Below are 115,343 nucleotides of genomic sequence, written 5' to 3'. Positions count from 1 at the left end.
CTCCAAGGATTGCGTCTGCCCGATCGCGGTCTTCAATGTTTCATCCACCTTACTTGTATCGACTTCTCCATCTTTATGAATCATATGATCTTTTTCCATCATAAAACCTCCTTTTCAAAGATAGTATTTAAATATCCATTATGGGAATGGCTAAACAAAACTCAGCACATCGGAAACTTCCATCGTTATGATCGATTAAAAAAGGCGCAAGCCATCTGGCCTGCACCTTTTTTAAGTCCAAAAATGGACGATGGGAGGAGTATTTCAAGCATTGAGGTTTCATCCTCATTGGGGCCAATCGATTTTAAGTATATCGATTTAAGACCAGCGTGCCATTGGAGAGCAGCGCGAATCTTCCCCCACTAACAAAGCCAATGACGTATTCCGAAGTCGCCGTGAAGTTTTCCAACTTGACCAGTCCCTTCCGGTTGTATTGGCCAAAACCCTATGTGTCAATTTGCGCCTTTCCTACACTCTCTGGGGTCAATCGATTTTAAATCCATCGATTTAAGACCAGCGTGCCATTGGAGAGCAGCGCGAATCTTCCCCCATCAACAAAGCCAATGACGTATTCCGAAGTCGCCGTAAAGTTTTCCAACTTGACCAGTCCCTTCATCTTGTATTGGCCTTAAACCAAGGGGTTCGCTGGAGTACTCGATACGTGCCTGTGATTGTGTAAGCTGGATTCAATCGATCTCAACTATATCGATTCAGGACCAGCGTGCCCTGGGACAGGCGCGCAAATCTTCCTCCAGTTGCAGAGCCAATGACGGTTTCTGAAGTCACTGCAAAGTGTTTCACTTTGTACCAGTCCCTTCTGTGTTGTATTGGCCTTGCACTCTTCATTTACCCGGATGGAATAGTGGAAAACCCCATAAACTCCCAAAAGAATTGGAATTAATGGAAAATTATGAGAATAGTTGAATGAAGTGATCAGGAAAGACTTTTATGTTTTTAAGAGTAAAGCTAAAAGAAAGACAAGTGTCCGCTTTCGAAGCTCTATTGATTGGAATGGCAGAAACAAGGGGGACATATAGAAGATGGCGCATGGCGAAATAAGAAAAAGCAGCCCATGGCGAGCTGCCTTTAAGGAAAACACATTAATCCCTGCTTGATAACACCCCGAAAAAGCGGAGGATGTAAAGGAAAAGATTGATGAAATCGAGATACAGATTTAGAGCCATCAACGGGACTTCGGCCGGGTTCACACCATAATGCTTCATGCGATTGAAGTCGAATAAGACATATCCGCTGAACACCATGATGCCGATGAACGAGTAAGCGAGCATCCCAGTTGAGCTGAGCGGCCAGAAAATATTGAATATGCTGATTGCGATTAAGGCGAGCAAGGCGGCCATCAGCATTCCGCCAAGGAAGCTCAGGTCTCGTTTTGTTTTCGTGGCGTAAATGGCCAAGCCGGCAAACACGACAGTCGTCGTGCCGAGTGCGTTCAGGACGACATTGGCACCTGCTGTCGCGACATAATGGGCAATCGCTGGATAAAGGGTGATTCCTGAAATGAATGTAAAAGCGTATAAAAATGTATAGGAAATGGCTTTTCTTTTACGTAAAAAAAACATGCTAAGAAGCATGACCACTTCCACGATGACAAGTGGCAGGAACAATGCAGGCGGAACAAACACGCCGGTCATGGTGCCGATGAACGCAATGGCCAGCGAAAGCGCAAAGGTGCGCATGACGGATGGCATCAATTGATTTTCTGAATAAGCATACATTCAAATTTTCACCTCGTGATATATTTGGATATGTATACGGGTGACAGGTTTAATAGGTTTCATTCTGGCGGTTATTTTCTTTCAATAAATCACGGATCTCGACCAAAAGCTCTTCTTTTACATCTGGAACTGGCTCAGCAGCCTGTTCTTCCTCCTTCTGCCTGAAGCGGGATATCAGCTTGATGAACACAAAGATGGCGAAGGCAGTAAGGAAAAAATCGACCACTGTCTGAATGAAGTTGCCATATTCGATCGTCTTATATTTTAGATTCGTGAAATCCGCATCAAATGAGACTAGGCCAACAATCGGCATGATGATATGATCCACGAGAGAGCTTACGATTTTTCCGAAAGCAGCCCCGATGATGACCCCGACTGCGAGGTCAAGTACATTCCCTTTAAGGGCAAATTTCTTGAATTCTTCCCACATTGAACAAATACCTCCAACAAAATGATTTTCTTTACTATTTTGGTAGAATACCAGGAAAAAAGCAAGGTTTTTATGAGCACCGTAAAATGAAAGCAATTATGACAATTAACGGCTGTTTTTTAAAAGTTCCATCCATTCACTGGATCAGCCGCATTTTCAATGCCTTTACGGCTGCTTCGGTGCGGTTTTTGGCGTCAAGTTTCTGGATGATGGCGGAGATGTAATCCCTGACGGTATAGCTGCTGAGATGAAGGATTTCAGCAGCTTCACTGATGGATGCGCCTTCAGCGATAAGTTTCAGGACTTCACGTTCCCTGTTGGTCAGGATCGCACGCTGCTCGCCAAACAACTGGATCGCGTCATCCCAGTACTGATTCAGCAGTTCGCCTCCGTATTGGCCGAATTTGATGAGGGCGGTCAGAGTCTGGTTGCTCACGCTAAAAACAGTGTTCTCCCCGCGGTCAAGGATCGCCAGCCCAATCAGCCTGTTTTCGGAAGGAACATAGATAGGCAGCACAACAAGCGACTTAAGGCTATATTCGCGAACATATTTATCCGGCAACACTTCAGCGGCATCTTCGATAAAAATAGGCTTTGCATGGCAGAAATGCTTCAAATACTTCCTAAGCAGGGGAAATTCAGCGATGCTTTCCTTGATCTGCTGGACTGAACTGCTGTTTACATTCTCAGCATGGACACCTACACCGCTGTGCTCACCTGGAGAATAAATGAACAAGGCACAGCGGGAGAAGGGCAGATAATCAACGAGTCCCCTGGTGATCATCTTGACTGCTTCGGATGCGCTTTGTGAATGGATGAGGCGCTGCTGGAACAAAAGAGAGGCATCCTTCCATTCAAGTTCGTTCTCGAGATGGCTAAGTTTCATTTGTTTTAAATACATTTTGCGCAGCGATTCGATTTGCTCATCCGTTACTTTGGCTGCCTCTTCCTTTACAGAAATCATCAATGTTTCATTCGGGCAAGGTACCGTGACAATCTGGGGTTTGCGTTCACCGGGAGTCAATAACCGGGAAAGGGCGACTGACAGGTGCTCCTCGCTGCCAGCCTGCAGCCCCTCACACATGCTGATGATCTGTTCATTGATCCCGGCTTCACCGGAACAAACGACCTTGCTGACTTTCGCCTCTGATTTTTCATGCCTGATGACGGCTGCCCAATTTCCCGGGATGGCCCGAAGCGAAAGCATCATCCGCAGCCATTTATCATCCTGGCTTTCAAGCTGCTGGGTATGCAAAACCTTGTCGATGATTCTCGTGAAAAAGACCTGGATAGCCTGGTGGTCGAGGAAGCTTGCGTCGCGCTCATTTAGTGCTTTATGAAATAAGTTCTCGATTGCGCTGATTAAAAAAATCCCTTCGACGTCATCCATGAATACAGGGTTTTTCCTCTGCCATTCGTGAATGAGCAATAAAATGAAATCATTGGACGTTTCATAGGTGGCCTTCGAAAGTTGGCCGAAGCCGAAAATGATCATTTTATCAAATTCCGAGACTAGTTCGATTGGCCAGGCATTCAGGTTTTTTTTGAAGCCAGTCCATTCCTTCAGGAAAGATTGCTCACATTCTTTTATAAGAAATAACCCCTTGATTGCCAATTCTTCGATTTTATGTTCCATCAGCCCACCTCCTTTTTTTTTCCCCTATCATAAAATTCGTTTGAATATTCAGTAATATGTACGCCCAATAAAAATATACCCGACAACTGACGGGGTTAACAAGTCGGTAACGATATTTTTCGAGGTTGTAAGGTTATTTTGCCCTGGATATGGTAGAAGAAAGGAGTTTGAATTTTAAAAATATTCCATGGAGGTGCCAGCTTTGGATGAATCAGTCGTAGTGGAAAGCAAGATTAATAAGAAAGTATTTTGGTCAACACTCGCATCAGGGGTACTGCTTCTGGGGATTCTTCTCGCTTCCTTTGGTTTATCGGGTGTCGCATATGCAGTGCCGATTGCCGGCGTAGGCGATTTTTATGTTGAGTTCGACAAGCTAGAGGGAAAAGGATACAAGTTTTACCCGAAAATGGGTGAGACCAGCAGTTCGGACGCTTCTCCGCAGGGAACGAATCTAATTGAGACGCTTACGATTGATAATTTGCAGTTATACAAGGATTTCAAGGTTGGGAATGAATGGATTCGCGTTAAGATCCAGGCCTCTAAGCCTGTGCAGATATCGGGCCTGCAGCACGATGCAGGGTTGATTGAAGCGGATGCCAAGTTCCAGAACCTTGCCCTGAAGGAAAACAATAGTGACGACTGGACGAAGCAATTCCAGCAGACATCGAGTACGATCACGCTTGAAAAAGCAAAGCTGAAGACACATTATTTGTTCCAGGAAACCATCAATATGAATGGCATGAAATTGACCGTCGAGAAAATCGATAAAAAGTAACCTGGGGGTGGAAAGATGGTTTTTCGAAAGTGGAGGCATACAAGGCCGTTTTTGGGTTCGATATTCACGATCATAAGCGGGTTGATGATTCTCTGGGTGCCGATGAACCTTTATCTGAGCACCTTTCTGCCTGGCTCGGTCGCAGTAATCGGATTGCTGTTCGGAGGATTGATCACCCTGATAGGCATCATGTCTTTCTTTATGCCTGGAGCTTCTAAGGCGCTTGGCATCATCGTCATCTTCCTGTCGATTCTTTCGGTGATCGGGGCCCTGGGGGGATTCCTGTTCGGCACGATAATGGGGATCATCGGCGGATCGCTCCTGACAGCATGGAGGATCGTTCCGTCTGAACAGGCTGGCAGGACCGGGTCGAATCTTGAAACCCGTCCAGTCAAAACAGGGTAAAGGAGGGATAGGATGAGCTTTACGGGTTTGATGACGCGCAAATGGATTTTAGTGGGGTTGAGCCTTCAGCTTGCAGCTTTGTCGTATCTTCCTTTTATCCCGAAAATGGAAGCTGCCGGGTTTGATGCCGGCGGATTCATTATCGAGGCTGACCGGGTTGTCGGCGAAAACATGAAAGCTACGATTGTTTCCGGGGAAACTTCGGAAACAAAAGCCATGCCTCTGCTTCGTATTACCTATGATTCAGCCAAAATTTACGGGATGAGACTGACAAAGCAGTTCCGCACCAAGGGCGGAATGGTCAGCATCACGATGAAAGCGAATGGTCCTGTCCAGATCAATGGCATGCAAGTCGATACAAGCGCTGTTTCCTTCAAGGGAGCATGCGTCCATGCTGAAAAGGCACTTCCCAGCGTTGCCCTCGAAGGCGTGACGATGGTTGCCCATTCCATGAATGCAGCCGACAGCAGCCTTGACCAGCTTCAACTGCAAACGGTGAATGGAGATGGCTGGGTAAAGAAGCCGGGACCGCTGAAAGTATTGCAGGACTTAAGCGCGTTGCCTTTTGAGCAGATGAAAAAAGAGATTGAAAAGATCACCTCGGGCCAGCTTCCCCTTACATGCGAGCCGCCGGTTGAGGAAGAAGATACAGCCAATCCGCTGGATAAACCGGTCGAAGATGTTGCTGGAAAGGGTGCGGATCCTGTTGGCGGCGTGATAGATCCGGCAACGGAAATGGCGGAAAAAGTCACGGAACCTGTAGGAGGTGCGATCGGCAAATTGACGGACCCGGTTAAGGATACAGCTGATGGTGTGACCGCACCTGTGAAAGAGGCCATCGAAAAGACAAAGGACCCTGTCATCGATGAAGTGAACAAGCGAACCGAACCAGTCAGGGAGACGGTGAGGAAAACAACAGGGACGGCAAAGACGGTGACGGAACCAGTCCGGAAGACAATAAGGAAAACTGCTGAAACAGCAAAGACGGTGACCGATCCTGTCGTTGAACCGGTCCGGAAGACCGTTGATCAGACAGCCAAAACAACGTGCGAAAAAGCCGCGGCAGCCAATGGCAAGATTACGAAGGAGCTTGGCCTTGAACTAATCGATTTGGCGATGAAGGAAAAGAAGGGGCTCGATGAGGTTTGCCCGACAGACACCACACTCACCAAGCAGCTGGAGAAATGGACGGAGAGCCTGCTTGATGCCATTGGATTGCTTTCCCTGCTTGGAGCCAAACCGAGCGAGGAAGACCAGTTAGAAAAAATGCGCGAGGCGCTCCTAAAAGAGCCGGATGGTGCGATAATCGACTTCAAATAGAAAATAAAAAGCAGAGGGGCTCCTCTGCTTTTTTTATGTATAATTTCATTTTTGAAAACTGTCAAGCTCCAGATCCCAGCTGCTGGCTCCACGAGGCTGCTTCAGCCTGGCACAATGATGCCGGATAATGGACTTCACCAGGTTTCACGTCTCCGGACAGGCCGCCCAAGCGGCATTTCCATAGGATACGGAGTCCTTAGTCAGTCACCGGCCAGGATGCCCCAAATGCCCGTATTGCAGCAAGGCGCGGCATCCCTAGTTGCCGGGGCTGATCCAGGCACTTGGGCTGTTCTTAATACTTTATTGCGAATGACTTATAGGTCTCGGTGTTCTCTTGTTCTGTCACTTCCACATGGTCAACGGTTGAAAAAGGGTTGCCTCTCCTGATTTCATCGATGAATTGGTCAAGGCTCTCCCTTAGGCCGGATGCCAGTATTTCAACGCCGCCATCCTCAAGGTTCCTGACCCATCCCGTGATGCCAAACTGAATGGCCTTCATCTGTGCATAATAACGGTATCCCACACCCTGAACTTTTCCTGAAACAACAATTTTTAATTGAATCAAGACGCCGCCCCCAGATTAACAATTAGGTAAACAATATATCTACTATTATGGTATATATTCCTATACAAGATTATTATAGCACAGTTGAATAAAAAAACAGCCGTACCTTTTACAAAAGTACAGCTGTCCATGCTTTAAAACGCCCAGTCTCCGTTGCGGAAGACCGGCTCAGTGGTTCCATCTTCAGCAATGCCGTCGATGTCCATCTGATCGGAGCCAACCATGAAATCTACATGCGTTATGCTCTCATTCAATCCATGTTCAGCAAGCTGTTCGGAAGTCATTAGTTTGCCCCCTTCCAGGCAGAAGGCATAGGCGCTTCCAATCGCAAAATGGTTGGACGCGTTTTCGTCGAACAGCGTATTGAAGAACAGTACATTCGATTGCGAAATCGGCGAATTGAACGGAACGAGTGCGACTTCGCCAAGGTAGTGGGAGCCTTCGTCTGTGTCCACAAGCCTTTTCAGAATTTCCTCGCCTTCTTTTGCCTCAACGGCGACAATCCGGCCATTTTCAAATGTCAGCTTGAACCCGTCGATGATATTCCCCCCGTAGCTTAACGGCTTTGTGCTCGATACATAACCATTGACTCCGGTTTTTGACGGTACAGAGAAAACCTCTTCAGTCGGCATGTTAGCCATGAATTCATTGCCTTGTTCATTGACACTGCCAGCTCCAACCCAGATATGCTTTTCCGGAAGCTCGACAGTCAGGTCAGTACCCGGCGCTCTGTAATGCAGCTTCTTGTAGCGCTTGCTGTTCAAGTATTCGACCTTTTCATGCAAGGTGGAATCGTGCTTTTTCCATGCGGATACAGGATCTTCCGTATCGACACGGACTGCTTTGAAAATGGCGTCCCAAAGCATTTGCACTTTCTTCTCCGCTGGCTGGTCAGGGAAGACCATCTCTGCCCAGCGTTCTGATGGAGCGGCAATCACCGTCCAGCTCACTTTATCTGACTGTATGTATTTACGGTACTTGGAAAGTGCTGTTCCAGCTGCTTTTTGGAAGTTCGCGATACGTTCAGGATCGACCCCCTTCAAAAGGTCCGGGCTCGAAGATACAATCGACATGAAGGCTGCTCCGTTCTCGGCCAGTTCCTCTACTTCCCGTGCCCGCCATTGAGGATATTCCTGAAATGCTTCATCAGGAGCTAAATCATATTTTGTTCTTGATACAATATCATCCGTCCAGTTCACGATGACATTTTTTGCACCAGCTTCGTATGCCTTCCTTACGACAAGGCGGACAAATTCGGCAGCATCCAGCGTAGTATTGACAACAAGCGTCTGGCCCTTCTGGATGTTCACGCCAACCTTGACGGCAAGCTCAGCATATTTTTCTAAATTCTTTTGAAAGTCACTCATCCATTTCACTCCTTTTCTGAATCTTCGTTTTATATTGTACCCGATTCTACAGGAAAAAAGAAACTTTTGGAATCTTTAAAACTGGCATCCCACATGGAGCTGCGTTAAAATAATAGCCGGTAAATCAATGGGGTTTAGGAGGATTTTTCACATGAAATATGATGTAGTACTGCTAAGGCTCTCCGCTATTTACGCATTGATCGGTGCATTCCTTGGTTCGCATATGGCCGGTGCCGGTGACTATGCGATCCGCCCGGTCCACGCCCATATCCTTGTCGTTGGGTGGCTGAGCTTGTTCGCGTTCTCGAGTTATTACCGCTCTTATGAGGTGCCTGAATCTTCAAAGCTGGCAATATTCCATGTATGGACCGCCATTCTTGGCTCGGTTGGTCTGACAGCCGGCATGTGGCTCTATAACGTCAAGCCATTCCCGCTTCCGGAAACGTTCACGATGGTATTTTATATCGTAGGCGGATCAATCCTTTTGCTCAGCTTCCTGCTGTTTGTTTTCATGACTTTCAAATACAGCGAGGCGAGGAAGAAGGAATAGAAAAGACCAGCGGAAATTGGGAACATCGTTGAATGGCTCGGGCTGATGCTGCCGTTGCTGGTTCCAGGCAGGATCCCTGATGGAAAGGGAGAAGGCAGGCCGGAGTTTTCAGACGATCCGGTCTGCAGGAGAGATTTTGAAAAAGCCATACAAAAATCCATGCAGACATGACTTGCATGGATTTTTTCATACAGCAGGAAATGATGAAATTCTATAGGGTGGATAACGAAATGCAGTGTTCTAAATCCAGCTCCAGGCCTTAGCCTGCCAATGAAGCCAAGGAAACGACTTCATTGGCAGGCCCTTTGAAGGACACGGATGTCCTAGTCCCTACGTTGCCACAGGAAGTCGCGGTCTTAGTCGGAGCTGAACGGAGCTCTCGTGCCTTGGTCAGAAACTGTTAGTTGGACGTTTGAATTGGTTATCTCGATAACTTTCTCCACGTTCCGGGCTGCCGTGAACATCAAGTAGCGCTGATGCTTTGCTTTTGAACGAAATGCGGCTTGCTCCTCCTCACTTTTCCGACGATATAGGAACCGAATGGAAGGAAAGATACTAGCTTAATGATCATCATCGAAAGAAGAAAAGAGGAAAGAAACAGTCCCAGCATCCTCGTGCTGCTATTGGAAAAATTCTCGGCAAAATATGGAGAAAGAAATCGCTGTATCTGCCAGTGCAATAAATAAATACCGAACGAATAATTGCTGATCAGGTCAACTATTTTCGATTTTGGGATTACTTGCCCCCATGCCAGGACCATCGCTGTCATCGATAATACCAGCGGGAACATGTCCCTGCGCTGTGAACTAATCGATGTTATGCCGGATTCATAGGAAAAATAAATGATGGCAAGTGAAAAGATAACAGGCAAAAACGTGAACCAGCGATATTTCAACAGCTTTTCAGCAACCATTTTATAATTCTTTCCCAATAAATAGGCGGCGGAAAAATAACCAAGCCAGGCAATGAACGGCAATTTAATCATGTATTCAAACCCTTTGATATAAGAGAGGGAACTGATTCTTCCTATATTGGATAAATAGAACGTCATGATGACGATGCTCACAGGAAGCAGCCATACCATATTGATTTTATATTTCACCACCAAATAATGGACGACATAGAACTGCAGAATGACCAGTATGAACCAGCCTTCGAATTTTCCGGTCAGGATATTGCCGATTATTTCTTTATCCAATAAAGCAGTTTCGTTGAATTTTTTCGTAATGACTGCATCGATGATCGCGAAAGATAGATAAGGCAAAAATATCCACTTGATCCGACCTTCCCAAAAATGGTCAGGCAATCCATCAGGATATCGATTGGCTAAAATCATGACCGACAGCACAATGAATGTTGGGGTAGCAAATGTGAGCGTAAGCCGGAAAAAATGGTAGATAAAATCGTCAGGATGCCCAGCATAATTTTGGATTTGTGTCGTGCTATGAAGTAACACGATACTGATACAGGCTATTGCCCGCAGTAAATTCCATTCTTTAATCATAAAACCTCACTCTTTGTCATCAATTAAATTCTAGTACAGACTATAGAGGATTCAATTGGGTTGAGCAAGGATAGCGGGATGTGCAGTTATTGCCATAGAAAGAACTTCCATAGTCCTGAAACATTTAGACTGCTTCGTTGGATACCGATTCCAGCAGCATTTACGTAAAGTTGATCCTTGTTCAAGGGGAAACGGCATTATTTTTTGCAAAAAAAAGAAAAAGCATAGGACTATCCCATGCTTTTTCCGATTTCCTTCTTATTCTCATACATCCTGAACATGATCCAAAACAGTGCCGCGCTCAGCAAGGCGAGCAGGCTCAAGATGAAGAACGTCCAGCTGTAGCCGATCCAGACTGTCAGCGGGATGCTGATCGGCGCGATTGTCCTGCCAATTGTATACCTCAGTGAGGCGGCCGCGAAGTATTGGCCTCTCATATGCTCCGGAGCAAGATTGGATATGAAGGTTTGCTGCAGGCCCGCGACCATCAGCTCACCAAGTGTGAAGACGGCCATTGCGGCAATCAGGCCCCAGATCCAATTTGTCGCTCCAAACATCAAAATCGATGCAGCATAGACAACCGAAGAAAGGACAAAGACATTCCGTTCACGGAACTTAGTCACCCACTTCGTGACGACGACAGTAAAGAGGGCAACGATCAGTCCATTTTCGGAGAGGATCAATCCGAAAGCCTGCTCGCCATTGACCGTGAAGGCTTTGTTGCCGAGCTCAAATACTGTTTGGTTGTGAATGGTGTCCTTCGTGTAGACAGGGAACAACAAATCGAGCTGCATGAAAGTCTGCGCAGCCAAGATTCCAGCGATAATGAACAAAAGGAAAACTTTATCCTGGACGATGATTTTGTAGTCAGCAAACTGTTTTTTCAAAAAGTCATACCACTTGCCGCCTTCCGCCTTTATCAGTTTAGATGGCTCAGGAATGGTTTCTCGCGTCCACTTCGAAAGGACGAGGGAGAGCAAGATGGAAATGATTCCGACTGCGATCATCAGCTCAAATCGATATTTCACGTAGAAAATTGCGCCAAGGATCGGCCCGACGACAACGGCGATATTAATCGAAGTATAGAAAATTGCGAACACACCGCTCCGGTCTTTTTCAGGCACGACGTCAGCAATCATCGCCTGGCTAGCTGGCCAGTAAATTGCTCCGAACACCCCAACAAGCGTAAAACAGATGAATCCGAGCAAGGGCGAGGTGAACCATGGAGAGACAGCATAAGCGAAAACGAGGAAAGCAATCCCTTGTGCGAACGCGGACAGGACCATCATCCGTTTGCGGCCAAACCGGTCAGCAGTATAGCCGCCAAGCAAATTCGCGAACACCGAGAACACCTGGGAAAAAATCAGCAGGAATCCCGCCTTGTCCTTCCCAAAGCTTTCAGCAAAATAGATCGTCAAAAACGGGAAAAACATCCAAAAAGTTATATTCATCAATGCTTCGCCAAACAGGCGAATCTTCAAGTTGCGATCCCAATCCCTTATTCTCATGATGCTTCTCCTTTATATGCATCTTGCCATTCCATCGACTATCATACTATTAAACAGGAAGAATTTACAATAAGGAAGAAGCGACATAGGGATTTTTTTCCGAAGAAGTAAAATATGCAGGGATTCTGTTTTATCGATAAAGATCTGCCATTTTTAACTCTTACCTTTCAGTATCTACAATTCCGGGCAACTTTAAGCGGAAATATCAGTCTGTTTGGCTTGAATCACCCGTCATCTAGACAGAATCTCCCGATTTAGCCGCGTAATTCCCGTTTAGGTTCCGAAATCTCCTTCGGGGGGATGGAATCCTGGACCTTTTGTCGGGAATCACCCATCATTCGGAAGGAATCTCCTAATTGCTCCACGTATTCTCCCACTCAGGTTCCGTAATCTCCTAATCAAACCGAATAATTCCCCAATAAAGGCTAATAATCTCCTAATCATGTGTCGTAATCTCCCGTTCTCCCTTTTTATGTAAAATAAAAAGCAGCACTTCGTAATTAACGAGGTGCTGCTGTTCGTTATGGGGAGGAAATCCGGAATCATCCAAATTCCAGAGGGAATCGCCCGATTTAGACGCGTACTTCCCATTTAGGTTCCGAAATCTCCTTCGGGGGGATGGAATCCTGGATCTTTTGTCGGGAATCACCCATCATCCAGAAGGAATCTCCTAATTGATCCATATATTCTCCCACTCAGGTTCCGTAATCTCCTGATCAAACCGAATAATTCCCCAATAAAGGGTAATAATCTCCTAATCATGTGTCGTAATCTCCCGTTCTCCCTTTTTATGTAAAATAAACAGCAGCACTTCGTAATTAACGAGGTGCTGCTGTTCGTTATGGGGAGGAAATCCGGAATCATCCAAATTCCAGAGGGAATCGCCCGATTTAGACGCGTACTTCCCATTTAGGTTCCGAAATCTCCTTCGGATGGATGGAATTCTGGATCTTTTGTCCGGAATCACCCATCATCCAGAAGGAATCTCCTAATTGCTCCGCGTATTCTCCCACTCAGGTTCCGTAATCTCCTGATCAAACCGAATAATTACCCAATAAAGGCTAATAATCTCCTAATCATGTGTCGTAATCTCCTGTTCTCCCTTTTTATGTAAAATAAAAAGCAGCACTTCGTAATTAACGAGGTGCTGCTGTTCGTTATGAGGAGGGAATCCGGAATCATCCAAATTCCAGAAGGAATCACCCGATTTAGACGCGTAATTCCCGTTTAGGTTCCGAAATCTCCTAAGGGGGGATGGAATCCTGGATCTTTTGTCGGGAATCACCCATCATTCGGAAGGAATCTCCTAATTGCTCCACGTATTCTCCCACTTAGGTTCCGTAATCTCCTGATCAAACCGAATAATTACCCAATAAAGGCTAATAATCTCCTAATCATGTGTCGTAATCTCCTGTTCTCCCTTTTTATGTAAAATAAGAATCGCTCCTCCAGGAGAAAGCAGTATAAAATAAAAACCGGTCTTCCAAAAAAGTAGCACTTCGTAAAATAAAGACCGATCTCCAGAAAAACAGCACACCTTAAAATAAACACCGGTCTCCAGAAAAAAAGCAGCACTCCGTAATTAAACGGGTGCTGCTTTTTACTAATCAATCCTTATCGTCTAGTGCTGCCTTCAGCAGGTCGCCGAGGCTTGTGCCGAAGTTTGATTCGGATGGGCTGTATTTCTCTTTCAGCTTTCGCTCTTCGCGCTTGTTAATCCCTTTTTTCCTGTCCTCTGCTTTTTCAACAACATTGCATCGGCGGCATTGGAAGTAGGCGCCTGCCTTGCCATTGTGGATTTCCATGCGCTTGTGGCATTGCGGACAGCGGCGCTGGGACAATTTCGGATCCTTATGCTTGCGGAAGCCGCACTGCGGGCTTGAGCAGACAAGGATTTTGCCTTCTTTCGTTTTTCTTTCTTTTAAAAATTCACCGCATTCCGGGCATTTTGAGCCTGTGAGATTGTGAGCCCGATACGATTTGTCGCTTGCCTTGATTTCGGAAACAAGGCGGGCGGTCTGTTCGCGGATCCTTTGTTTGAAAGCTTTCGGATCACCTTTTCCGCGGGCGATTTGCTCTAGTTCCCTTTCCCATTTGGCTGTCAATTCGGGGGAAGTCAGCTCATCATTGACGAGGTCGATCAGCTGCTTGCCCTTTTTCGTCGGATAGAGCCGGCTGTTTTGGCGTTCCACGACTTCAGAGGTGATCAAGCGTTCAATGATTTCAGCTCGTGTAGCCGGCGTCCCAAGGCCAAATTTCTCCATTTTTGCGAGAATATCCGATTCAGACAGGCGCAGTGGCGGCTCTGTCATTTTCTTGTTCAACACTACCTGGCCGATTGCATAGCTTTTCCCATTTTCGAGATGCCCAAGGGTTTGCTTCGCTTCGTTTTCATCCTCATCCCTGCCGAGGACCTTTTTATAGCCGAGGTCAAGAATATTCGTTTCCCTGGCCGAAAGTGTTTCTCCGTCTGCCTCGAAGGTTGCGTGCACCGTTTCGTACTGATAGGCAGGGTAAAATAGTGCCAGGAACCGCCGGACAATCAGGTCATACAGCTTTTTCTCATCCGCTGAAAGGTCGGCAAGGTGCAGACGTTCTTCCGTTGGGATGATCGCATGGTGGTCGGTTACTTTTTCATTATTGAACACCCTTCGAGCCAGCACCTTGCCTTTTTGGGCGAGCGCTGGCTTCGCCTCGTCCCTGTAGCCTGGCATGATGCCTTGCAGACGGTCTGCCATCGTCGCCTCCATATCGGTCGTCAAATAACGTGAATCAGTCCTTGGGTAAGTGACAAGTTTATGCTGCTCATACAATCCCTGCAGCACATTGGATGTCTTTTTCGCGGAAAAACCAAAGCGCTTGTTGGCATCTCGCTGCAGCTCGGTCAGATCATAAGGCATGGGCTGCTGTTCTGTTTTTTGCTTGCGGTTGATGGACTTGAGCACCGCCTTTTTATTCGCCAGCTTGTTCTGGATTTTCTCGGCTTTTTCCTTTGAAAAAATCCGTTTCTCTCCGTTATGCTCCCATTCAGCATTAAGCGCTCCAACCTTTGCCTGGATTGTCCAGTAGTCTTTCGGGACGAATTTATTGATTTCGTCTTCACGTTCAAGAACCATCGCCAGGGTCGGCGTCTGGACCCGGCCTGCGGAAAGCGGATCCTTGTACTTTGTCGTCAAAGCTCTTGATACGTTCAGGCCAATCAGCCAGTCAGCTTCAGCACGGCAGACTGCGGATTCGTAAAGGTCCTCGAATTGCTTGCCGGGTTTCAGCTGCTTGAAGCCTTCCTTGATGGCGCGATCGGTCTGGGAAGAAATCCACAGCCGTTTCACCGGCTTTCTCCAGTTGATCCTCTGGAGGATCCAGCGGGCGACGAGCTCTCCCTCGCGTCCAGCATCGGTCGCGATGATGATTTCCCCGATATCCTTGCGGCTTGCCAGGTTCTCGATCGCTTTGAACTGGTGGCTTGTCTGCTTGATTACCTTCAGGCCCATCTTGTCAGGGATGATCGGCAGTTCTTCAAGCCGCCAGACCATGTATTTCGGATCGTAATTCTCGGGCATCTTCAGCTCGATCAGGTGGCCAAGCGCCCAGGTGACGATGTATTTGCTTCCTTCAATATAGCTTTTATGGTTTTGATTGCAGCCAAGCACGCGCGCAAGCTCACGCGCCACACTTGGTTTCTCTGCAAGGACTAATGATTTCATAGAAACTCCTTTCAAAATACAGCGATTTTACATATGCTTATACTTAAGTATAAAGGAAAAACCAATATTTTTGTAACTAGGCAATTTGGTAACGGAACCTCATTGCCGTATGGGACCGGTAAAGTCCAAGAACGAAGGGGGAAGGAAAGTGAGCGATTATTTCAGGGAAATTCGCAGGATGATTGGGACAAGGCCATTTATTTTGGTTGGATCGGCTGTGATTGTATTGAACCAACGTTACGAAGTCCTCCTCCAGCTTCGGTCGGATACCGGGAAATGGGGAATCCCCGGGGGTGCGATGGAACTGGGAGAAAGCTTTGAAGAAACAGCGCGCAGGGAAGTCTTCGAGGAAACAGGTCTTCGGCTTAATACCTTGAAGTTCCTGGATGTCTTTTCAGGAAAGGAATACTATTTCCAGTATCCTAACGGTGACGAAATTTATAATGCGATTGCTTTATATGCATGCGATGATTGGGAAGGGGGGCTTAGTATGTTGGATGGCGAAAGCCTGGAGCTCCGTTTCTTTCCCCTGGCTGAACTCCCGGAAATCGAAGGACGGCCGGCGATGATTTTAAAAAAGCTTGGCAGCTATGGCATCTTGCCGGAAATAAAAGAAATCAGCCTTGCCCATATCCTTTCAGCTGCCCAGTTGCTGGAACTGCAAAGGACTGCTTACAAGATTGAAGCAGAGCTGATTGGCACAGAGGATATCCCGCCGTTAAAAGAATCTTTTGAACAGCTGCAATCGTGCGGTGAAACGTTCATTGGCTGTTATCAGGGAAACCGGCTTGCAGGAGCGGTTTCGTTTGTAAAAGAGGGAAATACGATTGATATTCACAGAGTCATGGTACATCCGGACTTTTTCCGGAAAGGGATTGCCGCCAGGCTGCTGAAGCATATCGAACAGGAACATGATGGAGCGGAACTCATTGTCTCGACTGGAGCGGCAAACGTTCCCGCGTTAAAACTGTACGAAAAACTTGGTTTCGAACGTCTTAAAGATCGGACAGTTGGCGGCAGCATTGTACTGGCTAACTTCATTAAACGGAGTGGGTAGAGATCAATGGACCAGGCAAGTAGTTGCCTGGTCCATTGACGCTATTCTTTTATATAAACAGCTGTACCAGTGGCGATGCACATCATCATTCCCTCACGCAGGGTTTCGAAATCAAGGTCCACGCCAATGACGGCATTCGCGCCCATTTTTTGCGCTTTTTCTTCCATCTCCCGAAGAGCGATGTCGCGTCCTTCAGCAAGTTTGTTCTCATAGGCGGAGCTCCGGCCCCCAATGACATCCGTGACACTCGCCAAAAAGTCACGGACCACATTCGCCCCCATGATGGCTTCACCTGTAACAACTCCAATATACCGTTCGATTTCTTTTCCTTGCAAAGTGTTAGTTGTCGTAACAAGCACCCTGATCATCCTCCTTTTCAATCTATTAGTACGATACCCTGTTTGAAAGGTTTCAAAATGTATGAGTTTTTTTAAAGATATCAGCACGCTTAGAGGAACCAATGATGCTTGCGGGCAATCTCAAGTTTCCGGGTTTTATTCCGGGGTACCTCAAGGGAAAGGAAGAGGGGCATTGAAAAGGAATCGCCGATCTGCCTATGCAGTGTTTGCCGGAACAAGTCCAGCGCTCCTGTATTTGCCGTCTGATTGCCAAGCGAAATGGAACCTGGCCATTCGCCAGGTTCCCGCTCACTCTTAAGCTTCTTCTTCCTCGATCCGGTTTTTGAATGCTTCCTGGACAACAATGAATTCTTCATCTTCCTGAGCTTCTGTTGCTGGCTGTTTTGTCTGGTAGGCTATGCCAGGCAATTCGCCGGGGTGGCCTTTTTTCTTATGGTTGAACTCTTTTCCTCTGCCCATATTTAGGACCTCCTTTCTTGTCACAAGTAGTTTTCCCGGTGAATGCTGAATTATAAAAAATCAGTTTGCGCGAGCGTGCATATAATTGTAAAGATCGTTCAATTTGAATAAGGAGGGGCGCTCCATGGATGAAAAATTGTATGCGAAGGATTTGGCTGCCTGTCCATCAGTGTTTTGTGCAACGCGCGATGACAAGGCGCCGCTGTTCTCGGCTGAAGCAGTGATTGACACGTCCATCAAGCAAGTCAATCTGGATGATTATAAAGGAAAATGGGTGATTTTATTTTTCTACCCAAGTGATTTTACGTTTGTTTGACCAACGGAACTGGCGGCGGTCGCCGCTGTTTATCCGCATATAAGGGCGCTTGGGGCTGAACTGCTCTCAATCAGCACTGACAGTGTCTATTCTCATGTTGTTTTCAAGGAAACCTCTCCCTCCTTGAAGGATGTCACGCATCCGATGGTCAGTGACCGGACGCAGGTGATCAGCCGGGCCTATAGGGTGCTGGATGAAAACAGTGGTGCAGCCTTCCGGGCATCCATTTTCATCACTCCCGAACAAACCATTTGGGCAAAGCTTATATACCCGCGTAATATCGGACGGAATCTTCCTGAGCATGTGAGGTTGCTTGAGGCATTTAAATTCGCCGCACAGACAGGGAAGGGAGTACCTGCAAATTGGCTTCCAGGACAGCCGGGCATCAGTACCAGTCCGGAAAATATCGGTGAATTATAAAAAAAATTTCACATATGGAGCTAAAATTCGCCCTAGAAATAGGGCATTTTTTATATATTTGTGATACATCTCACAAGAACTAGTCGTTTTGTCACAAAATCTCAACAAAAAACTTCTGAATCCCTCACAAAGTTTTTCTACAATAGAATCATAATTATGTTAATTTTTTCACAAAGAAACTTTTTTGGGAGGGTATGAAGATGGATGAGGTCCTGATGTTGAGCAGGATTCAATTTGCAGTCACGGTTTTCTACCATTTTTTATTTGTGCCGTTAACAATTGGCCTGGTCATTCTCGTTGCGATCATGGAAACGAAATATGCTAGGACATTGGATGTCACTTATAAAAGGATGGCGGATTACTGGGGAAGATTGTTCGCGATTAACTTTGTGCTTGGAGTCATTACCGGAATAACGATGGAATTCCAATTCGGGACAAACTGGTCCGAGTATTCCAAATATATGGGGGATATCTTTGGTTCACCGCTAGCGATCGAAGCCTTGCTCGCCTTTTTCCTGGAATCAACGTTCATGGGAATCTGGCTGTTCGGCAAGGATAAATTCTCGCCAAAGTTCCGAGCTTTCTCAATCTGGATGGTCGCTATCGGCACGAATATTTCGGCGCTGTGGATCATTACGGCTAACGGGTTCATGCAAAATCCCGTTGGGTATGTTTTGAGGAACAACCGGATCGAGCTCGATAATTTCGGGGAGCTCATCACCAATCCTTATGCATGGCATATGTTTTTCCATACAGTAATCGGCTGTTACATTGTTGGTTCGTTCTTTGTGATGGCTGTCAGCGCTTATCACCTGCTCAGGAAAAACGAAGTGGCCTTCTTCAAGAAATCTTTTAAATATGGACTTGCCCTTGCCATTTTCGCTGCAACCGCGACTCCATTCATTGGACACCAGTCTGGTGTATTCGCGACAAAGATGCAGCCGGCAAAAGGGGCGGCAATGGAAGCGGTCTGGGAAACCCAGAAGGATATGCCTTTCCATATCCTCCAGATTCCCGACCAGGAAAATGAACGCAATGCCTTTGAGGCATTAAGCATTCCAAAGATTGGCAGTTTCCTGTATACAAATTCATTTGATGGCGAAGTAACCGGCCTGAAGGATATCCCGAAAGACGAAAGGCCGAATGTCGAACTGACATTTTACGCATTCAGGCTGATGGTCGCGCTTGGCGTATTCTTCATGGCTGTCTCCTGGTACGGCTTTTACCTTTACCGGAAAAATAAGCTTGAGCATTCACCTAAATACTTGAAGCTGGTTCTGTATTCTGTTCTGCTCCCTTACCTGGCGATCAACGCGGGCTGGGTAGTCGCAGAAGCTGGCCGCCAGCCATGGGTTGTTTATGGTCTGATGAAGACCGCAGAAGGCGTTTCGCCAATAGCCTTATCACAGGTGGTCTTCTCGATGGCAGCCCTCGTGTTTTTCTATACTGTGCTATTGATCGCAGACGTCTATCTGATTATTAAATATGCGAAGAAGGGCCCGGAATCCGAAGCGGGCCGCGCATTGGAAGGAGGTGCCCAGCATGTCTCATGATACACTTGCCATCATTTGGTTTGGGCTTTGGGGACTGATTTGGACGGTGTACTTCATTCTTGACGGATATACGCTTGGAACCGGTATGCTGTTCCCGTTCATCGCCAAGAACCGGCAGGAACGGAACCAGCTGCAGGAAGCGATCGGACCGTTCTGGGGAGGGAATGAGGTTTGGCTTATTACCGCGGGCGGGGCGACGTTCGCTGCATTCCCGGCTGTGTATGCGGACATGTTCAGCTTTTTGTATACACCGTTGTTCCTCGTCCTGATTGCCTTGTTCATCCGTGCTGTCGGGCTTGAATTCATGCATAAGGATGACAATCCAATCTGGCAGGCGGCCTGCAAATGGGGCTTTTTCACAGGAAGCCTGTTGATCGCGCTGTTGTTCGGGGTGACATTCGCCAACCTGTATCAAGGATTGTTGATTGGCGCCAATGGCTATGAAGGCAATTTGTTCAGCCTGCTGAACGGCTATGGCCTGCTTGGAGGGCTGCTGTTTGTATCGCTGTTCCTGCTTTCAGGGTCTTTATGGATCCAGCTGAAAACGGGAGGGAAAACCGCGGAACGGGCCTACCGTTATTCACGGCCGCTGTCAGGGGTTGCGGCAGCGATGCTGTCCCTGTTTTTCCTTGCAACCGTCAACAGGACAGCAATCCTTGAGAACTATACACTGAATCCGATCCTTTGGATTGTGCCGGTCATCGCTTTGGCAGCTATGCTTGGAGCGGCCTACTTTGTTTTTAAAAAGAAAATCGGTTATGCATTCACCGCCGTGTGCATTACGATTTTTACAAAGATGGCTTTCGGGTTCATCGGAATGTTCCCAAACATGCTTCCATCAAAAATTGACAGTGCCTACAGCGTGACGCTCTTCGATGCGGCAGGCAGCAAGCTCAATCTTACGATCATGTTCATCGTAGCAGTCATTTTCGTCCCGATCATCATCGGCTACCAGCTATGGAGTTATACACTTTTCAAAGACAAAATTATGAAGGAAAGCGCGAAAGGATATCAATGATCATGGAAAAAGGACGCCTTGCAACGCAAGGCGTCCTTTGCCATTCGGAATAAAGCTAGCACATACGATACGACCGTGATACGTTGAGTATCCACTTAGAAAAATGTTGTTATTAGATTTTAAATGCATCCAGAAATGGATTAGAAAAATACAAATGAAATATATATAATGATAGTAATAATATTGGATATTGATGGATAGGAGTTGCGGAGATGGATTTTTCGATGATTGTATCGGAAGACAGGATCAAGCGTGCTTATGAGAACGGGGAATTCGAAAAATTGCCTGGCTACGGAAAGCCTATTAAGCTTGATGATTTATCAGCCGTACCTGAAGAACTGCGGATGGCATACCGCATGCTGAAAAACGGAGGCTACTCTCCAGAGGAAAACAGGCTAAGGCAAGAAGTGATGACAATTGAGGACTTGATCCGCCATTGTGAGAATCCTGACGAAAAGGCAGAGCTTACCCAGAAGCTCGGGCAAAAGCTGCTCAGATACAACTCCATCATGTCAAAGCGCAGGAGCAACACCAATTCATCAGTGTTCAAGAATTACGAACGGAAAATCCACAAGAAATTAATCTGAAACAAAGCCAGTGGGGAAATCGCACTGGCTTTGTTCTGTAGCGGATTTTTTTCATTACAGTTCCGGGGAATGACCGGGCAGGGACCAAGGGAAAAGGCAAAAGCGAGGTTTCTTTTTTTCCCGACGTGTGCCCAAGGCAGACAGCCGCGGGAGCTTCCGGTTTTCTCCCCTTTATGAGTGTAAAAACCGAAATCAGGCACCAAGATCCTTGATTTTATCTGTTGCATCCTTCGTTTCGCTCACGTATGCTGCGATTTTTTGATTGTCTTCATTCAAGGTCTCAATCGTAGCATTCATTTCTTCCAGTCCGGCGGTTGCCTGTTCGATGATGGCGGCCAACTCCCTTGTTGATGCTTCGACATCGCCCGTTTGCTTCTTCACATCCCCTACCGTCAATTCGAATTGGCCGAACTGCGAGGTCAGCTCGCTTAGAATGCTGCTGACATCTGAAAAAAAGCCGGATACTTCATGGACAGCGGAACGGCTTTGCTCAAGCTTATCGCTGCTGTCATTCATTTTTTGCAGGGCGGCTGAATTGGTTTCATTGACCGATGCAAGGTTTTCTGTAATTTGCAAAGCTGTTTCCTTCGTTATTTCTGCCAGCTTGCGGATTTCACTTGCGACAACTGAGAATCCTTTTCCTGCCTCGCCAGCTCGTGCGGCTTCGATGGAAGCGTTAAGGGCAAGCAGGTTCGTCTGATCTGTAATCTTTTGGATATTGCCAATGAATCCGTTCGTTTCCTCGATTTTTTTCGTCAGCATGGAGAACGTGCTGCTGAGGCCCGAAATCGACTGAGCCAGTTCATTGACGTCTTTCTGCAGCTCGTTGACCTTGATGGAACCGCTTTCAGATGCTTTTGCAGCCTCCAGTGTATTTTCGGAAAGTACGATGGACATGCTGGACATTTCGTCCATTTTTTGCCTTGTCAATTCAGCGTTTTCCGAGATTTGATTGATTTGCTCCGTCTGTACCTGGCTTCCGGCTGAAATCTCATTGACCGCAATCTTCATCTCGGTCTGTGAAGATAAATGTGTCTGTATTTGGTCGTTAATTTTTGCAAGGCTGTCCGTCACAATCAAAAGTTCGCCGTGAAGCTTGGCGTTGTGTTCCTCCTTGCGGTTTTTTTCTTTTTCAGAATTGGCAAGGAAGATTTCGAGTGATTTATAAGTTTTGCCATTCAAGCGGATCAGGACGTATAAAACAACTCCAATCAATACGTAGACGATCAGCATCGCGATGAAGTTAGAGCTTAAGAAGTCCTTATCTTCAACTGCCAGGAAGGTGTTCAAGACAGCACCAGCCAAGCCAAGCGTGTATCCTATTGCAAAAACTCTGGCATTGAAATGGATCGCAGAGAACACGGCCAGGAACAGCAAAATCAGCAGGAAGGAGCCATTTCCTCCAAATTTAATAATGTAAAAATAGTGGTGGATATAGATGACGGCCATGGCTGCGTATGGAAAAAGGGACTCTTTTTTCAACCATACCTGCAGGATCAGGTAAGACAAGATAAAAAACAGCAATTCGCTGCTATAAACAGCTGTTTTAAAGAATTCTTCCTTTCCTAAGATCGTATAGGCAGTTGCTGCAGCGAGAGATACGGAGTAAGTGCCTAACATCAGGGTGTTTTTCTTACGCGTATCTTGTTTGCGGAGTTGTTCGATTGCCTCCACTGTGGTTCCTCCTCTGGAAATAAATAGTTACAAAAGTATTATCGGAATAAAATATCCATTGTTAAATTGCAAAAGTGAAAAATTTCATTTTTCAAAATACTTGTGTCCAAGTTCCTATCTATGAAAAATCCCTTTTTCACCTCTTAAAACTTATGAAATTATGTCGAAATAAATAGAGAGCCAAGCATCAATCGAGCAGGAAAAAGAAGTTTAAATAGATGTAATGCAGACAGGAGAGTCGTAAATGGATAAAACGTCGATCATTGGAGTCATTTTGGGGATCATTGCGGTAGGAGTTGGAATGGTCTTGAAGGGAGTGGAAGTACAAGCGCTGTTGAATCCGGCCGCGTTCCTGATCATCATTTTAGGAACGGTTGCAGCAGTAACGATTGCATTTCCTTCAAACGAATTGAAGAAGGTTCCGAAGCTCTTCGGGATCATATTCAAGGAAAGGGAGTTGGTCGATCCATCCACTTTGATTCGCCTGTTCTCCGAATGGGCACAGCTTGCGAGGAAAGAGGGCTTGCTGGCGCTTGAGGCGAAAACTAGTGAAATCGAAGATGAATTTTTGAAGAATGGATTGTCCCTTGCCGTTGATGGACAAAGCGCTGATTACATCCGGGATGTCCTGACGGAGGAAGTCGAAGCGATGGAGGAGCGCCATTTATCTGGCGCAGCGATTTTTACGCAGGCAGGTACGTATGCTCCTACACTTGGAGTGCTTGGTGCGGTAGTCGGTTTGATTGCAGCGCTGAGCCATATGGATAATACAGATGAATTAGGCATGGCGATCAGTGCCGCGTTCGTTGCTACATTACTCGGGATTTTCACAGGATATGTGCTCTGGCACCCGTTCGCCAACAAGTTGAAGCGTAAATCGAATCAGGAAGCCAAAGTGAAATATATGATGATTGAAGGGATTCTATCCATTCTTGAAGGCGAAGCACCGAGAGTCATTGAGCAAAAACTCTCTTCCTATTTGCCGGCAGGTGAGCGGAAACAGATCCTTGAAGAAAGCGTTGTGACGAAGGATGAGTAAGAGAAGGAAGAAAAAGAAGCATCACGATGAGCACATGGATGAATCATGGCTGATCCCGTATGCGGATTTACTTACGCTCTTGCTCGCACTGTTCATTGTCCTTTTCGCGATGAGCTCCGTCGATGCAGTGAAATTCCAGATGCTTTCAAAAGCCTTCAATGACGTTTTTACAGGGGGGACTGGAGTGTTTGAATTCCAGAGTCCGATGCCTGAGGGGCAAATGGAATCACCTGAGGAGCAGCAAAAGGATGTGAAACGCAACGACAAAGACGCTGCGGCTAAGGACCAGGAAGAATTGCAGGCGCTTCAGCAAAAAGTGAATGGGTATATTAATGATAAGAGGCTGACCGATAAGCTCGAGACATCGCTGACCGATGAAGGGCTCCTTGTGATGATCCGGGACAATGTCCTGTTCGAATCGGGCAGGGCGGAAGTACGGCCGCAAGATGTGAAGATTGCCAACGAAATCTCAGATCTGCTGATCATGAATCCGCCTCGTAATATCATCATCAGCGGCCATACAGACAATGTACCGATCAAGACGGCCAGATATGATTCGAACTGGGAGCTAAGCGTCATGCGAGCAGTCGAGTTCATGAAAATCATCCTTAAGAATGATAAGCTAGATCCGCGCTGGTTCAGCGCAAAAGGATTTGGGGAATTCCAGCCAGTCGCCACAAACGCCACGGAAGAGGGGAAAGCCAGGAACCGCCGTGTTGAAATCCTGATATTGCCGCGGACCGCCAATGAACCGCAATGATAGACTAACGCCATCCGATTTTTGGATGGCGTTTTTGTGTGCAGTTGAAATCCTGCGTGCTTTTGACTTTTAGGAGGATGGGTAAGATGCAATCCGATACCGTCTAAAGATTTTAAGGGAGGGGCATGATGCAATCCGAAATCGTTTATAGCCTATAAAAGCAGAACAAATGGCTTGGGTGCCGCTTTTTTGACTAACGCAGCAGTTAAGAGTGGGGAGTGGAACGAACATAGGCAAAAGAAACCAAAATTGTCTTTGAATGAATGAAGCAACTGGGAATTAGATAGAGCCCAAAGTGGTTTTTGAAAAAGTGAAATGGGAACGATCCGGGGCAGATAGAGCCCAAAGTGGTTTTTGGAAGAGCAGAATGGGCACGATCCAGGACAAATCGTGCCCGAACGGGTTCAGGGAAGAGGAGAATGGGAATTATCAAGGCCAAATCTTACCCAAACTGCTGCTGTATGGAACAAAAGTAAATAGCTCGCAGGGTCGATGAGGAAATGGCATAAAAAAACAAGGGATTCGTAAGAGGGATAAATGCAAGCTTAATCAAAAATGAATCCATAAAGCCCATAAGGCGGCCGGGTTGCAAAATGGTATATGGCTTGAATCTTAAATGAAAAAGCAGGTTAAACAACAATAAGCAAATAGAAATTCCTTTCCACTATTTTCATAATTTTGAATTTTTGCTATGATTAAGGAATCTTAACTTAAGAGGTAGCGCGATGAACAAACTTAAAAGCTATTATCGGCAATTCCATCCGATTGTCTGGGTTTTGCTTAGTGGTACGGTTCTTGCGAGAGGCTCGGCATTTGCCACTTTGCCATTCCTGGCTATCTACCTGTCCAGGAATCTGGATCTGCACCCCGTCCTGATCGGAATTACGATTGGTATCAGTCCGTTGGCGGGGGTGATTGGGGGATTCATTGGCGGCCATTTATCCGACCGTTTTGGCCGGAAGCCAGTCATGATTGGTGCGCTGCTGTCCATATCACTTGTCTATTTTGGTTTCATCCTTGCCGATTCACCGGGCTGGTTCATTGTCCTGAACGCGCTCAATGGTTTGAGCGGGGCTTTTTTTGAACCGACCAGCCAAGCGCTGATCGCCGACCTCACTGAGAAAAGCAGGCGAATGCGCGCGTTTTCGCTCAGGTACACGGCTATCAACATCGGTGCTTCTGTCGGCCCGCTTCTCGGTGCCTATCTCGCAGTTGTCTCTGCGAAATCGGCCTTCGTGGTAACGGGAATGATGTATTTCCTTTATGTCCTCGTTCTTGCCTCATTGATGAAAAAGTACAAAGTGGGCAATCCCCGAAAAGAACAGGCGTCCAAAGCTACAATCGCCGGATCGATAAAGGTCATCGGAAAGGATAAAGCATTACGGTATCTTGTACTTGGCACCGTCCTCATTAATCTTGGCTACTCACAGATCGAGTCGAATGTTCCACAGTACTTGGAGTCGTCAATCGCGAACGGTGTGTTCGTGTATTCCGTCATGCTATCCATCAATGCGGCGATGGTCGTAGCCTTGCAAATGCCAATCAGCCATTTTACGGAAAGGTTCAAGCCCATGCAGGTGATGATGGCTGGAGCCGTCTTCCTGTCATTGGGAATGCTGGCATTCAGCTTCGTATCTGGCTGGTATACAGCTCTATTGGCTATCATCTTGGTGACAATCGGAGAAATCCTGATTTTTCCATCGAGCAGTTACATGGTGGACCAGTTGGCGACGGATGAGCTGCGGGGAACTTACTTCGGAGCAGCGCAATTCAGGAGGATCGGCCACTTTATTGGTCCGATTGCAGGAGGCTTCTTGTTGAAAGAAGCAGGCGGACCTGTTTTATTTCCTATTATCTCACTGACGGTGCTCGGCAGTATCCTCTTTTTTATCCAGGGAAACAAAGTTGCCTTCAAAACGTTCGCTGCCACAATCGGAAAATAGCGCATGCAAGAGCAGGATTCCAGCGAGTCCTGCTTTTTGCATGCGCTATCCATTTTGTTTTTTCAGTTATCAAATGGACCGGCAGCAGATAGACCTTCCGGGAAAAATCCGCTCCAATCGCAAAATGGCACTCTATCCACTTAGCATTCGGAAATTATAAAACAACAGAAATGGGGCATAATCAGCGAAAAGGCACCTTTCTTTGAAAATGAATCCATCAATCTGCTTCCTGATCAGCGGCATCGGGCTTGCTCATTTTATCGACCGTAAAGCCAATGACAAGCATCATCGCAATTGGAATGGAAAAATTCAAAATGTGGACAAGGGTCATTTTCGAATCCTCCTATAGATTAATAACACACGTATAGTATTTAAATTATATTCTAAATGTCACAAAATAGACACAATTATCTGTCAATTCAGTTTTGTTTTCTGTGATTCTTGTGGAATGGCTGATTAAATAACACGCAACTTCAACTTTTCCCCACAGGAATTTCAAGTTTCTCTCACATTTATTTGCTAGTTTTAAATGGGGACGTTCGAGGGAGGATGGACATGAGCAGATTCGATATACCTTCAGCTTGCTTCAGTAGGCTGCTTGCCGGCTTCTTTTTTTCCTTTGCCTTGCTGTTTTTTTGCGGGCAAACTCCGGTACAGGGGGAGGAAATCAAGGTGCGAAATGGCGAGTCGATCCAGAAAGCAATTGACCAGTCCCAACCAGGGGACGTACTGGAGATTGCGCCTGGAGTGTACAGGGAAAGGTTGGAAATCACTAAGGCCATAGCGATAAAAGGAAAAGATGGTGCGATCATTGACGGAGCTGCCAAAGGCAGTGTCATTACAATCACAGGATCGGGTGTCCTTGTTGAAGGGCTGGCTGTCCAGAACAGCGGGGTACAGCAGGAGGACAGCGGCATTTACGTGAAAAAGGGGAACGGAAACGTCATTAAACAAAATACATTCAAAAATGTCCATAACGGCATTTATATTGCTAACAGCAAGGATAATCAAGTGCTTGAAAACACGATTTCCAGCTATGAATCCCATTTTTCAAAAAGAGGGAATGGCATCCATCTTTTCAAAGGCGGCAAGCACCTGATAAAAGGGAATGAAATTTCGGAAGTACAGGATGGCATCTATTATGATTTTACAAGCCAGATCCATGCTGCCGAAAACCATATATTCAATTCACGCTATGCGATGCATTTCATGTTCAGCGGAGATGTAAAGGCAGACAGGAACATGATTGAAAAAAATATCACTGGATTCATGGTCATGGATTCTGAAAAAATCGATTTCACCGCCAATGTTGTCAGCGACCATTTCCATTTCAGGGGATTTGGAATCATCATCTATGAATCGAAGGATATTTTAATCGAAAGGAATGAGATCCTCCGGAACAGTACCGGCCTCTCACTGGAGCATGGCGGAAATACATTGACACGCAGAAACATGATTGCGGCGAACCAGGTCGGCCTAGAATTCAGGGGAGAAAACAAGGATAATATTTTTTCTGAAAACAATTTTATCGGCAATGTAGTCCAGTCAAAGATTTCCGGAACGGATATGAGGCTGGACGATGGCAGGAAAGGAAACTATTGGGATGATTACAGCAGTTTCGACCTTTCGGGAGACGGAATCGGGGAAGAGGCTTACAAGGCTGGTTCCCTGTATGATCGCCTTCTGCAAAAGCAGCCATATTGGCAATTTTTCTTCGAGAGTCCTTCGGTGAAGTTATGGACAAAGGCTGAGTCTCTTTTCCCGACGTTTGGGACGGTTGACATCTATGACGCGCGGCCATTGACAGAACCTGTGCCAATGATGGCGAAACAGGACCGGCGGCGCAGCGAAGGGCCGCCAATCCCTTTAATGGCAGGGATGCTGTTCATGATTGTTTCTTTATTCGTGATTGTGAAAGGAAGGAAGCTGCTATGATGAAAAAAATCGGGCTGGCTTTGATGCTTGCAGCATTCATTACCGGCTGTCAGGCAAACAAGATGGAACCTGAGGAAATCAATCCCGAGATCGACGTATGCGAGGTTTGCAATATGGGAATTGCCCACGAATTCTTTGCGACAGAAATTGTCACGGCCGAAGGCGAGATCCATAAATTCGATGATATTGGCTGCATGGAGGAATTTTTGCAAGACAACAGCAGCCTGGATGAAAAAGGATCTGCAAAAAAGTATGTGAGGGATATGGAGAGCGGGGAATGGGTTGAACTGGAACAGGCATATCATGTTTTCCACCCGGAATTCTGGACACCGATGGCCAATGGAGTCGTCAGCTTCAAGAGTAAGGAAAGAGCCGAAAATTATAGGGAAGAACAGGGAATGGGAGAAATCTACGAATACAAGGCATTGAAAAAACATGAGTGGAGTTGGGAGAAATGAGGCATATCGCCCGGCAGCAAATGACTCTGATCATGAGAAGCCATTGGCTGACTGCCTTTGGCTTGCTGTTCGCATCACTGGCTGTCATGGTGGCCTTGCTGGGAAATACAGGGGCCTCGGGGTTTGATGGCTTCAATCGGATGACCGCCAGTCTGCTTAATGTGAACCTATTGTTAATTCCGCTGATATCTTTGCTGATTGGCAGCCTGTTCTTATCTGGAGAGAAAGAGGACAGGGGGCTTATGCTGCTCCTGACTTATCCAATTTCACCCTGGTCGGTGGTCCTTGGGAAATACACTGGCTTGTTTGCCGCTGTCCTGTCGGTATTAACATTTGGATATGGTTCCGCCTTGCTCGCTATTTCCTTCACAGGCGGGGACGTATCCCTTTCCCTTCTCCTGCTGTTTTATTTGTATTCGGTTTTACTGGCAGGCATCTTCCTGTCGCTTTCCATGGTCATTGGCATCCTCGCGAAATCTCGCTTCCAGGCGCTTGGAATCAGCCTGATTGTCTGGGCATTCCTTGTGCTTTTCTATGAATTCATCATCATGGGGATCAGCATGTTCCTGATTAAACAATGGCTATTGCCAATGCTGACGGTGTCGGTATTCCTGAATCCCGTCGAGCTGATTCGGGTGAAGTCGATCCTTTCACTCGACGGCGCATCAGTTTTTGGGCCAAGGCTATACGACCTGACGGTTTGGGCGGATGGAGCAGCGGGGAATTTGCTGTTTGTGGCCGCTGTTTTGCTATGGATCGGTTTGCCTCTATTGTTTTCTGTCCGTGCTGTAAAAAGGGGGGCTGTGAATGAGCACCAATGATTGGATCAAGATTGAAGGCCTTGCGAAGCATTATAGTGAATTAAAAAAGATAAGCGATATCAGTTTCGGGATAAAAAAAGGGGAGATTTTTGCCCTTTGCGGCGCGAACGGGGCGGGGAAAAGCACGCTGATCAAAATGCTGACAGGCATCCTGAAGCCATCAGCCGGAAAAGTGACTGTGGAAGGGAAGGAAATCAGCCCGGCTAGCCATGAATTTAAACATCTATTTTCATATATGCCGGATGAAATGCTTTTTCCGAAGCAACTGACCGGACTGGAGGTACTGACCTTTTTCGCAAGGCTGCGAAGCATCCCGCAGGAGAAAGTGAATGAATCGCTTTATCTGACAGGATTGTATGATGAACGCAATATGCCGGTCAAACAGTATTCCAAAGGGATGCAGCAGCGGCTCGCGCTCGCGCAGGCACTGATGCCCGATGTCCCTCTACGGATTCTTGATGAGCCTACAAATGGGCTTGACCCATATTGGGTATATCGATTCAAGGAAATCATCCGGGATGAAAAGGGAAAGGGCAGGACAATCTTCTTCACCACCCATATATTAAGCATTGTAGAGGAGCTGGCGGACAGGGCAGCATTCATGGAGGAGGGCAAACTCCAGTATTGCGATTCGGTCCGTTCGATGACAGAACAAGGCGGAGTGTATGTTCCTCTTGAAAAAGTGTTTTTTCATTAGCAAAAAGAATCCCGGTGTGTTTTATAATCGCATCGGGATTCTTTTTATGGGATGATTCACTTCGAGAAGTGTCCAGTACGAGCGCCTAGCCAGTTTACATCAATGGATGGAACCTTAAGTATTTTCGGGAAGGTTTTCTTCAAGCAGCACGAGTCATAGTCGCCCTCTAGCAGCTCGGGGACGCAAGTTGTGCTCTAAGGTCCAGCCGCGCGGAAGCTGATTAAGCTCAGCTGCCAGGCCAAGGGACTGCTTCTACAGGGGACGTCTCGCGCTTGTCGGAACTGACCAGGACGCTTGCGTTTGCTTAATGGCTGCTTCCATCTCCATCCGTATGGCTTTCTTCATTCTTTTCCATATCGCCGGAATCTCCGCCATTCTTCATTTTCATTTTCTTCATATAACGCTCATTTGCAACCTGGTCGATCTGCTCCCATGTGGCAATCATCGGTTTGACTTCGCCTTCGTCAGCGATGAATTTTTCAGCGCTTTCCTTGTCCTTGAAGAATGCATAGCCATAGTTCATCGGCGTGCTGATCTCTGCCTTTACCGGTACAGCTGTGTCGGCCTCGACCCATTCCGAGGTTAGATAGTCACGGACCCATTTTTCTTCGAATTCAGTGCCATCCCTGCGTGTGATATTCAGCAGGCAGCCAGAGTCGTCAAAGAAAACATATTCGCCATCCTTCGTTTTTGCCTGGGCTGTGAAAACCCCTTTCGGATCAGCCTCCGGGTAAACCTTCATGTTGCAGAATGCGCAGACATCATCTTCACCAGGCTCATGAGGGCCGTCAGCATGAGCGGTTTCATCATGTTCCTTTTCATTTTCATCGGCTTTTTCATTTTCAGCTTTTTCTTGTACTGTCGAAGTGGAATCATTTTCTTTTTTGGCAGCATCGTCCCCGCATGCCGTGAAAATGGTCACGACTAATAACGCCATCAAAACCATCAAGAATTTTTTCATCACCAATCCTCCTTTTTTCGAAACTAATCCTAACAGGCATTTGTGATTAAACTGCGAAAAATCAATGTAAAAACCGTGAGATTAGTAAATTTTTTTTGATACACTGACATTTTTGCCAAAATGCTAATTTTTAGACAGGGTTATTGCTGATATTGGAAAGTTGTTTTACATAAAGAACAAAAAATTCTTTAAAAAGTAAGAAAACAGGAGATATTTCATGATAAAGAACGAATTCTGTTCTTATTTAAGAAAAAAAGGGCTTTTTCGGTCTTTTCTTTATCTGGTACAAATAGACTATACTTTAGGTAACAAAAGGAGGATCGCATCGAATATATTGGAGGGGATACTTGTGTACAGGAAAGACTGCAGCCGCTGCATGCGGCCTTCATTCAGCAGCAGCGAAATAGGTGAGTGGATATGTCCGATTTGCGGCAAGGATCTAACGGACGCCCCCTTTTTCCATGCCATAACCCTTGAAAAGGCAGCTGTAGGCCGGGCTTGGAGGAAAGATCCTTACAAAAAACAGGACAATCGGACGGATACCGGGTTTTATGGGGGTAAAATTTAAAGAAATGTTCCTCAATATACGCAAGGATACGACAAAATTCCAAATTTTTTTAAGAAAAGATTTCAGAATTTTCACTCCCCTTCCTGATTTTTTGTAGGCTTTTGGAAGAAAAAAGGAAAACTTTATAGTATTGTCCCGACATATACCAACAATCTTATCATTGGAAACCAATTACAATAGCTATGGGGATTTGGTATGCAGTATCGGAAGATAAAGGCAAACGTATTGAAAAATACGGACGCAAAGTCACAGGTCTAAGGCACTGGGTGCTAAGATGGCTGGACTGCCTCGAATACGGTCTGTATTTTAGGGGGGAGAACGTGATCAAAGAAAAAACAGTTTTTGAAGAACTGGACTCAGAATGGACAAAGCTAATCTTGGAAGCACTGGAAATGGGACTGAACAAGGAGGAAATCAGGAAATTTCTAAATAACGAAAATACGATGCAGAGCCAGCAATAAGAAACTACTACATATTTAATAGAGAGAGCACCCTGATTTCAAGGGTGCTTTTTCCATGGGGTGGCTGATTGCTTTAAAAGGAAAGGCAGCCTTTTAAAAAGGCTGCCTGCTTACGATTCATTTTTTCTGGATCCGCCACTTGTTGAACTCTAGGAACTCCCTGAATTGATCCTTGCTGATGCCTGATTCCATCGCTTCCTTAACAAGATTCACCCAATCGGCATCCATGTTTTCTGTATCTGGCTGCTCATGGATCAGCTGGTCAACCGGTATATCTAGAACGGCTGCGATCTTTTCCAGGAACTGGATTGAAGGGTTTGTCTGGAGGTTGCGCTCTAAAGAACTTAAATACGATTTAGCGACGCCGGCTTGTTCTGCAAGCTCTGATAACGACATTTTCTTTTCCAGACGGATTTTTTTTACGCGTTCACCAATCACAGGCATTCACACACCTTCTTTTTTGTATATTTCTATCATATCAAAAAAAAACAAGAGGTTCCATATAAAGAACATCTATCAAAACAAAAATTTAGCGGTTCTAAATTTTTTGTTTGATTTCTCTCTCAAGCCCATTTTACTCGATTATGAGGAGCATGGACTTGGGAAATTTCTGGTTGAATATTATTATATCGTCTTGTTGGCGGATGAGTTTAGCTTGAATGCAAAGTTTTCATTGGCAATTGTGTTATTTATGAATATTATTTGTAGATTCCAACGGAAATGTTGTTCCCAGATTCAGGATTTGCGAGAATGTTTTAGTATATACAAGGGGGATAGACAGATGAGGAAAATGAAAGCGTTGAAATTGTCCACGAAGTTCTTGTTGATCACCATAGGACTGCTTGTCCTGTTTTCGGGTATAATATCGGTTATTTTGAATACAGTCGTTGTCAACTCGATCAAAGACGCTGCTACTGAAAAGGCGAAGGGAGATCTTGTTCTTGGCCTTGAAGCACTGGACCTGAAGTATCCAGGTAACTGGAGAATAGAAGGAGACAGGCTCTATAAAGGTGATACACTCATTAATGAAAATGAGGAAATCGTTGATTATATCGCTGGGATGACTGGTGGAACGGTTACGATTTTCAAAGGTGACACGAGGGTGACGACAACTGTCATGAAGGATGGCAAGCGGGCGACAGGCACCCAGGCAAGTGAGGAGGTCATTAGCCATACACTGAAGGGCGGCCATACCTTTTATGGGGAAGCGAATGTGTTGGGGAAGGAGTACCAAACAGCCTATCAGGCGATCAAGGATCCAAGTGACAAGATCATTGGGATGTGGTATGTAGGAGCTCCTATCGACATGGTCAGCAAAGCTATAAAACATATCAATACAGTGCTGATCATCTCATTGGCTGGGCTCATCGCTCTTTCTCTTGGGATTATCCTGCCGTTTATGAGGAATATGAATAAACGGCTGCTTCGTCTTGGAGAAGCGCTTGAGCATGCAGGAGCGGGCGATTTTACTGTAAAGGTTTCAGATCAGGGCGGAGATGAAATCAGCGCTCTGTCGAAAAGCTATGGGTTGATGCAAAAAAATCTTGCTGAACTTGTACTGCAAATCAGGGAAGCGGCTGAAACCGTTGCGGCTTCAGCAGAGGAGCTGAATGCAGGCGCAGAGGAAACGGCGAGGGCGACTGATTCAATCGCAACTTCTGTCCAGGAGGTCGCATCCTCAGCTGAGGAACAGGTAAGGCACACCGACCAGCTGGATCAGACTGTAAGGATGATGACAGAAGGGATTCGCAGCATTGCTGCTGGAGCTGAAGAAGTGAAGCTGGCGACTGAGGAGAATTCAGCAGCCGCAAGGTCCGGTGCCGAGGTGATTGAAAAAACAAGGCAGCAAGTATTGACAATCAATGATATGACTGAAGCTACGTCAACATCCATCCATCAGCTGCAGGAAAAATCAAAGGAAATCGGGAGCATCATCAATCTGATCACGGCGATTTCCGAGCAAACGAACCTGCTGGCGCTGAATGCCGCGATCGAGGCTGCAAGGGCCGGGGAGCAAGGGAAAGGCTTTGCGGTTGTCGCTGAAGAGGTCAGGAAGCTGGCCGAGCAATCGAACAAGTCGGCTTCGCAAATCCGTGAACTGATCGGCAGCATTCAAAAGGACATCGGTCAATCGGTCGTGTCGATGGAAAGCGGCAGGTCAGCAATCAGTGAAGGAATCGGCCTTGCGGGAGCGGCAAAGGACTCTTTTGATAAAATCAATGCTTCCATCCAATCAGTCAACGAGCAGATTGGAGAAGTTTCTGTTGCTGTCAGCGAATTGGACAATGGGACAGGAAGCATGCTCCAAGTCCTTGGCGGGATTGTCGGACACATCCAGCATACATCTGACGCCACTCAGTCTGTGGCATCCGCAACCGAGGAACAAAGCGCTTCGATGGAGGAAATCTATGCGTTCTCCCAGAGCCTGAGCACTCTGGCTGAAGACCTGCGCAGTTCCGTCCAGAAATTCAAACTATGATCCTCTCTATCAGGTTTATCTGGCCCTGTGGCCGCAGGTCCCTGCCACAGCCATCCGATAGGGGCATTGGCCGCCATGAAGCTTCATGGCGGTTTGCTATTTAGGGGACATTGGTTGTTTTCCTGGCAGGAAAAAAGGTAAAATAGGGGCAATCAAACGAAGTAGCGGTGATCAGCATGGAGAAAAAGTACTTAGTGATATATGAAGAGATTGCAAGGCAAATCCAGGAGGGACATTTCCCTTCCAAGACAATCTTGCCTTCAGAGAATGAATTTGCGGAAAGCTATAAAACTTCCAGGGAAACTATCCGAAAAGCGCTCCATTTACTTGCCCAAAATGGCTTCATCCAGAAAATCCGCGGCAAGGGTTCGCTTGTCCTTGATTTGAAAAAGCACCAGTTTCCAATCTCGGGCTTGATCAGCTTCAAGGAACTGGCGGACAATTTGGGGGACAGGGCGGAAACGACTGTGGAAAAATTTTCTCTGCAGCAGGCCGGCCGTGACATTGCCAGGGAATTGAATGTTGCTGAGGATGAGAAGGTTTGGAAGGTAGCAAGGGTAAGGAAAATCGGCGGCGAACGGATCATCCTCGACAAGGATTATCTTGTGGAAAGGCATGTTCCCGGATTGACAAAGAAACACTGTGAAAACTCGCTGTTCGAATACATTGAAAAAGAACTCGGGAAAAAAATCAGTTTTGCAAAGAAAGAATTCACGGTGGAGGATCCGAGTGAAGAGGACCGAAACCTGCTTGATATGGAAGGCTTCCATGCCATCGTCGTTGTCAAGAATCACATTTATTTCGAGGATGCGACACTGTTCCAGTTTACCGAATCACGGCACCGTCCGGATAAGTTCCGTTTCGTCGACTTCGCAAGGCGGATGGATGTCCAGGTGAATTGAAATGCTCGGTGTTAACCGAGTGGATGCAAAGCTGAGGCAAGGGATTCCTCGGTGGAAGATTCCAATTTCATTTACGAGGCGCTATTTGCAATTTGCCTGAGTGATAAGCTGAGGCAAGGGTCGATGGCGCATTCCTGCTTCGTTTATAAAGGAATATTCCCTATATATATGGATAAGGAGCAGGGAGCAGCCGGTCCCATCCACGGAAATCGGGATGGCACAAATCGACAGAAACCATATCCTATGAAAACAAAGCTGCCGGCAAGTTGCGGCAGCTTTTTCATGCTTCATGTTTCATGCTTCATGTTTCATGCTTCATGTTTCATGCTTCATGTTTCATGCTTCATGCTTAGGATATTTCCCGACAAGATGGATGGCGCTGATGATCCTCTTGTTGATCCAGGCTCTGTTCTCCTTCGTGTTAAGCTGTTCATACACCATCTTTCGGCCATTTTCGGTCGTAACATAATGACTGGGAAGTGTATTCAGGCTGATTGCGATGATATCATTCCGGCACTTCCGGCAATGGCAGAATGTCTGGTAATCAGGGCTCATCATCAACACATTGACGAGAGTGGTAACAACTTCTTCCATTACATTGACATAGTTAAAATTCATGCTGCTCCTTCTTTCCCTAAAGATGTCCTAAAGTAAATTATAGAGGATTAACTGGAACGAAACATAGTTCTATAGACCTATTTTCCTGGCTGATGTTTTATCATGTATGGACAGGGAAACCTATATAGTGGTGAAAAAGTACATCAAAAGGAGACGTGATTCCGATGGCTAAAAAAATCGCCTGCCTAATTACCGATATGTTCGAAGATGTTGAATATCTCGAGCCCTCTCGCGCTTTTACTGAGGCTGGCCATGAGGTCGTGACAATTGAGAAAGAAGAAGGCAAGACAGTCAAAGGCAAGCAGGGGAAAGCAGAAGTGAAGATCGATAAGAGTATCGATGACGTGAAACCTGACGAATTCGACGCACTGTTCATCCCTGGCGGCTTTTCTCCAGACTTGCTGCGCGAGGATGATCGTTTTGTCCAGTTCTCAAAAGCGTTCATGGACGCGAAGAAGCCGGTTTTCGCAATTTGCCACGGACCACAGCTTCTGTTAACAGCGAAGACGCTGGAAGGCAGAGGAGCGACTGGCTACAAATCCATCCGTGTCGACATGGAATACGCGGGTGCGAACTATAAAGACGAAGAAGTGGTCGTTTGCTGCAATCAGCTTGTGACGAGCAGAGAGCCTAAGGATATCCCAGCGTTCAACCGCGAAGCATTGAACCTGTTAAAATAAGTTTCTATTAAAAACGCCAGGAGTGACGCCAAGAGTAAAACTCGAAGTCCCTTTGCAGCATCGGCGCCTTGCCGTCCTTGGCCATTCCCGGGAAAAGGAGAGCCTGCTGAAAAGTTTCCCACTCCTTTTTTATGCGGTAAAATGGGAAGCAGGCCCACCCTTCCTGGAACTGGACAGTCTTTGGAATAATGTGGATAACCCTTTTGTCTGCACATAGGCAAGAGGGTTTTTTTCTGTTCATTTTGAGAATCGGGATGTATAAGATAATATAGATAGAGGGAATAGAAAGTTTTGAACGGAGATGAAGAAATGATTGTTTTAAAATCAGCGCGTGAAATCGAAAATATGAAGGAGGCGGGCAGATTGCTTGCTTCCTGCCATAAAGAGCTGCGGACGTTCATCAAACCGGGAGTCAGCACTTGGGAGATTGAACAGTTCGTCGAAGAATATTTGAAGAAGCACGGAGCGACTCCTGAGCAGAAGGGTTATCGCGATTATCAGTACGCTACCTGCGCAAGCATCAATGATGAAGTATGCCATGGATTTCCGCGGAAGGTGCCCCTGAAAGAGGGAGATATCGTGACAGTCGATATGGTTGTCAGGCTGAATGGCGCTCTTGCTGATTCCGCCTGGAGCTATGCTGTCGGCGAAGTATCGGAAGAGGCGCAAAGGCTCCTGGATGTCACAAAGGAAGCACTATACAGGGGAATCGCCGCTGCACAGCCAGGTAACCGGATTGGCGACATCGGCCATGCCATCCAGACCTATGTCGAAGGAGAAGGCTTTTCAGTCGTAAGGGAATTCATCGGACATGGGATTGGCTCTGTCATCCATGAAAAACCGGATGTCCCTCATTACGGCTTGCCTGGCAAAGGTGCAAGGATTAAAGAGGGAATGGTGTTCACGATTGAGCCGATGGTCAACATCGGGGAGTGGCCGACGAAAATGGACGAAAATGGCTGGACTGCGCGCACGGTTGATGGCACGCTCTCCGCACAATATGAACATACCATCGCCATCACGAAAGATGGCCCATTGATCCTTACGGAACAGGATGAAATCTCATAGAGCCAGCAGCATTGCTGGCTCTATTCCTTTACGGTTGATGAAAAAAAATTTCATATTTGGCAGTGAAAGTGAAAATACGCCGAGGAGTGGAACCATGGAGAATGAAATAAGAGGCCAGAGCATCATCGTAAAAATAAAAGCGATGTATTCTTCCTTGTCTTCAAGGGAGAAAGCGGTGGCAGATTACATTCTGAATAACCCGAAAGAAATCATCCATCTTTCGATCACCGAATTCTCGGAAAATAGTACAGTTGCCGAGGCGACGATTTTCCGCTTTTGCAAACGTCTCGGTTTTAGGGGCTATCAGGCTTTTAAAATCGCGCTTGCAAGCGAGGTTGTCGAGCCGATCCAGAATATCCATGAAGAAATCAAGGAGGATGATGAGGTCGGGGCACTCGCTAAAAAGGTTTTTACAGGGCATATTGAAGCAATGAAGGATACGCTGGAATTGATCGACGGGAAAGTCCTTGAAGAGATTGTCGATGTACTGAGCAAAGCAACCCGCATTGATTTTTATGGATCCGGTGGTTCTTCCGCAATCGCGCTCGACGCGTATCACAAATTTTTGCGGACAGGCATCCATTGCCATGCGCATAGCGACGGCCATCAGCAAATCATTTCCGCGGCGCTGCTTGGTCCCGGACAGGCAGCTGTCGGTATTTCGCACAGCGGCAGCAACAAGGATGTCATCGAATCGCTGAGGATCGCCAAAGCCAATGGGGCAGCGACGATCGCCATTACCAGCCATTATAAATCGCCGCTGACAAAGGAAGCGGACTATGTCCTTTATACGACCTCAAAGGAAACGTTCTTTCGCTCGGAAGCCCTTGCGTCTAGGCTTGTGCATCTGAGCCTGATCGATGCCTTGCATGTCGCGGTTTCCCTCAGGAAACAGGAGGAAACCCTCGGGAACCTCCAAAAAATCCGTGAAGCGATTTCCGTTAAGAGATATTAGCCGTTTTCACTTGGGAAATTCACTTCGAAAAATATCCAGTTCCTAGCATAGGCAGCTTTCGTCCATGGATTGGCTTCCTTAAGTATCGTTTCGGGAAGCGTTAACTTGGAGCATCTTAGTCATAAGCCGCCCCGCAGCAACTCGGGGAAGCCTAACTCCCTGAGCTGCGTCACAAGGCAGCCAGGAAGTCTGCCCGAGGCGGCTGCCTGGCTGGAAAATTTGCCTATTCAAGGTTTTTTTATGCCTGTTGGAGCTGATCAAAGCGCTTAAAAGAAGGAGAGGGATTTACAGTGAATGCTCCCGTGTACTTTAAACTGTAAAATATCCATATGTGAAGCAAATAGGAAGACTTAGGGATTTCATGAAAATAATTTTCGTTTATTAATATACTTATGAAAAAATATTTGATATGATGTGCCTATAACGAAGTAAGGAGTGCATCATTGTGAAACTAGGAATGGTTGGCCTTGGCAAGATGGGCTATAACTTAGTGCTGAACCTGATGGAAAATGGGCACGAGGTTGTTGCGCATGATATCAATAAGGATGTCATGAAGGATATCGAGAGCAAAGGGGCCGAAACGGCAGCAGATTACAAAGCGATGGCTGAAAAGCTCCCTGTCCCGCGTATTATCTGGCTGATGATCCCTGCTGGCGAACTGATCGACGAGGTAGTCGATGGCTTTGCGCCTCATCTTGAGCCAGGTGACATTGTCATAGACGGAGGGAACTCTAATTACAAGGATACAGTCAGGCGTGCAGACATGCTGAAAAAATCCGGGATCCACTTCCTTGATGTCGGGACAAGCGGCGGCATGGAAGGGGCGCGCCACGGGGCATGCACGATGATTGGCGGGGACGCAGAGACTTTTGCGCATGTGGAACCGATTTTCAAAGACATTTCAATTGAGAAGGGCTATTTATACACAGGAAAAGCCGGGAGCGGGCACTTCCTGAAGATGGTCCATAATGGCATTGAGTACGGTATGATGCAGGCGATGGCGGAGGGCTTCGAAATCCTTGAGAAAAGTCCGTTTGAGTATGATTACAAGGAAGTTTCAAGAGTATGGAACCATGGTTCCGTCATCCGCAGCTGGCTGATGGAATTAATCGAGAACGCATTTGAAAAAGAACCAAATCTTGAGAGCATCAAGGGTGTGATGCATTCTTCCGGCGAAGGCAAGTGGACAGTGGAAACCGCGCTTGACCTTCAGGCGGCAGCTCCGGTCATTGCCCTATCGCTGATGATGCGTTATCGTTCATTGGAAGAGGACACCTTCACCGGAAAAGTCGTCGCTGCTTTAAGGAATGAATTCGGCGGCCACGCAGTGGAACGGAAAGAGTAAAGAATCGAAAGCTTTCCTCGTTTTTTGAGGAGAGCTTTTTGTTTTTATGCTTTTAAAAACCAGCAGGCTTACATATGTCCAAAAAAGCAGGAAAAATCGGTCGGTTCGATTGTATGCCCAAAAGAACACAAGGTATCAAAAACTTCATTCTGCGGGGCGTGATCAGCGTCTTCCACCGCTCAATACCCCGACACGTTCATAAAATTCTCCTATTTTACAACATAAGCATATTACTTTTTAAGTTATAGTAGAAGTGAATGACGAAATGGGGTGCAGTTACCATTGAAAACGAAATGGTATTTCTTCTTTCTGACAATTATTGCGGCTTCGGCCGTTATATACGCTATGTTTGGGATTCAAGAGGAGGAGCCGGTCGAGCTCGGCGTCATCATGATGGGCGAAAACCGTTATCAGAAATTCGCGGGCTTGAAAGCAGGGCTGGATGAACTTGGGTATAAAGGGAACATTCATTACAGTGTGAAAAATGCGAATGATGATGAGGAAAGGCTCCAAAAACAAATCGACAATCTGCTAAAGACAGACCCCGATGTGATTGTTACGCTTGGCGGCATTGAGACGCTTTTCCTGAAGGAGAAAATGGATCAGCAGGAGAAAAAAATCCCGGTTGTTTTTGCCGGACTTGCAGCACCGAAGGAAGTAGGGCTGATTGATGATTACCGCTCGCCGGGAGGGCTTTTTACCGGCATCAATAATTATCATGCCAGCATTTCGGGAAAGCGCCTTGAGCTGCTTACTTCCCTTGTGCCGGCTATAAACCGTGTCCATGTCCTGTATGACAGCAAAATAAAGGTAAGCCAATTAAGTCTGGAAGAGACGGAGCAGGCGGCAAGGAAGCTGGAGATCCCGCTGATGGCGTGTGATGTTAGCCAAAAGGAATGCATGGAAAATTTGAAACGGCAAATTGTGAAGGGCGATGCTCTCCTGATGCTGCCAAGCTTCAGGGTCGAATCGATGACGAATGAAATCGTCGCGCTTGCGACCGAAATGCAAATGCCGGCAATGGGCCTATACGATTTCGAGGCGGAGAAAGGGCTGCTCGCAAGCTATGGGGCAAGCTTTTATTCGCAAGGGTTCCAGGCAGCCAGGTTTGTCAGCCTTATCCTCCAGGGAAATAAGCCGGCTGAGCTGCCCGTAGAGCTTCCGGATGGGCTGAGGTTTGTCATCAATCAACAGACAAAGGACGCCCTCGGGGGTTCCTATGATGAGGATTTGCTCTCAATCGCTGAGTTCATTCATCCTGGCGTCCAACCGGGAGGGAAGAAACGATGAAAACTTTGCTTCATTTCCTCCATTCGCAGACGATCCGCAACAAAGTATTGGTGTTCGGTGTCGCGATGTCAACAATCCCGCTGTTATTGATCAGTTTTTATTACTATTCATATGTGAAGTCAGACCTGGAGGACAGGATCCTTGAAAAGCAAAACCTGATGCTTCAGAACCTTTCTCGGGAAATCGAATTCGACTTCAATCAAATTTTTCAGCGGATCCATGTTCTGGCTAGCCTGAATCAGCTGAATGAGGAGAAAAGCGCCCTTTATGAACTCCTGCAGCAAAGCGAATCGATCGAGGAGGTCGTCGTTACCGACTCAAAGGGCTTTGTTGAAAAACGGGTATCCCGCTATCAGCTTGATATGCCTGACGAAAAGGAGCAATGGTTCCCGGATGATATGTGGTTCCGCCTGCAGACCGACGAGAAGGTTTATGGCGAGGTGGAATTCAATCCATATGGCCAGCCGGTGATGAAGCTCGCGATCCCTTTTTATGGGGACGATGAAAAGAAAGCGATTGGTGTTGTCGTCCAGCTGCAAAAAATGATTGGCAAGATTTCCTCGATGCGGCAGGACAATTCATCCTATATTTATCTTGTCGATGGCAATGGGCGAGTGATTGCCCATCAGGACTACAGCAAGCTTTGGCACAAACAGCCAGCTGGGGAAAAGAAGGATGTCCTCGGGGTAACCGCCATGATAGAGGACCTTGATTGGAAGCTTGTCATGGAGCAGCCAAAATCGACTGCCTACGAGCCAATCAACAAGATGCTGCGGAACGGCGTGGGAGCTGTGGCTGTCCTGATCCTGACTATCAGCTTGATCAGCGTCTGGGCAGGGCTGTATTTTACAAAACCGATTGTTTCCATCGACCGTGAAATGAATCGGCTGAAACAAGGACGGAAAACGAGCCCGCTAAAGATGAAACGGAAAGATGAACTTGGGAAGCTGGCGGACAGTTTCGACGAAATGAGCAAGGAACTATTGGAAAAGTCGCGGCTGCTTGAGCAGGAAAAGGAGCGCCTTGATGTTGTAGTCAATGGCATCGGCGCTGGGTTAGCGCTTGTGACAAAAGAGTACAGGATCACCTGGATGAACCCGATGCTGAAGAGCTGGCTGAAAGAGGACCGGTTGTCACTTCCATGTTATGCGGTGATTGGCGGTGAAAAAGCTCCATGCGAGCATTGCCCGATCACTTGCCCGGATCTTGATAAAGTCGCGGATGAGGTGATGAAATTCAAGGATGGCGCGGATGGGGAGCGTATCTTCAGGCACAGGGTATTCCCGCTCAACCATGCGATCGATGAAGAGGGCCAATTCCTTGTTGTGCTCGAGGATATAACCGAGCAAAAACAAATGGAAGAAACGATGATCCAGACTGATAAGCTGAGCGCCCTTGGCATCATGGCCTCGAGCTTTGCCCATGAAGTCAACAATCCGCTCGCGACCATCAATGTCTATGCCGAGGATCTGATCGACCGGATCCAGGCAGGGGACGAGGACTTGGATGAAGAAGAAATGGAGCACTACTTGCGGAAAATAAAAGACAATACCGAACGCTGCAAACGGATTACCGGGAACCTGCTTAATTTTTCCCGGAAGGCTGACTGGACAGAAGACAAGATCGACATTAAAGAAATCATCGAAAACAGTGTAAGCCTGGTTGAGCATCAGTTGAAAAAACATCGTATCCAGCTTGAATTGCGTGTGGATGACGAAATTCCTCCGGTCGTTGGGGATGGACTCAAGCTGATGCAGGTGATTGTCAACTTGATCAACAACGCCATCGATGCGATGGAAACCGAAGGCAGGCTAACAGTCACGGCTAGGCTTGCCAATCATGGCATTTCAATCAAGGTCAGTGACAATGGCCATGGAATTTCCCCTGAAGCGATGGATAAGCTGTTTGACCCATTTTTCACTACCAAGCCCCTGGGAAAAGGGACCGGGCTCGGATTATCCGTCTGCTACGGAATCATCCAGCAATTCGGAGGGAATATACAGATTCATAGCGAACCAGGGAAGGGAACGGAAGCCGACATTCAATTACCGGCATAGCATTGCCTGAATCGTAACAGATAGGAGGGGTTACATGGGGAATATAAAATTGCTGGTCGTAGATGATGAGCAGGATCTGCTTGAGCTATTAGTAAGAAGGCTGAGACGGAAGGGTTTCGATGTGGACAGTGCGGAAACAGCCGAAGATGCGCTCGAATTGGTCAAAAAGAACGATTATGATGTTGGAGTATATGACATCCGCCTCCCTAAAATGGATGGAATCGAACTTTTGAAGGAAACGAAAAAAGTCCAGCCGGAAACGGAAGTCCTCATCCTGACCGGGCACGGGACAATCGATACCGCGATTGAAGCGATGAAGATCGGGGCGTTCGATTATATCACAAAGCCGTATAATCTGTCCGAGCTTGAGCTGACAATCGGCAAGGCCGCCGAAAATAAAGTATTGAAAGAAAAAAACGACAGCATGAGGAAAATCATCGCCCAGCATAACGAGTTCACGATCATCGGCAATAGTGCCAACTTCCAGGAGGTGCTGGAGATGACCCGGAGGATCGCGGACAGTGATGTCCCGGTCCTGATCGAGGGTGAGAGCGGAACTGGGAAGGAACTGTTCGCCAAGGCCCTCCATTACTGGAGTTTGCGCGCGGATGAACCATTCGTGCCGGTGAACTCAGGAGCACTGCCGGAGCAACTGCTCGAAAGTGAACTGTTCGGCCACGCCCGCGGTGCTTTCACAGGTGCAAGCCAAGAGAAGAAAGGGCTTGTCGAAGCTGCGAAGGGTGGGACTCTCTTCCTCGATGAGATTGGTGAAATGCCGCTGGCCCTGCAGGTGAAATTGCTCCGTTTCCTTGAGACGGGGGAATTCCGCCGGGTGGGAGATGTCCGGGAGCGGCATGTCACCGTCCGTGTCGTGGCGGCAACGAACCGTGACATGGAAAAGGAAGTTGCGGAAGGGCGCTTCCGCGAAGATTTGTATTACAGGCTGAATGTCGTCAAATTGAGAATCCCGCCGCTTCGCGACAGGAAAGAAGATTTGCCGGCATTGATCGATTATTTTATCTGCAGGACAAAAAGCCCTTCGAAGCGGCTGTCCCCAGAAGCCGTGGCCGCACTGGAGCAATATGATTTTCCTGGAAATGTTCGGGAGTTGGGCCATTTGATCGAGCGGGGGATTTTGTTATCCAAGGGAGAGACCATCGAGGCGGAGGATTTGCTGCTGCCGCAGTCCAAAGGTCCGGCGGGATCCCCTCCTCCGATCGCAGAACCATCAAAGCTCTGCTCTCTGGAAGAATTAGAAAGAGCCCATATTGAGAATGCCCTCAGGCAAATGAACTGGAACAAGACGAAAGCTGCGGAAGCGCTCGGCATCAGTGTCCGCAATTTGTACCGCAAAATTGAGCAATATGGTTTGAAAGAATCATAGATGGCGGACAAGAGCCGAGAAGCTAGATGGCGCTGCAAGCATGAACGGAGGAGCGGAAGGATGATTTCCTCACCAGCGTTTGGATGCCTGGGACAGTAGCCGTAAGCCCATGAACCAGCCTTAAGTTATCCCTTGGAGGGATAACTTCTTCTACATGGGGAATGAAGGGAAGGATGCTGAGCTCTTTTAGGCGTTTGCATGAAGTTCTATCCTGCCAAAATGGCATGCTTCTTTCCACTATGACAAAATGGCACATGCCATTTCTGCAAAACCATGACAAAATGGCACAGATTGAAACGGCCAGCATGAAGCTATTTGCTTCTGCTGGCCGTTTTTTATTGTTCACAGAAGTGTCACGAATCCCGGAATGCTAGAGCCGCAAGTGGTTCAAGTGATCCATCTGCAAGAATGACCCTTTAAGAAAAAACTTGGCACACGGCTTGCATCATATATAAGCAAGAAAAACAAAAAAGGAAGTGGCATGATGTTATCCAATATTGGCATTCCAGGTTTGATTTTGATCCTGACACTGGCGCTGATCATCTTTGGACCGAAGAAGCTCCCTGAAATCGGCCGGGCATTCGGGCAGACACTGAAGGAGTTCAAGAAATCGACAAAGGAATTGACAAGCGATATCACGGACGATATCGGCGAGGACCTGAAGGAAATCAAGAAAGAAATATAAACGCAGGAAGAGGTGACGAAAGATGGGGCTGTTTTCAAATGAAACGAAAGTAGATTATGACAAAATTGTCGACAAGATGCTTCCGGATGGAAGAAAGGAACTGAACGATTCACAATATGATACCGAGCTTGGCCTTAACATGGCGCGCGATGCCAGGAAGGTCATCAGCGGAAAACTGAAAATCGAGGATTTCCATAAGGTATATTCCTCTTCATTGACAAAGGAGTTCGGAAAATATTATGCATCCGATGCTCCAGTGAAAAAGAAGGACGGAAGCGGGCCGAAATGGGCAATGGTCATCGACCTCAAGAAATGTGTCGGGTGCGATACATGTACGGTCAGCTGCAAAGCAGAGAACAGGACGCCGCCAGGAATCTCTTATAATGTCGTCATGGAGTCGCTTGAAGGGGAATTCCCGAATATCAAGGCTGTCAACCTTCCTAGGCCATGCATGCAGTGCGACAAGCCAGCATGTGCCCAGGTTTGCCCGACGAGAGCAACCTACAAAATGGAAAACGGAATCGTCGCAATCGACAACGACCGCTGCATCGGCTGCCGCTATTGTATCGTTGCCTGTCCATATGGAGCGCGTTCATTCGATTTCGGGGACAGCTACGAGCAGGAAATGACGGGCTACAACGATGTGTCCAGCCCTGAATATGGCATGGAACGCGGCAATCGTGAAAAGGGCAAGACACCGATCGGCACAGTACGGAAATGCAGTTTCTGCTTCCACAGGCTGCAGCGGGGCGAAGAGCCGGCATGCGTCGAAACATGCATTGGCGACGCCCGCTTCTTCGGAGACATCAGCGACCCGAACAGTGTAGTCTCCAAGCTTGCCGCAAGCCCAAGAGCCTTCCGGCTGAAGGAAGAATTGGGAACACATCCGAACGTCATTTACTTACGATAGGAGGGACAGGCGATGTCAAATCTCGCTGTTAATCTGAAACAGAAAACAAATGCCAAACCTGCTGTGTCCTCTGCTTTTAAGATCTGGATATCAGCATTGACTGTAGCTTTTTTGATCGGCGGCTATTTTATCGTTGAACGCTTCATCACCGGGCTGGCAGCTACGAATCTATCAAGCATCACTCCTTGGGGCGCGTGGATCGCTTTCTATATTTTCTTTGTGGGACTAAGCGCAGGATCGTTCCTGCTGTCGACACTGATTTATGTGTTCGGGATGGAAGAATACGAGCGGATCGGTAAAGCCGCCCTGTTCACAGCAATTGTCTGTATGATCGTTGCCTTGACCTTCGTCCTGATGGATCTGGGGCGTCCAGAAAGGCTGATGAACGCGATCATCTATTGGAACGTCACTTCCCCGCTCGGATGGGAAGTCCACTTTTACCTTGTGTACATCGCTCTCCTGATGGTCGAACTTTACATTGCGATGAGGGAAGACCTTGTACGCGCGGCAAAAACGAATACGATGAAAGGGTTTGTTGCAAGGCTGTTAACCTTTAAAAACTCCACGATCAATGCAGCGACAAAGAAGCGAGACCACATGTGGATGAAGATTCTTGGCACAATCGGGATCCCAATCGCGATTTTCGGTGTCCACGGCGGTACGGGAACGATTTTTGCCCTGGTGAAAGCCCGTCCGGCCTGGAACACAGCACTGTTCCCAATCATTTTCGTCGTATCCGCGATGGTTTCAGGAACAGCCTTGCTTTTGGCCATGTATATCATCAAGAAAAAAGTCCAGAAGCAGCCGATCGATAAAGAGATGGTCATCTCCCTTTCGAAGATGATGGTCGGCTTCCTGATCGTCGACCTCGGCCTCCAATTCTACGAATATCTTGTTGGCTGGTACGGCCTTGAGGCGGAACATTTGGATACACTGGGAACAATGCTCGCAAGCGAGAAAGCGTGGTCGTTCTGGATCGTCCAGATGTTCCTGGGCGCAGTTGTCCCAATCACCATCGTTTTTTGGAAAAAAACAAAAGAAAATATCAATGCCTTGCTGCTGGCAGCGATCCTGATCGTCATCGGGATCATTGGGGTCCGCTTCAACATCGTGGTCCCGCCGCTTGTCGTGCCAGTATTCCATGAATTGCCATGGGGCAATTATGCGCCAACACTGAAAGAATGGATGGTCAGTGTCGGGGTTGTCGCGATGGGACTATTAATCTATTCGTTCGGGGAGCTGCTGCTGCCGATTGAAGAAACTTCTGACGAGGTGAGCCATAATGGAAAATAAACCAATGAAACGGCGTGGATTTTTAAAAGCACTTGGAACGCTTGGTGCGGTCGCCTTTGTCGGGCCAGCATTCGTCGGGCCGATCAAGCAGGTGATGAATGGGGTCTGGATCGATGAAGCCCACGGCGCAGGGACAGACTACCAGGATTATACAGCAGAAAATGTGATTTTCACTTCTTGCCAGCAGTGCAACGCTACCTGTACGATTAAAACATACATTACTGCAGGAGCAGCCGGCGGCGCTTATTCATCAATTGTCCGCAAGATCGCGGGCAACCAGTACAGCCCGATGACCATGGTGCCTTATGGCCATATCAACTACGACACTCCTGTTTCCCAGGCAGTCAAGGGTACCGGCGACGTGGCCAAACAGGGACGCGGTTTCCGCGGCGGCCGGACTTGCCTGAAGGGGCAGGCGGGCATCCAGACCAACTACGATGCCTTCCGGGTCCAGAAGCCATTGAAGCGTGTCGGCGAACGGGGCAGCGGGATGTGGAAGACAGTCAGCTGGGAAGAGGCGTATAAAGAAATACTTGAAGGCAGCAAGGACCTCGGCACTCCTGGACTGAAGGAAATGTGGAAATACGCGCCGGAAGAAGCGGTCATGGCTGACTGGGATAAGCTTAAGGCTGGCCAAATGACAAAGGCCGCATTTGATAAAAAGTACAAGGATATCCTGATCGATACGAACCATCCTGACCTTGGGCCGAAATCGAATCAGATTGCGATCATGGCTGGGCACAGGCGCGAATTCATCGAGCGTCTCGCAGTTGGAAGCCTTGGGACAGCGAATTTCTATGACCATGGAGGCTATTGCGGAATCACGAGCGTACAGGGAAACGTCCGTTCACACGATGCTGAAAAGCCGAAGAAGCGGATGATTCCTGACTATGACAATGCGGAAATGGTCATCGTCTGGGGAACGAACCCGATGGTCGCGAACCGCGGGCCGACAACCTTCGCTCCGCAGATCACAAACGCGATTGAACGAGGCATGAAGATGGTCGTCATCGATCCGCGCTTCAGCAAAACTGCGGAAAAAGCGGATGTCTGGATACCGGTCAAGCCAGGAGGCGATGGTGCCCTTGCGATGGCGATGTGCCGCTGGATCATCGAAAATAACCGTTATGATGAAATGTACCTTCGCAATCCGAATCAGGAAGCAGCGAACCTTGACAATGAAACGACATGGAGCGACGCATCCTTCCTGGTCAATGTTGGCGATAAGAAACGTCCATTCGTCCTCGCCAAGGAGCTGGGTGTAGGGGGCGAGGAATTCGCTGTCATTGAAAACGGCAAGCCGGTATCCCATTTGAAGGCGATGAATGGCGAGCTGGACGTCGATACAACAATCAACGGCATCAAAGTGAAATCCGTGTTCAGGATTTTCAAGGACAAGGTCATGGAAAAATCCATCGAAGAATACGCAAAGCTGGCAGATGTCCCGGCAGAACAAATCATCCAGCTTGCCCGTGAATTCACATCGCATGGCAAAAAGGTCGGGATCCATGCCTACCGCGGACCAGCCATGCACGCCAACGGCTATTACAGCGTCCGGGCTATCAACATGCTGAACCACCTTGTCGGCAACCACGATTGGAAGGGCGGCGACACAGTGCTTGGAGCGAAGTTCAAAGCAACAGAAGGCCGCTATGACCTCGCGACTGTGCCTAATGCAAATAAATCATGGGGCATACCGGTGACAAGGCACAAGGTCCCATATGAAAAAACCTCATTGTTCGAGAAGGATGGCTATCCGGCGAAACGCCCATGGTACCCACTGGGGAACAAGCTGATCAACGATGTGCTGCCAAGCTCGGCAGAAGGCTATCCTTACAAAATCAGGGCATTGCTGATCAACAGGACTTCACCTGTTATGGCAGGTCCGCGTTCCGATATGCAGGCAAAGTTCCTTCGTGACCCGAAGGTTGTTGAACTTGTCGTGTCGTCCGATGTGATGATCGGCGAAACATCGAAATATGCGGATTTCATCTTGCCAGATCTTGCTTATCTTGAAAGCTGGAATGCGGAAGACATCTTCCCAATCCTGAAATATAAGTTTGCCGGCGTCATCCAGCCAGTAACACGCATTGTCCCGGATGCCAGACCGACAGAACAGGTATACATCGACCTCCTGAAGGGCATGGGCCTCCCGGGAGTTGGCGATAAGGCATTCGTTGACGGTTCATCTCTCAATAACCCTGAGGAGTACTATTTGAAGCGCATTGCCAACATTGCCTACGATGGCCAGAAACCAGTAAAAGATGCCAATGCGGAAGAATTGGCGATTTTTGAAAAAGCAAGGCAGAAAGCGCTTGGCAAGTACTTTGACATCCAGAAGCTGAAAAACGCCGTCAAGCCTGAAGAGTGGAAAAAAGTTGTCTATGTATTGAATCGCGGCGGGCGTTTCGAACCGGCGGGCGATGAATATATCGGCAATAAGCTGAAATACCAATGGGCCAAGCAAGTTTATTTCTACGATGATAAGGCAGCAGGCTTCAAGAGCGCTTACACCGGCAAGTTCTTCGAGGGCGTCCCAGTAGCGGATGAAATCAAGACTTACGATGGCCAGGTTTACAAGCCAAGCAAGCCGCTGCAGTTCATTAACTGGAAATCGAGGAATATGGCAACGCACCGGACAGAAGGCAACGCCTGGCTTCGGGAAATCAAGCCGGAAAACTACTTGTGGATCAATCCGGCCGATGCGAAGAAAAAAGGAATCAAGACGGATGATGACATCTTCATCGTATCGAATAATGCCAAGGTCAAAGGAAAAGCGCTGGTCACTCCTGGCATCAAGCCGGGTGTCGTAGGAGCAAACTTCAGCTTTGGGCATGACGCATATGGTTCAAAGCCGGTGAAAGTGGATGGCAAGACAATCGAGCCAGCTGGAAAATACGGACATACAGACTATGAATTCAACAAACCGCTCCACGAGGAATCAGGCTACGCTAAGGAGCGCGGGCTCGGCTTCTCCGTCAACGCCTTGTCGGACAGGGATGGAAGCTACTTCGAAGGCTATCTCGCGGACCTTCTGGTAGGCGGACCAGCCCAGCAGGACGTATTCGTGGACGTGGAAAAAGCGTGATCAAGGGGGGTTGCCCGCTGGCGCAATCCCCGGAAATCTTTTAGAAAACGAAGGTGGAGACAATGATGGAAGAACGATATGGAAAGCTCGCAATCGCTAATCTTTTGACAAGCATCTGGTTTGGTGACTGGAAACGTTACGAAGAGATCATGGAGGATGTTCCGGAACCGTTACAGCAAGAGCTTTCATTTCATTCTTTTTACAAAAGGGATGAAGTACAGCTCTGGCATGACAATCACTTTTTCATACCGGGGGACCACTTTGTCTCCCCTTACTTTTCCTCCTATCCAACGAACAGTGGGGATGAAGAAGACCGGAGGAAGGATTTGCTTTGCCTGATTGGCCTGTATGAAAAAACAGGCTTCTATTATCCGCTGGAACAGGATCGGTTCCCGGATCATTTCGGCAGCCTGACAGCTTTTCTCAGCTCGGTGATGAAGGAGGAAATCGAGGCAGAACAGGAAGGGGACAGCCAATACCTTGAGCAGCTTGAGGAACTGGAAGCTGATGTGCTTCACCAGTATATCCAGCCCGTGATCCGCCCATTGCTCCAGCAGGCAGAAATGAAGGTGAAGCATCCGTTCTTCAAGGAATTCCTCCGATTCTATGCGGATATGATGGAGAATGGCTGGGTAGAAGCAGCAGAGTAAAAGGGTACGCAAAGGAAGCAGCTGAACACTTGCCCATTTTCGGCCACTTTCGGGCACCTTCATTAACAAAGCCGAGTTCATTCCACATTTTTGGAATGAACTCGGCTTTCTTTCGTATCTGTCTGTATTTTATGCCTTCAGCGTCAAATTAATCATGGTTTTCGCATCTTCCTTTCAATCCTGCTTGAAGAAATCGATGAATGCATGATAAAACTCGATTCCCTGGTAAAATAACATGCTTGTCGCGGCCAATGAAAAGAAACCGATCATCAGGAAACGGAACCACATATACATACCTCCTTGAATTGGATTATTTTTTTAAAATCAAAGAGGCTTAATCACGTAATTGGACTGGTAGAAAACCATGGAAAGAAAGGCAAAGTGGAAAGAAAAAACAGTGAAAGAAGGAATCCTTTTCAGCCAAAGGCGGGCAAGGGAGACCAGGGTAGCTGCGCAAATAGCAAAGGCAAGTTTTTTGCCATCTTCATCTGATGCCGGGGGCAGTTCAAGCGGAATCTCGATTGGGAGCATCAGGCTGCTGCCTGTGTCCAGCGGATCATTCAGCTTGTTATCCGAAGTGCCATGCCCGAGCATCACAGCGGTCAGGATGAGCAGGCCAAGAGTGGAAAAAGTAAATCTTTTCAAGATCCTCACCCCCTGAAAGGAATATTTCTATGATATAACAACATAATCACTGTTGAAACAAAAATATTTTGACAATTTGCAGCAACAAAAAACAGACACTCAATCGAGTGTCTGCCAGGAATCCTTATTGCTTCCGCAAATTGCCTAGTTCTTCGGCGATTGCCTGCAATTCGTTCGGGCTGAAATTATTTTTCTTCATGATCATCTCGTAGATATCCTTCAATTCTTCGTACATTTCAGCATCAAAATGGGATGACTTGATTGCCCCAATGTTCATGACATTCAAGCGCTCTTTTATTTTCTCAATCATAAAGTCAACGTTTTCAGGCGTATTCTTTGATAAATCCACTCCGTTCATCCTCTCCAAGGTTGTACAATTATCTTTCCATTTTAACAATGAAAAGTCAATTATAAATCCGGCCCATAAGAGAGCCGGATTGTCTAAAGCTTTTAGGTGCTCATGGTACTTCCCTGTTTCTTTTCTTCTTTGATCGCATTTAGGATATTCCTTGTCTCAGCCACGACTACACCGGACAAGCCGAGAAGGCCAATCAGGTTCGGGAACGCCATCAGTCCATTCATGATATCGGCGATGCCCCAGACAATCTGCAGCTGTGAAACGGCCCCGATGAAAACTGCGGCCACGAAGGCGATCCGGTAATAGATGACAATATCCTTGCTGAATAAGTAAGAGAAGCATTTTTCCCCGTAATAGGACCAGCCAATAATAGTCGATGAGGCAAAGAACAGGAGTCCGATTGCCACAACGATCGATCCCGAAGAACCAAGGAATTTCGCGAATGTGGCGGACGTCAGGTCTGCCGCTGTGAGATCGCCGGTATACAAGTCTCCCATGACGATCGTGATCCCGGTAATCGAACAGATCACAATTGTATCGATGAAAACCTGCGTCATCGATACGAGTGCCTGGCGTCCTGGAAGATCGGTCTTTGCCGCTGCGGCCGCAATCGGGGCAGATCCAAGCCCTGCTTCGTTGGAAAAAACACCGCGCGCAACTCCCCAGCGGATGACAGAGCCGATGGCGCCGCCGGCGACAGCTTCCCCGGTAAAGGCGTCCGTGAAAATCAAAGCAATGGCTGAAGGGACGAGGTCAAAATTCATGACAATGACGACCAGCCCGGCAATCAGATAAAAAAGTGCCATGACAGGAACGAAAAAGGAGGTCACCTTGCCAATGCTTTTGATCCCTCCGAGGATCACCAGCGCCGTAAAGATGGTCAGGACCAGTCCAGTCACCCATGCCGGAACGGAAAAAGTCGAGTTTACTACGCTTGCGACCGAATTGGATTGTACGAGATTCCCGATTCCGAACGCGGCTATCGCTCCGAATAGCGCGAACAGGACACCAAGCCATTTTTGCCCGAGCCCTCTCTCAAGATAGTACATCGGGCCGCCTGATTTTTCGCCATCCGGATCTTCAACCCGGTATTTGACGGCAAGCACCGCTTCCGCATATTTTGTCGCCATGCCGACAAACGCTGTAATCCACATCCAGAACACCGCTCCGGGACCGCCGGTGAAAACCGCTGTGGCCACACCAGCGATATTCCCTGTTCCAACGGTAGCAGCCAGTGCCGTCATCAATGCCTGGAAGTGGGAAATGTCTCCATCGGATTTCTTATCCTGTCTTTTTGTGAATGCAAGCTTCAATGAATAGGGAAGCAGCCTGAACTGCAGGAACCCAATCCTTATTGTTAAATACAACCCCGTACCGACAAGCAGGATCAATAGGGGCGGACCCCAGACCCAGCCGCTGATTTTGTCTATCCACTCTTGAAAAGTCATCCTTCTCCCCCTTTAAAAAATTATTGTCGAAAAACGTTCTCTAACAAGAATATTCTGATAATTGCCCCAAAGTCAAGCATTTACCACCGGAGTGCACAATTTGAAAAAAATAGCTCAGGACTTGCATGAACACATGGGAATCGTGGAAAATGTAGGTAGGAAGCAGACAATCATGATCACGTCTGCGAAATTTTTCTAGGAGGAGAAAAGAGTGGGCAGTTCTAAGAAATTTTGGATGGGCATTGTCTTCGGTGCAATTGCAGGAGGAGCTGTTACCCTGCTGGAAAAACCGACACGCCAGGCCGTCAAGGAAGATTTCAGCAAGGTCTCAGGCAACGTGGCGTATGTAGTCAAGAATCCAAATGAGTTCATTGGGGACGTAAAGGCAGCCGTGAATAAAGTCAGGTCAACCGTTGAACAGGTAACAGAGGATGTTGCCTTCATAACAGAAAAAGTGGAGGAAATAAGAGATGTTCCCCAGGAGGTCACAGACCTTGTGAAGGACACAAAGGAGGCGTTAAGCAAAATCGCTTCCAAAAGCCTTCCAGACCCTGAGCAGCAGTAGATCCAGGGCCAATAATAATCATGGGAAAGAGCTTAGAAAAGGGAAGCAGGGGAGGAGGCGGGAAGATGCGGGCAGTCAATATATCTTTTTTTAGGAAAATATGGCACCGGATCGGGGAAGATGATGTTCCGGCACTTGCGGCACAGCTTGCCTATTTCTTATTGCTTTCTTTATTTCCGTTGTTGATTTTCCTGGTGACGCTGTTGCCATATCTTCCGATCACTGAAGTGGATATCCTGAATTTTCTCCATGACTATACACCTGCCCAGTCGATGGAACTGATTGAGAGCAGCCTCGAAGACATCATGGACAGGGATCCGCAGCTGTTATCCATTGGACTGATTGCGACGATCTGGTCGGCTTCCAATGGGATCAATGCGATTGTCAGGGCTTTTAATAAGGCATATAGAGTGGAGGAGACGAGGTCCTTCTTCGTAAGCCGGCTTATGTCGATCATCCTGACGTTTGCAATGATCTTTGTTTTCCTTGTCGCATTGCTCCTCCCTGTCTTTGGCAAGGAAATCGGGACATGGCTGTTTGCTCAGTTCGGATTGACGGAGGAATTCCTGTCGGTGTGGAACATGTTCCGCTGGCTGAGCAGCATTGTCATCCTGTTTGTCGTGTTCCTGGGACTTTACTGGATTGCCCCCAATAAAAAAATCACATGTATCAGCGGGTTGCCAGGCTCGATTTTCGCAACAGCCGGCTGGGTGATCGTATCACTCGGTTTTTCCTACTATGTCAGCCATTTTGGGCGCTATACCTCAACTTACGGCAGCATAGGGGCAATCATTGTACTGATGATCTGGCTTTATCTATCCGCATACATCATCATTATCGGCGGCGAAATCAATGCCTATTTCAGCGAAGAAAAGGAAGGGTGCTGACCACCTGAAATTTCCGGGAAACAACAAGCGATTTTTGCAAAAGCTAAAATGAGGCATAAAGCCTTATTTTTTTCTTAAGGGGGATTCCACTATGACGAAGAAAACGAAAAAGGACGGCGGAACAAAGCAAAAGGGCAACAAGAGCAATCCGAAGCAAAAAACATCAAGCTCTGCGAATGGATCAAATGGGTACCACTAAAATGGGTTAAACATTCCATCGCCCTCTAAAAGAAGGTGTCATTCCTAATTGGAAAACGCTGTTTTAGTAGTGACTACTCCGCATTAAAGAAAAAATCCCGCCGGGACACTGTCCGGCGGGATATCTTGTTATTTCAATAAACGCAAGCTGTTCAGGATGACCAGGATTGTACTGCCTTCATGGCCGATTACACCGTATGGCAGGTCGAGCAGCTGCAGGAAATTCGACGCGATCAGGACCATGATGACCAGGATGGAGAAGACAATGTTTTGTTTTACGATACGGTTCATTCTCCGTGACAGATTGATTGCATCCGCAATCTTCGGCAGGTCGTTTTTCATCAGGACGATGTCGGCAGTTTCAAGGGCGACATCGGTTCCTTCTCCCATGGCAATCCCGACATTCGCAGTGGCAAGGGCTGGTGCATCATTGATACCGTCGCCGACCATTGCGACATTCCCGAATCGTTCACGCAATTCCTTCAGATGCTCAACCTTCGTTTCTGGGAGGCATTCAGCGATATGCTCGTTCACATGGCTTTCAGCCGCGATGGCCTTCGCTGTGTATTTGCTGTCGCCTGTCAGCATGACCGTATAGATCCCTTCCGACTTCAAGAGGTCGATTGCCTGTTTTGTTTCTTCGCGGACAATATCCTTCAGGGCGATCAAGGCGGCAAGCTCGCCATTCCGTTCAATATAGACGGTTGTTTTTCCTTCGTCTGCAAGCTTCAAAGCGGCGCCGTCGGCAAATGATTCTGCCGCAGCCTTGCCGACAAAGTCAGCTTTGCCGATTTTCCAGTCCTCGTTATCAAAGTGGGCTTTCACGCCCCAGCCGGAGACATCCTCGATGCTTTCGGGACGGATCAGCTCCTGTCCCAGCTCTTCTTTCGCGTATTTGACAATCGCGTTTGCGAGCGGGTGATTGGAATGGCTCTCGATCGAGGCAGCCTTCAGCAGGACTTCATCCTTCATAAGCCCCGATGCGACGATAAAATCGGTTACCTCTGGTTTCCCTTTCGTCAATGTCCCTGTTTTATCAAAAGCAATGGCCTTCAAATTACTCAAATTTTCCAAATGCACGCCGCCTTTGAACAAGATTCCATGCTTGGCGCCATTCGATATCGCTGATAGTGTCGCAGGCATGATCGACGCTACAAGCGCACAAGGTGAGGCGACAACTAGCAGGATCATGGCGCGGTAAAAGGTCTCCGTCCAGCTCCAGCCAAGCAAGAAGTGAGGAAGGAACATCATCAGCAAGACGACAGCTAGCACAACCTTGACGTATGTTCCCTCGAATCTTTCAATGAACAGCTGGGAAGGGGACTTTTCGCTCTGGGCATTCTGGACAAGCAGGATGATCTTCTGGAAAAGGGTTTCGCCTGTCGGTTTGGTGATTTCGACCGTAAGTGAGCCTGTCAGGTTCACCGTCCCTGCAAACACCTCATCGCCTGGATCCTTCGAAACCGGGATGGATTCGCCGGTGATGGCTGCCTGGTCGATGGTCGTCTGTCCTTTTGCCACCTTGCCATCTGACGGAATCCGTTCGCCAGGTTTTACCAAAATCAAATCACCGATCGAAAGCTCTGAAACATGGACGCGCTCCTCGACCCCATTCGTGATCCTTAAGGCTTCTTCTGGCTGGAGCTCCATCAGCGAGGAAATTTCTTTACGGCTTTTGTTCATCGTATAGGTTTCCAGCGCCCCGCTCATCGCAAAAATGAATATCAGGATGGCGCCTTCCGTCCAATAACCAATGATGGCCGAGCCGATCGCCGCAAAAATCATAAGCATCTCGACATTCAATTCTTTGTTTTTAACGGTTTCTTCAATGCCTTCCTTTGCTTTGGCAAATCCACCGATCACATAAGCCAAAACGAATAAAACAACGGAGGCAGTTTCTGTTTCCCCCTTGCTCAGGATCCAGCCGGCTGCGATCAAGATACCGCTTAAACTGGCCGCAATCAGTTCGGCATGCGGCTTGATTTTTTCAATGAACGTTTTCTCGGGAACAGTTTCTTGTTTTCCCAGTGCATTCGTGCCCTGTGCCATTTTCTCTCTTCCTCCTTTATTTTTTGGCTTTGTTCTTAATTGATAGTAATAATCACAATCAACACCCCTAAAAAACACGAAAGCTGTCATCGGGAGGATGACAGCGGAAAGCCAAAACAAATTATACATATAGTATTCACATTTATGTTACCATACAGTATATGATTTTTGAAAGAATTATGCTATTGCATGAGGAGACAAAAGAATGAGAGCAAAAGAATTTTTTACCCATCCGCTCGGGATTGCTGTGTCGGCAGCTGGAGCGACATTCCTATGGGGAAGTGCTTTTCCGTTTATTAAGCTGAGTTATCGAAGTCTTGATATCAGGCCGGAGGAGATCGGGGAGCAAATGCTGTTCGCAGGCTACCGCTTCCTGTTGGCTGGACTGCTGATCCTTGTCCTGTTCATGTTGAACAGGGAGATGAAATTCAAGCCTGAAACGGCAGGGCCCTTGTTGAAAATCGGCTTTTTCCAGACTTTCCTCCAATATGTCCTGTTCTATATCGGCCTGAGCTATTCAACAGGCATACAGGGCTCGATCATCGCGGGAACGACATCTTTTTTCCAGATCCTGCTCGCCCATTTCCTCTATCCTGACGATCGGATGAACCGCCTGAAAGTGGCAGGGTTGATGATTGGCTTCACCGGAGTCGTTTTTGCCAATTGGCCGAATGGCGAGTATGAGATTCATTTTGGCATCGGTGAAATCCTTCTTATGCTGGCAATGTTGTCTGGGGCCTATGGAAATATTCTTGCTAAAAACGGCAGTGCCACAATGGAGGTCATTTACTTGACTTCTTACCAGATGATATTGGGATCCCTCGGCCTGGTAGCAATCGGGGTCTTTTCGGTCGGCTTTGTGCCGTTTGAATTCGATCTGATTTCCCTGCTGATGCTTGTCTATCTGGCTTTCCTGTCGGCGGCAGGATTCATTTTATGGAACAACGTGATGAAGTATAACCAGGTAGGAAAAGTGTCCTTGTATTTATTCCTCGTACCTGTGTTCGGCGTGATTTTATCATCAGTCCTTCTTGATGAAATGCTGCATTACCTGGTAATTGCCGGCCTTATTTTCGTTGTGGCGGGAATCGTGCTTGTGAACCGCCCAGCAAGGAAAACAGCAAAAAACAGCCTCCCTTCGAAATAGGGAGGCTGTTCGTTTAAGCGCTTTTTGTTTCGGGACCTGTCGGTTTGACAAAGGCCAGCGCAAGGAAAATCAGCAGAAGCATCGCGCTGATGAGAGAGAAAAAGCTGATGCCTTCGAGCCATTCAATCGCGATTCCGCCAATGAATGGGCCGCTGATGCTGCCAAAGCTGAAGAAAATCCCGCACATCAGGTTCCCAGCAGGCAGGAGAGGCTTAGGAAGCAAGTCCGCCATATAGCTGATGCCCAGTGAAAACGTCGATCCAACGAGCATGCCCGCGACGAAGAAGCAGACCAGCAGGCCTGCCGGTGAGTCCTCCAGGAATCTCGCGGCTGTAAAAGTGATGAAGCCGGATAGCATGACTGCCACAAGGACCCTCCTCCTGCCAAGCCTGTCACTCAAAATCCCCAATGGAAGCTGGGAAAGGATGCCCCCAACTGCGAATGCCGGCAGAAGCAGGGCAACGGAACTGACGCCGATTCCTGTCCGCATCGCATAGACAGGAAAATTCCCGTTCAGGCTTGCCTCCAGAAACCCGTAGCCAAAAGGAGGAAGAAAAGCGACCCATGCATATTTGAAAACTTTCCCAAACCGTTTCATTGTCCCAAAAAAGGAGGCGGCATCGAGATCATGCTCTGGATGCTCATTTTTCAGCAGCCAGACTGCCATCCAGGCGGCAAGGCTGATGGCGGCTGACACAATGAATGGCATCGATTCATTGATTTCAATGAATCGGGTCATCAACGGACCAGCAGCGAAGCCCAGCCCGAAGAATAGACCATAGATGGATATATTCCTTCCAAGCCTGTCCTTTGGAGAAAATGAGGTGATCCACGTTTGGGTGGCGAAATGGAGCATATGATCCCCGACTCCAATCGCCAGCCTGAGAATGAACCAAAACCAAAAGGACTTCCATACAGGAAAAAGCGCCAAGGAGACAGCTACCGTCAACCCTCCTGCCAGGATGATCGGCTTATAGCCGAAACGGCGGAGGGGCGCCTCCATCAGCGGGGATGCAATCAAAATGCCAATATACAAACCAGTTGCATGCATGCCATTCAGCGATGATGAAACGCCATCCTGTTCGAAGATGATGGCAATCAAGGGAAGCAGCATGCCTTGTGAAAAACCGGAAATCGCGACAATGCTCACTAATATCCCAAAACGGATGTTGTTGTTTATTTTCATAATCATGACCTCTGACACTTTCATTTCTCTTTTGGAATGCCCCTGAGCCTGGTTTCCATCCGGGCGCCATATTCTTCACGAAGCTTTTGGAACCAACAACCATAAGGCTTTTTGTGTAAGCCTTGCCGCCAGCTCCTTAGGGCGAGGGTCTTCCGCCTATTTATGGTAACGATATAAATATTTTATGGCAATGTTTTTTTAGTTTTATTAGGGGAAAAAATAGTGTAATCTCTTAAAGAAGGATCTGGCGGAAATTTTTTCTAATTATCTGCCTTGAAATTTGGAATGAAGGTGATGATGATCATGGAATTCAAAATGAAACCCGATGTCGGCTTTTACACAGAGGTTGGTTTTGGCAGGCTTGATATTGCAGGTGAGGATGAATTCGGCTTCAGGCCGTATCAGCTTCTGGTTTCCTCCGTTGCCGTTTGCAGCGGCGGGGTTCTGCGCAAGGTTTTAGAGAAGATGCGAATGGAAATCAAGGATATACATATTCAAGCGGATGCCGAGCGGATTGAAGAGGAAGCGAACAGGATCAGCAAAATCCATGTCCACTTCAAGATTGAAGGCAGCAACCTTGACGAGAGGAAAATCGGAAAAGCCATGGTGCTGACAAGGAAGAATTGTTCGATGGTCCAATCCGTGATCGGCAGCATTGAAGTGGAAGAGACATTTGAATTTGTCAATGAAAATTAGAGAGGAGTGAGGATATGGCAGATAAAATTTTTATGATTTTGACCTTTGCGGGTGTTCCGTTATCTGTAATCGGTACATTGATGCATTGGCCGAGCATTTCTTTATTCATCATCTATTGCTTGACGATCATCGCGCTCGCCAGCTATATGGGACGAGCGACTGAAAGCCTTGCGATTGTCACCGGCCCTCGTATCGGCGGCTTGCTGAACGCGACGTTCGGGAATGCGGTCGAGCTGATCATTTCCATTTTTGCTTTGAAAGCAGGCTTGATCGGTGTGGTCCTTGCTTCCCTGACAGGTTCTGTCCTTGGGAACTTGCTCCTTGTTGCCGGACTGTCCTTTTTCATTGGCGGGGTGAAGTACAAACGCCAATATTTCAATGTGCATGATGCTAGGCATAACTCCGGGCTGTTGATGTTTGCCGTCATTGTAGCTTTCGTCATTCCGGAGGTTTTTGCGATGGACATGAACGAAAGCAAGACGATTAGCCTGAGCATCGGGATTTCGATTATCTTGATTTTACTATACTTGTCCGCGCTGTTCTTCAAGCTTGTCACCCACCGGGGAGTGTACCAGCATAAGGAAGAGGGAAGCGAACCGCAACATGAAGAAGAACCGGAGTGGGGAAGGGGCAAGGCGACCCTCATCCTGCTCGCCGCTACCATAGCGGTTGCCTATGTGGCTGAAAATCTTGTCCACACATTCGAGGCAGTCGGGGAATCTTTTGGCTGGTCAGAGCTATTCATCGGGGTCATCATTGTCGCGATTGTCGGCAATGCCGCAGAACATGCTTCTGCAATTATCATGGCATACAAGAATAAGCTGGATGTCGCGGTTGAAATTGCGATTGGCTCCACTCTGCAGGTAGCGATGTTCGTAGCCCCGCTGCTGGTGCTGATTTCACTGTTTTTCGAAAAATCCATGCCGCTTGTCTTCACATTGCCGGAAATGATTTCGATGGCAGTGGCCGTCCTGCTGGCAATTATCATCTCGAATGATGGCGAAACAAACTGGTTTGAAGGGCTTACACTTTTAGCAGCGTATGTTATAATGGGGATTGGATTTTATCTGCTTTAACTAACGGGAATGTTCAGAACTCTGTTCCAGGGGGACAGGGTTCTTTTTCTTCGGAAAAAAAGCATATAGTAGCAGCAAGGAGGAAAATGGTGCATCTTACTGTCCGGGTTTTCCAGGAACAGGATGTGTCCCTTGGCAACTGGACGATGTCCGTTGCCGCTTTCGTTATAGCTGCGAGAAAAGGAGAAATAGTATGGCTTTATTTTACCGTTCGCTGTTTTTCATCAGCGGCTTGACCATTCTTTCCATGGGAGTTTCGCTGACCATCAAAGCGGACCTTGGGACAGGGGCGTGGGATGCCCTGAATGTCGGACTGTCGAAAACGGTCGGGCTCACTCCCGGCAGCTGGGTCGTGATTGTCGGGGCCATCCTCATCATCGTGAACGCGATTTTAGTGAAAAGGCGTCCGGATATCGCAGCGGTTGTCACGATTCTCATTACTGGCGGCTTGATTGACTTTTGGATCCTCCAGGTTTTCGAAGATGTCGTGATCACTGGGTACTTGAAACGCTTTAGTGTATTTTTGATTGGCATGATCACGCTCAGCATCGGGCTTGCGATTTATTTGCAGCCAAAATTCCCGCTTATCCCGATCGATAATTTCATGATGGCATTGCGTGAAAGGCTGGGACTGAATTTAATGCTCGCAAAGACATTGGGAGAAATGATCGCCTTGTCGGCAGCATTCGTTTTTAAAGGTCCGATCGGAATCGGAACGTTGATTGTCACCTTCGCGATTGGACCGCTGATCCAGTTTTTCTTCCCTTTTTTTGAAAGGCTGCTCAATAAACTGGTCGTGTCTTCATCGAGATAATTTCCGCAAATTTTGGATAAACTGCGGCAGCTCCGAAAACACTATAAGCAAACTCATAAGCTATAGTTGTGAAAGGAGAAAAACGCCATGAAAAAAACAGCCATCATGGTATTAACATTCGCATTTTTGCTTGGGATCCTTACACCGGCTTTTGCTGCTCAAGCTCCCGCCAAAAAGGCAAGCCCTAAGCAGGAGGAAAAAGCGAAATATTCGATTCCCGGCTCTGTCACGAATATCACGAAAGAAAATACTTATCCAAATCCCAGTGAGGATTTGCCCTTCCTCCAGCCCAGTGAGCTGACACGGAAGCTGATCGAGACATCAAAGGTGAAAATCGAAAACCCTGACCTGATCAGGATGCTGAATGAAACAACAATCAATAGCACTCCGTTTGCAATTGGGTACCGTGCGATTGTCTATTTGGGCGAGTGGCCGCTAAATTATGAATCTGCAGAAACTTCGCCAAACTGGGAATACCAGAAAATCAACACGAATTATTTTGACAATCGCGGCGGAAATGGAATTTATCAAATTCATTATGTCCAGGAACAGCAAAAAGCAGTGAGAGGCGGACTGACAGCAAAAATCAAGAACGCGGAAGACGTGCAGAAAATGATGCTCCTGAAAGCAGCGCAAAAAACCGGCCTGCCGCTCGCGTTCGAAACAATAGTCGGCGCAGGCACAAAGAAGGACCATATATACAATATCCAGCCGAAAAGGCTTGGTTATCTTTACGCGTACGCACCTGCCATCAATGAAAAAGGGAAGGTCACATACGGTGAAGTATACTTGATGCTGAAAGGGAATAAAAAATTCATCGTTGTCAAAAATGTCGTCTCCCAGGGAATCGGTGCCTGGATCCCGGTCCAGGACCATGTCAGTTTCGGATTTGTTTCAAGTGATCGGCCAAGATAAAAAATAGGTGCCTTGACCCTTCGCCTTCTGGCAAAAAGGTCGGGCATCTTTTTCTTTAGTAATTTTTTCCTCTTGACAAAACGTGGACATATCCAGTTTAGCTCCTATCCTACCCGGGAAATAGATAGGCATAACAACTAATCCACCATTTAGAAGGAGGAAATAGACGATGTCAGACAATATACTTGCAAACAATCAAGGTATGTATGATACGACAACTGGAACGATGACATACGCGAATGGGACAAATAACCGTTCAATGGAAGATTATTATGAAAATGGCTACGATTACTCGGGAAATTCAAACAGCAAGCTGTTGAAGGGCGTGCTGATTGGGGCGGCTGTCGGCGGCGTGCTGGCGATGCTTGATTCCAACACCCGCTCAAAAGTAAAGGATAAGGCCGTCAACGTGAAGGATACATCCATGAACGTCATCAGCGAGGTGAAAAACAACCCATCTGATGTCAAAGACCAAATGATGAACAGCTTCAAGGAAGCTTCCCAGGTTCTTAAAGATGCAATCAGCGATGCCCAGAATCTGTATCAGCGGCTGAACGATGATGTGTTCAGCAAAATGGGTGATGTGAAATCCTTATCCAATGAAGCGATGAACACAGCGACAGAAGCGAAGGAAGATTTGAAGGAAATCGGTACAAAAGTAAAAGAAGCAGGAGAAACGGCGATGGACAACCCAGTCGTGAACAGCGCAACTTCGAACGGAAGCTCGTCAAAGAGCAGTTCCTCAAGCAATGCTGCTGATGCTTATGCGACCGGGATGAGGAGCCAGCCTGCGGACACTCCGGGCCTTGGCAACACAGCCAACACGTTCTCAGTGCCTCCGGAAAACCAGAACAATGATAACAATCGTTAAAATCGACATTTACATGAAACCAGTCCTGAAACGGGACTGGTTTTTAATCGGAATAAATTTTACATAAATATCCAGTAGAATAAGCGAGCATTTTTTATGCACTTTGTCCACATGTTATGGCCATTTAGGGAAAATGCGTACCCGGACATCAAAGGTACCCAGGTTCATTAAGGACCGCTTTCGTTTACTCTCCATCATGCCGGCTTTCATGCCATCCGCTTTTTCTTTTTTGCGAACAATTTGTCATAAAAGACAATTCAGTAATTTTAAAATTGTTTTTGATGAATCCCAAACGGGTACTCTATCTTTATATTATAGGAAAGTGGAGGAAGCCAGTCATGGGAAAAAATTTCAAAACACGTTCCAGACGGAGTGATCTTAATAGAGAAACCGCAACAGGAAAAGCAGCAGTCGCCGCATCAGCACATCCAATCGCTACCGATGCGGCCGAAAAAATTTTAAAGGATGGAGGAAACGCAATCGACGCGGCGATTGCCATCCAATTCGGTTTGAATGTCGGAGAACCGATGATGACAGGGATAGGTGGAAGCGGCTTTTTCATGGTTTACCATGCGGAAAGCAAAACGGTCAAAATTTTTGATGGCCACACACGGGCGCCAGCCGCCGCATACCCTGAGATATTCCTCGATGACAAAGGCGAAGTCATTCCTTTCAGGGAGAGGTCGACAAAGGCGACTGCGGTAGGAGTGCCCGGGATATTGAAAGCCATGGAAGCAGCTAGAAAGGAATATGGCACGAAGCCGCTGGCAGACTTGATCGAACCAGCTGCAGAGGCTGCTGAAAAAGGCGTGGAAGTAAACTGGGTAATGGATGAATCCCTGAAAAACTTCGAGTACCGTCTGAGTGACCATGCACGGAACTTGTTCATGCCCAATGGCAAGCTTCTATGCGAAGGAGATGTATATAAAAAGGAGCATCTGGCAAAGACATTCCGCATCCTACAAAGGGAAGGAATAGACGCTTTCTATGAAGGGGAGATTGCCGAAGCGATCGTATCCACGTTAAAGGATCTTGGCGGAATCATGGAACTTTCAGACCTTAAAAGCTACAGGATTTCAATAGATGAACCTGCCTGGGGAACATACAGGGGCCATCGCATAGCATCATCCAATATGCCGAGTGCTGGCGGAACCACGATGCTCCAGATTTTGAAACTCCTAGAAGGGTTCGACTTCAGCCAGTATCATGCCAAGTCCTGGGAAAAGTATTATTTGTTTACGGAAGCAATGAGAATTGCCTTTGCGGATAAAATTGCTTTTTCAGGTGACCCTGAATTTGGCGATATTCCGCTGAAAGGAATGTTGAACGAAGATTATCTCGCGGAGCGCCGCAAATTGATCAGCTTCGACCGAAGGAATGACTCGATTGATTTCGGCAATCCATGGAAATATACGGACGGAAATGAAATCAATGTCGTTCGCCAGCCATTCGAGCCGGAAAGGGAGAGAAGTGAAACTAGTCATTACACGGTCATGGACAAATGGGGAAATATCGTGGCATGCACATCGACCGTCGAGCATCCGTTTGGTTCAGGAATCATGGTTGACGGCTATGGTTTTGTGTTGAACAATGAAATGACCGATTTCGATGCCTTCCCTGGCGGCCTGAATGAAGTGAAGCCAGGCAAACGCCCTGTCAGCTGTAAAACCCCGACGATCATCTTCAAGGATGATAAGCCGGTGCTGACCCTTGGATCACCGGGCGGACCAACCATTGTCGGTTCCGTGTTCCAGACAATCGTCAATGTCCTAGATTTTGGAATGGACCTCAAGGAAGCAATTGAAGAGCCGAGGATTTTCAACAGTACCGGCCCGCTCATCGGATGGGAAGCCGGTATCAGCATGGAGGCAAAAGGGGAAATGGAATCAAAGGGCTTCGAGTTTGCAGAGGGGCCATTCCCGCTGGGAAATGTACAGGCGATCCAGATCGACCATGAAAAAGGGTTCCTCCATGCCGCTACCGACTCGAGCCGGGAAGGAAAAGCAGCCGGGATAAATGAATGATGATGAATGAGGGTGAATGCTTGCCCCATTCTTATCCGAAGAAAAACAGCAGCAGGATGATGGCTTGCTGCTGTTTTTCTTTCCCTCGTTCTTACTGGCTATTTTCCGGTTTCGCCTGTAGGAAGCAGGATGTTCCATTCATCAAACAACGATTGATTTATTATTGCGCGATTAATGATTTTCCGGTAGGATATAAAAGATGTGAAAGGAGCGAACACAATGGGTAATCCGATTAAAGACAAAAATACGCAGGTCGTTTTTTTGAAACAGCGTTTAGATATGTTTGCCGAATTATTGGATTCGATTGATCCAGTGGAAGCAAACCTTGAGGATATCGACCGCATGATCCAAATCGTCGAAGAAATGGATGCGAAATGCCGCGAATTCAAAAATCGTGATTTGTAGAGACCTTTGATCAGGGTCTCTTATTTTATATGCCATCCATTTTAGCGGGACTGTCCGTATCGTTTTACACTGGCCAACTCGTGGCTGCTTTCAGATTCCCCTGAAGTGATCAAGGGAATGTCCTCAAGACAGTTTAACTCATCACAAGTTTTTCCTTAAACAGCATCTTCGCCCACCTCCTCTCCCTACAATCTAGAGCATTCTGCCATTACGGTTCTTTGGACTATTTCTAACCTCATTGATGGACTGCCCGTTCTCATTAAAACATGTAAAAAAACATAACAGAGCTATCACTCGCAGCCTCGTGAGAAGTGTTTTAAATGAAACATAATCTCTCTGTCGTGCATATGCAAGATGAGAACGGAAACTTTTCCTTGAAAACGATTCCAGGCTCCGCCTTTCAATAAAAAGATGATAGGAGTATAATGGTATCGGGAAATGTTAAGAAATTTTCAAATAAACAGGTTGACGAACAAGGGAGCAGAGAGAGGGGTACATAAAATGAACATTGAAAAGTTCCAGGAAAGCATGTATGAGCTGATCGTTGAAACATCTACCAATCTGCCGAAGGATGTGCGAAGGGCGATCAAGGCAGCCGCAGAGCGGGAAAATGCCGGGACTCGTTCGGCGATGAGCCTTGCAACCATCACCAACAACATTAAAATGGCGGATGACAACGTCTCGCCAATTTGCCAGGACACTGGCCTGCCAACATTCAAGATCAAAACACCTGTCGGGGTGAACCAGCTTGAACTGAAGCAGGCGATCAAGAATGCGATTGTCCAGGCGACCAAAGACGGGAAACTCCGTCCGAACTCTGTCGATTCGCTTACAGGGGATAACAGCGGCGATAACCTTGGCGACGGGACCCCCGTCATCAAATTTGAGCAATGGGAAAAAGATTATATCGATGCCCGCCTGATTTTAAAAGGGGGAGGCTGTGAAAACAAGAACATCCAATACAGCCTTCCTGCCGAGCTTGAAGGGCTTGGACGCGCTGGCCGTGACCTTGACGGGATACGCAAATGCATTCTCCATTCCGTATACCAGGCGCAGGGCCAGGGATGCAGCGCCGGTTTCATCGGTGTTGGAATCGGAGGCGACCGTTCGTCCGGATATGATCTTGCGAAGGAGCAGCTGTTCCGCTCTGTAGATGATACCAACCCAATTGAAGAGCTTCGGGACCTCGAGGCATACATCATGGAAAATGCCAACAAGCTAGGAATCGGCACGATGGGCTTCGGTGGTGAAACGACGCTTTTAGGCTGCAAGATTGGCGTCATGAACCGGATTCCTGCCAGTTTCTTCGTCTCTGTCGCTTATAATTGCTGGGCATATCGCCGCCTTGGGGTAACGATCCATCCGGAGACAGGCGAAATCGGGGAATGGATGTACCAGGATGGGGAAAAAATCGACTTCGCCCAGCCAGTCGCACAGGAAATCGCAGCAGCGGTTGAGGCACCGGCGGAACCGGAAGTCATCACTTTGACTGCACCGATTTCCGAAGAGCAAATCCGCCAGCTGAAAGTCGGCGATGTTGTCAAGATCAATGGCATGATGTACACTGGCCGCGATGCGATCCATAAGTACCTTTCCGACCATGATTCGCCAGTCGATCTGGACGGGCAGATCATCTATCACTGTGGACCGGTCATGCTGAAAGATGAAGAAGGAAAATGGCATGTGAAAGCTGCTGGGCCGACAACGAGCATCCGTGAGGAGCCTTACCAGGGTGACATCATGAAGAAATTCGGCATCCGCGCGGTCATCGGGAAGGGCGGAATGGGTGCAAGGACGCTTGCTGCCTTGAAGGAGCATGGCGGCGTTTACCTGAACGCGATTGGAGGAGCGGCACAATATTACGCAGATTGCATCAAGTCTGTCGAAGGCGTAGACCTGATGAACTTCGGTATCCCAGAAGCAATGTGGCATTTGAAGGTTGAAGGCTTCACAGCGGTTGTGACAATGGATTCACACGGAAACAGCCTGCACGAAGACGTTGAAAAATCTTCTCTTGAAAAATTGGCCCAGTTCAAAGACCGGGTATATAAATAATGAAAAGGAGGCTTGCGTTCCGCAAGTCTCCTTTATTTATTCTTTCATCTTGTTCCTGTCAAAAAATGGCCAAAAGAACACTTTCTGTTCAAGCAAGAAATGAGAATTTTTTTCCCCCCAAGGCAAACAATAAGGAAAAACAACTTTGGGAGGAACAACATGAAATGGATCAGTAAATTTCTCATGGCGGCAAGCCTGTTCTTTTCAGCTGCTGTGCCTGCCATCGTCCATGCTGAATATGCGAATTCCCCTCTGCATTGGGGATTTAAAAAAAGCCGGAATGGCAGCCCGGCGGACGCCGGAAAACCGCTTGAAAACCTTATCGCCAAGCACGGAGCCGTCTATAAGGGCTCTCCAGATAAAAAAGAACTATACCTTACGTTCGATAATGGCTATGAAAATGGCTATACCGAAAAAATCCTTGATGTCCTTAAAAAAGAAAAAGTACCCGCAGCCTTCTTCGTGACCGGCCACTATCTTGAAAGCGCACCGGAACTTGTCGAAAGAATGGAAAGGGAAGGGCATATCATCGGCAACCATTCTTGGCACCATCCGGATATGACGAAAATCAGTAACGCAAAAATCAAGAAGGAACTTGAAATGGTCAGAGCGGGTACTGAAAAAATCACAGGCAAAAAACAAATGTCCTATATGCGGCCGCCAAGAGGGATTTTCAGTGAAAGGACAATGGCCGTCGCCAGGGAAGCAGGCTACACGCATGTATTCTGGTCGCTCGCTTTTGTTGACTGGAACACCGATCAGCAGCGAGGCTGGCAATACGCATACGATAAAATCATGAGCCAGATCCACCCAGGCTCGATCCTCCTGCTGCACACCGTTTCCAAAGACAATGCCGATGCGCTCGAAAAAGTCATCAAGGACCTGAAAAAACAAGGCTATACATTCAAAAGTCTCGACCACTTGATGATCAGCGAGAACCTCAAAAACCCGATGATGTATTGATGGCGAAAATCCCAGCTGAGCTGGGATTTTTCGTATTTGGATATTAAAAGAGGGAAACCACACAAAGGGAAACAGCGCAGCACGCAAGATATCGGATGACAGCGGGCAGTGGTTTATAACTTCCGAGCATCATCTGGATTTTTCGTAATAACAGTCAAAAAATGCTATAATACGTGGAAAATGACTGAAGGGCGGATTCATGTATGTGGGAAAAGAAGGTGGCGATAAACGGACCGTACCATTTTGATCTCGCGTTAAGCCGGCTTGCGCTTGATCCATTGCATGTGGTTGATCACGAAAAACGATCAGTGAAGGTCCCGCTCAGAGTCGGAAGTGAAAAAGTTGCAGCCGAGGTCATCGGGACAGGGACACGGGAAAAGCCGGAATTCATCGTCCGTGCCAGCTCGGAAAAAGAAAAGACGATTTCCATGATCACGGAAATTTTCCGCTGGGATGTGGAACTCCTGCAAATCCATGAGCATTTTCAGACAACCGACTTGAAAGATTTGTTCAATGAACATTACGGCACACCGATGATCCTTGATTTTGACCCATTCGGGAGCCTCATCAAGTGCATCATCCATCAGCAGCTGAATCTGAGCTTTGCTTTTACCCTGACAGAGCGGTTTGTGAAGACATTCGGCGACGAGGTAGATGGTGTCTGGTTTTATCCGGAGCCTGAGAAAGTCGCTAGTCTTTCGGTTGAACAGCTGCGCGAACTGCAGTTCAGCGGCCGGAAAGCGGAGTATACCATTGGCATTGCCAAGCTTGCCGCGTCTGGAGAGCTTGATTTTGAAAAAATGAAATCGGAATCCGATGCCGAGATTGCCAGGAAATTGATCAAAATACGAGGTATTGGCCCTTGGACTATCCAAAACTTCCTGATGTTCGGGCTTGGTCGTCCGAATTTGTTTCCAATGGGGGATATTGGACTCCAGAATGCGATAAAAAAGTTTTTCCAGCTTGAGCAAAAACCGACACCGGCTGAAATGGAATTATACAAACAGCCATGGGAGCCGTATTTAAGCTATGCTTCGCTTTATTTATGGAGGAGCATTGAATAATTGGAGTGAAAATTGATGAAAAAAGACGATACCGTCAAAATAAAGCTGAAACAGACTTTCCCGCTGACCATCAAGCGTCTTGGAATAAATGGGGAAGGCGTCGGCTATTTCAAGCGCCAGGTCGTGTTCGTTCCTGGTGCTTTGCCTGGGGAGGAGGTGGTCGCCGAAGCAACGAAGGTACATCCGAAGTTTGCCGAGGCGAGAATCAAGAAAATCCGCAAACGCTCCGAGCATCGTGTCAAGCCGCTTTGCCCGGTTTACGAACAGTGCGGCGGCTGCCAACTTCAGCATCTGCAATACGGTCAGCAGTTGCAGGAGAAGCGGGACATTGTCATCCAGGCGCTCGAAAGGCATACAGACATGAAAATCGACGAGCTGGATATCAGGCCGACAATCGGGATGGAGAACCCATGGGGCTACAGGAACAAGAGCCAGTTCCAGGTAGGCGAAAAGGATGGGAAGGTGCTTGCCGGACTCTACGGGATGAACTCCCATAATCTGATCAATATCGAGCAGTGCGCAGTCCAGCATCCCGCGACCACGAAAGCAACCGAAGCCGTCAGAGGAATCCTGCAGGACTTGAAGATTCCGATTTATAATGAAAAGAAGCGGCATGGACTTGTAAGGACAATTGTCGCCCGCACAGGCGTACAAACAGGTGAACTGCAAATCGTCTTGATCACGACGAAAAAAGAACTGCCGAAAAAGGATTTGATTATCGAGAAAATCAAGAAGCGTTTGCCTGAGGTGAACTCAATCGTCCAAAACGTGAATGGCGAAAGGACTTCCGTTATTTTTGGCAAAGAAACATCGACGCTCCACGGAAGTGACATCATCCAGGAAACGCTTGGCGACCTTCAATTCGAGCTGTCTGCACGTACATTCTTTCAATTGAACCCTGAGCAGACGGTGAAATTATACAATGAAGCGAAAGCAGCAGCACAGCTGACCGGAAAGGAAAAGGTAGTCGATGCCTATTGCGGAGTCGGCACGATTGGACTATGGATGGCAGACCAGGCAGGGGAAGTCAGAGGAATGGATGTCATTCCTGAATCGATTAAAGATGCGAAGAAAAATGCGGAAAAACACGGCATCAACCATGCGGAATTCATTGTCGGCAAAGCTGAAGTACTGCTGCCAAAATGGCTGAAGGAAGGATGGCGGCCGAACGTCATCGTCGTCGACCCTCCCCGGACAGGCTGTGACCCGGCATTCTTGAAAACTGTTCTGAAAATCAAGCCAGAAACCTTCGTCTACGTATCCTGCAACCCATCAACCCTGGCAAAAGATATTCAGACATTACGTTCACAATACAAAGTAGAATACATCCAGCCAGTGGACATGTTCCCGCATACAGCGCACGTGGAAACCATCTGTCGCCTAGTCCGGAACAAGAATTGACATAGCGATAGGATTACTCCATCCATGTTGAATGTGTCTCGCAACTCATTTTAAAAGAAGGCAACTAACCCTTACGGGAGTTGCCTTTTACATATCTTGTTGAATGCAGGATTTCAGGAGATAATTCATTCAAAGTTAAGATATCCTTAAGTTTGTTACCGATATGGATGGCATAATTTTTATTTTCGCATTCCTGGATGGGAAAAGGTTACTCCTACAATAGAACAACTTCCTTTTAAGGGTGACACAGTGATTGGCAATGATGTGTGGATAGGTCAAAGTGTAACTATAATGCCAGGTGTTAAAATTAGAGATGGTGCGATTATTGCTGCTAATTCCACAGTAGTAAAAAGTGTTGAACCCTATTCAATATATGGTGGAATTGGTCCGAAGAGGAGATATTTAATAATCTTGAAATGTTAACATCCGAATCAGGGTTAGAGCAATTAATGAAAAATCCTTAGACTCGGGGCTTTTCTACCACGTCACAAAAAGGGACTTAAATCTGGGGGACTTGCTGGAACCTGGCTTTAGCTCTAATTATGGTGAGCGAAAGAAGGCAAACTTCATCTTTAGCTTTGATCGGAACAATAGTATACATAATAGCTTCGAGCTTTATCACTTATAAATTTGAATTTATGAAGGTGGAATAATATGAAAAAAGATACAGATAAATATTTAGCAATAGGTATATCCCTTGGATTATGTTTTGGTGCTTGTGTGGGAATTATTATAAGCTTTATCATGAATAAAAGTAACTTTATATTTGGCATACCTTTAGGAGCCGGATTAGGAATGATTATTGGTATTATTGTTGGTTCTATCTTAGATAGTAAGAATAAAATATAAAATAATTTACAAATTCCGATTTATGTGGAAGATCACATTTAGTTTAATTATGAAGCGTAATGGATATGTTCCCGTCTACCGGTAGCCATCTGTCGCCTAGTCCGGAACAAGAATTGACATAGATAGCGATAGGATTACTCAAAGCACGTCGAGTGCGTAATAATGATGACGAATAACGGTTCTAATGGAGAATGAGGCGGGTCAACCACGATATGTAATGGTTTACGACGGAAAATGAGCAGAATCGAGCCCTGTTTTTGGGGGCGGTTTATAGATGATATGTGGTTTTGGGTACGATGGGATGAAGATATGGGAGGAGGGTGTCCATTGGCAAAAAACGATAATATGCTGGCGATTTTATGGATGCTTAATTCTGGAGCAAAAATAACTGCAAAACAGATAGCGGAAAAATTAGAGATTAGTATACGAACCGTATACCGTTATATTGATTCACTCTGCGCAAGCGGAGTACCGATTGTGTCGGATACGGGACAGAACGGTGGATATAGTCTGCTGAACAATTTTATCCATGCGCCTTTGTTTTTCAATGTTGAGGAACAAAAAGCACTGCTTCATGCTGCCGTATTTGCCAACGAAGCGGGATACCCTTTTAGTGAGTCGTTAAACAATGCAACACAAAAATTAAAAATGTATTCAAACCGGGAACAGGAAAGTATCCTCAATCGCCATTTAGCCGGCTTCGAAGTAATAAACCGTGATATTGCCCCATCTGTTAAGGCAACATTGGAAGAACTGGAGTTGGCTGTAGCAAACGAAAATTCTGTGGAAATTGAATACCGCACAAGCCATGAAGAACAACCCCGGTCAAGAGTAATTGACCCTTATGGAATGCTTTATTGGAACAATAAATGGTATACGGTTGGATTTTGCCAACTTCGAAATGAAATCAGAAGCTTTCGGGCTGAACGCATTTTAAAGATAAAGCGGACGCAAATGATGTTTAAAAGGCCTGAAGCCTTTTCTGCAAGGAAATTTTTTTTAGAGAATCTTTTACCTGATCCGACAAGTCAGAATGGGATGATTTCATTAATTATCAATGGCAGGTCAGAAGCTTTGGACGAATTGTGCATACATTGGTTTTTAGGTCATCATCTGAAAGAGCGTACACCGAATCAAGCGGTTTTTTTAATTGACGAAAGAGCGTTGCATGCCTTTGTACCTCATTTCCTTCTATCCTACGGAAAGGCTATTCAAGTGATTGAGCCCCAGAGTCTAAAGAGAAAGTTTGTTTCTGTTGCATCGGAATTAATGGAATATTATCAATTATAGATAGCTTCACTGACAGTAGGTGTCAGTGAAGCTGTTTTATTATGGAGATAAACAGTGTGTTTTATCCTGGGATAATGTTTAATCAGCGTTTGAGCAATTGAAAAAGGGAGGACAAAATGAATAATGCTGTATATCTTTATGTATTTGATACGATGGCAGATTGGGAAGTAGGTTATTAACTGCTGAACTGAACTCCGGAAGATATTATAAGAGAGGCTTAACCCCATCAAAAATCGTTACGGTAGGAACTCAAAAGACGCCTATCACTACAATGGGAGGCTTAAAAATATTACCGGATATTGAACTGGATGAGTTCAGCATCGAAAACGCAGATGCCTTGATTTTACCTGGTGGAGATACGTGGGCAGAAGCAATTCATGAGACTATTTTGTCAAAGGTATTATTGTAGCAGCGAGTTGTGGTTCTACAATAGGTCTGGCTCGGAAAGGATTACTGGATTCAAATCGGCATACAAGCAATGACTTGGAATATCTTAAAATGATCTGCCCAAACTATGCAGGAGAAAAATACTATAAGCAGGAATCTGCCATAACTGACGGAAAACTAATCACAGCTTCCGAAATAGCTCCACTGGAATTTTTCGTACATGTATTGAGAGCCTTGGATGTGTTTTCCACAAAGACATTGAATGCTTGGTATGGTCTTTACAAGACTCATAAATCCGAATATTTTTATGAGTTGATGAATCCAAACTAATGAAGAAAGTATACGGATGGAAATGTTTTGTTCAATTAAGGAGGAATAAAAATGACTGATAGTAAATATAGAGGAGTGTCAGGTAAGTACACAAAGAATGGAACACCTAATGGATTTACATCTATTACTCCGTTCATAGTAATAAAGAATCCTTCTGAAGCAATAGAGTTCTATAAATCTGTTTTTAATGCAAGGATTAAGGATATTACTGAATTTTCCGATGGAAATGGCAATAACATAGTTGTTCATGCGGAATTAGATTTTGGGAATGGCTTTTTACAGTTGGGAGCAGCAAATCCGGCATATAAATTGGTCTTGCCGCCGGATGAGGATCATGCATGCTATTCTTTAGGAATTTACGTTGCTAATGTTGATCAGGTATTTGAAAATGCAGTGGCAAGAGGAGCAAAGATTAGGGAGCCGATTGCTAATTTTGTTTCAGGTGATCGATTTGGAAGTATTTTGGATCCGTTCGGAGTGAGATGGTCGATTATGACCAGGATCGAGGATTTATCAGAAGAAGAAAGCAGTCAGAGAGTAAAAGAATGGGCGGATAGCTTTAAAAGCACAGAAAAACAAAAAGAGTAGGTTTAAGTGAAAGGAGTATAAAAAAGCCTGAAAAAGCATGATCATTAAGGGATTCACAAATAAATGTTAGAAATGAAGGGGTGTTTATAATGCCAATTACCTCTGAAAGATATTTTTCCGACCTTATAATGATGATTTTGGCTTTCTTATGTATGAAACGTACAGAATTTGAGGCGCAAATTAAATAATATAGGTGTTATCTTTCGTAATTATATATGGATTCTTTCTTATAACCCGAAAGAATCGATATGTTCCTACCTTTCCCTAAAGTAAAATGCTGTTGATATATTTCTGAGAACCAACAGATCAAAAGACATTTTTCTGTCCTCTCAGGCCACGTCGAGTGACGCAACTCGGTTTAAAGTAAACGTTTGCTGTTCCGGCCCTTATTTCGTAAAAAGATACTTTGGCGATTTCGGGGTCTTTTTCCTGTTACATTTTTGTCAATCCAGAGGCCTCCAATTTTCTTTCCGGTACTATTTTTACTCAGGCAGTGGAATGCTGTATGATGGGGAGATTTTAGCAGGAAATTTGTACAGATATTGTGAAGTTAAAATAAACATTCCCAATCTGTTTGATAAAAAGTGCTGAAGCATGGTATAAGTGTAAAAGAAGCAGGGACATTCTGCTTTTTAATTTTGGGATAAGGGATCTGGGTATCCCATGATGAGAGGATTTGAATGAAAAGATGAAAGGTAATTTTTGGCGTGATTTACCACGGCCATTTTTTATACTGGCACCAATGGAAGAGGTGACGGATGTCGTTTTTCGCCATGTGGTGAGTGAGGCAGCCCGACCTGATGTGTTTTTTACAGAGTTTACAAACTCGGAGAGCTACTGTCATCCAGATGGGATCAAGAGTGTGCGCGGGCGTCTGACTTTCACAGAGGACGAACAGCCTATTGTTGCCCATATATGGGGGGACAAGCCAGAAAACTTTCGGCAAATGAGCATTGGTATGGCGGAACTGGGCTTTAAGGGTCTGGATATCAATATGGGCTGTCCAGTGCCCAATGTGGTGCAGAACGGGAAGGGAAGCGGCCTGATTCGCCGTCCGGACGTTGCAGCAGAATTAATCCAGGCAGCAAAAGCAGGAGGATTGCCTGTAAGTGTAAAGACAAGGCTTGGTTTCGCGGAAGTAGACGAGTGGCAGAGCTGGCTGAAACACATTTTGGAACAAGATATTGTCAATCTTTCCATTCATCTGCGTACAAGGGAGGAAATGAGCAAAGTAGATGCTCATTGGGAGCTGATCCCGGAAATCAAGAAACTTCGTGATGAGGTGGCACCAGATACCCTTTTGACGATCAATGGGGATATTCCTGACCGTCAGACTGGCTTAGAACTCGCTCATCAATATGGTGTTGATGGGGTGATGATTGGGCGCGGAATTTTCCATAATCCATTTGCCTTTGAAAAGGAGCCGAAACAACATAGCAGTGAGGAGCTGCTTGATCTCTTAAGATTGCATATGGATCTTCATGATAAATATTCACATCTAGAGCTGCGGCCGTTCACGGCTCTTCACCGCTTTTTTAAGATATATGTCAAAGGATTCCACGGGGCGAGTGGATTAAGAAATCAATTAATGAGCACAAAGTCAACAGATGAAGTGCGTGAATTGCTTGAAGTTTTTGCGTCAAGGAATCTTGATTGAATGAGGGAACACTAGAATTGTCCAGAGTCAGAGCGAAGTAGCACATAGAACTGCTTGCTCCAGATAGTTAGAGTGTACTGCTAACGGAACCAGTAAATACTGGTTCCGTTATTTTTTTGTAATCACCGATTCCCATTGTGTTGTCAATTACATTCCAAATATGTAAGACGGCAGTATTGAGTCGAAAAACCAAAATCGGATTTTTATAGTAGAAGGGGTATAACTGATAAGAGTATTTTGGGGGACTTGAAAAAGAGCCAACTTGGTATGGGTTTCAAATCGTGTGCAGGGACTCCAAAGTGGATTTTGGATTAAAAAAATGATTTTAAGAAACAAAAACACTACACTTGCTTTGTGATTTTTATATCTTAGATTCTTAATAGTGTTTTACTTGTCACATTCTCTCTATATGAAATGGTTTTTGTAGTCTTTAATAAATTTGTATGCTGTCATTCTTCACCTGAACCCTTATATTTATTTGGCTTAAATAAATCCTTAGAATGAGGATGCTGGCAGTGGGCAGATTGTCCAAAAAAACCAGAAACTAATCTGTAACCTTAATCCAACCTAATGTTAGATTCGTTTTGTCTCATAAATTTACCATCGATATGTTCCCCATGAACGCATATGGATGGCAAAGTCGAGTTGACAGAGTTCCTATTATTTTCTTCTTTTTCGAAAATCATACCACCTTCTCCATATGCTTTGAGTGTATGTGGCTTGGAAGAGAGAAGAGAAGTCATCAAATTGTTCAAAACAAGATCAATAAATATGGAAATATATATTAAAAAAAGATGTAAAATTATACTATAGTTTACGATTTCTTTGAGAATTGAATATATTTTTTTATCTTGTCACCGAAATAGACCGGTGGCAAGTTGTCAAACACGGATTTATTTACCGATTAGTAAAGGGGGAATAAACATGAAAATCCAGTTTTGGTCAAAAACTGCGACCGGAAAATGGGCAGCTAGTTTGACTCTTCTTTTTATCGTGTTGATGGCTGTGAAATTAATGACTTCAGCAATTATGATCAGAATACCGTTGTCATCTCCGTTCATTTCCTTATTTGGATTGATGGGCTTTGTAATGGGGGGAATATCGATAATGAAAAATAAGGACAGAGCCCTTTTGACACTGTTATCCATTCTGATCGGGTTATTGGTTCTTTTTTGGGTAACTGCCGAAATATTGTTTCCACATTAGCATTATGATGTCTAAAATAACCCCTCCAAGATAATATACATACTCTGGTCAATGCTACGTGGGATAGCTTCCATCGTGATATTACGCTTTGATAATTCCATTTTGGCGGCAAAGATCGCTGGAAGTATAGTTGGATTTTATCCGGTATTTTCCTTTGGACAAGCCGAAATCATTAGAAACGAAATTGCGGGAAATATTCCAGCGCCAATTGGTCGTTTTATAAATTTCATTATAGCAAAAGGTTTTTTCTCAAGATTTCCTTCTATTGAAGCTTATTTTGATCATCCATCATTCCCGACATTCTTGCATCATTTTGATGGGAATCATTAATGAAGCAGTCTTTTGGTGCAATGGTCTCTGGTCATAAATGGTTGGAGAGAGCTTTTTAGGTTTTTGGCAAAATAGGCGCGGATTTTCTAGAGATTATCATGGAAGTTCGGTATTCAGTATAGGACTTAGTATTAGCCAATTACATTTTAAATCAAATAAGTACTGCGGATTACCTGATATCAACTAAAAAAATATAAAGGATGATTCAATGAGAATTACATTTATGCCTCAGACTAAACAAAGTAGATGGTCTGTAATAATGATTTTTATTGCTTTCATTATGGTAATTCTAATTAATGTGATTGACAATTATTACAGAATGCCGGGAAATGAAATACCCTATTACATGAATGGAGTAATATATCCTTTGCTAGCCTTTATTGCTTTAATATCCTTTGTCATTTCTTTAGTAGCTGGATTAAAAGCAACTCTAAAAGCTAAGGAAAGATCAATTTTGGTTTTTATATGTATTTTAATAGACATATTTGCTTTATATTTTGCTATAGCTCAAGTGGTTGGAATTATTACAGGTAATCCTGGATAAAAAATGCCCTTAGCACCATGTTCGTGAATAGCACATAAAATCATGTCAATATTCAACGATCGATATATGCAGGTGTGAGATAAACTTGAAGAGAGTTTTTAAAAGTCGAGTAAGTGAAAGAGTCTGGTGCTGCCAAGAAACGGGAATGGCAGCTGCTGCAGTAAAGAAGGTAATAATGAAAAAGATTGATTGGAGTAAAAGAATCATAGGAAACGCATGGGGATATCAGTAATGGGTGATCAGGGAATCTGCAGGCTTGCTGATGGGAATGGCAGTAGTGAATGGTTATATGTTTTGAGGTACACGGCTCTTTATACTTTGTCCTGATTGTTGTTGCCATTTTGCTTTTATACTAGTATTTTTATCTGGCAGATTCTAAATAGTGTTTTATACCCGTCTCATTCTCTTTTAATGAGAGGAAATATCTACTGTTTTATATTTTTCAAATAATTCTAATTATTCATGATAATCTCCCTATAACATTCTATAATTAGGTGAATGGAAATTGATGGGAGGCGGAATGATTGAAGAAGAAATTTTTAGCACCTTTTATTTTTTCATCAGTTATGTTGGTAGGTTCTATTCCAGTTAGCAGTGTCTTTGCGCAGCCGGTTAATTCTGGCGCAGTGAGTAAGGAATGGAATGAGAGGGCTAGCGTCCCTGTATTTGTGAAGGAGAGGTTCGCTGAGAAATTCCCTTCTAGCACTCCTTCCAATGCAATGAGTTATTTGAAGAAAAATGAGCATATAACGGGAATTCCTAAACCGGAGAAAAGCTTGAAAGTGAAAAAAATAGAAAAAGATGAACTAGGGATGACTCACGTCCGCTTTAATCAATCGGTGAATGGAGTAAACGTAGAAGGTTCAGACATTATCGTACATTTTAATAAGGATAATGAAGTGGTATCCGTCAATGGAAGGATTAATCAGACCATTTCCGATGCTGCATTGGACACAACAGCCTTTTTAAACAGTGAAGACGCACTGAAAACGGCAATGTCTTCGGTCAACGCCTCTGAAGAGCTTACATACGAACCAACTGCTGAACTGGTTGTCTATCCTTTTGAAGGGAGAAATCATACAGCCTATAAAGTAAATGTTAACTTCATGGGGGATGAGCCTGGAAACTGGTTTGTCTTTGTTGATGCAAAGACGGGTGAGGTTATTGATAAGTATAATGCCTTAATGCATGCGGATGAAATGAAAACGCAAAAAGGTGCAGGGAAAGGTGTACACGGCGCTCACAGGGAATTGCATATTACCCAGGTAAAGGATGAGAATACTGGAACTAAGTTTGCGTTAGCGGACTATTCCCATGCAAACCTTGGCGGAATCGAAACGTATGATGCTAAGAACGATAACACTGCCAGTAATGATACACTATATGTTGGGGATTCAGCGGCCTTTATCAGCGATTATGACCGTGCGGCTGTCGATGCGCACTATAATTCAGAAAAGGTTTATGAATACTTCCTGAATGAACATGGCCGCAATTCCCTTGATGGGAACGGGATGGCAATCATTTCTAAAGTTCACTATGGCAACAAGTACAACAATGCGTCATGGAATGGGCGCTGGATGACCTATGGGGATGGTGACGGTGAATTCATGATTTCCCTATCAGCTGGTCTGGATGTTGCTGCCCACGAAATGACACATGGTGTGATCACCCATTCGGCAAACTTGGTCTACCGTAACCAATCCGGGGCACTAAACGAATCATTTGCTGATGTGTTTGGTGCTCTAGTTGACGATAGTGACTGGGAAATGGGCGAGGATATTATGGCGCCAGCTGCCAAAGCCGCAGGTATGACTGTACTACGCAGCTTAAGCAATCCAAACGGTGTTGTCGTCAGCAACGAGCAAAGAAGAGCATATAGTACGAATGGAGGGGTCTATCCAGACCACATGGACGAGTTCTATCATATGCCAACTTCGGTAGATGGAGGCGGAGTGCATGTCAATTCATCCATTACAAATCATGCCGCATACTTGATTGCTCAAGATCTTGGAAGAGAAAAATTAGGGAAGATTTATTACCGCGCTTTAACGGTTTATTTAACTTCTAATTCCGATTTCAGCGATGCACGCAAAGCGATTGTTCAGTCCGCAATTGATCTTTATGGCGCTGGCAGTGCAGAAGAGGCTGCAGTTCATTCTGGATTTGATGCGGTGGGAATCTATTAGTCAGTTTGAAAAGGAAATTATTGAAGTGCGATTTGCAATCCCTCAGACTAATAAGTTTGAGGGATTTTTGTTATCGTCTCACCAACGTTTCTAGGATTTAGTAGACAATCAAAGAAAGGAAGCATTCATTGAAGTTCATGAATTTTTTCTATTGGCTGTTTTCGTAACTTTGTTGCTTTTTAATAAAAGGTTGATTTATACTCCAGGCTGCTCGCTTTCCGCGGGGCGTGAGTTGAGCCTCGCGCCGGTGGGGTCTCAACTTTCCCGCTGATCCCGCCGGAGTCTCGCACCTTCCGTTCCAGTCAATGGCGGTAATCAGTTTTATTATTTCGAAAACGATTCTTTTCTTAAACTTGGCTTAGAAAACCACAATCTTTTAGGAAATAGCTATTTCTCTCTATCACACATACATATAATCATTTAAAATCAGGGCAGAGCACTTTTCGGAAAGTTGAATAGTTACTTCAAATGAAAGAGAAATTGATCAAGATTCTATGTGAATGTAATGATGAAAGAATGAAAGGCGAAATTGGACGAGAGGAGATAGCAATTGGATAGAAGAATACAAGAATTAATTGACTTTACAAAAGAGAAATTTGGACTAGAGAACTACTCCTTAGAACGGCATAATCTTTCTCGAAACGTCAATATTTTCAACGAAACAATTTATACCCTTTGTATGGAATGGTTTCCGAAACCCGTAACAGAACCAGTGGATGATGAATCAAATCCAGATGGAACAGCTATCATTGAAATCAATGTAACGACTCGTAAGTTTGAGAATGCCATTTTTGTAATGGGTAAAACATATGCAGAAAATGGGGTGATGTTTACCAATCTGGATACAAAGACAATAATAAAATGGATTGAACGTGAAACAGGGCTGACATATGGGAAACAATTTCAATTACATAATGAAAGCGAAGGAGAACTTCGATTTAAAGAATGTTTTGAAGGTGTAGCGGTATCTCCCTCTGGATTTATTGATGTTAAATTTAATCAGGAAGGAAAACTCACCTCGTTCTCTGTCCATGGTCAATTTCCTTCTAAAGAAATGGTTAAAGAAGAGACGTATACCCTTTCTCTTAAAGCGATAGAGCAATTGACAAAGGAACAATTAGAATTGGTTGAATTTCCTTCCTATGATCAGAGAAAACTATTTCCTCTCTATGCGGTGGAAGAGATTTATGTTACGAATGATGGAACGTCAACGATTCCATATATTGTGGATGGAAGGTCGCATTTGAAAATAGATCGAACATTTTTTTGGAATGATCCTATCCATAAACCGTTTGAAAGGAAAGAGATTAATTGGACAGAGGATGTATCAGTAGAAGAAGCATTTTCATGTAAGCCAAGCCCTGCCTCATTCCCAATCACAAAAATAGAACAAGATAAATGTATAATGGCGGTCAAAAACCTTTTACGACAGGAATATCCTAATGACACAGGAAAATGGATGCTTAAAACGTTACATCGAGACAAAGGTTATATTCATGCAACATTAAGAGCCAACCACCAAGACAAGCGTGTATTCCAAAGAAAACTGATGATTATGATTGATGCAAAAAGCCTTCAAGCAGTCAATTACATAGATAACAAACCGATGTTGGAGATTTATGATCAATTTCAAGCACCAGATAAAATAACGGTCAAAAAAGAAGAAGCGTATGAAAAAATCAAAGAATTGTTTGAGCTTAAGCCTTACTATGTCTATGACTTTGAGCAAGGACAATATGTTTTATGCGGGAAAATTGATTGTCAATATGGAGTGAATGCAGGGAACGGTGAAGTCATTTCATTAGATGATTTGTAGTTCATTAGTCCAGAGGGAGAGATTGATCGTTGTGGTCTTGGAGAGTACCAAAGTATTTCTGTTCAATAGGGATGCTTTCTTTTTAGATCTTGGATAATGGCTGGCCCATTCCGAAAACCACTCCTAAAGGCCATGTAGTGACTGCAATCTTACAAAATTGTAATGTAAATCCCAATAATGTTATTTGCTTCGATGGCAGACCGTCTTATTCTCTTTTACTATGTTGTTAAAAGAGATTGGATGGTGTCGGGGTTGGCTAACTCAGAAGTAAATATATCATTGTTTAGGCTGGTTAATGACTTAGGAAAAGAACATACTTATTTGAATCCAGCCTCTATTTTCATTGCAGAATATACGGTTGTTTTATTAGCGCTAACTGTTCTTTTTATTTGGTTTACACGAAATAAGGCCAATAGAATAATGATTCTTTGCGCATCGATCGCTTTCATTTGCGCTCTTCTAATAGGAAAGGTTTCAGGAGTATTTCACTCGAATTTTCAACCTTTTGCTGAATTGCCAGACGTTAATCAACTGATTCATAAAGAGAAAGACAATTCTTTTCCAAGTGACCATACAATTTTATTTTTCTCATATTGCATTTCGTTTTGGCTCTTTAAAAGAGGCTGGTCTATTTTATGGATATTGTTAGCTATTCTCGTAGGTGTCTCCCGTATATGGGTTGGAGTCCATTATCCTTTTGATGTTTTAGCAGGAATATTAATTAGCTTAGCTACGGCAACTTTAATATATTTAACATTTCCTAAACTTAGCGTTACTAAAAACACCATTAGAATCTATGAAAAATATGAAACCCACCTTCTTCTACAGTTGAAAAGAAGAAGAGAAAACAAGTCAAAAAATTTTTAGGTTTTTTTATGGGAAATCCCTTATGAAACAAAAGGAGACTGACCTTAGGCTCACAAGTGATATTTTTGTTGGTATAGTGTGGGCTTATGTAAAAGGCTCAATACATCCATTGTTGCAAGTGAGGGGATTTCACGTTCGGCAATCATGTTAAGATTAAATATTTCGAATACTTTTATTTTGCGATTATAGAAAAATCTATATTGACGTGCCTATTAACCCATGCTAAATTATTTTCAATAATAAAAAATCAGTGACGAGAAAGAGTAAGATAAGACCCCTGTTCTACAGAGAGTCGGCGTTTGGTGGAAGTCGATGAACGGACCTTATCCGAAAATCATCTCCGAGATGCGAAGCTGAAAATCAAGTAAGCTTCGACGGATGTCCACCGTTACATGGAACACGTATGATAGTACGTTGACTGAGAGCCGGATTGTTTCTTTCTAAGAAATCTACGGAATATGGGTGGTAACGCGAGCAGAAACTCGTCCCTATTTAGGGGCGAGTTTTTTTATGCAAAAAAAGGGAGGCTGATTTCATGAGAAAAAAACACCTTAGTTTGTCGGAGTTATATTTTTGTGAGAATAATAGATTCGCACTTTTCCACTTTGGAAAGGAACCCGGTGTTTACTTGAAGGAGGTTCAATGGTTATGAAAAATATCATCGTCGTCTTAGGTTCGTTGGTCGTGGCATTTGCCTTTAACTTTTTCCTGGTTCCTTATGGGATTTTAAGTAGTGGAATAAGTGGTATTGCTATTTTGCTTGGTTTTATCACCCCATTTGATATCGGCTTATTGAATCTAGTCCTCAATCTGCCTTTGATTATATTAGGATACTTTAAACTGGGAAAAATGATTACAATCAATACACTAATTTGTGTCATTGCACTCTCTATATTCCTATATTTGTTACCAGTATCTCCTGTCACCGACAACATACTGCTATCGACAATTTTCGGAGGAGTCATAGGCGGTCTTGGAGTTGGCTTGATCTTAAAATACTCTGGAACGTCTGGGGGGCTGGATATTATTGCTATTATCCTGTCCCGAACGAGTAATGTTGGTGTGGGTCTTCTGCTTACCGCAATGAATGGCATCATTGTTTTTATTTCTGGTGCAGTCTTCAGTTGGGATATCGCATTATATACGTTTTTGTCCATTTATTTAACCGGGAAAATGATTGATACGATCCACACAAATCACATCAAGCTGACAATGCAGATTGTGACCTCAAAGGGGGAGTTAATACGAGAAGATTTACTGAAGTCAGTCTACAGGGGGATTACGATCACTGAGGGTTACGGTGGCTATACCCGAGAGAAGAAAGACATTTTAATGATGGTCGTTACTCGATATGAAACGATGCAAATTAAAAAGATTGTCCGTAATCATGATGAAAAAGCATTTATTAATATATTTGAGACTGTCGAAGTCGATGGGGTTTTCGCTAAAAATTAGGAGGGCTTTAGGTGATTGGGAAAATGTGTAATGTTCAGGATTTATGCTCATTTCTCTATTTTTCGGTACGGGAGATTTTATCTCCCTTCCTTATCTTGGTATGCAATCCAGCGGCTGCTATGTTGCTGTGACAGCTGTTTTTATTTTACCGCTATCTTCCTGCTCTTTTTGATGCTTATTTTTTCCGTCTCACTATCCAATTATGGGCTAGAGCGGATTTCTGCGATTCATGCTGAATCTGCATGTGAATATCAAACTAATTTTATCTGATTTTTAAAGCATCATATATTAAAACATTTGACTTTAAATCGGGAACAAAAGTAATGGTAGACGAAAGCAGAATAGTAATCGAAGGGACAGGCGGAAAAAGCGCAATGAAAGGATTGTTTGCTGGGAGAGCAATGGGCCGAATGACAATAAAAACGTCAGCAGTGACGGGAATCATTCATTTTGCTGACTATTTACTCATTTGTGCTTCAGGACTGCCAACCCCCGCTGATTTTAAAATATCCAATATAGGTGAGATCAAACAATATCCTAATTGTATTGTGGCTAAAGAGGGAGAGTTAGAAGAGTTATATCAATTTCTCAATGGCTTTGTAAAATATTGATACATGGTGTAAGGTAAGTAGCCAGGGCTTAACAATCCGAATTAAAGAGTCCTGATAGACAACTGGTCTATGGGCAAGTATCTGGTTGATCCCCGTAAGCCATGGTTTTTCATATGATTAACGCTTTCAGATCGAACTGGGATAAAACCCCTGATCGGATTGACCTTGGATTCTGCCAATACCCTTGCTTCTTCCGCCGCATCTCCATCACATGTTTCTTTTCCGCCTGAAACCAGGTAAATGACATTCGTTGCATCAGTTTGATCCATTAATTTACTTCCTACAGTCTTCATCGATTGGGCAATGGACGTCCATCCGCTTGCGGGAATGGAGTTTAACGCAGAGTCAAAAGCCGCATCATATTTTGAGAGGGAGTAAACTTCCTCAATCCCATTACAGGAAAGTTCCTTATCTTTTTCAGAGCCCGACCCTTTATGTCCATAGACAGTCAGTGAGACGTTCGCATTTTCCGGCAGGCTGGAGGTGAAATCACGGATGGATTCCTTGGCTGCTTCCATCAGTGTTTTCCCGTTTTGGACCTTTTTCATCGAACCAGAAGCATCGAGGATCATCGCCACGTTGATGGTACCCTTCACTTCCCGCCAGTTCAACTTGATAGTGGATTCTGTTTCAAGGTCCTCTACACTTATTTTGCCCCTTGGCAAAATGATGTCATCCCAGGGAAATCAGGGAAGTAAGTTTCGGCTAGGAATCTTTTGATTTCGGCACCCTTCTCTTTGCTGCTTAGTTTGGATTTAGCTATATCTGTTAATGCCTGTTGTACAGCCATTTGATGATCCTCGGATAATTGTCCATTCTCTAATTATTCCACCAAACCCCTTTTGCATAATCCTCGGCTTCCGCTTATGTTGCAGGAAGATGAAAGGAGGAAGATGGTGTTGGACGGAAAGTCTCCGGCCAAGTGTCTTCATCTTCCTTGTCCGTATGGTTTTCCGCCACTTCAGCGGAGGCTGGCTCTTTTTTAGTAACAGGTGGAGAACTGCCCTCTTTTTGAGTGGAATCCTTGCTGCACCCGATAATGAAAAAGATCAAGCAAATCATCATGCTCATTTTTTCATATCCAAGGTTACCCCCTATTCTTCATCTCATACCTATTTATCACGATTGCTTGTATATTTTTCCATATGGAAACTGATTTTCCTGAAGAATAGGCGATAAGACCTGTTAGTTTAACAGCTTGTTTTACGAATATTACTGCTGTAAGATTAAAATGGCAGGATAAATGTGGCAGGGTATGGTTATCCATCTTGTGCAAGCCTTTGAGTTGTCAATGAGGTGATAGATGGAGGAAGTACGTATTTAAAAGGGGAAGTCGAGCCTAGCCTATTCAGAGAATAGGCTTCAAATTGGCTCAGGAGATATGCAAGTGTTGGATAACAGAAGGAGGCTATTTCAATGATCAGTGAAAGATTGGTAAAAGGTTTGACAGAGCAAATGAATTACGAATTTTATTCAGCGCACGCTTATTTGGCGATGGCTGCTTATTGCTCAGCGGAGAATCTCGACGGTTTTGCGAACTTTTTCTTAGTGCAGGCTGAAGAAGAGCGGTTCCATGCGATGAAGTTTTATCAATTCATCAACGACTTGGGTGAGAGAGTGGCGGTGGACGGTTTCCCGGCGCCGTCGAATGAGTTCACTTCTGTGCTTGATGTTTTCGAAAAAGGCCTGGCACACGAGAAGGAAGTGACTAGCCGGATTTACAAACTGGCTGACATCGCTTTGGATGAGCGTGAACACGCGACTATGACCTTCCTGAAATGGTTCATTGAGGAGCAGGTGGAGGAAGAGGCGATGTTTGACAGTCTGATCCAGAAACTGAAACGGATCGATCAGGACAGCAACGCATTTTTCATGCTTGAAAGTGAACTTGCGAAGCGTACCTTTACAGCTCCAGAAGCTTGAGGAAAATCAGGACTCTTTCGGGAATCGTGGTTTTTTCACAATCCATGGAATATAAATTTTTCCAGCTCCCGGCAAAAATGGCCTGGAGGGGAAAGGCAAGCCGTCTGAAAGCTCTTCAGACGGCTTGTTTTATGCTTGTCCTTGTCGAGTAAAGCTGCCGCCAACAGGGAGGCGGTTTTTAGTCGGCATTTCTTTTTATAGGGAAAGATGTAAAATTAATGGGAATTTTATCTAATTCATCGATGCCACTTTCAGTCTGGGAATTTAGGGTATCAGAATAGTATAAACCCTGAATTGTGAGGAGGATTCGATGAGGAAGGCATTGATTCCATTGGCGGTGATCGGCACACTTATGTCATGCGGCCAGGACGGAAGCAAACCGAGTGAGGACAAACCGAAAACGGAGGTAAAGGATGAAAAGGATCCTGTAACAGTTGAATACCTCCAGGACAGGTTTTATAAAGGAATGGATTATGATGCTTATTCGGTGGAAATCAAGACATGGGTTGATAAAGGACAGGCGGATATCCAGGAAACAGTGAAACCAGCTGGGAATGGAAACGTCTCCGCGGATATTATCCAAGTGGCCGACGGTTTTCTCGCGGTCGTGAACGATAGCAAGGAAATCACAGAGATTAAAACGTTCCCGACACCTGAAGAGGCGAAAAGTTATTTAGAAAAAAATATGTAAGAACACAGCCCGCTGCCAGCCGTTTAGCGGGCTGGGCCTCGTGGTAAAGGTCCAACTAAGGGGCATGCCGTTAAGTGTGTGATTGTACTCCTTTGAGAAAAGAAGCAACCTGTCTGCAAGAACATACATAAGCCTTATCTTGCATGCTCCCAAAACGATGAGCGGGAGGATTGTATCATGAAAGACGACAAAATGAATCAGCCGGTGAATAGAAATTCGAAGGATCAGCAGCTTGATCAATTCAGATCCGACCATAAAGGAAAAGAGATGACAACGAATCAGGGTGTCCGGATTTCAGAGGATGAGCATTCCTTGAAAGCTGGGGTACGCGGCCCGACATTGATGGAGGACTTCCATTTCAGGGAGAAAATGACCCATTTTGACCATGAGCGTATTCCAGAGCGGATTGTCCATGCAAGGGGGTACGCGGCCCATGGCTATTTCCAGGTATATGAGTCGATGGCAGAGTACACGAAAGCGGAATTCCTGCAGGACCCTGGCAAAAAAACACCTGTCTTTGTCCGTTTTTCAACCGTTGCGGGCTCGCGGGGATCGGGGGACACGGTCCGGGATGTCCGCGGCTTTGCGACGAAATTTTATACGGAAGAAGGCAATTATGACCTGGTCGGCAATAATATTCCTGTCTTCTTCATTCAGGATGCAATCAAATTCCCTGATTTGGTCCATTCATTCAAGCCTGAGCCTCATAATGAAATTCCCCAGGCGTCCACTGCCCATGATACGTTCTGGGATTTTGTCGCAAACAATACGGAATCCGCCCATATGGTCATGTGGGCGATGTCCGACAGGGCGATTCCCCGCAGCTTCAGGATGATGGAAGGATTCGGGGTCCATACATTCCGTTTTGTGAATGAGCAGGGGAAAGCCCGCTTTGTGAAGTTCCATTGGAAACCAGTGCTTGGTGTCCACTCGCTCGTTTGGGATGAGGCGCAAAAGCTTGCTGGCAAGGACCCTGACTTCCACAGGAGAGATCTATATGAAGCAATCGAGATGGGAAATTACCCGGAATTCGAGCTTGGTGTCCAGATGATCGATGAAGAAGATGAATTCAAATTTGATTTTGATATTTTAGACCCTACGAAAATCTGGCCTGAGGAACTGGTTCCAGTCAAGATTTTCGGGAAAATGACACTGAATCAGAACGTGTCGAATTTCTTCGCTGAAACAGAGCAGGTCGCCTTCCATCCGGGCCATGTCGTACCAGGGATCGATTTTTCCAATGACCCGCTGTTGCAAGGTCGCCTGTTTTCCTATACGGATACGCAGCTAAGCCGTCTTGGAGGGCCAAATTTCCACGAAATCCCGATCAATCGCCCGGTATGCCCGTTCCACAATAATCAGCGTGACGGCATGCATCGAATGACAATCGACCGCGGCCAGGTATCTTATCATAAAAACTCTCTTCAAGGGAATGATCCACACCCGGTTCCCGGAAATGAGGGCGGTTATGCCCACTATCAGGAAAAGGTGGAAGGAAGGAAGGTCCGTCAGCGAAGTGACAGCTTCAAGGATCACTATTCCCAGGCCGTTTTATTCTGGAACAGTATGAGTGAGGTTGAAAAAAAGCATATTATTGACGCCTTCAGCTTTGAAATTGGAAAAGTGATGAGCAAGGATGTCCGCCAGCAGGTTGTTGATGTATTAGGCAATATTGATGCGACACTTGCTGAGAAGGTGGCAAGAAACGTAGGGGCAAAGCCGCCTGCCAATGTGAAACCGAAGGATTACAGCCTTAGATCGCCAGCCTTAAGCCAGGAGAATACAGTGAAACTGCCGGATACAAGGAAGGTGGCCATCCTTGCTGATGATGGCTTTAACTCAGGGGAAGTTTCCGGCCTGATCGAGATGCTGAAAAAAAGCGGAATGACAGCTGAAATCATCAGCAAGAAGCTTGGGAAGATCAAAGGGGACGGCGGCAAGGAGCTTGAAGTGGACCACACCCTCCTGACTAGCAGTTCAGTCCTGTATGACGCAGTCTATGTGGCTGGGGGACAGCAAAGTGTTGACAGCTTAATGCAGAAGAAGGAAGCTGTTTATTTCGTCGATGAGGCCTTCAGCCATTTTAAAGCTGTAGGAGGAGGAATCGAAGCTTCGGAATTGCTGGCCGCTGCCGGAATAAAGGCTGGAAGTCCAGGACTGGTGATGGCCGAGGATACCAATCAAATCCAGGGGACAAGCCAGACATTCATTGATGCGGTCATCGAGCATCGCCATTGGGACAGGGAGATGTAACAACCGGAAAAAGCCAAACAGGAAGCATGTAAGAATCATTACTAGGGAAACGGAGATTCCTCTGGTTCCCTTTTAAAAAATAACCGTTCCGGCGGGAGGAGGAATTCCATGAAAGTAGTGGTCTTTGGCGCTCATAGCTCGGTTGGCGGGTTTTTAGTGGAAAAATTGCAGGCAAAAGGGCATCATTCATGCGCCGTCGTGGGCAAGGAGAACCAGCAAGTAGCTCTGAGGGACCGGGGCGCCTCCGAAACAGCCGTCTATGGACAAAGCAGTCTGGATTCAATATTCAAAGGGTATGAAGCAGTGATTTTCCTTACAGGCATCAATCCGAAAGCCCAAACGGGGAAAACGGTGCTTGTCGACCATGAATCGGTGATGGAAACGGTGAAGGAAGCAGAGCGGCAGGGAGTCCGCCGCTTTGTGTTGATGAGTGCCATCAAAGCCGATGAAGCTGTTGGCGATGAGAGCCGTGAAATCGGTGCCAAGGAAATGCCGGATGAATTCTTGCGGCATGAGAGGCTGAACTATACAGTTGTCCAGCCTGGCGCCTTGAACGATCAGCCAGGAGATGGGAAAATAACCGCTGCTGAAACGATTGGCGCCAAGGGACTCGAAATCTCCCGCGAGGATTTGGCAGAGGTGCTTGCAGAGGTGCTTAACACAGAAAATACCTTTAATAAAACATTCGAAGTCGCTTCTGGGGACAGACCGATCCAAGAAGCGCTGGCTTCATTGTAGAAAGGAGCTTGCCAATGGGTCTGACGGATTATCTGGTAATTGGGCTATTTGCTTTTATTGTGTTGATGATCGTTATTCCGCTCTTTCTGTTTATCTACCTATATATCAAAGATGACCGCCAGAAGCAGCATTCGATCCTCCGAAACTTCCCGGTCATCGGGAAGGTCCGCTATTTCACAGAACATATCGGGCCAGAACTGAGGCAATACTTATTCAATAATGATAATGAAGGGAAGCCGTTTTCAAGGAAGGAATACCAGGATATCGTCAAGGCAGGGAAATACAAGGAAAGGCTGATAGGTTTCGGATCGCTCCGCAATTTTGACGCGGAAGGCTTCTACATCCGCAATACGCTTTTTCCTAAGCTGACTGATGAGATGAAGGTCGATAATGCGAAGAAAATCAAAACAAGAGTTTACAAGGTTGATGGCGAGAATCTGTTTGCCAGAAAAGAACACAGTGAGGAAAAGCTTGTCGATCCGTACTATTTGCGGGATGAGGATGCCGTTGTCATTGGGGACAGGACGTGCCGTGAGCCTTTCAGGGTGAAGGGCCAGGTTGGACAATCGGCGATGAGCTATGGAGCGCTTGGAGAAAGGGCGATCCAGGCCCTTTCTAAGGGGCTGGGACTTGCTGGAGGAACATGGATGAATTCAGGCGAGGGCGGCCTTTCGGAACATCATCTCGCTGGAAACCCCGATATCATCATGCAGATCGGTCCCGATCTATTCGGTGTCAGGAAACCAAACGGCGAGTTTTCCTGGGAGGAATTCAAGCGCAAGAGCGAAATGCCACAGGTAAAAGCGTTCGAACTCAAGCTTGCGCAAGGTGCGAAGACGCGCGGCGGCCATGTTGAAGGTGAGAAGGTAACAGAGGAAATCGCGAAAATCCGGCTTGTGGAAGTCGGGAAGACGATCAACAGTCCCAATAGATTCTATGAATTCAGCGATGCTCCGACGATGTTCGAATTCATTGAGGAGTTGCGGCAGGTCGGCGGCAAGCCTGTCGGCATCAAGATCGTTGTTGGCGACATGGATGCCCTTGAGAAGATGATTTCCTATATGAAGGAGAGCGGGAAAGGGCCCGATTTCATTACAGTCGATGGCGGAGAAGGCGGAACGGGAGCGACTTATCAGGAGCTGGCTGATACAGTCGGCTTGCCAATCCATTCCGCCTTGCCCGTTGTTGATGAAATGCTGCGGCATTATGGCATCCGGGACAGGGTCAAGCTGATTGCTTCCGGGAAGTTGATCACGCCGGATAAAATCGCAATCACCCTGGCAATGGGAGCGGACTTGGTGAATATCGCGCGCGGGATGATGATCAGCGTCGGCTGCATCATGGCCCAGGTTTGCCATACGAACAGGTGCCCGGCAGGTGTAGCAACGACGGATAAAAAACTGCAGGATGGACTGATCGTTGATGAAAAATGCTATCGTGTATGCAACTACATCATTTCATTGAGGGAAGGGCTTTTCAACCTGGCCGCGGCAGCCGGACTGGACAGTCCGACTCAATTCGAACGGAAGCACATTGTCCACAAAGACGAATTGGGCAAGGTGTCGCCTGTTGAGGACCTGATCATTGCGGCAAGGAGGACACAGCAGAAAAAGGAAGCATGAATGTGGATGGTGCCGCCTTGCCGTTTTATAGCAAGCAGGGGAGGCACTTTCTTTTATACTCCGGCTTTTTATGGAATAATGAATTATATGTTTTTTTAGGAGGGCTCTTGCTTGACGGGAAAATCTGCGCTGATTGCCGGTTCGACTGGATTGATTGGAAATGGATTGCTCCATCTGCTTCTGGATGGGGAGGAATACGAGAGAGTGGTCGCGATTGTCAGGAGGCCGCTGGAGGTACAGCATCCAAAGCTTGTGGAAAAAATCGTGGATTTTGACAGGCTAGAGGAAAATAGGGAGATTTTTGCTGTCGATGATGTATACTGCTGCCTTGGCACGACAATCAAGAAAGCGAAAACGAAGGAAGCGATGTGGAAGATTGATGTTGATTACCCAGTAACGATTGCGAAACTGGCAATTTCGGGAGGAGCCCGGCAATTTTTAATTGTCAGTTCGATGAATGCCAATCCTGATTCGCGATTATTTTATCCGAAAATGAAAGGGAGGCTAGAGAAGGAAATCAAAGAGGTTCCATTCGATTCGACCTCGATTTTTCGACCATCCCTCCTGCTTGGTGAACGAAAGGAATCCAGGTTCGGCGAGCAGGCGGCCGCAGCGATTTTCACCAGGCTGCCGTTCAAAGGACCGATGGAAAAATATAGAGCAATCGAAGGCAAAACGGTGGCATCCGCAATGTATCGGGTCGCTCAGCAACACAACACTGGACTAGCCATCTATCCCTCGGAACAAATACAGCGGATCGGTGAATAAGGGAGCAACTGTCCATAAGGGTGTCCTATTCTCCTGCATAGCAGGCAAAAACGGCAGGGAATGCGAAATGGGAAATACCATAACAAAGACGGCTATGCCTTACTGTTGATGCCGGGAAATTTTCGTCCATGTCTAGTGGATAAAGAATCATAAGGAGAATGGTATGTTCGCAATCTTTTTATTCATAGCTGCCGGCCTGGCTGAAATTGGCGGTGGCTATCTTGTCTGGCTTTGGCTGCGTGAAGGCAAGCCCTCTTGGTATGGCATCATAGGCAGCGGTATTCTGGTTCTTTATGGAATCCTCCCAACATTCCAGCACTTTCCTGCTTTTGGGAGGGTGTACGCTGCCTATGGCGGAGTCTTCATCGTCCTATCTGTCCTATGGGGGTGGGGAATTGACAGGAAAACCCCCGACTTATACGACTGGCTCGGCGCCGCGATTTGCGTTGTTGGGGTCACTATCATGCTATGGGCACCAAGAAATTAGGAAGCAGGTGCTGAAATAATCAGTTTGCAAGATGATCATTCTCTGCGAGAACATCCTGATCCATCCTATGTGTCCTGGTTTTTATTCAAACGTAAAAGCTGGAGGAGCCTTGCAATGTAAAAGCCTGACATCGAGTGAATCGATGCCAGGCTTTTTTATTGTGGGGAACTTTTCGTGTTCATCCAAAATGGAATGAAAGATTGTGTCCATAGGCAAAGCGTAATCTTATCATCAATTGGTTGTTTCTGCTGCGGGAGAAGCATCAGTGTGATCTGTTTTAGACTCATTTTGAACCAATCTGGGTTTGACTGTTCCTCGAGTAAAGACTCGATATACAGCCGGGATCAGCAGCAAAGTAATCAGGGTGGCGAAGCTCAGCCCGGCGATGATGACGGTTGCCATTGGCGCCTGGTAATTCCCGGAGCTTCCTGATGCCAGCGCCAGCGGCAGCATGCCGCCAACCGTTGTCAAGGTAGTCATCATAATCGGACGGATCCGGTTTTTTCCTGCCTCAACAAGCGCTTCCTGGACGGTGCAACCTTCCTTGCGAAGCTGGTTCGTCCGGTCAATCAGCAAAATCGCGTTATTCAACACAATCCCAATCAGCATGATGATGCCCATTCCTGACATGATGCTCAATTCCCGTTGCGTCAGGAACAAACCGAGAATGACGCCGACAATAGTCATGGGGATGACGGACATGACAATCAGGGGGTGCCCGAGGTGGTTGAATTGGACAGCCATTACCAGATAGACAAGGAAAATCGAGATAGCCAGGATCAAGATCATCTCCTGGATCATTTCCTGCTGCTTTTCAAGGTCACCTGCCGGCGAAATGCTGTAACCCGCCGGAACAGGGTAGCCATCCATCAATCTCTGGACATCCCGGTTGATGGCCCCAAGATCCCTTCCCTCAATATCCGCAGAAATCGATATATAGCGCTTGCCATCTTTATGAGTGATCAAGTTGGGGTTTTCTTCATTCTTCAAGGTGATGAACGAACCAAGCTTCTTTTCCCCTGTCGGTGTTGGGACCATAAGATCCAGAAGTTCGGACTTGGTAGCTGTTGTCTTATCCCAGCTGATCGTCAAAGGGATATTTTCTTCGTCCATTTTTACTTCCCCAAGTGGCATTTGTAAAAATGCCTGTTCCATATTTTGTTTGATTTGCGGCTGGGTCAGGCCAGCTTTTTCGATTTCCCTTTCTTTCAATTCAACAACCTGCTCGATAGAAGTGCGATCGATGGAGTTTTCGACAGCCACAATTCCATCGATTGCCTTCATGTCTTTTATAAAACCATCCGCAATCGATTGCAGTTCGCTAAAGCTTTCACCGGAGATATGGACCTGGACGGGATAGCCTGAACCGCCAGACATCGCGGCTGATGCCCCTTTGACAGGCAGTCTTCCCTCAAGGCTGCGCAGCGATCTAAGAATCGCTTCATTCACTTCCTTTTGACCGGTGGTGATGTCGTCGCCTTTCGTCATGTTGATAATTGTATACATCATCGTGCCCTGATCCATGATGTAATTCGTTTTGACATCTGTAACATCATCCAAAGCTTTATTGATTTCAGCAGCGAGTTCTTCTTTATCCTCTATTGTCAGCCCTGGCTCGATGTCCACCATGATTTCGGAGTAACGGTTCAGCATATCGGGCATGATGGTCATGGGAATTTTGGCAACGAGCAGCAGGGAACCAGCGAACATCAGGAAAAACAATCCGATGACTGCAAGGCTGTTCCGCTTCTTCTTGATTGTCCAGGAGACGAGACGTTTATAGCTGCGCAGCAGCACGCCTTCCTTTAACGCCTTCTTCTTGTTCTTAAGTTTTAAAAATTTCTCTGACAACGAAGGGATCACCGTGAACGATACAAGGACGGAGCTGATCAAAGTGATGGCAACAACTGCGGACAGGATGATCATGAACTGTCCCGTTTCACCGCCAAGCAAACCTATCGGCAGGAATACGACAATCGTTGTCAGCATTGAGGCCATGACAGCAGTCGCTACCTCTTTTGTTCCTTCGATCACAGCAGCGAATTTCGAGAATCCAAGCTCTTTCTTCCGGTATATCGATTCCAGTATGACAATGGAGGAATCGACCATCATGCCGATCCCAAGACCAAGTCCAATCAGGGTCAGCATATTGAAGCTGTAGCCGAATATCCACATCGCGGCGAAGGTCAGCAATACTGAGGTTGGAATCGATAATACAACGATGGCCGTTGCCCTGACATTCCTGAGGAAAAGCAGCAAGATGACGACCGCAATCGCGCTGCCGACGAGGATATTGCTTGTGACACCATCGATTGATTCTTTTACATAATCTGCCTGGGCTACGATTTCATTCAATTCGAACCCATCGATCAGACCCTCGTCGCGAATCTTTTCGATTTCAGCCCTGATGGCTTCGGCCATCTCGATTTGAGTGGCATCGGATACCCGTCCAGCCTGGACAAAGATGAAATCCTTCGTCCCGTTTTTCCAAACGAAAGAAGAGTTCTCTACAGGCTTGAGCGAAACCTCAGCGATGTCTTCCAGCTTAATGAACCCGGACTGGGATGGAATCGCAATGTCCTTAACATTTTCGACCGATGTCAGCTTCGTCTTCCATCTTAAGGACGGAGAATCCGCTTCTTTTGCCAGCTGTCCTAGAGTCGCTTCCTCATTTGCCTGCTGGATGGCAGCGATCACTTGTGATGTATCCAGATTCCTTTTCGACAATTCCTCCCTGTTAAGCGCGACTTCCATCTCATGCTCCAGAATCCCGGATAGGGAGACGTCCCGGACCTCTGGCAGTTCTTCCAGTCTGGGTTCGAGGATTTCTTTGGCGAAAGTCGTCATTGCTGCCATATCCTTGCCAGAAATATCCATGAAAAATTCATAGCTTTGATTCGTGCCGTACTGGCCGGAAACCACTTCCTCTACTCCAGCCATCTCGGAAGTTGCAGAATTTACGATGGATTCAATTTCTTTGAACAAGTCATCTCCGCGACCGCGTTCAAACGTCATCTGGAACGAACTGCGGCCAATATTGCTGGTTGTCTCGACGTCCTCAACACCGTCCATCCCGATGAGTTTTTTCTCAAGAGGGGAAGTGATGGTCCGCTCTACTTCAACTGCAGGCATTTCCCCGGCGCTTATCTCAACATAGGCGCCATCCATATTGAGTGATGGCAGCAGCTCTCTGTCAAGCTTGAAAACCGCATAGCTTCCAAACAATAAAACTAGTACCACCATCAAACCGATCAGGATTTTTCGCTTGACAATAAAGTCCAATAATTTCATAACGACCTCCAAAAATGATTGTGAACGGCATCCAAGAACCCCAATTTTATCCACCAAGGGCACATCGTGAGGGAGAAAGTCAACACCTTCATTCTGTCTTTGTCCCCTGGTTCCGTTCCTGGCTTCCATCTTATCCCTCTTTTGGAAGGTTCATAATGAACCAGAGACAGATTTTGATATAAGGCTTAAGACTGAAAGGGTATAATAGGGATACACTATTTCCGGCTTGATTTGCCCGGATACTTTCAATAAAGACAGGAGTGGCTGGAATGGAGCAATCTTACGAGACAAAGATCATGGAGTGGTTCAGGCATTTTCATCAACATCCTGAAGTCAGCTGGAAGGAATTCAAGACCACGGATAAAATTGCGGAAATCCTCAATGGCCTTGATGTAGGTTACCGTACCTTCAACGATGTGACCGGTCTTGTGGCAGAGATGGGAACGGGTAGTGAGGTCATCGCTGTCCGTGCGGATCTTGATGCCCTTTGGCAGGAAGTGGAGGGGGTGTGGCAGGCCAACCATTCCTGCGGCCATGACGCCAATATCTCAATGGTACTTGGGGCAATGCTTTATTTGCAGGGGAGGGAGCTTGACAAGAAGGTCCGTTTTATTTTCCAGCCTGCTGAAGAAAAGGGGAATGGAGCGGTTTCCATGGTTGAACGGGGGGTTCTCGATCATGTTACCCACTTATTTGGTGTCCATCTTCGACCAATGGAAGAGCTTCCGCTCGGGAAGGCAGCGCCTTCGATTCACCATGGAGCCGGGATATTCCTGAACGGGAGGATTTCGGGAATCGATGCGCATGGGGCAAGGCCGCATCAGGGGAAGAACGCGATCGATGTTGCCTTTGCCTTGCATCAGGCTGTGAAGTCAGTCTATGTATCCCCATTTGAACCACATTCAGCAAAGCTGACAAGAATCGCGGCTGGCGGAGAGAACTTGAACATCATCCCTGGCACGGCAGAGGTCGCCATTGATGTCCGTGCCCAGAAAAATGAAGTCCTCGAACAAATCCGTTCCGAGCTGGATGCCAAAATCGAAGGTTTGAAAAACTTTTTTGGGGTGGATATATATTGGGATTGGGTGGATTTCACTCCTGGGGCAGAGGTGTCGCCCGAAGCGGAAGAAATCGCCAGGAAAGCGATCCTCAAGGCAGCAGGAATCGAAGCATTGGCTGAGCCGGTCATTACTTCAGGGAGCGATGACTTTCATTTTTATACGGTAAAAAAACCGGAATTAAAGGCGGCTATGATCGGGATTGGGGCGAATCTGGCTCCAGGCCTCCATCATCCTAAGATGACGTTCGACTATTCCGCTCTTGATTTTGGCGCGAGAATCCTTGCGGAAACCATCCTGAATGCGTAGGGAAAAGAACTCTCCATCGGAACCACTGCTTGGCGGTGGTTCTTTTTTACATAAAAAATATCGGCATTTGAGGTTTCTATCAACACTGTGGAGGGTAAATCTGTTCTAGAATGTGATTGGCTCTTGAAAAAAAGAGAATTGCCTGATTATCCACTTATAATTCAGAATATTTTGTAAAAATTTACATTAAAGGGGAGGAAGCATGAAGAAAGAAATGTCATTCAAGTTAGCCATCATTCCGATGGCAGTGCTTGTCGCTGTCATGGGGGTGACGGTTATCATACTCGAGCAAGGCCCGCATATTCCGTTGATTGTCGGCACATGTGTCGCAGCCATCATTGCCTGGCGGGCAGGCTATACATGGAAAGAAATCGAAGAAGCTATGTACAAAGGGATCCGACTTGCGCTGCCAGCCATTTTGATCATCATCCTGATCGGATTGACAATCGGCTCCTGGATTGGCGGTGGAGTTGTAGCCACAATGATTTATTATGGATTGAAAATCATTACTCCATCGATGTTCCTTGTATCGATCACTGTCATCTGCGCGATTGTTTCATTGGCAATCGGAAGCTCCTGGTCTACGATGGGAACGGTTGGTGTAGCAGGAATGGGAATTGGCCTCAGTATGGGGATTCCCGCTCCGATGATTGCCGGTGCGGTCATTTCAGGTTCCTACTTCGGAGATAAAATGTCTCCGCTTTCCGATACGACTAACCTTGCCTCAGGACTGGCCGGAACAGATTTATTCGTACATATCCGCCACATGCTGTACACAACGATTCCTGGCCTGGCGATCGCTCTAGCGGTGTATTGGTATCTTGGGAAGGACTTTGGTAAGGCAGGTGTCGATGTCACGGACATCAGCCAAACGATAAAAGTGCTTGGGGAGAACTTCGTCATTTCTCCGTTCCTTCTTGCCATACCTCTTGTGGTAATTTTGCTCGTTGCGAAAAAAGTGCCAGCAATTCCCGCCCTTATTGCCGGAATAGCCCTAGGGTTCGCTGCCCAGGTGTTCGTCCAGGATGGGTCCTTGGCAGGGGCAGTAACCGCGTTGCAGAGTGGATATGAGATAAAGACCGGTAATGACATGGTGGACGAACTGTTCAATCGCGGCGGGCTTGATTCGATGATGTATACGGTTTCAATGGCCATGGTGGCAATGGCCTTCGGGGGAATCCTTGAGAACACAGGGATGCTTCATGCAATCGTCAATCAAATCCTGAAGCTTGCGAAAACTTCCGGATCGATGGTGGCGTCAACAGTTGTATCCTGTTTTGCGACCAATGCCACCTGTTCGGAGCAGTATATTTCGATTGTTGTTCCTTCACGGATGTACTCGAAAGTTTACCGTGAAAAAGGGCTGCATCCAAAGAATCTCTCCCGGGCTCTCGAGGACGGGGGCACGCTTACCTCGGTATTCTTTCCTTGGAATACATGCGGCGTCTTCATATTCGGCGCCCTCGGAGTCCATGCATTCGATTACGCTCCGTATGCAGTCTTTAATTTCGCCGTTCCGATCCTGTCGATCATATATGCGCTGACAGGCTTCACGATAACAAAGCTGTCAGAAACGGAGAGGCGAGCATTGAATAATGGAGACGATTCAACAGTAAGCGCATCATAGGGAAAAAATCTGTTATGCTTTATAAGCGACATGGGAAGCTCCACTGTCAGGGGCTTTCCTTTTCTGTTTTCTATAATCAAGAACGGGGAGGACTTAATCATGAAAATTACCGCGGTCCATTTATACGCAATCCGGCTGCCTCTAAATAAACCTTTCATAGTAAGCTACGAAACGTACCATGATATGCCATCAGTCATAGTGAAAATCGAAACCGATGAAGGAATTTCAGGCTATGGGGAAGGCGTAGCCGATGAACACGTCACAGGAGAAACATGGGAGGGGACATTTCACATCATCAGGAACACGCTTGCCCCGGCATTGATTGGCAAGAATCCACTTGAAATCGAACGGATCCACGATGAAATGGATGGTCTCTTATATGGTTCTCCGACAGCAAAGGCCGCTATTGATATCGCCTGCTTCGATATTCTAGGAAAGAAGGTGGGCCAGCCTGTTTATCAGTTGATCGGTGGCCGCTATCACAAGGAGTTTCCAATCACCCATGTCCTGAGCATCGATGATCCGGACAAAATGGCGGAGGAAGCAGCAGCGAGGGTGAAGGAGGGCTATCGTTCGTTCAAGATGAAGGTTGGCACAAGAACAGATGAGGATATAAAAAGGATCAAGGCTGTCAGGGCCCGTGTCGGAAGGGATATTTCTATCCGGGTTGATGTCAATCAGGGCTGGAGGAACAGTTCCACGGCGTTATCCGCCCTGGAGAAGCTGAAGGAATATGGACTTGATTGGATTGAGCAGCCTGTGGCCGCGGATGATATCGATGCCCTTGCAGAAATCAAGGGAAAGACGAATGTCCCCCTGATGGTGGATGAAGGATTGAAAAGTATGCGGGAAATGCGGGAAGTCATCATGAAGCGGGCTGCTGACAAGGTGAACATCAAGCTGATGAAATGCGGGGGGATCCACCCCGCAATCAAACTGGCCCATCAGGCGGAAATGGCGGGGATGGAATGCCAGATCGGTTCGATGGTAGAGTCGTCCATCGGCTCGGCTGCCGGGTTCCATGTCGCCTTTTCTAAAAAGGTCATTACGAGTGTCGAGCTGACAGGTCCGTTGAAATTTTCGAAGGACGTCGGGAATCTGTGTTATGATGTTCCCTATATCAGATTGACGGAGAAACCGGGTCTCGGCATCGACGTAGACGAGAAAAACCTTGAAGAATTGACCGTTTTCAAGGAAGTTATCCGGTAAAGGAGGATGCATGATGGAAGTCTTGCACGGAGGAATCATAAAGAACGGCAAAGGTGCTGAACAGGATTACATCGTCCGGAGGCTGGGGATGGAGGATTTGGAGGGAATCCTCTCTGTCCAAGGGAAGGTAGTATCGCTGCTCAGTGACAAGAAGGTGCTGCAGCCACTGGCTGAGGAAGAATTCCGTGATATTCTCCAGGGAAGAGGACTGATGATTGGCGCTTTTGTGGGGAGCAGTCTCGTTGCTTTCCGTGCATTGCTTGTACCTGAGGTGGATGATGGGCATCTCGGCAGGGATATCGGTATTGAAGAAGACTTATTAGAGAAGGTCATCTACCAGGAAATTTCGAACGTCCTTCCGGAATATCGCGGGAATAAGCTCCAGCGGACTCTTGCCATCCTGATCATGCAGGAATTGGAGAAGGAAGAGCGGGACTACCGGTATGCCTGCTGCACCGTTGCCCCCTTCAATATTCCCAGTCTTAAGGATAAGTTCGACCAGGGGATGGAAATTGCCGCATTGAAAGAAAAGTACGGCGGGATGTTGAGGTATGTGTTCGTCAAGGATTTGGCAGGACCAGAAATGCAGACATGGGATGAAGTCATCTCCATCCCGATGGAGGATACGGCCTTGCAGCAGGAAAAAATCGCTCTCGGATGGCGGGGGTTCCAGATGGAACCCATCGATGGAAACTGGCATGTATACTATGGCTTGAGAAAAGAAGGCTAAATGCTGTATATTTTGGGAAAATTTTTAATGGAACGGATCGTTTACCTGGATGGTAAGTGAAAAAATGGCATGGGGATTGTCCCGATGCCATTTTTTATGTTTGTGTAAGGGAACCTAGATGCCTTATTTACACCTGAAAGCCAGGAGATTCAGAAGTTTTTCGATTCATTTTAGTACAACTATTCAAGAAACCTTCTGCTCGGCGAATGAAGCATGCTGAACCCTTTTTTTTCCTTTAAAAACGTTGAATACGAGATTCAAGACGATCGCCGTCAGGCTTCCCGCCACAATACCGTTATCTGTCAGTATCCGGATGCTGGATGGCATCTGGGAAAATAGTTCCGGGACTGCGGTTACGCCAAGCCCCATTCCAACAGAGCAGGCGATGATCAATAGATTCTCCTGTGAGGAGAACTCTACCTTACTGAGCATTTTAATTCCATAAGCGACTACCATGCCAAACATGGCGACCATTGCCCCTCCAAGGACCGGGGTCGGGATGATGGTAGTCAACGCGCCGATTTTCGGTACAAGTCCCAGCAATACCAGAAATGCCCCTGCTGTATAGATGACATTCTTAGTCTTTACTCCTGAAAGCTGGAGCAGCCCCACATTTTGCGAATATGTTGTATAAGGAAAGGCATTGAAAATCGCTCCAAGGATAATCGCAAGTCCTTCCGCGCGGTAGCCATTTGCCAAATCTTTTTCTTCGAGCTTTTCTTCGCAAATATCCCCTAGTGCAAAATAAACACCAGTTGATTCTACCAGACTGACCATGGCGACCAGGATCATCGTCAGGATGGCGGATACTTCGAAAGTTGGCAAGCCAAAGTAGAATGGGGCAGGCATATGCAGCCAGGAAGCCTCTTTAACAGCTGAAAGATCCACCATTCCCATAAAATAAGCAACGATCGTTCCCGCGGCCAAACCGAGCAGGATGGCGATGGAACGAATGAATCCTTTAAAGAAACGGAACAGGACAATGATGAACAGCAATGTCCCGAATGCAAGACCAATGTTTGTAAGGGAACCAAAATTCGGGCTTCCCTGTCCTCCAGCCATATTGTTCATCGCAACTGGGATTAAAGTGATCCCGATAATCGTGACGACTGATCCCGTAACAACTGGAGGGAAAAACTTGACAAGCTTCCCGAAGAATTTTGAAATTGCGACTACAAATATCCCGGAGACCAGGATGGAGCCATAGATGGCAGAAATGCCATATTGTCCGCCAATCGCAATCATAGGGCCTACTGCAGTGAATGTACAGCCTAGGACGACTGGAAGGCCGATCCCAAAAAACTTGTTGCGCCACACTTGCAGAAGGGTGGCGATTCCGCACATGAAGATATCAATTGAAACTAAATAGGTTAACTGTTTTCCTGTCAGTCCAAGTGCCCCTCCGACAATCAGAGGAACAATCACTGCCCCGGCGTACATTGCCAGTACATGCTGGATTCCTAATGAAGCGATTTTAAATGGATTCTGTTTCATCGGGCTTTTTCCGCCTTTCTGTCTGTTGGATGTCCAAAACTGACTTTACCCTTTTCAAGGGAGTTGATGATTGCTAACGATTCTACCCGGTAGCCCTGGTCCCGCAGGAGGCTTCCGCCATCCTGGAACCCTTTTTCGATCACAATGCCAACTCCTGCTATTGCTGCCTGCGCCTTCTCCGCTATTTTTGCTAGGCCAAGCGCTGCTTGTCCGTTTGCGAGAAAGTCGTCAATGATCAGCACCGTATCGTCTTCAGATAAATACTTATTCGAAACAGAAATTTCATTCGTTTCTTTCTTGGTAAAAGAGTAGACAGGTGCTGTAATCAAATCATCCACGAGAGTCAGCGATTTCCTTTTTCGGGCGAAAACAACTGGCACCTTTAATTGAAGACCGGCCATGACAGCAGGAGCAATTCCGGATGATTCAATCGTCAAGATCTTCGTAATCCCGCACCCGGCAAAGCGTTCGGCAAATTCCTTTCCAATTTCATGCATCAGCTGCGGATCGATCTGGTGATTCAGGAAAGAGTCTACCTTCAATACCGAAGAAGACAGGACGCTCCCTTCGTTTTTTATTTTTTCAATAAGCAAATCCATGTTATTCCTCCTCTGTATATGAGGGCGTTTTTAAACGAAAAAAGCCCAAAAGCCATGCATTCACATCATAAAACGAGTGAAGCAAAGGCCTTTGGGCTATCAAGCATCAGCTGCAGGCAATCAGAGGGCAGAACCCCGCCCCCTGCATTGCTCACTCATAGTCGGATCATTTACGGTAATCCGGTAGAAACTTGCAGGCCATATTCCTGCGATTATATGAGCGAATGTATTTTAATTTATTGTCATTATATCACCATTTTGAATTTCTTCAATATAAAATACTTGTAAATCCGAACTGTATTGGTTTAGATTGTTTAGAATATTCGTGATTCTGATGGCGGCTGTCTAATTGTTGGGGTGAGGGAACATGTATTATTAATAAACGCTACAATGTGGGATCAATCCATCTGGCATGGACGTTTTGTGGAAAAAAGTGTAACATTTCCTTGAAAAGGGTGTTGGCAGATTCTTTCATTTTAGGCTCTGTTAAACCTGGGTCTTGATTTCCACTCCAGGGACATGCGTTCCGCGGGGCGCCAGTGGAGCTGGTCCAGCTTCAGCGCTTAGCCCCTCGAGTCGCTTCACTCCTGCCAGTGAAGTCAAAGAGCGACTTCACTGTCAGGCCCTTCGACGACAGGACGTCCTAGTGGGACGCGGCGGTCTTAGTCGGCCAGCGCTTGTCGGGGCTGACCAAAGCGTTTCAGCTTCCCTACCTCCCCGGCGCTAATGGCGCCTGCGGGGTCTCCACCTTGCCGCTGCATCCCGCAGGACACTGAAAGGCTCCGCCGAATTCGCCCACGCACGAAGGAAATGCATTAGCATTTTCGAGGAGTCAGTCCCTTCCGTTCCAATCAACTCTTTAAAAAACAACATTCAGCTTTAACACAGCCTAATTTTAAAAAGAGAGCTTTTAGGAGGAAAAAAATGATTAAGAAACGACTCGTGATTCCATTCGTGATACTTGGATTATTCGGATACGGGGTTCATTGGGCTTTTTTTGATTTGGACCGTTTGCCTAAAGGGGAACTAATCGATGAGGTTAGCTCCCCAGGTGGCGCATATACAGTAAGAGCCTATGTTACAAACGGAGGAGCAACAACAGATTATGCCATTCGTGGAGAACTAATTTTTAACAGGAAGAACAAAAAGCCAAAGAATATTTATTGGAACTATCATGAAGAAAAAGCGTATATTGTATGGCTTAATGAAAATACAGTCAGGATTAATGGTCACGAATTAAGTCTGCCTAATGAAACTTTTGATTTTAGAAGAGATTGATTACTGATTGAGTTGGGGTTCCAGAAGAATTTAGAAAAGAGATGCTCCTACTAACCGTAAATAGCAGTTTGATCAAAATTTCCTGCAATCAGATTAGAAAATTGAGGAAGTAGGTGTTCATATGTTTGCACCAGAAAGTATTCTAAAGACTTGGAGAAAATTTAATGCTTTTCCTATGGAGACATTAACGAAAGTTTGGTTTTATGATAAAGCCAATGGTAAAAAACAACGAGATGTAACACTTATGCAGGAACATAGAGAACAATATGGTATGTCAGGTAATTGTTTTGACTTAGCGCTTTGGTTACTTGATGAATTTAATAAGGATGGATGGAATAGAAGCTTATCCCATTGGTCACAATTTGAATACGGAAGATGCTCACGTTGCAGTAGTAGCCATAAATGAAAGTGGCAATCGATATTTTTGTGATTTGGGAGATCAATGGTTAAACTCAATTTTAATCGATACAGATGATGGAGACTACACAAATGAAAAATTGAGCGGTTTTTTTCCGGCAGCGGAGGTACAAGTTCTGAATCATTTTAATGCCACGGAAATTATTTATCATAGGCCCAATGGCAAAAGATCAAAACAGAGTTTTAATGGAACGCCGATAGAGATGGATAAGTTTTTAAAGGCTGCGGAGCATTCCCAAAATTTAATTAAACGCCCTTTATTAGAATGTAGGATACTCTTTGATTCGGAAATTGCGCTTTGGGAATTTAACAATTGGGAAAGCTTTCTTAGTACAAATAAAGGTTTATTCATAGAGCCAAAAATAGAGACAACAGAGGGATGGGCAGAAAAAATTAACCAGAAAACTGGATATAACAAAGAAATAGTAGTTGACGTATTAAAAAAATATATGTAGGAGCATTCTCAGTTGGGAACAATATGACCCTAAGTAAAGGAAATAAGTGAATAAGTTGTTGGAAAAATCGCGGAGTTCAATATAAAAAGAAAACGAATTTAATCATAGAGAATTAGATTTACGGGGGTGAAGGAGATGCTGGGATTACCGAAAGGTGAGGTATTTTTAGTTCCTTGGACAACTGAATGGGAAAAGGATTTTCTTTTGGAGAAAAAGAGGATATAAGCCGCAATTGGCAATTATATAGTAGATGTTCACCATATTGGAAGCACATCGGTAAAGAACTTAAGTGCGAAGCCAATCATCGACATTGCCATTGAACTGAATGATTTTGAGGATGGGCATCAATGTGTGAAGCCTTTAGAGGAACTGGGGTACTCTTACAAAGGAATAAATGTATTGCCGGAAAGACAATACTTTAACAAAGGAGAGCCGAGAACCCATCAAATACATATGTATCAACGCGACAATAGTTTTTTGCTTGAACAATTGAATTTCAGGGATATTTTAAGGGGAAATGAAACCGCAAGAAATCAATATAAAAAACTAAAGCAAGAATTGGCGTCAGCAAGTAGGGGCAATAAATATAAATATGCTGAAGCCAAGACTGACTTCGTCAAGTCTGTCATTGATAGAATGTACAAATGATATCTAGCAAGAAAACATTGATTCGTCGAGGAAAAATAAATATATTTTTTTAAAAAATGGGCGTGATGATTGAGTAACACGTCCTTTTCCAGGTCCGGATTCTGGAATAAAGAGGAGATTGAGAGGAGAGTGTTGAAATCTTAAGTTGTACAAAAAAGCCTGATTGAAAAAATGGTTATTGTCAATAAAACAAAAATTATAGGAAGTAAAGATGATCTGCGGATAGATCTTTGATAAAGGCTGTTCTCTAAAAGATCGTTGCTCTCTGAATCAATTTCAAGAAACACAAAAAGTTTTCGCAAAGATTGATTCGAACGGAAGGTGCGAAACTCCGGCAGGATCAGCGGGAAAGTTGCCCCCCAGGCGCTTTTACGCCGATGAGGCTCAACTCACGCCACGAGGAAAGTGAGCAGCCTGGAGTGTGAATCAACTATTCATTAAAAAACAACAAAATTTACGAAAACGGCCTTGAAAAAAACGTCATACCTTACAGTATGATGATGTTTGTACTAGCAATCCGTTCAACAAGCTGTTTTTCCTATTAATTCCCATTCAGGAATAAGGTGGATTTTTCAGCATTCAGGCACATATCCCAAACAGGGACCATTTATAAATCATTAAAAGTGAGGGGAACCAGGATGACAAAGAATGAGAACATCAGCAAGGATAGGGAATTGCCACAAGAGCAGCGTGAGGAATTATTCAGAGTTTTGAAAGCCCGTTTTGAGAAGAACATCAACCGCCATAAGGGAATTGAATGGACTGAAGTCCAAGCAAAACTTGAAGCTGCTATTGAAAAACTGTGGTCGCTTTTTGAAATGGAAAGAACCGGCGGTGAACCGGATGTTGTTGGATATGATAAAGAGACGGATGAATACATTTTTTATGACTGCGCGGCGGAAAGCCCAAAAGGTCGCAGAAGTGTTTGTTATGACCATGATGCGCTGGAGTCAAGGAAAAAGCATAAACCAGAAAATAATGCTATTGATCTGGCAGCTGCCATTGGGGTTGAGATATTAACGGAAGAACAATACCGGGAGCTGCAGAAGCTTGGTAATTTCGATACGAAAACATCAAGCTGGGTGAAGACACCCGATCATATTAGGGAACTTGGAGGTGCCCTCTTTTGTGACCGTCGCTATGGCACTGTCTTCGTGTACCATAATGGGGCAGAATCCTACTATGCTGCAAGGGGATTCCGTGGCTCGCTAAGGGTCTGAATCTTGCCAAGGTGGTTTGTATTTAGAACGAATCCATGGTGAAGGCTTTTAAGTAATAAAATTCTGGGAACTTTACGGATTTGCTTATTGAATGTCTAAACCCCTGGTATGCTTGGGATTAGGCATTTTTTGTCCCATAAAGGAAGTTTTGGGGATTTTTGAGGAAATACCATACAAACAAGTTCAGAGAAAAAGAAATAAAGGTATCTTTTGAAAGGTGAATCCTATGCTCCTGAGTCTAATGAGCCTGACATTCGTCATTCATTTTATTGATACACTTGCTTATTCTGTCAGGTTAAATTCTGTTAAGAGTGGAAAGTTCGCACTTTCCATGTCCTTGTTTAATATATTTGTTCTGGTTTCAAGGACAGCCAATATGTTTCAAGCGCCCTTAATCGGTGCGCTTATAGGCTTAAGCATTGCCAGCCAGGCAGATCCAATAAAAGAAGTCAGGTTGGTAATATTATCCGCGACAATTGGGACACTTATTGGAATCCTGTTCATTCCAACTTTTCTTCGATTATTTCCTAAAGCAGTTGATAGGCTTGAAATAAAAGGCTCAGTTCCTTCCATTGTAGTTGAAGCCCTGAGCATTGCGAATATAAAGCGTATGGTGAAAAATACAAAAAAACCGCAGAAAAGAATGATTCACAGGTTAAGATACAGGGAAATCCCCAAGAGGCTATTGATTCTAAACACAATGATTACAGCTATATATACAGTAGGGGTTATTTCAGCTTATTATGCTGCATTCTTTGTAGACGAGGAGTTCCGTTTATCAGCTTCGGCTTCATCCGGAATGATTAATGGGGTAGCAACCATTCTGTTGACATTATTGGTAGATCCCCAGTCTGCTATCATTACCGATCAAGCTTTAAGAAATAAACGGCCGTACGGGGATGTAAAAGCACTTGTGATCCTATTGATCGGAACCAAGCTTTTCGGAACTCTCATTGGTCAAATCCTCATTTACCCGGCGGCAATGATCATAGCCAGTTTTTATAAATAGCAATCAACGTATTATTTTACAAGACAAAAAAGAAGCCCCAAAAGTTATACTTTTGGGACAGCCTCTTAAGCATTCTGTGTAGACCTCTGATGCGAATCAGTCCGGAAATTCATGGGCAATTTGAGTCTGTTGCCGATTGCGAATCTGCGTTGCCATCGGCACAGTCATGCCCATGTCGCTACACCATTTTTTCGAGATTGAAGCGTCTGTGGATGGCAAGGATGACAGGGATGCCCACTGCCATGACCGTAAGTTCACCTGCTGCAGTCGTCAGCCACGTGAACAAGAAAGGGAACCCGAACGCAAGTTTCAATTCAATGGCAATCAGGAACATCGTGAAGGTGAAAACCAATGTATTGACAATCATCCTTGTTAATATGCTTTTGATGTATCGAGCTGTATAAATCGTAATCAGGAGGGATAGGACGGATTGGCCGACCCCAAAGATTAGATCATAAGCTTTCATTGGCGAGAATAATAAATTCGTTAAAAACACGCCAAGGATGATTCCGTAAAAGTACTTTTTATTGAAGACAATCAGGTGATTGAACATTTCCGATACACGGAATTGGACATTCGTGAAGCCAAACGGCTGGATAAGTGCGGAAACGGCAATGTATAGAGCCGCGAGGATCCCGTTCCGGATCATTGTTTTCGTATTCATTTTTCATCTCTCCTAGTTTTTTATCGTGGGATGGTTGCGAACCACGTTCGATATTATATGGCCAATTTTAATATTATACAGGATAATAACCGCGATAGGAAGAGTATCTTTCCAATAGGGAATAGCTGGAATGAAAGAGAAGAATTGTGCAAAAATATGGCTAGGAGTGGCTTTTGTGGAACGGATCATTGATTACTACATCGAGTTTGACGAATGGGGGGCTCGACTGGGAGCCGATTGAATTTGAGGTGAATTGGCAGTATATAAAAAGGCACCTTCGTGAAGATGGACACATTCTCGACAACGGGGCCGGTCCAGGGAATTAAGCAATGAGGCTCGCACTTGAAGGCTCCCGTATCACCCACTGACTTGGCCCCAGCACCGATTGAAATCGCAGAAGCAAAGGCGGAGTGGATAGGACTGACAAACCAATTCAACGGTTTTCACTCACCGGATGCAAGGGATCTGTCCATGCTGCTGGATGAGCAGTTTGACGCTGCATTGGTGCTGGGGCCCGATCTATCGGTTGCAGGATGAAAATGACCGCGGCAGGCTCTTAGGGGAACTGAACAGGGCCACAAAAAAGGTGGCATCGTCTTTATGACTTTTATGCCAAGAATGAAGCATGTTTTACTTCATTGATGGATCAAGGAAACTGGCGGCCGAACGACAATATGGTAACCACGCTGGAATTTTCGTGGACAGGGCGATTTGACCATGTGGCAAGAGCTTATTTTGCTTAGATGAAAGAAATCAAACCGTTTATGGGGGCAAGTGGATTGAAAGCCTCGAACTGATTGGTTCAAACGTCGAAGCCTTCCTGACGGATGAGCATTTGAATTATTGGAGGAAAAAGGGAAATCAGGAAATGGTGGCTATTCTCAATTTTTAAAGGAAAGAACGGCAGAGTCCCAAATTCTTGGCGTGTCATCCCATTTGCTCTATATTGGAAGAAAGAGATGAAAAAGGAGAATGGCGAATGTTGCAACGGGATATAAAAGACCACTGGTTTGTTGATTACGAAGAAAAAGAGTTCCCTCATGTCCAGGTAGGGTTGGTATTGGATTCCAGGCGGTGGAGGGAACTGGATCCATTTGTCATGATGGCAGAAGACTGGTTCAAGCGCGGTACCTTTGGGGATCATCCTCATCGCGGGTTCCAGACGATCACCTATGTGATTGATGGAAGGCTGGAACACATTGATAATCATGGCGGACACAGCATACTTGAGTCCGGGGATATACAATATATGAACGCGGGATCCGGTGCACGGCATGCCGAGGAAGCGAAGGATGACGATATCGCTCATACCCTTCAACTGTGGCTGAATCTGCCTAAGGAATTGAAATCCACCTCTGCTTCCTATCAAAATGTTTATTCCGAATCGGCGCCTGTATCCCAGTTTCAAGGCGGACAAATAAAGGTGTATTCTGGTGAGACTGCTGGACTGGAAGGTCCGCTCGAACCATTGGTGCCATTCACCCTCTCCGAGATTAAATTGATGGAAGGGACTGCCTTTTCCTATGAGCTTCCTGCTGACCATAATGCTTTTTTATATGTTCTTTCAGGGGAACTGGAAGCCGGAAGCAGCAGGACGATTGTAAAAAAATCGACAGCAGCGATGCTCACTTTTTCCCGGGAAGCTGAGGGCAAAAGCGAACTCCGGCTGAAAGCGGTGAAACGCTCGAGAGTCCTTGTATACTCCGGTAAGCCAATCGAGGAAGAAGTGGTGGCGTATGGACCGTTCGTTATGAATTCCATGGAGGAAATACGCCAGGCGTACAGGGATTATCATGAAGGGAAATTCGGCAGGGAAGTGAAATGACCATTTGAAAGAATAATTGGCTATTTCCGGATTTCCTGCTGTCTGAAACAACCTGAAAGACAGAGGAATATAAGATTGAAACATGGTCGTATTAATAAGCATCCAAGTTGACATTTATGTGCGTATGCGTGTATGATAACTTTAAATATTTGAATGATTCTCCTAAAGGGGAGTAGCTTTTACAACAGGGTCGTCATTACGGAGATTTCCTCCCGGCCTTGTTGGCAACGGATGTTGTTAGCAAGACCTTTGCCAATTCGGTGAAGGTCTTTATTTGTTTGCAAACCTTCACCATATCCGGTGAAGGTTTTTTTCTTGAACAAAATTAGTGAGGAGAAAAGAGTTGGGCTCAGGACGCGATTGACATAAGCAGACCCATTTAAAAGGCAGGACGATCAGGCATGGAATTTGCTGGATCGACACAACTCGGTTGAGGGACCATGCCTTCCGCACAGGCATTTTAAATAGGATGGACATACAATTTAGAAAGTGGAGTGTGAATATCGTGAAAAAACAATGGAGATTTTCAGATTTAGTGAAAAAGAATAGGGAAGAGTTATTAAGGGACAAACAGGCACTTGAAAAAATTGATAGGAGATTGGAAGCGAAACACTCCAAGCCAAAAGGTTAAGGCAATACATTTAGATGGAGGCAGACGCATGTTATTAAGGAAGTATATGTCGTTGATGGGTGTTGGATCAGCGCAAATCGACCTGATCTTGAAGAAGGATGTTTATAAGCCGGGGGAAGCGGTAACAGGATATTTTCTGATAAAAGGCGGCACGATCGACCAGGAACTGAAGCAAATAGACTGTGACCTTGTGTTGTTGGATGAAAAATCAGGAGCTGAGGAAATCATTGATACAGCAAGGATCCAAATTGAAACGAGAATCCGGTCCGAGGGAGCGGACAAAGTGCCTTTTTCCTTTCAGTTGCCTGAGGATGTGCCTGTCTCCACGAGGAACCTTTCGTATCGGTTTAAGACAAAGCTGACATTTGAGCAAGGAGTCGAGAGCTGGGACGAGGATATGATCAGAGTGGTTCATTAACAATCCTGGCTTGGAAAGGATTGAGTGATGTGAAAAAATATGAAGAATTAGCCAAAAGCGTTATTTACAAAAAGAAGGGGAATAACTTCATTCTGGATCGGATGGACCCTTGCCTTGAGTTAGTTGGCGAAGGAAGGAGCGCTTTCGCCTTCAGGATCAAGGGAACGGATAAAGTGCTGAAGGTGTTCTATCCTCCATTTGAGCGGATTGCGAAAGAAGAGGCAGAAGTGTATGCCCGGTTGATGAGGAATCCATTCTATCCGAAGTTGTATGGCTCTGGAAAGAACTTTCTGGTGATCGATTACGTAAGTGGAAAGACTTTGTTTGATTGTCTGACAGAGGGAATTCCGATTTCGAGCCGGCAAATCAGGGAAGTAGACCTTGCTCTCCGGCTGGCAAGGGATAGAGGGCTCAACCCTTCAGACATCCACTTAAGGAATATCATTGTCACTCCTGGAGGAAAAGTGAGACTGATAGATGTTGCCCGCTTTCGCCAGAAAAAGAAGTGTTCGCAATGGGATGATCTGAAGGCGGCCTTCTATAAACTTTACAATCGAAAGCTTTTTCCAAAGAAAATACCGGAACGGCTCATTAATCTTATTGCCTATTTTTATAAAAAAGGGATGCTTCCATCCATTAGTTTACACTAGGATGCCTGATGGAAGCATCCTTCGATCAAGAGGGAATACCCGCAAAAAAGAACGAATTCCTTCCAAGGCTAAAAAACTTGTTTCATGCTCTTATTCTGCGTTATGATTGGTATTAACAATGGAATCCTGTTAATGGAAAAGAAGTATAGATTCATGGTGGTTTGTTTGCAGTGAAAACGCTAAGACCTCGGAGGAATTTTTTATGAACACTGAATTAAGAGTATTAGGGGAAATGATTGTTAATAGGAAAGAAGAGATTGCCAGGGTTGTACATGATGACCGATATTCAGCGGCAAATTTGACCGAAGCCCAAAAGTACGAGCTGCAAAAACAGGAAGAAGACATCCTTGAAATCCGCTCGGATTTTATCAGAGTGTTCGGAGAAGCGCTGATCGATCATTCCGAAAAGGAAAAGAATATTGATAAGATTTCGCAATGGGGCGAAGAAACAGGAGA

At 45.9% G+C, this 115,343-nt stretch carries 107 protein-coding genes, 4 pseudogenes, 3 riboswitches and 1 other annotated feature (2 of these 115 only partly in view); of the genes and pseudogenes, 84 read left to right on the top strand and 27 right to left on the bottom strand.

The annotated features are described in order from the left end of the window. The 4 genes from JJQ88_RS21780 to JJQ88_RS02395 form a co-directional block, all read right to left on the bottom strand. Window positions 1–99, bottom strand: the 5' portion of a protein-coding gene (locus JJQ88_RS21780; RefSeq protein ID WP_481748267.1) for a hypothetical protein. Its footprint begins 63 nt before the window's first position; 99 of the gene's 162 nt are visible here — the first part of the coding sequence; the start codon lies at window positions 97–99; its stop codon lies beyond the left edge, outside the window. A 1,001-nt stretch (window positions 100–1,100) separates the two neighbouring features. After that, on the bottom strand, window positions 1,101–1,736 hold the full coding sequence (locus JJQ88_RS02405) for a Bax inhibitor-1/YccA family protein (protein WP_210364136.1): 636 nt from the start codon (window positions 1,734–1,736) through the stop codon (window positions 1,101–1,103). Window positions 1,737–1,785: 49 nt separating this feature from the next. Then, the gene (mscL, locus tag JJQ88_RS02400) at window positions 1,786–2,166 is read right to left on the bottom strand and encodes a large-conductance mechanosensitive channel protein MscL (RefSeq protein WP_210364135.1); all 381 of its coding nucleotides are present in this window, start codon (window positions 2,164–2,166) and stop codon (window positions 1,786–1,788) included. Between the two features lie 136 nt (window positions 2,167–2,302). Then, window positions 2,303–3,802, bottom strand: coding sequence for a LuxR C-terminal-related transcriptional regulator (locus JJQ88_RS02395; protein WP_210364134.1), 1,500 nt, complete (start codon window positions 3,800–3,802; stop codon window positions 2,303–2,305). A 202-nt stretch (window positions 3,803–4,004) separates the two neighbouring features. On the opposite strand from JJQ88_RS02395, the gene JJQ88_RS02390 reads away from it, so the two are divergent. Genes JJQ88_RS02390 through JJQ88_RS02380 form a run of 3 tightly spaced genes read left to right on the top strand, consistent with a single transcriptional unit; the run spans window position 4,005 to window position 6,302 of the window. Continuing rightward, complete coding sequence (locus JJQ88_RS02390; protein ID WP_210364133.1) at window positions 4,005–4,577, top strand: DUF6230 family protein; 573 nt, start codon at window positions 4,005–4,007, stop codon at window positions 4,575–4,577. Window positions 4,578–4,592: 15 nt separating this feature from the next. Then, complete coding sequence (locus JJQ88_RS02385) at window positions 4,593–4,982, top strand: DUF6114 domain-containing protein (protein WP_210364132.1); 390 nt, start codon at window positions 4,593–4,595, stop codon at window positions 4,980–4,982. Window positions 4,983–4,994: 12 nt separating this feature from the next. Continuing rightward, window positions 4,995–6,302, top strand: a complete 1,308-nt coding sequence (locus tag JJQ88_RS02380; protein WP_210364131.1) for a hypothetical protein — start codon at window positions 4,995–4,997, stop codon at window positions 6,300–6,302. Between the two features lie 292 nt (window positions 6,303–6,594). On the opposite strand, the gene JJQ88_RS02375 is transcribed toward JJQ88_RS02380, so the two are convergent. Together JJQ88_RS02375 and JJQ88_RS02370 are read right to left on the bottom strand one after the other, a co-directional pair. Continuing rightward, a complete protein-coding gene (locus tag JJQ88_RS02375) occupies window positions 6,595–6,867 on the bottom strand; it encodes an acylphosphatase (RefSeq protein ID WP_210364130.1) in 273 nt (90 codons plus the stop codon). Between the two features lie 134 nt (window positions 6,868–7,001). Beyond that, window positions 7,002–8,234: an aminopeptidase gene (locus JJQ88_RS02370; RefSeq protein WP_210364129.1), complete on the bottom strand. Its 1,233-nt coding sequence runs from the start codon at window positions 8,232–8,234 to the stop codon at window positions 7,002–7,004. Between the two features lie 151 nt (window positions 8,235–8,385). Between JJQ88_RS02370 and JJQ88_RS02365 the strand changes: the two genes are divergently transcribed. Beyond that, window positions 8,386–8,784 carry a hypothetical protein gene (locus JJQ88_RS02365; protein ID WP_210364128.1) on the top strand — a complete coding sequence of 133 codons (399 nt, stop codon included), beginning with the start codon at window positions 8,386–8,388 and terminating at the stop codon, window positions 8,782–8,784. Window positions 8,785–9,247: 463 nt separating this feature from the next. Here the strand turns inward: JJQ88_RS02365 and JJQ88_RS02360 are convergent, their stop codons facing one another. The 4 genes from JJQ88_RS02360 to JJQ88_RS02350 form a co-directional block, all read right to left on the bottom strand. Beyond that, window positions 9,248–10,288 carry an acyltransferase family protein gene (locus JJQ88_RS02360; protein WP_210364127.1) on the bottom strand — a complete coding sequence of 347 codons (1,041 nt, stop codon included), beginning with the start codon at window positions 10,286–10,288 and terminating at the stop codon, window positions 9,248–9,250. A gap of 230 nt (window positions 10,289–10,518) precedes the next feature. Continuing rightward, a complete protein-coding gene (locus JJQ88_RS02355) occupies window positions 10,519–11,796 on the bottom strand; it encodes an MDR family MFS transporter (protein WP_210364126.1) in 1,278 nt (425 codons plus the stop codon). A gap of 890 nt (window positions 11,797–12,686) precedes the next feature. Then, complete coding sequence (locus tag JJQ88_RS21405; protein ID WP_282597646.1) at window positions 12,687–12,809, bottom strand: hypothetical protein; 123 nt, start codon at window positions 12,807–12,809, stop codon at window positions 12,687–12,689. Between the two features lie 594 nt (window positions 12,810–13,403). Next, window positions 13,404–15,500, bottom strand: a complete 2,097-nt coding sequence (locus JJQ88_RS02350; protein WP_210364125.1) for a DNA topoisomerase III — start codon at window positions 15,498–15,500, stop codon at window positions 13,404–13,406. 109 nt (window positions 15,501–15,609) lie between these two features. Between JJQ88_RS02350 and JJQ88_RS02345 the strand changes: the two are divergent. Beyond that, window positions 15,610–16,080, top strand: a pseudogene (locus JJQ88_RS02345) (NUDIX hydrolase); the annotation flags it as partial. Next, window positions 16,066–16,557, top strand: coding sequence for a GNAT family N-acetyltransferase (locus JJQ88_RS02340; RefSeq protein ID WP_210364239.1), 492 nt, complete (start codon window positions 16,066–16,068; stop codon window positions 16,555–16,557). The pseudogene JJQ88_RS02345 and the gene JJQ88_RS02340, both read left to right, overlap by 15 nt. Window positions 16,558–16,598: 41 nt before the next feature. Here the strand turns inward: JJQ88_RS02340 and JJQ88_RS02335 are convergent, their stop codons facing one another. From JJQ88_RS02335 to JJQ88_RS02325, 3 genes are all read right to left on the bottom strand, one after another. Next, a complete protein-coding gene (locus JJQ88_RS02335; protein WP_210364124.1) occupies window positions 16,599–16,916 on the bottom strand; it encodes a YbjQ family protein in 318 nt (105 codons plus the stop codon). 89 nt (window positions 16,917–17,005) lie between these two features. After that, window positions 17,006–17,272 carry a hypothetical protein gene (locus tag JJQ88_RS02330; protein ID WP_210364123.1) on the bottom strand — a complete coding sequence of 89 codons (267 nt, stop codon included), beginning with the start codon at window positions 17,270–17,272 and terminating at the stop codon, window positions 17,006–17,008. After that, window positions 17,211–17,375 (bottom strand): hypothetical protein, encoded by a 165-nt coding sequence (locus JJQ88_RS02325; RefSeq protein WP_210364122.1) that lies wholly within the window; start codon window positions 17,373–17,375, stop codon window positions 17,211–17,213. The genes JJQ88_RS02330 and JJQ88_RS02325 overlap by 62 nt, the downstream gene beginning before the upstream one ends. A 124-nt stretch (window positions 17,376–17,499) precedes the next feature. Between JJQ88_RS02325 and JJQ88_RS02315 the strand changes: the two genes are divergently transcribed. The 4 genes from JJQ88_RS02315 (at window position 17,500) to JJQ88_RS02300 (ending at window position 21,269) form a co-directional block, all read left to right on the top strand. Then, window positions 17,500–18,111, top strand: coding sequence for a peroxiredoxin (locus tag JJQ88_RS02315; protein WP_246860880.1), 612 nt, complete (start codon window positions 17,500–17,502; stop codon window positions 18,109–18,111). Window positions 18,112–18,311: 200 nt separating this feature from the next. Continuing rightward, window positions 18,312–19,664 carry a cytochrome ubiquinol oxidase subunit I gene (locus tag JJQ88_RS02310; RefSeq protein ID WP_210364120.1) on the top strand — a complete coding sequence of 451 codons (1,353 nt, stop codon included), beginning with the start codon at window positions 18,312–18,314 and terminating at the stop codon, window positions 19,662–19,664. Continuing rightward, window positions 19,654–20,682, top strand: a complete 1,029-nt coding sequence (cydB, locus tag JJQ88_RS02305) for a cytochrome d ubiquinol oxidase subunit II (RefSeq protein WP_210364119.1) — start codon at window positions 19,654–19,656, stop codon at window positions 20,680–20,682. Before JJQ88_RS02310 ends, cydB begins: the two co-directional genes overlap by 11 nt. 212 nt (window positions 20,683–20,894) lie before the next feature. Then, window positions 20,895–21,269: a DnaJ family domain-containing protein gene (locus tag JJQ88_RS02300; protein WP_210364118.1), complete on the top strand. Its 375-nt coding sequence runs from the start codon at window positions 20,895–20,897 to the stop codon at window positions 21,267–21,269. Between the two features lie 192 nt (window positions 21,270–21,461). Here JJQ88_RS02300 and JJQ88_RS21775 read toward each other — a convergent pair whose 3' ends face one another. After that, window positions 21,462–22,166 carry a methyl-accepting chemotaxis protein gene (locus tag JJQ88_RS21775; RefSeq protein WP_246860899.1) on the bottom strand — a complete coding sequence of 235 codons (705 nt, stop codon included), beginning with the start codon at window positions 22,164–22,166 and terminating at the stop codon, window positions 21,462–21,464. Between the two features lie 1,021 nt (window positions 22,167–23,187). On the opposite strand from JJQ88_RS21775, the gene motA reads away from it, so the two are divergent. The 7 genes from motA to JJQ88_RS02260 all read left to right on the top strand — a co-directional run bounded on the left by motA (window position 23,188) and on the right by JJQ88_RS02260 (window position 30,596). Beyond that, window positions 23,188–23,982 (top strand): flagellar motor stator protein MotA, encoded by a 795-nt coding sequence (gene motA, locus JJQ88_RS02290; protein WP_210364116.1) that lies wholly within the window; start codon window positions 23,188–23,190, stop codon window positions 23,980–23,982. Further along, complete coding sequence (motB, locus tag JJQ88_RS02285) at window positions 23,975–24,742, top strand: flagellar motor protein MotB (protein WP_210364115.1); 768 nt, start codon at window positions 23,975–23,977, stop codon at window positions 24,740–24,742. The genes motA and motB overlap by 8 nt, the downstream gene beginning before the upstream one ends. Before the next feature lie 725 nt (window positions 24,743–25,467). Next, window positions 25,468–26,685, top strand: coding sequence for an MDR family MFS transporter (locus tag JJQ88_RS02280; RefSeq protein WP_210364114.1), 1,218 nt, complete (start codon window positions 25,468–25,470; stop codon window positions 26,683–26,685). A 555-nt stretch (window positions 26,686–27,240) separates the two neighbouring features. Next, window positions 27,241–28,620 carry a right-handed parallel beta-helix repeat-containing protein gene (locus JJQ88_RS02275; protein ID WP_210364113.1) on the top strand — a complete coding sequence of 460 codons (1,380 nt, stop codon included), beginning with the start codon at window positions 27,241–27,243 and terminating at the stop codon, window positions 28,618–28,620. Next, window positions 28,620–29,078, top strand: coding sequence for a nitrous oxide reductase accessory protein NosL (locus JJQ88_RS02270; RefSeq protein ID WP_210364112.1), 459 nt, complete (start codon window positions 28,620–28,622; stop codon window positions 29,076–29,078). The genes JJQ88_RS02275 and JJQ88_RS02270 overlap by 1 nt, the downstream gene beginning before the upstream one ends. Further along, the gene (locus tag JJQ88_RS02265) at window positions 29,075–29,899 is read left to right on the top strand and encodes an ABC transporter permease (protein ID WP_210364111.1); all 825 of its coding nucleotides are present in this window, start codon (window positions 29,075–29,077) and stop codon (window positions 29,897–29,899) included. The genes JJQ88_RS02270 and JJQ88_RS02265 overlap by 4 nt, the downstream gene beginning before the upstream one ends. Continuing rightward, on the top strand, window positions 29,886–30,596 hold the full coding sequence (locus JJQ88_RS02260; protein ID WP_210364110.1) for an ABC transporter ATP-binding protein: 711 nt from the start codon (window positions 29,886–29,888) through the stop codon (window positions 30,594–30,596). Before JJQ88_RS02265 ends, JJQ88_RS02260 begins: the two co-directional genes overlap by 14 nt. A 304-nt stretch (window positions 30,597–30,900) precedes the next feature. Here the strand turns inward: JJQ88_RS02260 and JJQ88_RS02255 are convergent, their stop codons facing one another. After that, complete coding sequence (locus tag JJQ88_RS02255; protein ID WP_210364109.1) at window positions 30,901–31,557, bottom strand: nitrous oxide reductase accessory protein NosL; 657 nt, start codon at window positions 31,555–31,557, stop codon at window positions 30,901–30,903. Between the two features lie 773 nt (window positions 31,558–32,330). After that, window positions 32,331–32,416, top strand: a riboswitch (cyclic di-GMP riboswitch). Window positions 32,417–32,445: 29 nt separating this feature from the next. Between JJQ88_RS02255 and JJQ88_RS02250 the strand changes: the two genes are divergently transcribed. Then, a complete protein-coding gene (locus JJQ88_RS02250; RefSeq protein ID WP_210364108.1) occupies window positions 32,446–32,586 on the top strand; it encodes an anti-repressor SinI family protein in 141 nt (46 codons plus the stop codon). Between the two features lie 117 nt (window positions 32,587–32,703). Here JJQ88_RS02250 and JJQ88_RS02245 read toward each other — a convergent pair whose 3' ends face one another. Further along, on the bottom strand, window positions 32,704–33,024 hold the full coding sequence (locus JJQ88_RS02245; protein WP_210364237.1) for a helix-turn-helix domain-containing protein: 321 nt from the start codon (window positions 33,022–33,024) through the stop codon (window positions 32,704–32,706). Window positions 33,025–33,277: 253 nt separating this feature from the next. On the opposite strand from JJQ88_RS02245, the gene JJQ88_RS02240 reads away from it, so the two are divergent. Beyond that, window positions 33,278–35,065, top strand: a complete 1,788-nt coding sequence (locus JJQ88_RS02240; RefSeq protein WP_481748270.1) for a methyl-accepting chemotaxis protein — start codon at window positions 33,278–33,280, stop codon at window positions 35,063–35,065. 176 nt (window positions 35,066–35,241) lie between these two features. Then, window positions 35,242–35,967 (top strand): trehalose operon repressor, encoded by a 726-nt coding sequence (gene treR, locus JJQ88_RS02235; protein ID WP_210364106.1) that lies wholly within the window; start codon window positions 35,242–35,244, stop codon window positions 35,965–35,967. A gap of 336 nt (window positions 35,968–36,303) precedes the next feature. Here treR and JJQ88_RS02230 read toward each other — a convergent pair whose 3' ends face one another. Next, window positions 36,304–36,585, bottom strand: coding sequence for a late competence development ComFB family protein (locus tag JJQ88_RS02230; RefSeq protein ID WP_246860878.1), 282 nt, complete (start codon window positions 36,583–36,585; stop codon window positions 36,304–36,306). Between the two features lie 164 nt (window positions 36,586–36,749). On the opposite strand from JJQ88_RS02230, the gene JJQ88_RS02225 reads away from it, so the two are divergent. The 12 genes from JJQ88_RS02225 (at window position 36,750) to JJQ88_RS02170 (ending at window position 51,990) form a co-directional block, all read left to right on the top strand. After that, a complete protein-coding gene (locus JJQ88_RS02225) occupies window positions 36,750–37,265 on the top strand; it encodes a type 1 glutamine amidotransferase domain-containing protein (RefSeq protein ID WP_210364105.1) in 516 nt (171 codons plus the stop codon). A gap of 309 nt (window positions 37,266–37,574) precedes the next feature. Continuing rightward, on the top strand, window positions 37,575–38,333 hold the full coding sequence (map, locus tag JJQ88_RS02220) for a type I methionyl aminopeptidase (RefSeq protein WP_210364104.1): 759 nt from the start codon (window positions 37,575–37,577) through the stop codon (window positions 38,331–38,333). 94 nt (window positions 38,334–38,427) lie between these two features. After that, window positions 38,428–39,288 (top strand): MurR/RpiR family transcriptional regulator, encoded by an 861-nt coding sequence (locus JJQ88_RS02215; RefSeq protein WP_246860877.1) that lies wholly within the window; start codon window positions 38,428–38,430, stop codon window positions 39,286–39,288. 445 nt (window positions 39,289–39,733) lie between these two features. Then, entirely contained in the window at window positions 39,734–40,633 is a 900-nt protein-coding gene (gnd, locus tag JJQ88_RS02210; RefSeq protein WP_210364103.1) for a phosphogluconate dehydrogenase (NAD(+)-dependent, decarboxylating), read from the top strand. Between the two features lie 282 nt (window positions 40,634–40,915). Continuing rightward, complete coding sequence (locus JJQ88_RS02205) at window positions 40,916–41,923, top strand: ABC transporter substrate-binding protein (protein WP_210364102.1); 1,008 nt, start codon at window positions 40,916–40,918, stop codon at window positions 41,921–41,923. After that, window positions 41,920–43,980, top strand: coding sequence for an ATP-binding protein (locus JJQ88_RS02200; RefSeq protein WP_210364101.1), 2,061 nt, complete (start codon window positions 41,920–41,922; stop codon window positions 43,978–43,980). The genes JJQ88_RS02205 and JJQ88_RS02200 overlap by 4 nt, the downstream gene beginning before the upstream one ends. A 34-nt stretch (window positions 43,981–44,014) precedes the next feature. After that, window positions 44,015–45,364, top strand: a complete 1,350-nt coding sequence (locus tag JJQ88_RS02195; protein ID WP_210364100.1) for a sigma-54-dependent transcriptional regulator — start codon at window positions 44,015–44,017, stop codon at window positions 45,362–45,364. 484 nt (window positions 45,365–45,848) lie between these two features. Then, window positions 45,849–46,049, top strand: coding sequence for a twin-arginine translocase TatA/TatE family subunit (gene tatA, locus JJQ88_RS02190; RefSeq protein WP_210364099.1), 201 nt, complete (start codon window positions 45,849–45,851; stop codon window positions 46,047–46,049). Window positions 46,050–46,071: 22 nt separating this feature from the next. Further along, window positions 46,072–46,959 (top strand): 4Fe-4S dicluster domain-containing protein, encoded by an 888-nt coding sequence (locus JJQ88_RS02185; RefSeq protein ID WP_210364098.1) that lies wholly within the window; start codon window positions 46,072–46,074, stop codon window positions 46,957–46,959. A 12-nt stretch (window positions 46,960–46,971) separates the two neighbouring features. Further along, complete coding sequence (nrfD, locus tag JJQ88_RS02180) at window positions 46,972–48,252, top strand: NrfD/PsrC family molybdoenzyme membrane anchor subunit (protein WP_210364097.1); 1,281 nt, start codon at window positions 46,972–46,974, stop codon at window positions 48,250–48,252. Continuing rightward, the gene (locus JJQ88_RS02175; RefSeq protein ID WP_210364096.1) at window positions 48,242–51,340 is read left to right on the top strand and encodes a molybdopterin-dependent oxidoreductase; all 3,099 of its coding nucleotides are present in this window, start codon (window positions 48,242–48,244) and stop codon (window positions 51,338–51,340) included. Before nrfD ends, JJQ88_RS02175 begins: the two co-directional genes overlap by 11 nt. Window positions 51,341–51,405: 65 nt before the next feature. Next, complete coding sequence (locus tag JJQ88_RS02170; protein WP_246860876.1) at window positions 51,406–51,990, top strand: molecular chaperone TorD family protein; 585 nt, start codon at window positions 51,406–51,408, stop codon at window positions 51,988–51,990. 324 nt (window positions 51,991–52,314) lie between these two features. Here JJQ88_RS02170 and JJQ88_RS02165 read toward each other — a convergent pair whose 3' ends face one another. From JJQ88_RS02165 to JJQ88_RS02155, 3 genes are all read right to left on the bottom strand, one after another. After that, window positions 52,315–52,635 carry a hypothetical protein gene (locus JJQ88_RS02165; RefSeq protein WP_210364094.1) on the bottom strand — a complete coding sequence of 107 codons (321 nt, stop codon included), beginning with the start codon at window positions 52,633–52,635 and terminating at the stop codon, window positions 52,315–52,317. Window positions 52,636–52,759: 124 nt separating this feature from the next. After that, entirely contained in the window at window positions 52,760–52,984 is a 225-nt protein-coding gene (locus tag JJQ88_RS02160; RefSeq protein ID WP_210364093.1) for a DUF1128 domain-containing protein, read from the bottom strand. Between the two features lie 101 nt (window positions 52,985–53,085). After that, entirely contained in the window at window positions 53,086–54,441 is a 1,356-nt protein-coding gene (locus JJQ88_RS02155) for an alanine/glycine:cation symporter family protein (protein WP_210364092.1), read from the bottom strand. A 211-nt stretch (window positions 54,442–54,652) separates the two neighbouring features. Here JJQ88_RS02155 and JJQ88_RS02150 point away from each other — a divergent pair, with 211 nt between their 5' ends. Continuing rightward, window positions 54,653–55,006, top strand: a complete 354-nt coding sequence (locus tag JJQ88_RS02150; protein ID WP_210364091.1) for a YtxH domain-containing protein — start codon at window positions 54,653–54,655, stop codon at window positions 55,004–55,006. A 65-nt stretch (window positions 55,007–55,071) separates the two neighbouring features. Then, window positions 55,072–55,893, top strand: coding sequence for a YihY/virulence factor BrkB family protein (locus JJQ88_RS02145; RefSeq protein ID WP_210364090.1), 822 nt, complete (start codon window positions 55,072–55,074; stop codon window positions 55,891–55,893). Between the two features lie 327 nt (window positions 55,894–56,220). Here the strand turns inward: JJQ88_RS02145 and JJQ88_RS02140 are convergent, their stop codons facing one another. Then, a complete protein-coding gene (locus JJQ88_RS02140; RefSeq protein WP_210364089.1) occupies window positions 56,221–58,140 on the bottom strand; it encodes a heavy metal translocating P-type ATPase in 1,920 nt (639 codons plus the stop codon). A 205-nt stretch (window positions 58,141–58,345) separates the two neighbouring features. On the opposite strand from JJQ88_RS02140, the gene JJQ88_RS02135 reads away from it, so the two are divergent. Further along, complete coding sequence (locus JJQ88_RS02135) at window positions 58,346–59,287, top strand: DMT family transporter (protein WP_210364088.1); 942 nt, start codon at window positions 58,346–58,348, stop codon at window positions 59,285–59,287. 13 nt (window positions 59,288–59,300) lie between these two features. Here the strand turns inward: JJQ88_RS02135 and JJQ88_RS02130 are convergent, their stop codons facing one another. Continuing rightward, window positions 59,301–60,497: an MFS transporter gene (locus JJQ88_RS02130; RefSeq protein WP_210364087.1), complete on the bottom strand. Its 1,197-nt coding sequence runs from the start codon at window positions 60,495–60,497 to the stop codon at window positions 59,301–59,303. A 279-nt stretch (window positions 60,498–60,776) separates the two neighbouring features. Here JJQ88_RS02130 and JJQ88_RS02125 point away from each other — a divergent pair, with 279 nt between their 5' ends. The 26 genes and pseudogenes from JJQ88_RS02125 (at window position 60,777) to JJQ88_RS02000 (ending at window position 86,873) form a co-directional block, all read left to right on the top strand. Then, the gene (locus JJQ88_RS02125; protein ID WP_210364086.1) at window positions 60,777–61,169 is read left to right on the top strand and encodes an OsmC family protein; all 393 of its coding nucleotides are present in this window, start codon (window positions 60,777–60,779) and stop codon (window positions 61,167–61,169) included. Window positions 61,170–61,183: 14 nt separating this feature from the next. Then, window positions 61,184–62,245, top strand: coding sequence for a calcium/proton exchanger (cax, locus tag JJQ88_RS02120; RefSeq protein ID WP_210364085.1), 1,062 nt, complete (start codon window positions 61,184–61,186; stop codon window positions 62,243–62,245). A gap of 193 nt (window positions 62,246–62,438) precedes the next feature. Then, window positions 62,439–63,059, top strand: a complete 621-nt coding sequence (locus JJQ88_RS02115; RefSeq protein ID WP_210364084.1) for a YczE/YyaS/YitT family protein — start codon at window positions 62,439–62,441, stop codon at window positions 63,057–63,059. A gap of 87 nt (window positions 63,060–63,146) precedes the next feature. Then, complete coding sequence (locus JJQ88_RS02110; protein WP_210364083.1) at window positions 63,147–63,974, top strand: YfkD famly protein; 828 nt, start codon at window positions 63,147–63,149, stop codon at window positions 63,972–63,974. Between the two features lie 169 nt (window positions 63,975–64,143). Continuing rightward, window positions 64,144–64,845 (top strand): YtxH domain-containing protein, encoded by a 702-nt coding sequence (locus tag JJQ88_RS02105; RefSeq protein ID WP_246860874.1) that lies wholly within the window; start codon window positions 64,144–64,146, stop codon window positions 64,843–64,845. A gap of 338 nt (window positions 64,846–65,183) precedes the next feature. Then, window positions 65,184–66,869 carry a gamma-glutamyltransferase gene (gene ggt, locus JJQ88_RS02100; protein ID WP_210364082.1) on the top strand — a complete coding sequence of 562 codons (1,686 nt, stop codon included), beginning with the start codon at window positions 65,184–65,186 and terminating at the stop codon, window positions 66,867–66,869. 219 nt (window positions 66,870–67,088) lie between these two features. Beyond that, window positions 67,089–67,274: an SE1561 family protein gene (locus tag JJQ88_RS02095; RefSeq protein WP_210364081.1), complete on the top strand. Its 186-nt coding sequence runs from the start codon at window positions 67,089–67,091 to the stop codon at window positions 67,272–67,274. A gap of 501 nt (window positions 67,275–67,775) precedes the next feature. Continuing rightward, complete coding sequence (locus JJQ88_RS02090) at window positions 67,776–69,329, top strand: fumarate hydratase (RefSeq protein WP_246860873.1); 1,554 nt, start codon at window positions 67,776–67,778, stop codon at window positions 69,327–69,329. A gap of 159 nt (window positions 69,330–69,488) precedes the next feature. Next, complete coding sequence (pdaA, locus tag JJQ88_RS02085) at window positions 69,489–70,292, top strand: delta-lactam-biosynthetic de-N-acetylase (protein WP_210364080.1); 804 nt, start codon at window positions 69,489–69,491, stop codon at window positions 70,290–70,292. A gap of 203 nt (window positions 70,293–70,495) precedes the next feature. Next, on the top strand, window positions 70,496–71,356 hold the full coding sequence (locus JJQ88_RS02080; protein WP_210364079.1) for a DNA-3-methyladenine glycosylase family protein: 861 nt from the start codon (window positions 70,496–70,498) through the stop codon (window positions 71,354–71,356). A gap of 15 nt (window positions 71,357–71,371) precedes the next feature. After that, window positions 71,372–72,757 carry a 23S rRNA (uracil(1939)-C(5))-methyltransferase RlmD gene (gene rlmD, locus JJQ88_RS02075; RefSeq protein WP_210364078.1) on the top strand — a complete coding sequence of 462 codons (1,386 nt, stop codon included), beginning with the start codon at window positions 71,372–71,374 and terminating at the stop codon, window positions 72,755–72,757. Between the two features lie 195 nt (window positions 72,758–72,952). After that, window positions 72,953–73,138: pseudogene (locus tag JJQ88_RS02070) on the top strand (DapH/DapD/GlmU-related protein); the annotation flags it as partial. Window positions 73,139–73,181: 43 nt separating this feature from the next. Then, the gene (locus JJQ88_RS21770) at window positions 73,182–73,385 is read left to right on the top strand and encodes an NAD(+)--rifampin ADP-ribosyltransferase (RefSeq protein WP_481748269.1); all 204 of its coding nucleotides are present in this window, start codon (window positions 73,182–73,184) and stop codon (window positions 73,383–73,385) included. A gap of 26 nt (window positions 73,386–73,411) precedes the next feature. Next, window positions 73,412–73,606, top strand: a complete 195-nt coding sequence (locus JJQ88_RS02060) for a glycine zipper domain-containing protein (RefSeq protein ID WP_210364076.1) — start codon at window positions 73,412–73,414, stop codon at window positions 73,604–73,606. A gap of 327 nt (window positions 73,607–73,933) precedes the next feature. Then, window positions 73,934–74,896 carry a helix-turn-helix transcriptional regulator gene (locus JJQ88_RS02055; protein ID WP_210364075.1) on the top strand — a complete coding sequence of 321 codons (963 nt, stop codon included), beginning with the start codon at window positions 73,934–73,936 and terminating at the stop codon, window positions 74,894–74,896. Between the two features lie 116 nt (window positions 74,897–75,012). Beyond that, window positions 75,013–75,613: pseudogene (locus JJQ88_RS02050) on the top strand (type 1 glutamine amidotransferase family protein). A 51-nt stretch (window positions 75,614–75,664) separates the two neighbouring features. Beyond that, a complete protein-coding gene (locus JJQ88_RS02045) occupies window positions 75,665–76,201 on the top strand; it encodes a VOC family protein (protein ID WP_210364074.1) in 537 nt (178 codons plus the stop codon). A gap of 688 nt (window positions 76,202–76,889) precedes the next feature. After that, window positions 76,890–77,858, top strand: a complete 969-nt coding sequence (locus tag JJQ88_RS02040) for a tRNA dihydrouridine synthase (RefSeq protein ID WP_210364232.1) — start codon at window positions 76,890–76,892, stop codon at window positions 77,856–77,858. Window positions 77,859–78,782: 924 nt separating this feature from the next. After that, window positions 78,783–79,064, top strand: coding sequence for a hypothetical protein (locus JJQ88_RS02035; RefSeq protein WP_210364073.1), 282 nt, complete (start codon window positions 78,783–78,785; stop codon window positions 79,062–79,064). A gap of 75 nt (window positions 79,065–79,139) precedes the next feature. Continuing rightward, window positions 79,140–79,394: a hypothetical protein gene (locus tag JJQ88_RS02030; RefSeq protein ID WP_210364072.1), complete on the top strand. Its 255-nt coding sequence runs from the start codon at window positions 79,140–79,142 to the stop codon at window positions 79,392–79,394. Between the two features lie 208 nt (window positions 79,395–79,602). Beyond that, window positions 79,603–79,938 (top strand): hypothetical protein, encoded by a 336-nt coding sequence (locus JJQ88_RS02025; RefSeq protein ID WP_210364071.1) that lies wholly within the window; start codon window positions 79,603–79,605, stop codon window positions 79,936–79,938. 524 nt (window positions 79,939–80,462) lie between these two features. Next, window positions 80,463–82,124 (top strand): M4 family metallopeptidase, encoded by a 1,662-nt coding sequence (locus JJQ88_RS02020; protein ID WP_210364070.1) that lies wholly within the window; start codon window positions 80,463–80,465, stop codon window positions 82,122–82,124. Window positions 82,125–82,674: 550 nt separating this feature from the next. Beyond that, complete coding sequence (locus JJQ88_RS02015) at window positions 82,675–83,940, top strand: hypothetical protein (RefSeq protein ID WP_210364069.1); 1,266 nt, start codon at window positions 82,675–82,677, stop codon at window positions 83,938–83,940. Between the two features lie 240 nt (window positions 83,941–84,180). After that, window positions 84,181–84,807, top strand: coding sequence for an undecaprenyl-diphosphatase (locus JJQ88_RS02010; protein ID WP_481748268.1), 627 nt, complete (start codon window positions 84,181–84,183; stop codon window positions 84,805–84,807). Window positions 84,808–85,048: 241 nt separating this feature from the next. Then, window positions 85,049–85,300, top strand: a binding site (T-box leader). A gap of 155 nt (window positions 85,301–85,455) precedes the next feature. Further along, window positions 85,456–86,262, top strand: a complete 807-nt coding sequence (locus JJQ88_RS02005) for a YitT family protein (protein ID WP_210364067.1) — start codon at window positions 85,456–85,458, stop codon at window positions 86,260–86,262. 323 nt (window positions 86,263–86,585) lie between these two features. Further along, window positions 86,586–86,873: a hypothetical protein gene (locus JJQ88_RS02000; RefSeq protein WP_210364066.1), complete on the top strand. Its 288-nt coding sequence runs from the start codon at window positions 86,586–86,588 to the stop codon at window positions 86,871–86,873. Window positions 86,874–86,914: 41 nt separating this feature from the next. On the opposite strand, the gene JJQ88_RS01995 is transcribed toward JJQ88_RS02000, so the two are convergent. Further along, the gene (locus JJQ88_RS01995) at window positions 86,915–87,538 is read right to left on the bottom strand and encodes a VWA domain-containing protein (protein WP_210364065.1); all 624 of its coding nucleotides are present in this window, start codon (window positions 87,536–87,538) and stop codon (window positions 86,915–86,917) included. A gap of 751 nt (window positions 87,539–88,289) precedes the next feature. On the opposite strand from JJQ88_RS01995, the gene JJQ88_RS01990 reads away from it, so the two are divergent. From JJQ88_RS01990 to JJQ88_RS01960, 7 genes are all read left to right on the top strand, one after another. Then, window positions 88,290–88,796: a ferritin gene (locus tag JJQ88_RS01990; protein ID WP_210364064.1), complete on the top strand. Its 507-nt coding sequence runs from the start codon at window positions 88,290–88,292 to the stop codon at window positions 88,794–88,796. A gap of 310 nt (window positions 88,797–89,106) precedes the next feature. Continuing rightward, a complete protein-coding gene (locus JJQ88_RS01985; protein ID WP_210364063.1) occupies window positions 89,107–89,487 on the top strand; it encodes a hypothetical protein in 381 nt (126 codons plus the stop codon). Between the two features lie 177 nt (window positions 89,488–89,664). Further along, window positions 89,665–91,740 (top strand): catalase, encoded by a 2,076-nt coding sequence (locus JJQ88_RS01980; protein WP_210364062.1) that lies wholly within the window; start codon window positions 89,665–89,667, stop codon window positions 91,738–91,740. A 108-nt stretch (window positions 91,741–91,848) separates the two neighbouring features. After that, window positions 91,849–92,478: an NAD(P)H-binding protein gene (locus JJQ88_RS01975; RefSeq protein WP_210364061.1), complete on the top strand. Its 630-nt coding sequence runs from the start codon at window positions 91,849–91,851 to the stop codon at window positions 92,476–92,478. 14 nt (window positions 92,479–92,492) lie between these two features. Then, window positions 92,493–94,100, top strand: a complete 1,608-nt coding sequence (locus JJQ88_RS01970) for an FMN-binding glutamate synthase family protein (RefSeq protein WP_210364060.1) — start codon at window positions 92,493–92,495, stop codon at window positions 94,098–94,100. A gap of 111 nt (window positions 94,101–94,211) precedes the next feature. Then, window positions 94,212–94,868, top strand: a complete 657-nt coding sequence (locus JJQ88_RS01965; RefSeq protein WP_210364059.1) for an oxidoreductase — start codon at window positions 94,212–94,214, stop codon at window positions 94,866–94,868. A gap of 163 nt (window positions 94,869–95,031) precedes the next feature. After that, window positions 95,032–95,355, top strand: coding sequence for a YnfA family protein (locus tag JJQ88_RS01960; RefSeq protein WP_210364058.1), 324 nt, complete (start codon window positions 95,032–95,034; stop codon window positions 95,353–95,355). Between the two features lie 231 nt (window positions 95,356–95,586). On the opposite strand, the gene JJQ88_RS01955 is transcribed toward JJQ88_RS01960, so the two are convergent. Then, window positions 95,587–98,646: an efflux RND transporter permease subunit gene (locus JJQ88_RS01955; RefSeq protein ID WP_210364057.1), complete on the bottom strand. Its 3,060-nt coding sequence runs from the start codon at window positions 98,644–98,646 to the stop codon at window positions 95,587–95,589. A gap of 269 nt (window positions 98,647–98,915) precedes the next feature. Here JJQ88_RS01955 and JJQ88_RS01950 point away from each other — a divergent pair, with 269 nt between their 5' ends. From JJQ88_RS01950 to JJQ88_RS01935, 4 genes are all read left to right on the top strand, one after another. Then, a complete protein-coding gene (locus tag JJQ88_RS01950) occupies window positions 98,916–100,013 on the top strand; it encodes an amidohydrolase (RefSeq protein ID WP_210364056.1) in 1,098 nt (365 codons plus the stop codon). A 202-nt stretch (window positions 100,014–100,215) separates the two neighbouring features. Continuing rightward, a complete protein-coding gene (gene nhaC, locus JJQ88_RS01945) occupies window positions 100,216–101,640 on the top strand; it encodes a Na+/H+ antiporter NhaC (RefSeq protein WP_210364055.1) in 1,425 nt (474 codons plus the stop codon). Window positions 101,641–101,739: 99 nt separating this feature from the next. Further along, window positions 101,740–102,849, top strand: a complete 1,110-nt coding sequence (locus tag JJQ88_RS01940; RefSeq protein WP_210364054.1) for a mandelate racemase/muconate lactonizing enzyme family protein — start codon at window positions 101,740–101,742, stop codon at window positions 102,847–102,849. A gap of 13 nt (window positions 102,850–102,862) precedes the next feature. Beyond that, a complete protein-coding gene (locus tag JJQ88_RS01935) occupies window positions 102,863–103,579 on the top strand; it encodes a GNAT family N-acetyltransferase (RefSeq protein ID WP_210364053.1) in 717 nt (238 codons plus the stop codon). 183 nt (window positions 103,580–103,762) lie between these two features. On the opposite strand, the gene JJQ88_RS01930 is transcribed toward JJQ88_RS01935, so the two are convergent. Continuing rightward, window positions 103,763–105,073 (bottom strand): nucleobase:cation symporter-2 family protein, encoded by a 1,311-nt coding sequence (locus JJQ88_RS01930; RefSeq protein WP_210364052.1) that lies wholly within the window; start codon window positions 105,071–105,073, stop codon window positions 103,763–103,765. Continuing rightward, a complete protein-coding gene (locus tag JJQ88_RS01925) occupies window positions 105,070–105,672 on the bottom strand; it encodes a xanthine phosphoribosyltransferase (protein ID WP_210364051.1) in 603 nt (200 codons plus the stop codon). Before JJQ88_RS01925 ends, JJQ88_RS01930 begins: the two co-directional genes overlap by 4 nt. Window positions 105,673–105,810: 138 nt before the next feature. Then, a riboswitch (purine riboswitch) is annotated at window positions 105,811–105,912 on the bottom strand. A gap of 684 nt (window positions 105,913–106,596) precedes the next feature. Between JJQ88_RS01925 and JJQ88_RS01920 the strand changes: the two genes are divergently transcribed. From JJQ88_RS01920 to JJQ88_RS01900, 5 genes and pseudogenes are all read left to right on the top strand, one after another. Then, window positions 106,597–106,950 carry a DUF5412 domain-containing protein gene (locus tag JJQ88_RS01920; RefSeq protein WP_210364050.1) on the top strand — a complete coding sequence of 118 codons (354 nt, stop codon included), beginning with the start codon at window positions 106,597–106,599 and terminating at the stop codon, window positions 106,948–106,950. 326 nt (window positions 106,951–107,276) lie between these two features. Further along, a complete protein-coding gene (locus JJQ88_RS01915) occupies window positions 107,277–107,822 on the top strand; it encodes a hypothetical protein (protein WP_349237087.1) in 546 nt (181 codons plus the stop codon). A 135-nt stretch (window positions 107,823–107,957) separates the two neighbouring features. Next, window positions 107,958–108,470 (top strand): annotated as a pseudogene (locus tag JJQ88_RS01910) (GrpB family protein). 638 nt (window positions 108,471–109,108) lie between these two features. Beyond that, window positions 109,109–109,690 (top strand): DUF4256 domain-containing protein, encoded by a 582-nt coding sequence (locus JJQ88_RS01905; RefSeq protein WP_210364049.1) that lies wholly within the window; start codon window positions 109,109–109,111, stop codon window positions 109,688–109,690. A 226-nt stretch (window positions 109,691–109,916) separates the two neighbouring features. Next, window positions 109,917–110,699, top strand: a complete 783-nt coding sequence (locus JJQ88_RS01900) for a lipid II flippase Amj family protein (protein WP_210364048.1) — start codon at window positions 109,917–109,919, stop codon at window positions 110,697–110,699. A 178-nt stretch (window positions 110,700–110,877) separates the two neighbouring features. On the opposite strand, the gene JJQ88_RS01895 is transcribed toward JJQ88_RS01900, so the two are convergent. Further along, entirely contained in the window at window positions 110,878–111,363 is a 486-nt protein-coding gene (locus JJQ88_RS01895) for a QueT transporter family protein (protein WP_210364047.1), read from the bottom strand. 6 nt (window positions 111,364–111,369) lie between these two features. Beyond that, window positions 111,370–111,414, bottom strand: a riboswitch (PreQ1 riboswitch). Between the two features lie 122 nt (window positions 111,415–111,536). Here JJQ88_RS01895 and JJQ88_RS01890 point away from each other — a divergent pair. The 7 genes from JJQ88_RS01890 to JJQ88_RS01860 all read left to right on the top strand — a co-directional run. Further along, complete coding sequence (locus JJQ88_RS01890) at window positions 111,537–111,689, top strand: hypothetical protein (protein WP_210364046.1); 153 nt, start codon at window positions 111,537–111,539, stop codon at window positions 111,687–111,689. Window positions 111,690–111,705: 16 nt separating this feature from the next. Continuing rightward, window positions 111,706–111,900: a hypothetical protein gene (locus tag JJQ88_RS01885; RefSeq protein WP_210364045.1), complete on the top strand. Its 195-nt coding sequence runs from the start codon at window positions 111,706–111,708 to the stop codon at window positions 111,898–111,900. 442 nt (window positions 111,901–112,342) lie between these two features. Beyond that, the gene (locus tag JJQ88_RS01880) at window positions 112,343–113,188 is read left to right on the top strand and encodes a pirin family protein (protein ID WP_210364044.1); all 846 of its coding nucleotides are present in this window, start codon (window positions 112,343–112,345) and stop codon (window positions 113,186–113,188) included. Between the two features lie 505 nt (window positions 113,189–113,693). Beyond that, window positions 113,694–113,819, top strand: coding sequence for an FbpB family small basic protein (locus JJQ88_RS01875; protein ID WP_349237086.1), 126 nt, complete (start codon window positions 113,694–113,696; stop codon window positions 113,817–113,819). Window positions 113,820–113,847: 28 nt separating this feature from the next. Then, window positions 113,848–114,237, top strand: coding sequence for a sporulation protein (locus tag JJQ88_RS01870; protein ID WP_210364042.1), 390 nt, complete (start codon window positions 113,848–113,850; stop codon window positions 114,235–114,237). A gap of 29 nt (window positions 114,238–114,266) precedes the next feature. Then, entirely contained in the window at window positions 114,267–114,887 is a 621-nt protein-coding gene (locus JJQ88_RS01865; protein ID WP_210364041.1) for a protein kinase family protein, read from the top strand. 202 nt (window positions 114,888–115,089) lie between these two features. Continuing rightward, window positions 115,090–115,343, top strand: the 5' end (the start) of a protein-coding gene (locus tag JJQ88_RS01860) for an STAS domain-containing protein (protein WP_210364040.1). It continues 601 nt past the right edge of the window; the window shows 254 of its 855 coding nt (coding positions 1–254); it begins with the start codon at window positions 115,090–115,092; its stop codon lies off the right edge, out of view.

It is taken from the genome of Bacillus sp. REN3 (genome assembly GCF_017912555.1).
GTDB lineage: Bacteria > Bacillota > Bacilli > Bacillales > Cytobacillaceae > Mesobacillus.
The sequence above is the reverse complement of the archived record's forward strand: the minus strand, read 5'-3'. Positions and strand labels throughout refer to the sequence as shown.

Coding starts and splice junctions, on each gene's coding strand:
- tatA (WP_210364099.1), top strand. CDS start 45,849: ATGTTATCCAATATTGGCATTCCAGGTTTGATTTTGATCCTGACACTG.
- JJQ88_RS02000 (WP_210364066.1), top strand. CDS start 86,586: ATGGTAGACGAAAGCAGAATAGTAATCGAAGGGACAGGCGGAAAAAGC.
- JJQ88_RS01870 (WP_210364042.1), top strand. CDS start 113,848: ATGTTATTAAGGAAGTATATGTCGTTGATGGGTGTTGGATCAGCGCAA.
- JJQ88_RS02240 (WP_481748270.1), top strand. CDS start 33,278: ATGAATATTATTTGTAGATTCCAACGGAAATGTTGTTCCCAGATTCAG.
- JJQ88_RS02140 (WP_210364089.1), bottom strand. CDS start 58,140: ATGGCACAGGGCACGAATGCACTGGGAAAACAAGAAACTGTTCCCGAG.
- JJQ88_RS02025 (WP_210364071.1), top strand. CDS start 79,603: ATGAGAATTACATTTATGCCTCAGACTAAACAAAGTAGATGGTCTGTA.
- JJQ88_RS02080 (WP_210364079.1), top strand. CDS start 70,496: ATGTGGGAAAAGAAGGTGGCGATAAACGGACCGTACCATTTTGATCTC.
- JJQ88_RS02230 (WP_246860878.1), bottom strand. CDS start 36,585: ATGAATTTTAACTATGTCAATGTAATGGAAGAAGTTGTTACCACTCTC.
- JJQ88_RS02155 (WP_210364092.1), bottom strand. CDS start 54,441: ATGACTTTTCAAGAGTGGATAGACAAAATCAGCGGCTGGGTCTGGGGT.
- JJQ88_RS01915 (WP_349237087.1), top strand. CDS start 107,277: ATGGATGGAATAGAAGCTTATCCCATTGGTCACAATTTGAATACGGAA.
- JJQ88_RS02225 (WP_210364105.1), top strand. CDS start 36,750: ATGGCTAAAAAAATCGCCTGCCTAATTACCGATATGTTCGAAGATGTT.
- JJQ88_RS02350 (WP_210364125.1), bottom strand. CDS start 15,500: ATGAAATCATTAGTCCTTGCAGAGAAACCAAGTGTGGCGCGTGAGCTT.
- JJQ88_RS01960 (WP_210364058.1), top strand. CDS start 95,032: ATGTTCGCAATCTTTTTATTCATAGCTGCCGGCCTGGCTGAAATTGGC.
- JJQ88_RS02110 (WP_210364083.1), top strand. CDS start 63,147: ATGAAAAAAACAGCCATCATGGTATTAACATTCGCATTTTTGCTTGGG.
- JJQ88_RS02040 (WP_210364232.1), top strand. CDS start 76,890: ATGAAAGGTAATTTTTGGCGTGATTTACCACGGCCATTTTTTATACTG.
- JJQ88_RS02280 (WP_210364114.1), top strand. CDS start 25,468: ATGAACAAACTTAAAAGCTATTATCGGCAATTCCATCCGATTGTCTGG.
- JJQ88_RS01900 (WP_210364048.1), top strand. CDS start 109,917: ATGCTCCTGAGTCTAATGAGCCTGACATTCGTCATTCATTTTATTGAT.
- JJQ88_RS02360 (WP_210364127.1), bottom strand. CDS start 10,288: ATGATTAAAGAATGGAATTTACTGCGGGCAATAGCCTGTATCAGTATC.
- JJQ88_RS01955 (WP_210364057.1), bottom strand. CDS start 98,646: ATGAAATTATTGGACTTTATTGTCAAGCGAAAAATCCTGATCGGTTTG.
- pdaA (WP_210364080.1), top strand. CDS start 69,489: ATGAAATGGATCAGTAAATTTCTCATGGCGGCAAGCCTGTTCTTTTCA.
- JJQ88_RS02395 (WP_210364134.1), bottom strand. CDS start 3,802: ATGGAACATAAAATCGAAGAATTGGCAATCAAGGGGTTATTTCTTATA.
- map (WP_210364104.1), top strand. CDS start 37,575: ATGATTGTTTTAAAATCAGCGCGTGAAATCGAAAATATGAAGGAGGCG.
- JJQ88_RS01895 (WP_210364047.1), bottom strand. CDS start 111,363: ATGAATACGAAAACAATGATCCGGAACGGGATCCTCGCGGCTCTATAC.
- JJQ88_RS01925 (WP_210364051.1), bottom strand. CDS start 105,672: ATGGATTTGCTTATTGAAAAAATAAAAAACGAAGGGAGCGTCCTGTCT.
- JJQ88_RS02310 (WP_210364120.1), top strand. CDS start 18,312: ATGGATGAGGTCCTGATGTTGAGCAGGATTCAATTTGCAGTCACGGTT.
- nhaC (WP_210364055.1), top strand. CDS start 100,216: ATGAAGAAAGAAATGTCATTCAAGTTAGCCATCATTCCGATGGCAGTG.
- JJQ88_RS02260 (WP_210364110.1), top strand. CDS start 29,886: ATGAGCACCAATGATTGGATCAAGATTGAAGGCCTTGCGAAGCATTAT.
- JJQ88_RS02270 (WP_210364112.1), top strand. CDS start 28,620: ATGAAAAAAATCGGGCTGGCTTTGATGCTTGCAGCATTCATTACCGGC.
- JJQ88_RS01990 (WP_210364064.1), top strand. CDS start 88,290: ATGATCAGTGAAAGATTGGTAAAAGGTTTGACAGAGCAAATGAATTAC.
- rlmD (WP_210364078.1), top strand. CDS start 71,372: ATGAAAAAAGACGATACCGTCAAAATAAAGCTGAAACAGACTTTCCCG.
- JJQ88_RS01970 (WP_210364060.1), top strand. CDS start 92,493: ATGGGTCTGACGGATTATCTGGTAATTGGGCTATTTGCTTTTATTGTG.
- JJQ88_RS01920 (WP_210364050.1), top strand. CDS start 106,597: ATGATTAAGAAACGACTCGTGATTCCATTCGTGATACTTGGATTATTC.
- JJQ88_RS02175 (WP_210364096.1), top strand. CDS start 48,242: ATGGAAAATAAACCAATGAAACGGCGTGGATTTTTAAAAGCACTTGGA.
- JJQ88_RS02330 (WP_210364123.1), bottom strand. CDS start 17,272: ATGAAGAATTCATTGTTGTCCAGGAAGCATTCAAAAACCGGATCGAGG.
- JJQ88_RS02255 (WP_210364109.1), bottom strand. CDS start 31,557: ATGAAAAAATTCTTGATGGTTTTGATGGCGTTATTAGTCGTGACCATT.
- JJQ88_RS02405 (WP_210364136.1), bottom strand. CDS start 1,736: ATGTATGCTTATTCAGAAAATCAATTGATGCCATCCGTCATGCGCACC.
- JJQ88_RS02095 (WP_210364081.1), top strand. CDS start 67,089: ATGGGTAATCCGATTAAAGACAAAAATACGCAGGTCGTTTTTTTGAAA.
- cydB (WP_210364119.1), top strand. CDS start 19,654: ATGTCTCATGATACACTTGCCATCATTTGGTTTGGGCTTTGGGGACTG.
- JJQ88_RS02275 (WP_210364113.1), top strand. CDS start 27,241: ATGAGCAGATTCGATATACCTTCAGCTTGCTTCAGTAGGCTGCTTGCC.
- JJQ88_RS21775 (WP_246860899.1), bottom strand. CDS start 22,166: ATGTCCATCGTACTTTCCGAAAATACACTGGAGGCTGCAAAAGCATCT.
- JJQ88_RS02265 (WP_210364111.1), top strand. CDS start 29,075: ATGAGGCATATCGCCCGGCAGCAAATGACTCTGATCATGAGAAGCCAT.
- JJQ88_RS02365 (WP_210364128.1), top strand. CDS start 8,386: ATGAAATATGATGTAGTACTGCTAAGGCTCTCCGCTATTTACGCATTG.
- JJQ88_RS02215 (WP_246860877.1), top strand. CDS start 38,428: ATGGAGAATGAAATAAGAGGCCAGAGCATCATCGTAAAAATAAAAGCG.
- mscL (WP_210364135.1), bottom strand. CDS start 2,166: ATGTGGGAAGAATTCAAGAAATTTGCCCTTAAAGGGAATGTACTTGAC.
- JJQ88_RS02385 (WP_210364132.1), top strand. CDS start 4,593: ATGGTTTTTCGAAAGTGGAGGCATACAAGGCCGTTTTTGGGTTCGATA.
- nrfD (WP_210364097.1), top strand. CDS start 46,972: ATGTCAAATCTCGCTGTTAATCTGAAACAGAAAACAAATGCCAAACCT.
- JJQ88_RS02005 (WP_210364067.1), top strand. CDS start 85,456: ATGAAAAATATCATCGTCGTCTTAGGTTCGTTGGTCGTGGCATTTGCC.
- JJQ88_RS02045 (WP_210364074.1), top strand. CDS start 75,665: ATGACTGATAGTAAATATAGAGGAGTGTCAGGTAAGTACACAAAGAAT.
- JJQ88_RS01930 (WP_210364052.1), bottom strand. CDS start 105,073: ATGAAACAGAATCCATTTAAAATCGCTTCATTAGGAATCCAGCATGTA.
- JJQ88_RS01905 (WP_210364049.1), top strand. CDS start 109,109: ATGACAAAGAATGAGAACATCAGCAAGGATAGGGAATTGCCACAAGAG.
- JJQ88_RS02105 (WP_246860874.1), top strand. CDS start 64,144: ATGTCAGACAATATACTTGCAAACAATCAAGGTATGTATGATACGACA.
- JJQ88_RS02090 (WP_246860873.1), top strand. CDS start 67,776: ATGAACATTGAAAAGTTCCAGGAAAGCATGTATGAGCTGATCGTTGAA.
- JJQ88_RS01975 (WP_210364061.1), top strand. CDS start 91,849: ATGAAAGTAGTGGTCTTTGGCGCTCATAGCTCGGTTGGCGGGTTTTTA.
- JJQ88_RS01940 (WP_210364054.1), top strand. CDS start 101,740: ATGAAAATTACCGCGGTCCATTTATACGCAATCCGGCTGCCTCTAAAT.
- JJQ88_RS02035 (WP_210364073.1), top strand. CDS start 78,783: ATGAAAATCCAGTTTTGGTCAAAAACTGCGACCGGAAAATGGGCAGCT.
- JJQ88_RS01880 (WP_210364044.1), top strand. CDS start 112,343: ATGTTGCAACGGGATATAAAAGACCACTGGTTTGTTGATTACGAAGAA.
- JJQ88_RS02195 (WP_210364100.1), top strand. CDS start 44,015: ATGGGGAATATAAAATTGCTGGTCGTAGATGATGAGCAGGATCTGCTT.
- JJQ88_RS02145 (WP_210364090.1), top strand. CDS start 55,072: ATGCGGGCAGTCAATATATCTTTTTTTAGGAAAATATGGCACCGGATC.
- JJQ88_RS02300 (WP_210364118.1), top strand. CDS start 20,895: ATGGATTTTTCGATGATTGTATCGGAAGACAGGATCAAGCGTGCTTAT.
- JJQ88_RS01980 (WP_210364062.1), top strand. CDS start 89,665: ATGAAAGACGACAAAATGAATCAGCCGGTGAATAGAAATTCGAAGGAT.
- ggt (WP_210364082.1), top strand. CDS start 65,184: ATGGGAAAAAATTTCAAAACACGTTCCAGACGGAGTGATCTTAATAGA.
- JJQ88_RS02115 (WP_210364084.1), top strand. CDS start 62,439: ATGGCTTTATTTTACCGTTCGCTGTTTTTCATCAGCGGCTTGACCATT.
- motB (WP_210364115.1), top strand. CDS start 23,975: ATGAGTAAGAGAAGGAAGAAAAAGAAGCATCACGATGAGCACATGGAT.
- cax (WP_210364085.1), top strand. CDS start 61,184: ATGGCAGATAAAATTTTTATGATTTTGACCTTTGCGGGTGTTCCGTTA.
- JJQ88_RS02185 (WP_210364098.1), top strand. CDS start 46,072: ATGGGGCTGTTTTCAAATGAAACGAAAGTAGATTATGACAAAATTGTC.
- JJQ88_RS02060 (WP_210364076.1), top strand. CDS start 73,412: ATGAAAAAAGATACAGATAAATATTTAGCAATAGGTATATCCCTTGGA.
- JJQ88_RS01935 (WP_210364053.1), top strand. CDS start 102,863: ATGGAAGTCTTGCACGGAGGAATCATAAAGAACGGCAAAGGTGCTGAA.
- JJQ88_RS02380 (WP_210364131.1), top strand. CDS start 4,995: ATGAGCTTTACGGGTTTGATGACGCGCAAATGGATTTTAGTGGGGTTG.
- JJQ88_RS02370 (WP_210364129.1), bottom strand. CDS start 8,234: ATGAGTGACTTTCAAAAGAATTTAGAAAAATATGCTGAGCTTGCCGTC.
- treR (WP_210364106.1), top strand. CDS start 35,242: ATGGAGAAAAAGTACTTAGTGATATATGAAGAGATTGCAAGGCAAATC.
- JJQ88_RS01950 (WP_210364056.1), top strand. CDS start 98,916: ATGGAGCAATCTTACGAGACAAAGATCATGGAGTGGTTCAGGCATTTT.
- JJQ88_RS02355 (WP_210364126.1), bottom strand. CDS start 11,796: ATGAGAATAAGGGATTGGGATCGCAACTTGAAGATTCGCCTGTTTGGC.
- JJQ88_RS01985 (WP_210364063.1), top strand. CDS start 89,107: ATGAGGAAGGCATTGATTCCATTGGCGGTGATCGGCACACTTATGTCA.
- motA (WP_210364116.1), top strand. CDS start 23,188: ATGGATAAAACGTCGATCATTGGAGTCATTTTGGGGATCATTGCGGTA.
- JJQ88_RS02135 (WP_210364088.1), top strand. CDS start 58,346: ATGAGAGCAAAAGAATTTTTTACCCATCCGCTCGGGATTGCTGTGTCG.
- JJQ88_RS02170 (WP_246860876.1), top strand. CDS start 51,406: ATGGAAGAACGATATGGAAAGCTCGCAATCGCTAATCTTTTGACAAGC.
- JJQ88_RS02010 (WP_481748268.1), top strand. CDS start 84,181: ATGGTGTCGGGGTTGGCTAACTCAGAAGTAAATATATCATTGTTTAGG.
- JJQ88_RS02200 (WP_210364101.1), top strand. CDS start 41,920: ATGAAAACTTTGCTTCATTTCCTCCATTCGCAGACGATCCGCAACAAA.
- JJQ88_RS02130 (WP_210364087.1), bottom strand. CDS start 60,497: ATGAAAGTGTCAGAGGTCATGATTATGAAAATAAACAACAACATCCGT.
- JJQ88_RS02325 (WP_210364122.1), bottom strand. CDS start 17,375: ATGGGCAGAGGAAAAGAGTTCAACCATAAGAAAAAAGGCCACCCCGGC.
- JJQ88_RS02340 (WP_210364239.1), top strand. CDS start 16,066: ATGATTTTAAAAAAGCTTGGCAGCTATGGCATCTTGCCGGAAATAAAA.
- JJQ88_RS02125 (WP_210364086.1), top strand. CDS start 60,777: ATGGAATTCAAAATGAAACCCGATGTCGGCTTTTACACAGAGGTTGGT.